General features: G+C 61.2%; 99 protein-coding genes (2 of these 99 only partly in view). 55 read left to right on the top strand and 44 right to left on the bottom strand.

What is annotated here, in order from left to right:
• The 3 genes in view from Q8X51_RS09370 to Q8X51_RS09360 are tightly spaced (at most 35 nt apart) and all read left to right on the top strand, a layout consistent with a single transcriptional unit that may run on beyond the window.
• Nucleotides 1-254 carry the 3' portion of a DcrB-related protein gene (locus tag Q8X51_RS09370; RefSeq protein WP_065946491.1) on the top strand. The gene continues 181 nt to the left of window position 1, outside the view, so 254 of the gene's 435 nt are visible here — the last part of the coding sequence; the start codon falls outside the window, past its left edge; it ends in the stop codon at nt 252-254.
• A gap of 12 nt (nt 255-266) precedes the next feature.
• Nucleotides 267-4730, top strand: a complete 4464-nt coding sequence (locus Q8X51_RS09365; RefSeq protein ID WP_407693720.1) for an RHS repeat-associated core domain-containing protein — start codon at nt 267-269, stop codon at nt 4728-4730.
• A gap of 35 nt (nt 4731-4765) precedes the next feature.
• Entirely contained in the window at nt 4766-5353 is a 588-nt protein-coding gene (locus Q8X51_RS09360) for a hypothetical protein (RefSeq protein WP_065926740.1), read from the top strand.
• A gap of 105 nt (nt 5354-5458) precedes the next feature.
• Here Q8X51_RS09360 and Q8X51_RS09355 read toward each other — a convergent pair whose 3' ends face one another.
• The 3 genes from Q8X51_RS09355 to Q8X51_RS09345 all read right to left on the bottom strand — a co-directional run bounded on the left by Q8X51_RS09355 (nt 5459) and on the right by Q8X51_RS09345 (nt 7278).
• Entirely contained in the window at nt 5459-5734 is a 276-nt protein-coding gene (locus Q8X51_RS09355) for an HU family DNA-binding protein (protein ID WP_003213368.1), read from the bottom strand.
• A 191-nt stretch (nt 5735-5925) separates the two neighbouring features.
• Nucleotides 5926-7074 carry an NAD(P)/FAD-dependent oxidoreductase gene (locus tag Q8X51_RS09350; RefSeq protein ID WP_065946490.1) on the bottom strand — a complete coding sequence of 383 codons (1149 nt, stop codon included), beginning with the start codon at nt 7072-7074 and terminating at the stop codon, nt 5926-5928.
• A 36-nt stretch (nt 7075-7110) separates the two neighbouring features.
• Entirely contained in the window at nt 7111-7278 is a 168-nt protein-coding gene (locus Q8X51_RS09345; protein WP_003213373.1) for a rubredoxin, read from the bottom strand.
• A gap of 197 nt (nt 7279-7475) precedes the next feature.
• On the opposite strand from Q8X51_RS09345, the gene Q8X51_RS09340 reads away from it, so the two are divergent.
• Both Q8X51_RS09340 and ubiA read left to right on the top strand, forming a co-directional pair.
• On the top strand, nt 7476-8039 hold the full coding sequence (locus Q8X51_RS09340; RefSeq protein ID WP_407693721.1) for a chorismate--pyruvate lyase family protein: 564 nt from the start codon (nt 7476-7478) through the stop codon (nt 8037-8039).
• Complete coding sequence (gene ubiA / locus Q8X51_RS09335) at nt 8039-8929, top strand: 4-hydroxybenzoate octaprenyltransferase (protein ID WP_065926743.1); 891 nt, start codon at nt 8039-8041, stop codon at nt 8927-8929. The genes Q8X51_RS09340 and ubiA overlap by 1 nt, the downstream gene beginning before the upstream one ends.
• A gap of 120 nt (nt 8930-9049) precedes the next feature.
• Here ubiA and Q8X51_RS09330 read toward each other — a convergent pair whose 3' ends face one another.
• Nucleotides 9050-9427 (bottom strand): COG4315 family predicted lipoprotein, encoded by a 378-nt coding sequence (locus Q8X51_RS09330; protein WP_027608253.1) that lies wholly within the window; start codon nt 9425-9427, stop codon nt 9050-9052.
• A 155-nt stretch (nt 9428-9582) separates the two neighbouring features.
• Here Q8X51_RS09330 and phoB point away from each other — a divergent pair, with 155 nt between their 5' ends.
• The 3 genes from phoB to Q8X51_RS09315 all read left to right on the top strand — a co-directional run bounded on the left by phoB (nt 9583) and on the right by Q8X51_RS09315 (nt 13309).
• On the top strand, nt 9583-10272 hold the full coding sequence (gene phoB / locus Q8X51_RS09325) for a phosphate regulon transcriptional regulator PhoB (protein WP_003176964.1): 690 nt from the start codon (nt 9583-9585) through the stop codon (nt 10270-10272).
• Nucleotides 10273-10375: 103 nt separating this feature from the next.
• Nucleotides 10376-11698 carry a phosphate regulon sensor histidine kinase PhoR gene (gene phoR, locus Q8X51_RS09320; protein WP_407693722.1) on the top strand — a complete coding sequence of 441 codons (1323 nt, stop codon included), beginning with the start codon at nt 10376-10378 and terminating at the stop codon, nt 11696-11698.
• Between the two features lie 270 nt (nt 11699-11968).
• Nucleotides 11969-13309, top strand: a complete 1341-nt coding sequence (locus Q8X51_RS09315; protein WP_027608251.1) for a hemolysin family protein — start codon at nt 11969-11971, stop codon at nt 13307-13309.
• Between the two features lie 3 nt (nt 13310-13312).
• Here Q8X51_RS09315 and Q8X51_RS09310 read toward each other — a convergent pair whose 3' ends face one another.
• The 8 genes from Q8X51_RS09310 to Q8X51_RS09275 all read right to left on the bottom strand — a co-directional run bounded on the left by Q8X51_RS09310 (nt 13313) and on the right by Q8X51_RS09275 (nt 23553).
• Nucleotides 13313-13984 (bottom strand): peptidoglycan DD-metalloendopeptidase family protein, encoded by a 672-nt coding sequence (locus Q8X51_RS09310; protein WP_065926746.1) that lies wholly within the window; start codon nt 13982-13984, stop codon nt 13313-13315.
• Nucleotides 13985-14066: 82 nt separating this feature from the next.
• Nucleotides 14067-14978, bottom strand: coding sequence for a response regulator (locus Q8X51_RS09305; RefSeq protein ID WP_027608249.1), 912 nt, complete (start codon nt 14976-14978; stop codon nt 14067-14069).
• A gap of 168 nt (nt 14979-15146) precedes the next feature.
• Entirely contained in the window at nt 15147-15908 is a 762-nt protein-coding gene (gene phoU, locus Q8X51_RS09300; protein ID WP_027608248.1) for a phosphate signaling complex protein PhoU, read from the bottom strand.
• Nucleotides 15909-15978: 70 nt separating this feature from the next.
• The gene (gene pstB / locus Q8X51_RS09295; protein WP_027608247.1) at nt 15979-16812 is read right to left on the bottom strand and encodes a phosphate ABC transporter ATP-binding protein PstB; all 834 of its coding nucleotides are present in this window, start codon (nt 16810-16812) and stop codon (nt 15979-15981) included.
• 93 nt (nt 16813-16905) lie between these two features.
• Nucleotides 16906-18576, bottom strand: a complete 1671-nt coding sequence (pstA, locus tag Q8X51_RS09290; protein ID WP_027608246.1) for a phosphate ABC transporter permease PstA — start codon at nt 18574-18576, stop codon at nt 16906-16908.
• Nucleotides 18577-18591: 15 nt separating this feature from the next.
• The gene (locus Q8X51_RS09285; protein WP_174562752.1) at nt 18592-20625 is read right to left on the bottom strand and encodes an ABC transporter permease subunit; all 2034 of its coding nucleotides are present in this window, start codon (nt 20623-20625) and stop codon (nt 18592-18594) included.
• A gap of 384 nt (nt 20626-21009) precedes the next feature.
• A complete protein-coding gene (locus Q8X51_RS09280; RefSeq protein ID WP_016978637.1) occupies nt 21010-21996 on the bottom strand; it encodes a phosphate ABC transporter substrate-binding protein PstS in 987 nt (328 codons plus the stop codon).
• Between the two features lie 267 nt (nt 21997-22263).
• Entirely contained in the window at nt 22264-23553 is a 1290-nt protein-coding gene (locus Q8X51_RS09275; protein WP_027608244.1) for an MFS transporter, read from the bottom strand.
• Nucleotides 23554-23962: 409 nt separating this feature from the next.
• On the opposite strand from Q8X51_RS09275, the gene Q8X51_RS09270 reads away from it, so the two are divergent.
• Both Q8X51_RS09270 and Q8X51_RS09265 read left to right on the top strand, forming a co-directional pair.
• Nucleotides 23963-24367: an acyl-CoA thioesterase gene (locus Q8X51_RS09270; RefSeq protein ID WP_003176975.1), complete on the top strand. Its 405-nt coding sequence runs from the start codon at nt 23963-23965 to the stop codon at nt 24365-24367.
• Between the two features lie 57 nt (nt 24368-24424).
• Nucleotides 24425-25324: a D-hexose-6-phosphate mutarotase gene (locus tag Q8X51_RS09265; protein WP_065926750.1), complete on the top strand. Its 900-nt coding sequence runs from the start codon at nt 24425-24427 to the stop codon at nt 25322-25324.
• A 57-nt stretch (nt 25325-25381) separates the two neighbouring features.
• On the opposite strand, the gene Q8X51_RS09260 is transcribed toward Q8X51_RS09265, so the two are convergent.
• From Q8X51_RS09260 to Q8X51_RS09240, 5 genes are all read right to left on the bottom strand, one after another.
• Nucleotides 25382-25918, bottom strand: a complete 537-nt coding sequence (locus Q8X51_RS09260) for a DUF3299 domain-containing protein (RefSeq protein ID WP_027608241.1) — start codon at nt 25916-25918, stop codon at nt 25382-25384.
• A gap of 77 nt (nt 25919-25995) precedes the next feature.
• Nucleotides 25996-26241, bottom strand: coding sequence for a GlsB/YeaQ/YmgE family stress response membrane protein (locus Q8X51_RS09255; RefSeq protein ID WP_065926751.1), 246 nt, complete (start codon nt 26239-26241; stop codon nt 25996-25998).
• Nucleotides 26242-26345: 104 nt separating this feature from the next.
• The gene (locus Q8X51_RS09250; RefSeq protein ID WP_065926752.1) at nt 26346-27431 is read right to left on the bottom strand and encodes a 5-(carboxyamino)imidazole ribonucleotide synthase; all 1086 of its coding nucleotides are present in this window, start codon (nt 27429-27431) and stop codon (nt 26346-26348) included.
• 11 nt (nt 27432-27442) lie between these two features.
• A complete protein-coding gene (purE, locus tag Q8X51_RS09245) occupies nt 27443-27934 on the bottom strand; it encodes a 5-(carboxyamino)imidazole ribonucleotide mutase (protein WP_003176980.1) in 492 nt (163 codons plus the stop codon).
• A 263-nt stretch (nt 27935-28197) separates the two neighbouring features.
• A complete protein-coding gene (locus Q8X51_RS09240; protein WP_065926753.1) occupies nt 28198-29106 on the bottom strand; it encodes a LysR substrate-binding domain-containing protein in 909 nt (302 codons plus the stop codon).
• 182 nt (nt 29107-29288) lie between these two features.
• Here Q8X51_RS09240 and aspA point away from each other — a divergent pair, with 182 nt between their 5' ends.
• The 9 genes from aspA (at nt 29289) to Q8X51_RS09195 (ending at nt 46313) form a co-directional block, all read left to right on the top strand.
• Nucleotides 29289-30713: an aspartate ammonia-lyase gene (aspA, locus tag Q8X51_RS09235; protein ID WP_025854459.1), complete on the top strand. Its 1425-nt coding sequence runs from the start codon at nt 29289-29291 to the stop codon at nt 30711-30713.
• Nucleotides 30714-31102: 389 nt separating this feature from the next.
• A complete protein-coding gene (locus Q8X51_RS09230; protein WP_407693723.1) occupies nt 31103-32548 on the top strand; it encodes an alanine/glycine:cation symporter family protein in 1446 nt (481 codons plus the stop codon).
• A gap of 77 nt (nt 32549-32625) precedes the next feature.
• Nucleotides 32626-33603 carry an asparaginase gene (locus Q8X51_RS09225; RefSeq protein WP_407693724.1) on the top strand — a complete coding sequence of 326 codons (978 nt, stop codon included), beginning with the start codon at nt 32626-32628 and terminating at the stop codon, nt 33601-33603.
• A 116-nt stretch (nt 33604-33719) separates the two neighbouring features.
• Nucleotides 33720-35021 carry a hypothetical protein gene (locus Q8X51_RS09220; RefSeq protein ID WP_407693725.1) on the top strand — a complete coding sequence of 434 codons (1302 nt, stop codon included), beginning with the start codon at nt 33720-33722 and terminating at the stop codon, nt 35019-35021.
• Complete coding sequence (locus tag Q8X51_RS09215) at nt 34946-38281, top strand: hypothetical protein (protein WP_407693726.1); 3336 nt, start codon at nt 34946-34948, stop codon at nt 38279-38281. Before Q8X51_RS09220 ends, Q8X51_RS09215 begins: the two co-directional genes overlap by 76 nt.
• 48 nt (nt 38282-38329) lie before the next feature.
• On the top strand, nt 38330-39322 hold the full coding sequence (locus Q8X51_RS09210) for an AraC family transcriptional regulator (protein ID WP_065946485.1): 993 nt from the start codon (nt 38330-38332) through the stop codon (nt 39320-39322).
• Between the two features lie 139 nt (nt 39323-39461).
• Nucleotides 39462-40496: a histone deacetylase family protein gene (locus Q8X51_RS09205; protein WP_315871144.1), complete on the top strand. Its 1035-nt coding sequence runs from the start codon at nt 39462-39464 to the stop codon at nt 40494-40496.
• Nucleotides 40493-41584 carry a polyamine ABC transporter substrate-binding protein gene (locus Q8X51_RS09200; protein ID WP_407693727.1) on the top strand — a complete coding sequence of 364 codons (1092 nt, stop codon included), beginning with the start codon at nt 40493-40495 and terminating at the stop codon, nt 41582-41584. Before Q8X51_RS09205 ends, Q8X51_RS09200 begins: the two co-directional genes overlap by 4 nt.
• Before the next feature lie 115 nt (nt 41585-41699).
• Nucleotides 41700-46313: a dermonecrotic toxin domain-containing protein gene (locus Q8X51_RS09195; RefSeq protein ID WP_407693728.1), complete on the top strand. Its 4614-nt coding sequence runs from the start codon at nt 41700-41702 to the stop codon at nt 46311-46313.
• Nucleotides 46314-46316: 3 nt separating this feature from the next.
• Here Q8X51_RS09195 and pdxR read toward each other — a convergent pair whose 3' ends face one another.
• On the bottom strand, nt 46317-47858 hold the full coding sequence (pdxR, locus tag Q8X51_RS09190; RefSeq protein ID WP_407693729.1) for a MocR-like pyridoxine biosynthesis transcription factor PdxR: 1542 nt from the start codon (nt 47856-47858) through the stop codon (nt 46317-46319).
• 90 nt (nt 47859-47948) lie between these two features.
• Here pdxR and Q8X51_RS09185 point away from each other — a divergent pair, with 90 nt between their 5' ends.
• The 3 genes from Q8X51_RS09185 to Q8X51_RS09175 are packed head-to-tail and all read left to right on the top strand — an operon-like array spanning nt 47949 to nt 49721.
• Nucleotides 47949-48587, top strand: coding sequence for an FMN-binding negative transcriptional regulator (locus Q8X51_RS09185; protein WP_141156333.1), 639 nt, complete (start codon nt 47949-47951; stop codon nt 48585-48587).
• Nucleotides 48584-49030, top strand: a complete 447-nt coding sequence (locus Q8X51_RS09180; protein ID WP_065926760.1) for a GNAT family N-acetyltransferase — start codon at nt 48584-48586, stop codon at nt 49028-49030. The genes Q8X51_RS09185 and Q8X51_RS09180 overlap by 4 nt, the downstream gene beginning before the upstream one ends.
• Nucleotides 49031-49040: 10 nt before the next feature.
• The gene (locus tag Q8X51_RS09175; RefSeq protein WP_407693730.1) at nt 49041-49721 is read left to right on the top strand and encodes a GNAT family N-acetyltransferase; all 681 of its coding nucleotides are present in this window, start codon (nt 49041-49043) and stop codon (nt 49719-49721) included.
• Between the two features lie 3 nt (nt 49722-49724).
• On the opposite strand, the gene Q8X51_RS09170 is transcribed toward Q8X51_RS09175, so the two are convergent.
• A complete protein-coding gene (locus Q8X51_RS09170; RefSeq protein ID WP_027608227.1) occupies nt 49725-50624 on the bottom strand; it encodes a homocysteine S-methyltransferase family protein in 900 nt (299 codons plus the stop codon).
• Nucleotides 50625-50736: 112 nt separating this feature from the next.
• Here Q8X51_RS09170 and Q8X51_RS09165 point away from each other — a divergent pair, with 112 nt between their 5' ends.
• The 4 genes from Q8X51_RS09165 (at nt 50737) to Q8X51_RS09150 (ending at nt 55113) form a co-directional block, all read left to right on the top strand.
• Entirely contained in the window at nt 50737-51558 is an 822-nt protein-coding gene (locus Q8X51_RS09165; RefSeq protein ID WP_407693731.1) for an ABC transporter substrate-binding protein, read from the top strand.
• A gap of 29 nt (nt 51559-51587) precedes the next feature.
• On the top strand, nt 51588-52358 hold the full coding sequence (locus tag Q8X51_RS09160; RefSeq protein WP_074848264.1) for an amino acid ABC transporter permease: 771 nt from the start codon (nt 51588-51590) through the stop codon (nt 52356-52358).
• A gap of 166 nt (nt 52359-52524) precedes the next feature.
• Nucleotides 52525-53835 carry an autotransporter outer membrane beta-barrel domain-containing protein gene (locus tag Q8X51_RS09155; protein ID WP_407693732.1) on the top strand — a complete coding sequence of 437 codons (1311 nt, stop codon included), beginning with the start codon at nt 52525-52527 and terminating at the stop codon, nt 53833-53835.
• Nucleotides 53836-53943: 108 nt separating this feature from the next.
• Nucleotides 53944-55113, top strand: coding sequence for a hypothetical protein (locus Q8X51_RS09150; RefSeq protein WP_065946481.1), 1170 nt, complete (start codon nt 53944-53946; stop codon nt 55111-55113).
• A gap of 66 nt (nt 55114-55179) precedes the next feature.
• Here the strand turns inward: Q8X51_RS09150 and oadA are convergent, their stop codons facing one another.
• Together oadA and Q8X51_RS09140 are read right to left on the bottom strand one after the other, a co-directional pair.
• The gene (gene oadA, locus Q8X51_RS09145) at nt 55180-56988 is read right to left on the bottom strand and encodes a sodium-extruding oxaloacetate decarboxylase subunit alpha (RefSeq protein ID WP_065926766.1); all 1809 of its coding nucleotides are present in this window, start codon (nt 56986-56988) and stop codon (nt 55180-55182) included.
• A gap of 11 nt (nt 56989-56999) precedes the next feature.
• Nucleotides 57000-58415, bottom strand: a complete 1416-nt coding sequence (locus Q8X51_RS09140) for an acetyl-CoA carboxylase biotin carboxylase subunit (RefSeq protein WP_027608221.1) — start codon at nt 58413-58415, stop codon at nt 57000-57002.
• Nucleotides 58416-58610: 195 nt separating this feature from the next.
• Between Q8X51_RS09140 and Q8X51_RS09135 the strand changes: the two genes are divergently transcribed.
• Nucleotides 58611-59585 (top strand): LysR family transcriptional regulator, encoded by a 975-nt coding sequence (locus Q8X51_RS09135; protein ID WP_027608220.1) that lies wholly within the window; start codon nt 58611-58613, stop codon nt 59583-59585.
• Here the strand turns inward: Q8X51_RS09135 and Q8X51_RS09130 are convergent.
• The 3 genes from Q8X51_RS09130 to Q8X51_RS09120 all read right to left on the bottom strand — a co-directional run bounded on the left by Q8X51_RS09130 (nt 59515) and on the right by Q8X51_RS09120 (nt 63838).
• Nucleotides 59515-59712 (bottom strand): PA3496 family putative envelope integrity protein, encoded by a 198-nt coding sequence (locus Q8X51_RS09130; protein ID WP_074848013.1) that lies wholly within the window; start codon nt 59710-59712, stop codon nt 59515-59517. The genes Q8X51_RS09135 and Q8X51_RS09130 overlap by 71 nt on opposite strands.
• 224 nt (nt 59713-59936) lie before the next feature.
• A complete protein-coding gene (gene hexR / locus Q8X51_RS09125; protein WP_010168370.1) occupies nt 59937-60803 on the bottom strand; it encodes a transcriptional regulator HexR in 867 nt (288 codons plus the stop codon).
• Nucleotides 60804-60964: 161 nt separating this feature from the next.
• Nucleotides 60965-63838, bottom strand: a complete 2874-nt coding sequence (locus Q8X51_RS09120) for an EAL domain-containing protein (RefSeq protein ID WP_065946480.1) — start codon at nt 63836-63838, stop codon at nt 60965-60967.
• 279 nt (nt 63839-64117) lie between these two features.
• On the opposite strand from Q8X51_RS09120, the gene uvrD reads away from it, so the two are divergent.
• The 3 genes from uvrD (at nt 64118) to Q8X51_RS09105 (ending at nt 67901) form a co-directional block, all read left to right on the top strand.
• Nucleotides 64118-66301, top strand: a complete 2184-nt coding sequence (gene uvrD, locus Q8X51_RS09115; RefSeq protein WP_065926768.1) for a DNA helicase II — start codon at nt 64118-64120, stop codon at nt 66299-66301.
• A 189-nt stretch (nt 66302-66490) separates the two neighbouring features.
• On the top strand, nt 66491-67360 hold the full coding sequence (locus tag Q8X51_RS09110) for a Tim44 domain-containing protein (protein WP_074848015.1): 870 nt from the start codon (nt 66491-66493) through the stop codon (nt 67358-67360).
• A 133-nt stretch (nt 67361-67493) separates the two neighbouring features.
• Nucleotides 67494-67901 (top strand): SMI1/KNR4 family protein, encoded by a 408-nt coding sequence (locus Q8X51_RS09105; protein ID WP_017739032.1) that lies wholly within the window; start codon nt 67494-67496, stop codon nt 67899-67901.
• Between the two features lie 75 nt (nt 67902-67976).
• On the opposite strand, the gene Q8X51_RS09100 is transcribed toward Q8X51_RS09105, so the two are convergent.
• Nucleotides 67977-69740: a cation:proton antiporter gene (locus Q8X51_RS09100; RefSeq protein WP_053127534.1), complete on the bottom strand. Its 1764-nt coding sequence runs from the start codon at nt 69738-69740 to the stop codon at nt 67977-67979.
• A 291-nt stretch (nt 69741-70031) separates the two neighbouring features.
• Between Q8X51_RS09100 and Q8X51_RS09095 the strand changes: the two genes are divergently transcribed.
• The gene (locus Q8X51_RS09095; RefSeq protein ID WP_003177014.1) at nt 70032-70517 is read left to right on the top strand and encodes an acyl-CoA thioesterase; all 486 of its coding nucleotides are present in this window, start codon (nt 70032-70034) and stop codon (nt 70515-70517) included.
• Between the two features lie 55 nt (nt 70518-70572).
• Here Q8X51_RS09095 and pdxY read toward each other — a convergent pair whose 3' ends face one another.
• Nucleotides 70573-71445: a pyridoxal kinase PdxY gene (pdxY, locus tag Q8X51_RS09090; protein ID WP_065926771.1), complete on the bottom strand. Its 873-nt coding sequence runs from the start codon at nt 71443-71445 to the stop codon at nt 70573-70575.
• 117 nt (nt 71446-71562) lie between these two features.
• Here pdxY and Q8X51_RS09085 point away from each other — a divergent pair, with 117 nt between their 5' ends.
• Complete coding sequence (locus tag Q8X51_RS09085; RefSeq protein ID WP_065926772.1) at nt 71563-71958, top strand: DUF3301 domain-containing protein; 396 nt, start codon at nt 71563-71565, stop codon at nt 71956-71958.
• Here Q8X51_RS09085 and Q8X51_RS09080 read toward each other — a convergent pair.
• The 4 genes from Q8X51_RS09080 to dksA are packed head-to-tail and all read right to left on the bottom strand — an operon-like array spanning nt 71952 to nt 75241.
• A complete protein-coding gene (locus Q8X51_RS09080; RefSeq protein ID WP_065926773.1) occupies nt 71952-72914 on the bottom strand; it encodes a CobW family GTP-binding protein in 963 nt (320 codons plus the stop codon). The genes Q8X51_RS09085 and Q8X51_RS09080 overlap by 7 nt on opposite strands.
• 45 nt (nt 72915-72959) lie before the next feature.
• Entirely contained in the window at nt 72960-73604 is a 645-nt protein-coding gene (locus Q8X51_RS09075; protein ID WP_065946436.1) for a DUF1826 domain-containing protein, read from the bottom strand.
• Nucleotides 73604-74809, bottom strand: a complete 1206-nt coding sequence (gene zigA, locus Q8X51_RS09070) for a zinc metallochaperone GTPase ZigA (protein WP_065926775.1) — start codon at nt 74807-74809, stop codon at nt 73604-73606. The genes Q8X51_RS09075 and zigA overlap by 1 nt, the downstream gene beginning before the upstream one ends.
• Nucleotides 74810-74836: 27 nt before the next feature.
• Nucleotides 74837-75241 carry an RNA polymerase-binding protein DksA gene (gene dksA / locus Q8X51_RS09065; RefSeq protein WP_137211738.1) on the bottom strand — a complete coding sequence of 135 codons (405 nt, stop codon included), beginning with the start codon at nt 75239-75241 and terminating at the stop codon, nt 74837-74839.
• A 126-nt stretch (nt 75242-75367) separates the two neighbouring features.
• Between dksA and Q8X51_RS09060 the strand changes: the two genes are divergently transcribed.
• The gene (locus Q8X51_RS09060) at nt 75368-75736 is read left to right on the top strand and encodes a glutamine synthetase (RefSeq protein ID WP_065926777.1); all 369 of its coding nucleotides are present in this window, start codon (nt 75368-75370) and stop codon (nt 75734-75736) included.
• Here Q8X51_RS09060 and Q8X51_RS09055 read toward each other — a convergent pair.
• Nucleotides 75733-76944 carry an N-acetylmuramoyl-L-alanine amidase gene (locus Q8X51_RS09055; protein ID WP_407693733.1) on the bottom strand — a complete coding sequence of 404 codons (1212 nt, stop codon included), beginning with the start codon at nt 76942-76944 and terminating at the stop codon, nt 75733-75735. The two genes, Q8X51_RS09060 and Q8X51_RS09055, sit on opposite strands and share 4 nt — an antisense overlap.
• Before the next feature lie 127 nt (nt 76945-77071).
• Here Q8X51_RS09055 and folE2 point away from each other — a divergent pair, with 127 nt between their 5' ends.
• The 7 genes from folE2 to Q8X51_RS09020 are packed head-to-tail and all read left to right on the top strand — an operon-like array spanning nt 77072 to nt 82691.
• Entirely contained in the window at nt 77072-77962 is an 891-nt protein-coding gene (gene folE2, locus Q8X51_RS09050) for a GTP cyclohydrolase FolE2 (RefSeq protein WP_074848019.1), read from the top strand.
• Nucleotides 77959-78627: a metal ABC transporter ATP-binding protein gene (locus Q8X51_RS09045; protein ID WP_407693734.1), complete on the top strand. Its 669-nt coding sequence runs from the start codon at nt 77959-77961 to the stop codon at nt 78625-78627. The genes folE2 and Q8X51_RS09045 overlap by 4 nt, the downstream gene beginning before the upstream one ends.
• Complete coding sequence (locus Q8X51_RS09040) at nt 78627-79493, top strand: metal ABC transporter permease (RefSeq protein ID WP_065926780.1); 867 nt, start codon at nt 78627-78629, stop codon at nt 79491-79493. The genes Q8X51_RS09045 and Q8X51_RS09040 overlap by 1 nt, the downstream gene beginning before the upstream one ends.
• Nucleotides 79494-79504: 11 nt before the next feature.
• A complete protein-coding gene (locus Q8X51_RS09035) occupies nt 79505-80383 on the top strand; it encodes a metal ABC transporter substrate-binding protein (protein ID WP_065926781.1) in 879 nt (292 codons plus the stop codon).
• Entirely contained in the window at nt 80380-80793 is a 414-nt protein-coding gene (gene hisI / locus Q8X51_RS09030; protein ID WP_407693735.1) for a phosphoribosyl-AMP cyclohydrolase, read from the top strand. The genes Q8X51_RS09035 and hisI overlap by 4 nt, the downstream gene beginning before the upstream one ends.
• Nucleotides 80790-81350: a gamma carbonic anhydrase family protein gene (locus tag Q8X51_RS09025; RefSeq protein ID WP_407693736.1), complete on the top strand. Its 561-nt coding sequence runs from the start codon at nt 80790-80792 to the stop codon at nt 81348-81350. Before hisI ends, Q8X51_RS09025 begins: the two co-directional genes overlap by 4 nt.
• Nucleotides 81351-81353: 3 nt before the next feature.
• On the top strand, nt 81354-82691 hold the full coding sequence (locus tag Q8X51_RS09020) for a dihydroorotase (RefSeq protein ID WP_407693737.1): 1338 nt from the start codon (nt 81354-81356) through the stop codon (nt 82689-82691).
• Between the two features lie 97 nt (nt 82692-82788).
• Here the strand turns inward: Q8X51_RS09020 and Q8X51_RS09015 are convergent, their stop codons facing one another.
• A complete protein-coding gene (locus tag Q8X51_RS09015) occupies nt 82789-83310 on the bottom strand; it encodes a DUF3617 domain-containing protein (protein ID WP_027608200.1) in 522 nt (173 codons plus the stop codon).
• Nucleotides 83311-83440: 130 nt separating this feature from the next.
• Here Q8X51_RS09015 and cls point away from each other — a divergent pair, with 130 nt between their 5' ends.
• The gene (cls, locus tag Q8X51_RS09010) at nt 83441-84880 is read left to right on the top strand and encodes a cardiolipin synthase (protein ID WP_065926783.1); all 1440 of its coding nucleotides are present in this window, start codon (nt 83441-83443) and stop codon (nt 84878-84880) included.
• Between the two features lie 77 nt (nt 84881-84957).
• Here the strand turns inward: cls and cfaB are convergent, their stop codons facing one another.
• From cfaB to hflK (Q8X51_RS08970), 8 genes are all read right to left on the bottom strand, one after another.
• On the bottom strand, nt 84958-86142 hold the full coding sequence (cfaB, locus tag Q8X51_RS09005) for a C17 cyclopropane fatty acid synthase CfaB (RefSeq protein WP_065926784.1): 1185 nt from the start codon (nt 86140-86142) through the stop codon (nt 84958-84960).
• Between the two features lie 87 nt (nt 86143-86229).
• Nucleotides 86230-87018 carry an HvfC/BufC family peptide modification chaperone gene (locus Q8X51_RS09000; protein ID WP_407693738.1) on the bottom strand — a complete coding sequence of 263 codons (789 nt, stop codon included), beginning with the start codon at nt 87016-87018 and terminating at the stop codon, nt 86230-86232.
• Nucleotides 87009-87854: an MNIO family bufferin maturase gene (gene bufB / locus Q8X51_RS08995; protein ID WP_065926786.1), complete on the bottom strand. Its 846-nt coding sequence runs from the start codon at nt 87852-87854 to the stop codon at nt 87009-87011. Before bufB ends, Q8X51_RS09000 begins: the two co-directional genes overlap by 10 nt.
• Nucleotides 87855-87920: 66 nt before the next feature.
• Nucleotides 87921-88172: a BufA2 family periplasmic bufferin-type metallophore gene (bufA2, locus tag Q8X51_RS08990; RefSeq protein ID WP_027608195.1), complete on the bottom strand. Its 252-nt coding sequence runs from the start codon at nt 88170-88172 to the stop codon at nt 87921-87923.
• A gap of 116 nt (nt 88173-88288) precedes the next feature.
• Nucleotides 88289-90175 carry a cation-translocating P-type ATPase gene (locus Q8X51_RS08985; RefSeq protein WP_065926787.1) on the bottom strand — a complete coding sequence of 629 codons (1887 nt, stop codon included), beginning with the start codon at nt 90173-90175 and terminating at the stop codon, nt 88289-88291.
• On the bottom strand, nt 90172-91206 hold the full coding sequence (hflK, locus tag Q8X51_RS08980) for a protease modulator HflK (RefSeq protein ID WP_407693739.1): 1035 nt from the start codon (nt 91204-91206) through the stop codon (nt 90172-90174). Before hflK (Q8X51_RS08980) ends, Q8X51_RS08985 begins: the two co-directional genes overlap by 4 nt.
• Entirely contained in the window at nt 91203-92192 is a 990-nt protein-coding gene (gene hflC / locus Q8X51_RS08975; protein ID WP_161985718.1) for a protease modulator HflC, read from the bottom strand. Before hflC ends, hflK (Q8X51_RS08980) begins: the two co-directional genes overlap by 4 nt.
• 9 nt (nt 92193-92201) lie before the next feature.
• Nucleotides 92202-94106, bottom strand: coding sequence for a protease modulator HflK (gene hflK, locus Q8X51_RS08970; RefSeq protein ID WP_074848024.1), 1905 nt, complete (start codon nt 94104-94106; stop codon nt 92202-92204).
• Between the two features lie 317 nt (nt 94107-94423).
• Here hflK (Q8X51_RS08970) and Q8X51_RS08965 point away from each other — a divergent pair, with 317 nt between their 5' ends.
• From Q8X51_RS08965 to pbpC, 10 genes are all read left to right on the top strand, one after another.
• On the top strand, nt 94424-95047 hold the full coding sequence (locus Q8X51_RS08965) for a CDP-alcohol phosphatidyltransferase family protein (RefSeq protein ID WP_065926791.1): 624 nt from the start codon (nt 94424-94426) through the stop codon (nt 95045-95047).
• 10 nt (nt 95048-95057) lie between these two features.
• The gene (locus Q8X51_RS08960) at nt 95058-96812 is read left to right on the top strand and encodes a bifunctional alpha/beta hydrolase/class I SAM-dependent methyltransferase (RefSeq protein WP_065946440.1); all 1755 of its coding nucleotides are present in this window, start codon (nt 95058-95060) and stop codon (nt 96810-96812) included.
• 2 nt (nt 96813-96814) lie between these two features.
• Nucleotides 96815-98113, top strand: coding sequence for a phosphatase PAP2/dual specificity phosphatase family protein (locus Q8X51_RS08955; RefSeq protein WP_074848026.1), 1299 nt, complete (start codon nt 96815-96817; stop codon nt 98111-98113).
• Entirely contained in the window at nt 98103-98546 is a 444-nt protein-coding gene (locus Q8X51_RS08950; protein ID WP_137211743.1) for a hypothetical protein, read from the top strand. The genes Q8X51_RS08955 and Q8X51_RS08950 overlap by 11 nt, the downstream gene beginning before the upstream one ends.
• Before the next feature lie 9 nt (nt 98547-98555).
• Nucleotides 98556-99176 (top strand): lysophospholipid acyltransferase family protein, encoded by a 621-nt coding sequence (locus Q8X51_RS08945; protein ID WP_027608186.1) that lies wholly within the window; start codon nt 98556-98558, stop codon nt 99174-99176.
• Between the two features lies 1 nt (nt 99177).
• On the top strand, nt 99178-100110 hold the full coding sequence (locus Q8X51_RS08940) for a phosphatidate cytidylyltransferase (protein ID WP_032885177.1): 933 nt from the start codon (nt 99178-99180) through the stop codon (nt 100108-100110).
• 161 nt (nt 100111-100271) lie between these two features.
• Nucleotides 100272-100736 (top strand): helix-turn-helix domain-containing protein, encoded by a 465-nt coding sequence (locus Q8X51_RS08935; protein WP_065926795.1) that lies wholly within the window; start codon nt 100272-100274, stop codon nt 100734-100736.
• The gene (locus tag Q8X51_RS08930; RefSeq protein ID WP_407693740.1) at nt 100727-101314 is read left to right on the top strand and encodes a mobile mystery protein B; all 588 of its coding nucleotides are present in this window, start codon (nt 100727-100729) and stop codon (nt 101312-101314) included. The genes Q8X51_RS08935 and Q8X51_RS08930 overlap by 10 nt, the downstream gene beginning before the upstream one ends.
• A gap of 94 nt (nt 101315-101408) precedes the next feature.
• Nucleotides 101409-107213: an alpha-2-macroglobulin gene (locus Q8X51_RS08925; protein ID WP_407693741.1), complete on the top strand. Its 5805-nt coding sequence runs from the start codon at nt 101409-101411 to the stop codon at nt 107211-107213.
• The gene (pbpC, locus tag Q8X51_RS08920) at nt 107194-109491 is read left to right on the top strand and encodes a penicillin-binding protein 1C (RefSeq protein WP_407693742.1); all 2298 of its coding nucleotides are present in this window, start codon (nt 107194-107196) and stop codon (nt 109489-109491) included. The genes Q8X51_RS08925 and pbpC overlap by 20 nt, the downstream gene beginning before the upstream one ends.
• Before the next feature lie 22 nt (nt 109492-109513).
• Here pbpC and Q8X51_RS08915 read toward each other — a convergent pair whose 3' ends face one another.
• The 3 genes from Q8X51_RS08915 to tnpB all read right to left on the bottom strand — a co-directional run bounded on the left by Q8X51_RS08915 (nt 109514) and on the right by tnpB (nt 111219).
• The gene (locus tag Q8X51_RS08915) at nt 109514-109966 is read right to left on the bottom strand and encodes a hypothetical protein (RefSeq protein ID WP_407693743.1); all 453 of its coding nucleotides are present in this window, start codon (nt 109964-109966) and stop codon (nt 109514-109516) included.
• 131 nt (nt 109967-110097) lie between these two features.
• Complete coding sequence (locus Q8X51_RS08910; protein WP_407693744.1) at nt 110098-110460, bottom strand: hypothetical protein; 363 nt, start codon at nt 110458-110460, stop codon at nt 110098-110100.
• 471 nt (nt 110461-110931) lie between these two features.
• Nucleotides 110932-111219 carry an IS66 family insertion sequence element accessory protein TnpB gene (gene tnpB, locus Q8X51_RS08905; RefSeq protein ID WP_407693745.1) on the bottom strand — a complete coding sequence of 96 codons (288 nt, stop codon included), beginning with the start codon at nt 111217-111219 and terminating at the stop codon, nt 110932-110934.
• Between tnpB and Q8X51_RS08900 the strand changes: the two genes are divergently transcribed.
• Nucleotides 111218-111658 (top strand): single-stranded DNA-binding protein, encoded by a 441-nt coding sequence (locus tag Q8X51_RS08900; RefSeq protein ID WP_407693746.1) that lies wholly within the window; start codon nt 111218-111220, stop codon nt 111656-111658. The two genes, tnpB and Q8X51_RS08900, sit on opposite strands and share 2 nt — an antisense overlap.
• 103 nt (nt 111659-111761) lie before the next feature.
• Here Q8X51_RS08900 and Q8X51_RS08895 read toward each other — a convergent pair whose 3' ends face one another.
• On the bottom strand, nt 111762-112565 hold the full coding sequence (locus tag Q8X51_RS08895; RefSeq protein ID WP_407693747.1) for a hypothetical protein: 804 nt from the start codon (nt 112563-112565) through the stop codon (nt 111762-111764).
• Between the two features lie 150 nt (nt 112566-112715).
• Here Q8X51_RS08895 and Q8X51_RS08890 point away from each other — a divergent pair, with 150 nt between their 5' ends.
• The 3 genes from Q8X51_RS08890 to Q8X51_RS08880 all read left to right on the top strand — a co-directional run.
• Entirely contained in the window at nt 112716-112958 is a 243-nt protein-coding gene (locus Q8X51_RS08890) for a hypothetical protein (RefSeq protein ID WP_407693789.1), read from the top strand.
• Nucleotides 112959-113561: 603 nt separating this feature from the next.
• Nucleotides 113562-114497: an S-4TM family putative pore-forming effector gene (locus tag Q8X51_RS08885; protein ID WP_407693748.1), complete on the top strand. Its 936-nt coding sequence runs from the start codon at nt 113562-113564 to the stop codon at nt 114495-114497.
• Between the two features lie 99 nt (nt 114498-114596).
• Nucleotides 114597-115343, top strand: the 5' portion of a protein-coding gene (locus Q8X51_RS08880; protein ID WP_407693749.1) for an SMODS domain-containing nucleotidyltransferase. It continues 678 nt past the right edge of the window; 747 of the gene's 1425 nt are visible here — the first part of the coding sequence; it begins with the start codon at nt 114597-114599; the stop codon falls past the right edge of the window.

Raw genomic sequence — 115343 nt, 5'->3', positions numbered from 1 at the left:
AGGTGCAGGATTTGCGCTATCAACCGGGTGTGGACGTGCGTTTGGGCGCCGCGCAGGAGGTGGAAGGCATCGAGCTGCGCAGCCAATTCAACAAGGGCAATGACAAGGTGTTCCAGTACCAGCTGGCCTTGGTGATACCGGGCACGCGCAAGATGCTCGCGTTGAGTTATGTGAAGGCGGACACGCTGGGGGATGCCGAGGCGGCGCACTGGGCCTTGATCAAAAACTCGCTGTCGTTCGACGCTATTTCCTGATGAGTTGCTTGTATGTCTGACGCGTTATGGGCGGCCCGGATGGGCGATGCGCTCTCCCACACTTCGATGATGGCCGACATCCTCGGCGGTGTGCTGGAGGTGGCGGCCAATATTGCGATCACCGCCGTGGCGACTGCGGCGGTGGTTGCCGCCACCGGGATTACCGTGGCCACCGGCGGGCTGGGTTGCTTCCTGCTGGGCGCCGTGGTGGGCACGATTGTCGGCCTGGCCATGAGCAAGACCGGGGCGGACAAAGGCTTATCGAATTTATGCGAGAGCTTCAGCAACGCCCTGTTCCCGCCTACGGTACAGGCGAACATTCTCACCGGTTCCACCAATACCCTGACCAACAGTATTCCGGCCGCTCGCGCCGCTGGCGCGATCAGTTCTCACGTCGCACCCGCCGGCACTGAGCTGGAAGAACCCGCGCCCGAGCCGGAAGCCAGCTACCTGGACATGGCCGAGAGTTTCTTCTCGCAGATGTGGCGCCCCACGGTTGCCACACCTGCGCCCGGCGCCGAACCCAAGCCGCTGGATTTGGTCACGTGCATGAAGCACCCGCCGATGCCGCCGCAGTTTCTGGCCGAGGGTTCGGAAAAAGTCACCATCAATGGCCAGCCGGCAGTGCGCAGCGGTGACCGCAGCACCTGCGATGCAACGGTGGTGTCGTCGGGGCTGATTTCCTCCAACGTGACCATTGGCGGCGGTTCGGTGGTGGTGCGCGAGATCCGCAGCGGCAAGACGCCGGGCGTCGGGCTGGCGGTGACAGCGTTGTTGATGCTCAAGGGCGGCAAGGGCAAGTTCTTCAGCAAGCTGCCGTGCATGTTGATCGGCGGCGCGACCTCGATGGCCGTGAGCAGCGCGATGGGGGCTATGGCCAATGCGGCCATGGGCTCGTCGAACCCGGTGCATGCGGCCACCGGCGCCAAGGTGCTGGGCGGCGATGATGAGCTGGATTTCGTACTGCCCGGCATCCTGCCGATTGATTGGCAACGCTTCTACAACAGCCGCGACGAACGCTCGGGCAGCCTGTTCGGCGCAGGCTGGAGCCTGCCGTATGAAGTGTGCGTCGACATCCAGCCTCACCCCGACGGCGGCGAAACGCTGGTCTACACCGATGAACAGGGCCGGCCTATCGACATGGGCAGTATTCCCCTGGGCGGCGCGGTGTTCAGCGCCGGTGAAGGGCTGGCCGTGCGCCGACACCTCAATGGGCAGTTGCTGATCGAAAGCGATGACGGGCTGTATCGCTTATTTGAGCCTTCCGCCAACCCGGCGTTGCTGCGCCTCAGCCAGCTCGGCGACCGCAACGACAACCGCATCCATGTTGATTACGACGAAGCCGGGCGGCTGATCCGGCTGCGCGATACGTTCGACCTGGTGCAAGTGGAGTTGATCCGCGATCAAGGCCACGTGATGCGGCTCGAACGACTGTACCCCGATCAGCGTCGCGAAGTACTCGTAAGCTATGGCTACGACGCTATCGGCAACCTGGCTGAGGTCCGCGATGCCACTGGCCAGGTACAGCGACGCTTCAGCTATGATGCCGGCCAGCGCATGGTCGAGCACCAGTTGCCGACCGGTCTGCGCTGTTTCTACGAATGGGCCTTGGTTGAAGACGTGGAATGGCGCGTGGTCCGGCACTGGACCGACGAAGGCGACGCCTACCAGTTCGACTATGACTTGCAGGCCGGTATCACGCGGATTACCGACGGCTTGCAACGCGTCAGTACTCGCCACTGGAACACCCAGCACCAGATCGTTCGCTACTGCGACAACCTCGGGCAAACCTGGCTGTTCGAGTGGAACGACGAGCGCCAATTGCTCAGCGCCACCGATCCACTGGGCGGGCGCTATACGTACAGCTACGACGACGCCGGCAACCTGATCGGCGAGACCGACCCGCTGGGCCGCAGTGACTCGACCTTGTGGCTTGAGCATTGGGCACTGCCGCTGGTGGAGACCGACGCCGCCGACAATAGCTGGGCGTATCGCTACGATCAGCGCGGCAACTGCATCGCCGAAACCGACCCGCTGGGCTACGTCACCCGCTACCGTTATGACGATCACGGCCAGGTCGTGGAGATCATCGACGCCACCGGCAAAAGCAAGAAGCTGCGCTGGAATCCGTTTGGGCAGTTGGTCGAGCATATCGATTGTTCGGGTTACCCGACGCGTTTCAGTTACGACGAGCGCGGTTATTTGCAGGTCATTACCGACCCGCTAGGGGAACGAACAACCTTCACATACGACACGACGGGCAGGATGCTCAGCCAGCAGTTGCCAGATGGTCGCATCGAGTATTTTCAACGCAACGCCTGCGGACAATTGACGGTCCATACCGACCCGTCAGGCCACTCGACTCATTATCAGTACAACCCTCGCGGGCGCATTCGCCAGCGCACGGATGCGCACGGCCGCAAAGTGCAATTCAGCTATGACAGCTACGCACGGCTGCAAGCACTGACCAATGAGAATGGCGAATGTTATCGTTTCACGTGGAATGCCAATGATCGCCTGGTCGAGCAGCGCGACCTAGATGGCAGCGCCCATCACTATGACTACGATGCATTGAACAGCATCACCAGCGTCACTGCTTTACCAGCTCACGACAGCAATGCGCCAGGTATCCCTGAACAGCCTATTGTTCACTATTTGGAGCGTGATGCTGCCGGGCGCCTGGTTGTCAAAATCACCGACGATGGCCGCACGGATTATTTATACGATCTCCTGGATCAATTGATCGCAATCACATTCAAGGACGCCCAGGGCAACGAACAAAAATTGAGTTATCGCTATGACGCCCTCGGCCAGCCACTTGAAGAGCAAAGCTCGGCCGGCAGTTTGAAACATCGCTATGACGAATTGGGCAATCTGACCCAGACCCAATTACCCGATGGTCGCTGGATCAACCGTCTGTACTACGGCAGCGGTCATTTGCACCAGATCAACCTCGATGGCCAAGTCATCAGTGACTTCGAGCGTGACCGCCTGCATCGTGAAGTACTTCGCACACAAGGTCAGATCAGCACCCGCACTGAATATGATCGAGGCGGGCGGTTGCGCGCTCGTGTACGGTATCCAAGTACCCTGCCGCGACCACTGACGGGAATGAGCCCGACATACTTCGACTTTGATCCCAGCGACAACCTGATCGCCCGCCACGAACAAAAAGCAGGAATTGCACACCAACAGTCGTTTCACTACGACGCCACTGATCGCATCATTGCCAGCCAGAATCCAATACATGGGACGCAGGAAAGCTTTGCTTATGACGCAGCGGCCAACCTTCTGGATGGTCCCCTGCCGGGTGTAGGCCTGGTGGTACATAACAAATTAATGACCTACCAAGACAAGCGTTACCGGTATGACAGTTTCGGTCGGCTGGTTGAAAAACGTAGTGCTCGTCGCGCCGTTCAACTATTCAAGTACGACGCTGAAAGCAGAGTGGTCGAAATACGAAATCAGCACGCCGCCAATGAAACCGTCATCACAATGACCTACGACCCTTTAGGTCGTCGGATTACAAAAACCGAACAAAACAGCAACGGTAATACGCTTGGTACCACTCGTTTTGTCTGGGACGGGTTGCAACTGATACAAGAGCATCGTAATAACCAGACCAGCCTTTATCTTTATGAAGATGGGAGCTATGAAGCGCTGGCACGTGTTGATGGCCTGGGCCCACTGCAAAGAATCAGGTACTACCACAACGACCCTAACGGACTGCCGCACGAATTGACGGACCACGATGGGCACCGTGTATGGCAGGCCAGTTATTACGCTTGGGGTAATACCGCCGAGGAAACCAGAGAATCTTCTTACATCGAAGAGCAGAACTTGAGGTTTCAGGGGCAATACTTGGACCGGGAAACCGGTTTGCACTACAACACGTTCAGGTTTTACGACCCCGATATAGGTCGGTTTATCACACCGGACCCCATAGGACTCGCCGGTGGCTTGAACCTCTATCAGTACGGGCCTAATCCGATGGGCTGGTGTGATGCGTGGGGGCTGGCAGGCAGTCCAACCACAGCGACTCATATCACCTACCTGGGCGTCGACAAAGCGACCGGCAAACCTTATGTGGGTTATGCCAGCATGCAAGGCAAGCAGGTAGGTTCAGACGTGTTGAACTATCGCTACGGGTCAAATTTCGATCGCTTTGGCGGCCAGGCACCTCAAGTCCTGCATACCGCCTATGGACAGGATGGCAAGGACACCACACGAGGGCTGGAACAACGAGTGTATGAAGGTTTGGGAGGAAAAGATGGAACCGCCAACGCACAAAATCCGGTCGGCAAAGGAAATGGCCGAAGGAAAGAATACCTAGCTGCGGCGGATAAACATTTGTCTCAGACTGACTCAGGCAAAGCACTGGATAAACGCATAAAAGCCGCGAATAAAACCAAGGGCAAAGCCCCTGCCAAAGTCGCCGGCAAAAGCAGGGGTGCGCGAGCAGGCCGCTGCTCGTGAATATCATCAATGACTATTGAAAATGGAGTGAGCCCATGGCCAAGCGCATCCTCTGGAAGGAAGGCGATCTAGTCAGCCTCAAATTGCGAGATGACTTATACACCGTAGGCCAGATGATCAAAAACTCCGTCATGCGCTTCTACGATGTGAGAAGTGTGGACGGCGCCTGGACCGAGCTTGCGCTGGACAACAGTATGATCCTGTTCAGTGGTTTTGTCGGCAAGGTGGTGACCCAGAGATTGGCAACGGAAAAACTAATTTCCGTCACACCATTTAGCCTTTCGGATCATGAGCGTTATTGGCTCAGGCCCCACGTCAGCTTTGAGGGCGGCTTTCCGTTTCGAGATGCTGATCTTGTTGACCTCGGCATCGGCTGCGATGCTGACTACAGCCTGGTACCTGCACTAAAGGAAGATCTGCAACTTTCTGACAGTCGCGACATTATCGAAAAGTATGAGTTGACCAACATGTGGGGAGACGAGGACCTCACCGACAGACTGTGTCGCTACTTCGATACCGGTGTTAACCGGGATGATTTGAAATTTGAAGTCTTTCCGGGACTCTGGAACGATCGTGAAAGCCTCAGGCCTTTGACCCGACGACTGCCTTTGCCGTTGAGATAAACAAGCAGTGTTTAGGTGATTTGAAGCATTAAAAAATGGGCACCCAACCCAGTCGGCGTGCCCATTCTTCTTACCGCCCCGCCTCCCTTCGAGACGGTACCGCAATTACGGGTTGACGCTGTCTTTGAGCGACTTGCCCGGCTTGAACGCAACGGTGTTGCTCGCCTTGATCTTCACAGGCTCACCGGTTTGCGGGTTTTTGCCGGTGCGGGCGCCACGGTGGCGTTGCAGGAAGGTGCCGAAGCCCACCAGGGTGACGCTGTCCTTGCGGTGCAGGGCGCCGGTGATTTCTTCGAGAACGGCGTTGAGGACGCGGTTGGCCTGTTCTTTGGTGAGATCCGCTTTTTCAGCGATGGCGGCTGCGAGTTCTGGTTTACGCATATGTGAAGCCTCTTTGACGGTTTTTTGTTGTTATGTCCGTGCTGCTCGTCTGTGGAGCAGCGCCCAAAGCGCCGCAGGCTCTACTCTGCGGCAGACGGGAGTGAGGATGGCATGCCCTCGCACGCTCCGCCAGTCTCGCGGCGACCTTTCTCGGGGGAAAAACGTGCTTATTCCGACAGAACGACCGGTATTTACGCCAGCAACGGCGGAAGTTCTTTGTTGAGGGCAAGTTTTTCCATCACGGCGTTGCCGGTCAGCGCGTAACCCAGCAGGCGGCCGTTGGCGTCGCGGCACAGGGCCTTGATGTCGGCACCCTGGCCTTCGACGCTCCACACCCCTTCGGTGCCCCGTGGCGGCGGGGATACCACCAGCGGGCAGACCGGGGTTTTCACGGTGACCGGCATCGGGCCGTAGCTGACGGCCGTGGCGTTACCGGCCAGGGTCTGGGCCAGGGCACGGGCGCAGCTCATCAGCGGCATGACGTACAGCAGGTTGAGGCCATCAACCTCGGCGCAGTCGCCCAGGGCGTAGATATTGGCGTGGGAGGTCTTGAGGTGGCGATCCACCATGATCCCACGGTTGGTCTGCAGGCCGGCCGCCGCAGCCAGGTCGACACGCGGACGCAGGCCGATGGCCGAGACCACCAGATCGCAGTGCACCACTTCACCGTCCGACAGATGCGCTTCCAGGCCGTCAGCGCTGCGTTGCAGGCGGTTGAGCACAGGGCCCAGGTGGAAACGCGCCCCCAGCCCTTCCAGGCCGGCCTGTACCGCTGCGGCCGCCGCCGGGTGCAGCAGGGTCGGCATGACTTGCTCGCACGGCGCCACCAGGTCGATTTCATAACCGCCGAGGATCAGGTCGTTGGCGAATTCACAGCCGATCAGGCCGGCGCCGAGCAGCAGCACGCGGCGCTTGCCGGCCGCGGCGGCGCGAAAGCGGGCGTAATCTTCGAGGTCATTGATCGGGAAAACCAGCTCAGCGGCGTCGCCTTCAACCGGTACCCGCACGGTCTCCGCGCCCCAGGCCAGGACCAGATCACGATAGACCACCGCTTCTTCACCGATCCACAGGCGCTTGTGGCCGGGGTCGATGCCGCTGACACGGGTGTGGGTGCGCACTTCGGCCTTGAGTTGCTCGGCCATGGCGCCGGGTTCGGCCATGCTCAGGCCATCGGCTTCCTTGTTCTTGCCAAAGCCGGTGGAGAGCATGGGCTTGGAGTAGGAGCGCCCGTCATCCGCGGTGATCAGCAGCAATGGGGTCTCGCTGTCGAGCTTGCGAAATTCCCGGGCCACGTTGTAACCGGCCAATCCTGTGCCGATGATCACGACAGGTGCGTTCATTCTGTTCTCCTTGTAGTACGTCTCTGAAACTGAAAATTAGCCGATTTCGATCATTTCGAAATCCATTTTGCCGACGCCGCAGTCCGGGCACAGCCAGTCTTCCGGTACGTCCTGCCACAGGGTGCCCGGAGCGATACCATCATCCGGCCAGCCGTCTTTTTCGTCATAGATCAGGCCGCAGACTACACATTGCCACTTCTTCATTTACTTGCTTCCTCAGGGTCCAGGCAGGTTGGCCGGCGGTCGATGGATCCAGCGTTGCCGCGCGGCTCAGGGCGTTTTGTACTGATCGGGGCCGACAGATGCAAGCTCGATCGACGCAAGGCGCCGGGCCGGCCCGGCAAAAGATCAGGACGCCATGGTAAGCTCGCCGCCTCTTTTGCCGCCAATACTGACGCACCGTGCCGCACTCAATCGCCCCTCCCGATGCTTGCCAATGGTTGACCCAGAGCCTCTTGAGCCCTGCGCCCGCGCCCTTGACCCTGAACTGGCTGTTCGACGAAGGCTCGCTGACCCGCCGGTTGACGTGGCTGTCCCACGATGGCTTCAGCGTGACGCCGCTGTTCGAAGGCTGGCAGCCGCTGCGCGATGATGAATGCGCGGCGCTGCACATGCCCCCGGCCAGTATCGGTTGGGTGCGCGAGGTGTATTTGCGCGGGCATGGCCAACCGTGGGTGTTCGCCCGCAGTGTGGCGGCACGCAGTGCATTGCAGGGCGACGGCTTGCATATGGATGAATTGGGCAGCCGTTCCTTGGGCGAATTGCTGTTTTGCGACCGCGCGTTCACCCGCCAGGCCATCGAGGTGTGCCATTACCCTCGCCAATGGCTGCCCACCACGGACCAGGCCGACGGGCTGTGGGCGCGCCGCTCACGCTTCGATCGCGGGCCGCTGAGCGTGCTGGTGGCGGAAGTCTTCCTGCCGGCTTTCTGGCACGCGCTGCATGACCATCCGGAGAACTGCTGATGTATCAACGTCTGCTCAAATCCTTGAACCGCCTGCACCCCCGGGCCTGGGATTTCATTCAGTTGACCCGCATGGACAAGCCCATCGGCATCTACCTGCTGCTGTGGCCGACGCTGTGGGCGCTGTGGATCGCCGGCAAGGGCTCGCCGTCCCTGGCCAATATCGTGATTTTTGTGCTGGGCGTTACGCTGACTCGCGCTGCCGGTTGCGTCATCAATGACTGGGCGGACCGCAAGGTCGACGGCCATGTGAAGCGCACCGCGCAACGCCCGCTGGCCAGCGGCAGGATCCGTTCGAAAGAGGCCTTGGTGTTCTTTGCGGTACTGATGCTGATCAGCTTCCTGCTGGTACTGCTGACCAACGCCACCACCATCTGGTTATCGCTGGGCGGCCTGGCACTGGCGGTCAGCTACCCGTTCATGAAGCGCTACACCTATTACCCCCAGGTGGTGTTGGGCGCGGCGTTTTCCTGGGGCATGCCGATGGCGTTCACCGCCGAAACCGGCCACCTGCCCGCTACCGCCTGGCTGCTCTATATAGCCAACCTGTTGTGGACAGTGGCCTACGACACCTATTACGCGATGACCGACCGCGACGACGACTTGAAGATCGGCGTCAAATCCACTGCCATCCTGTTCGGCGATGCCGACCGGGTGATCATCCTGACCCTGCAAGGCCTGGCGCTGCTGTGCCTGTTGCTGGCCGGCGCACGGTTTGAGCTGGGGAGTTGGTTCCACCTGGGGCTGCTGGCGGCGGCAGGCTGCTTTGCCTGGGAGTTCTGGTACACCCGCGACCGGGACCGGATGAAATGCTTCAAGGCGTTTTTGCACAACCACTGGGCCGGGTTGGCGATTTTTGTCGGGATTGTGGCGGATTACGCGTTTCGCTGAGGTTTTTGCAGTGCCTGGTCGGGCCTCATCGGGGGCAAGCCTCCTCCCACATTTGAATGTGTTCACACATCAAAAGGTGGGAGGGGGCTTGCCCCCGATGGTTTCAGCAGCGCCGCGAAATCAGGGCTTGATCACATGCCATGCCCCACCCTTGCCATCACCGCTCTTGTCACCGGCCTTGTGGTCATCCTTGTAGGTGTAGACAGGTTTGCCCTTGTAGGCCCATTGACTGGTCTGGTCATCACGGGTGATCACGGTCCAATCGCCCATTGATTTGTCGGTAGACTCTGCTTTCAGCGGCGGCCAGTTGGTCGCGCACTGGTCCTTGCACACTGACTTGCCATCGGCGTCCTTGTCGAAGGTGTAAAGGGTCTTCCCACTGTGATCCACTAACAGACCGTTCTGGGTCATCGCCGGCTCCGCCGCGAATGCCAGTGTCGGGAGCGTCAACGCCGCCGTGACCAGCAGGGCCTTCCAAGAAAAAGTACTGTGAGTCATCGGAACCTTCCTTTTGTGGTTGTCAGGATTCGGACCCAAAGCGTAGTCCAGAGTGCCCCGAATTGCCCAAGCGACTAAATTACTGTCACACGACTGCAATAATTCCGTTATCTAATGCGGCGCAAGACAGTTAAATGACAAGAGGATTTTCGAGCATGGTTGGCAGGAGCATTCTGATTGTTGACGACGAAGCGCCCATCCGCGAGATGATCGCCGTTGCGTTGGAAATGGCCGGCTATGACTGCCTGGAGGCGGAGAACTCCCAGCAGGCCCATGCCATTATCGTCGACCGCAAGCCGGACCTGATCCTGCTGGACTGGATGCTGCCCGGCACCTCCGGCATCGAACTGGCCCGCCGCCTCAAGCGCGATGAGCTGACCGGGGATATCCCGATCATCATGCTCACCGCCAAGGGCGAAGAAGACAACAAGATCCAGGGCCTGGAAGTCGGCGCCGATGACTACATCACCAAGCCGTTTTCCCCACGGGAACTGGTAGCGCGCCTGAAAGCCGTGCTGCGCCGTGCCGGCCCGACCGATGGCGAAGCACCTATCGAAGTCGGTGGCCTGCTGCTGGACCCGATCAGCCACCGCGTAACCATCGACGGCAAGCCGGCCGAGATGGGCCCGACCGAATACCGCCTGCTGCAGTTCTTCATGACCCACCAGGAGCGTGCCTATACCCGTGGCCAGTTGCTGGACCAGGTGTGGGGCGGCAACGTGTATGTCGAGGAGCGCACCGTCGACGTGCATATCCGTCGCCTGCGCAAAGCCTTGGGCGATGCCTACGAGAATCTGGTACAAACCGTGCGCGGCACTGGCTACCGGTTTTCAACCAAAGGTTGAAACCTAGCTGCAAGTGATCAGCTACAAGCCGCAAGAAAAAAGCCGCCTCGCTCTGACTTGAAGCTTGCAGCTTGAAACTTAAAGCTGCTCCGAAGGACGCTCCATGAACCAAAACTGGCATGGCACCCTGATCCGCCACATGCTCCTGTTGATCACCGCCTGCTTGTTGGTCGGCCTGGTCAGCGGCTATTACGGCTGGAGCCTGGCCATCGGTATCGGCCTGTACCTGGGCTGGACCCTCAAGCAATTGCTGCGCCTGCATGAATGGCTGCGCCAGCACAAACCCGACGAAGCACCGCCCGATGGCTACGGCCTGTGGGGTGAGGTGTTCGACAGCATCTACCACCTGCAACGCCGCGACCAACGGGTACGCGGGCGCCTGCAAGCCGTGATCGACCGGGTGCAGGAGTCCACCGCTGCGCTCAAGGACGCGGTGATCATGCTCGACAGCGACGGCAACCTGGAGTGGTGGAACCGCGCCGCCGAGACCCTGCTGGGCCTCAAGACGCCCCAGGACAGCGGCCAGCCGGTAACCAACCTGGTGCGTCACCCGCGCTTCAAGGAATACTTCGAGCAGGACAACTACGAAGAAGCCCTGGAAATCCCCTCGCCCACCAACGACCGTGTGCGTATCCAGTTGTACCTGACCCGCTACGGCAACAACGAACACCTGATGCTGGTGCGCGACGTAACCCGCATCCATCAGCTGGAGCAGATGCGCAAAGACTTCGTTGCCAACGTCTCCCACGAACTGCGCACGCCCTTGACGGTGATCTGCGGCTACCTGGAGACGCTGCTGGACAACGTCGAGGAGATCAACCCGCGCTGGAGCCGTGCCCTGCAGCAAATGCAGCAGCAGGGTTCACGCATGCAGACCCTGCTCAACGACTTGCTGTTGCTGGCCAAGCTCGAGGCCACGGATTATCCGTCGGACAACCAACCGGTAGCCGTCCAGAGCCTGTTGCAGACCATCAAGAATGACGCCAAGGCCCTGTCGGGCGAGCGCGGGCAGCAGATCAGCCTGGATGCCGACCCGCAGGTGTTACTCAAAGGCAGCGAGGGCGAATTGCGCAGCGCGTTCTCCAACCTGGTGTTCAACGCGGTGAAGTACACCCAGGACAAGGGCACTATCCGCATCCGCTGGTGGGCCGACGAGCAAGGCGCACACCTGAGCGTGCAGGACTCTGGCATCGGCATCGACGCCAAGCATCTGCCGCGCCTGACCGAGCGTTTCTACCGCGTCGATTCCAGCCGCAACTCCAACACCGGCGGCACCGGGCTGGGCCTGGCCATTGTCAAGCATGTGCTGCTGCGCCACCGTGCACGCCTGGAAATCAGCAGCGTGCTGGGACATGGCAGTACATTCACCTGCCATTTTCCACCTGCGCAGATGACCCGTTCGCGGGTCGTCGGAAATGACGAATAACTCAAACACAGCACAAAACTAAATGTGGGAGGGGGCTTGCTCCCGATGGCGGTGCATCAGTATCAGATATGCAGACTGACACACAGCTCTCGGGAGCAAGGCCCCTCCCACAATTGGAATTGTGCTGTTTCGAATAAGGCATTCCAGGCCCCACCCGGCAGCAACCACTAGGCAAGCGCCCCGTCAGCCGCTACATTGGCCGACTTGCGCCTGCCTTTCAGGCCCTTCTGTCACCCCTTATTGAACACACGGAACCTGCAAAACCCAATCATGGACCCTTCCCCTGGTATCACCCTCGCCACACTCTTCGCCGATTTCGGCATGATTCTTTTTGCTCTAATCCTGGTACTGCTCAACGGTTTTTTCGTTGCGGCGGAATTTGCCATGGTCAAGCTGCGCTCGACCCGGGTCGAGGCCATCGCCCACACCAACGGCTGGCGCGGGCAGATCCTGCGTACCGTGCACAGCCAGCTCGACGCCTACCTGTCGGCCTGCCAGCTGGGTATCACCCTGGCCTCCCTGGGCCTGGGCTGGGTTGGTGAGCCGGCATTCGCGCACATCCTCGAACCGCTGCTGGGCGCCGCAGGCGTCGAATCGCCGGAAGTGATCAAGGGCGTGTCGTTCTTTGCCGCGTTCTTCGTGATTTCCTACCTGCACATCGTGGTCGGTGAACTGGCGCCCAAGTCCTGGGCCATTCGCAAGCCCGAACTGCTGTCACTGTGGACGGCGGTGCCGCTGTACCTGTTCTACTGGGCCATGTACCCGGCGATCTACCTGCTCAACGCCAGCGCCAACGCGATCCTGCGCATCGCCGGCCAAGGCGAGCCCGGCCCGCACCACGAGCACCATTACAGCCGCGAAGAGCTCAAGCTGATCCTGCACTCCAGCCGTGGCCAGGACCCGAGCGACCAAGGCATGCGCGTACTGGCCTCGGCCGTGGAGATGGGCGAGCTGGAAGTGGTGGATTGGGCCAACTCCCGTGAAGACCTGGTGACCCTGGACTTCAACGCCCCGCTCAAGGAAATCCTCGCGCTGTTCCGTCGCCATAAATTCAGCCGCTATCCGGTGTATGACGCGGTGCGCAACGAGTTTGTCGGGCTTTTGCACATCAAGGACCTGCTGCTGGAACTGGCGGCCCTGGACCACATCCCCGAATCGTTCAACCTGGCCGAGCTGACCCGCCCGCTGGAACGTGTGTCGCGGCACATGCCGTTGTCGCAGTTGCTGGAGCAGTTCCGCAAAGGCGGCGCGCACTTTGCCCTGGTGGAAGAAGCCGACGGCAAGATCATCGGCTACCTGACCATGGAAGACGTGCTGGAAGTGCTGGTGGGCGATATCCAGGACGAACACCGCAAGGCCGAGCGCGGCATCCTCGCCTACCAGCCTGGCAAACTGCTGGTACGGGGCGATACGCCGCTGTTCAAGGTGGAACGCCTGTTGGGCGTCGACCTGGACCACATCGAGGCCGAAACCCTGGCAGGGCTGATCTACGACACCCTCAAGCGCGTGCCGGAAGAGGAAGAAGTGCTGGAGGTTGAAGGCTTGCGGATCATCATCAAGAAGATGAAAGGGCCGAAGATCGTGCTGGCCAAGGTCCTGCTGCTGGATTGACCCTCAATTGCCCAATGCAAAATTGGGCAATGTCCCGACCGGCTGGTTGAATTCGTAAGGAATCGACACCAGCCCGGCCGCGGTACTCTGTTGCACCACAAAGTGCAGGTGCGGCCCGCTGCTGTTGCCGGTATTGCCCGACAACCCCAGCGCGCTGCCCACCGCCACACGCTGCCCCGGCCTGACACTCACCGAGCCTTGCTTGAGGTGCAGGTACACACCCTGGGTGCCGTCATCGTGCTGCACGCGCACGAAATTGCCTGACGCATCGTTGCCGCGTCCGATCTGGCTATTCTCGATTTTCACCACCACACCGCTGCGTGCCGCGATGATCGGCGTGCCTTCGGGCATGGCGATGTCCATGGCGTAGCGGCTTTTGGCGTCGGTGTGGCTGAAGCTGCCGTTGGGACCTTGGGTCAGGCGGAACGGACCGCCACGCCAGGGCAAGGGGTAACGGTAGGCTTGTTGCGGGTAAACGGGTTTTGGCCTGTAGAGTACCGGCGGCTGTACGCGCTCGACCCTACGTTCCTGGATCACGAACGCCTGGGCGCCGGGGGTTTGCCGATCGCTGAAAAACACCATGCCGTTGGCATCGGTGGATTTGTACAGGGTCATGGCCTGGGTCGAATTGGCGACCAAGGCCAACATGCAGGACAGCAAAAGGCGAAGGAGCATGGCGCGAACCTGCCGGAGTGAATGAACAGCAAGCTAGCAAGGGATCATGACAATCCCGGGGCACGCCCCTTCGGACTGAAAGTCAGGCCCCCGGCACAAAATGCTTCTGCGCCGTACCGCGCGCAATCAGGCGGGAGATGTAGTCGAGCTTCTGCGCATCCTGGTCGATAAAGCGGAAGGTCAGTTGCAGCCAGTCACTGTCCGGCTTGGGTTCGAAGGCGACGATGGCGTGCAGGTAGCCGTTGAGACGCGCCACCTCGGCGTTGTCGCCCTGTTCCAGGTCGAGCACGGCACTTTCCAGTACCTGAGGCAGGACCTCACCGCGACGCACCACCAGCAGCGCCTCCTTGATGCTCAGCGCCTTGATCACGCATTGCTGGGTGCCGCTGGACAGGCGCAACTGGCCCTGGCCACGGCCGCCAGTGGGTGCAGCGCCTGGCGCTTGGACCGGCGGGGCGTTGTTAAGCAGGCCTTTGCTTGGCGCAGACGCAGCCGCCGCAACGGGGGCTGCACGTACGGCTTCAGGCTTGCCACCGGTCAGGGCACTCAGGGAATCATTGCCGAAGGCCGAGTTCATCTTGGTCGGCGCGCTGGCGACCAGGGCGTCGAGGCGACCGACCTTGTGCAGGGCTTGCTTGACCTTGTTCAGCAGTTGCTCGTTGGTGAACGGTTTGCTGACGTAACCGGAAACCCCGGCCTGGATCGCCTGGACCACGTTCTCTTTGTCGCCACGGCTGGTCACCATCACAAACGGCATGGCCTTGAGGTGCGGTTGCTCACGGCACCAGGTCAACAGCTCCAGGCCGGACATCTCCGGCATTTCCCAGTCGCACAGCACCAGGTCGAAGCTCTCGCGCATCAGGATGGTCTGGGCCTTCTTGCCGTTTACCGCATCTTCAAGCTTGATCCCGGGGAAGTAGTTGCGCAGGCACTTCTTCACCAGGTCGCGGATAAACGAGGCGTCATCCACCACCAATACACTGACTTTACTCATCGACCCTTCATCCTATAAAAACTTCGGCACGCAAAACGCCTGACTAATGGCATTTTGCCAAAACTCTGTAGTCACGTTCGGACTTTCTTTTACCCGATTCGCAAAAAATTCAGGCGCCACAAACGAAAACGCCCGACCAGAGGCCGGGCGTTAATTTCTCGGGCAACCTTACTTATCGTCAGGTTCGCCCGGAACATTAGGGATTTGATCGGCTGAACCCTCAACTTCGGCCTTCATGCGCTTGAGACCCATGTGCCGTACGTCGGTACCGCGCACCAGATAGATCACCAGTTCCGAGATATTGCGCGCGTGATCACCGATCCGCTCCAGGGAGCGCAACACCCAGATGATGCTCAAGACCCGCGAGATAGAGCGCGGGTCTTCCATCATGTAGGTGGCCAGCTCACGCAGGGCGGTCTTGTATTCTCGGTCGATGACCTTGTCGTACTGCGCTACCGACAATGCCAGCTCGGCGTCAAAGCGCGCAAAGGCATCCAGGGCATCCCGTACCATGTTGCGCACCTGGTCGCCGATATGACGCACTTCGACATAACCGCGCGGCGCTTCACCCTCTTCGCACAGCTGGATGGCACGGCGGGCAATCTTGGTGGCTTCGTCGCCGATCCGCTCGAGGTCGATCACCGACTTGGAAATGCTGATGATCAGGCGCAGGTCGGATGCTGCCGGCTGGCGACGGGCGAGAATGCGCAGGCATTCTTCGTCGATGTTGCGTTCCATCTGGTTGATCTGGTCGTCGATCTCGCGCACTTGCTGGGCCAGGCCCGAGTCGGCCTCGATCAGCGCAGTAACGGCATCGTTGACTTGCTTCTCCACCAGCCCGCCCATCGCCAGGAGGTGGCTGCGCACCTCCTCGAGCTCGGCGTTGAACTGCGCGGAGATGTGGTGGGTAAGGCCTTCTTTGCTAATCATGTTGGCGTCCTTGGAGCGTCCGGTAAGGTGCGGAGAACCGCAGCGTCAGTGCAATCAGAACCACAGCTTCCTAGCCGTAGCGACCGGTGATGTAGTCTTCGGTCTGCTTCTTCGCCGGATTGGTGAACAGGGTGTCGGTATCGCCGAACTCCACCAGCTTGCCCATGTACATGAACGCGGTGTAGTCGGAAACCCGCGCCGCCTGTTGCATGTTGTGGGTCACGATAACGATGGTGAACTTGGACTTGAGCTCGTAGATCAGTTCTTCGACTTTCAGCGTCGAGATCGGGTCGAGTGCCGAGCACGGTTCGTCGAGCAGCAGCACTTCCGGCTCCACGGCGATGGTGCGCGCGATCACCAGACGTTGCTGCTGGCCGCCGGACAGGCCGAGTGCCGATTCGTGCAGGCGGTCCTTGACCTCGTCCCACAGCGCCGCGCCTTTAAGGGCCCACTCAACGGCTTCGTCGAGGATGCGCTTCTTGTTGATGCCCTGGATGCGCAGGCCGTAGACCACGTTTTCGTAGATGGTCTTGGGGAACGGGTTAGGCTTCTGGAACACCATGCCCACACGGCGACGCAGTTCGGCCACGTCTTCGCCCTTGCGGTAGATGTTGGTGCCGTAGAGGTTGATGGCCCCGTCCACGCGGCAACCGTCCACCAGGTCGTTCATGCGGTTGAAGGTACGCAGCAGCGTGGACTTGCCGCAGCCCGACGGGCCGATAAAGGCGGTCACGCGCTGCTTGGGGATGTTCATGCTGACGTCGAACAGTGCCTGCTTGTCACCGTAATACAGGCTCAGGCCCGGTACTTCGATGGCCACGGTTTCCTGGGCCAGGCTCAGGCTCTGTTTGTCGCGACCCAGGGCAGACATGTTGATGCCGTGGGAATGGGTGTCGTGTTGCATGGTCTCACTCCGTTCGTAGCTGCACGCTTTTAGCTGCAAGCTGCAAGATTTGAGCAAAAGCGGCTTGTAGCTTGCCGCTTGTGGCGAATAGCTTTAGCTGTCCAGCGCCTTGTACTTCTCGCGCAGGTGGTTACGAATCCACACCGCCGACAGGTTGAGCGTGGCGATCACCAGCACCAGCAGCAAGGCGGTGGCGTACACCAGCGGCCGTGCGGCCTCAACGTTAGGGCTCTGAAAGCCGACGTCATAGATATGGAAGCCCAGGTGCATGATCTTCTGGTCCAGGTGCAGGTACGGGTAGTTGCCGTCCAGCGGCAGCGACGGGGCGAGTTTCACCACGCCGACCAGCATCAGCGGCGCCACTTCACCGGCGGCGCGGGCCACGGCGAGGATCATGCCGGTCATCATCGCCGGGCTGGCCATCGGCAGCACGATCTTCCACAGCGTTTCCGCCTTGGTCGCGCCCAGCGCCAGGGAGCCTTCACGCACCGTACGCGGAATCCGTGCCAGGCCTTCTTCGGTGGCCACGATCACCACCGGTACCGCCAGCAGCGCCAGGGTCAGCGAGGCCCAGAGCAGGCCCGGTGTACCGAAGGTCGGTGCCGGCAGCGCTTCGGCGAAGAACAGACGGTCGACCGAGCCACCCAATACATACACGAAGAAACCCAGGCCGAACACGCCGTAGACGATGGCCGGTACACCCGCCAGGTTGTTCACGGCGATGCGGATGATGCGCGTCAGGGTGTTCTGCTTGGCGTATTCACGCAGGTACACCGCCGCCAGCACGCCGAACGGGGTCACGATCATCGCCATGATCAGGGTCATCATCACGGTGCCGAAGATCGCCGGGAAGATCCCGCCTTCGGTGTTGGCCTCCCGCGGGTCATCACTGAGGAATTCCCACACCTTGCTGACGTAGAAACCGATCTTGGTCACGGTCCCCATGGCGTTCGGCTGGTAGGCGTGCACCACCTTGCCGATGCCGATTTCAATTTCCTTGCCGTTGCCATCGCGAGCGGTCAAGGCGTCACGGTTGAACTGGGCGTGCAGGTCGGCCAGGCGCGCTTCGATGTCCTGGTAGCGAGCGTTCAGCTCGGCGCGGTCGGCCTCCATGTCGGCCTGGGCGGCCGCGTCGAGCTTGCCTTCCAGCTCCAGTTTGCGGCCATGCAGGCGGATGCGCTCAAGGCCGGCGTTGATCGCGCCGATGTCGGACTTCTCCAGGGTCTTGAGCTGGGCCGCCAGCTTGTTCACGCGGTCCACGCGGGCTTGCAGCTCCGGCCACGCGGCCTCGCCTTCAGCGATGACCTTGCCATCCTGCTTGACGTTGACCAGGGTGCCGTAGAAGTTGCCCCACTCACGACGTTCGATGGTCATCAGGTTCTTCGGCGTGCTCTGGTCCTTCAACCATTCGCCGACGATCCAGGTGAAGTCGTTGCCGTTCAGGTCGCGGTTGCCGACCTTGATCAGCTCGCGGGTCATGAACTCCGGGCCCGCATCGGGCACCGGCAGGCCCGCGCTTTTCAGGCGCTCGCGCGGCACTTCTTCTTTCTGCACCACTTCGCCGATGACGATATGGTTTTCCTGGCCCGGCACGTTGTAGTTGGCCTGGATCAGGTCGGCCGGCCAGAAGTGGCCCAGGCCACGCACGGCAATCACGGCCAGCAAACCAATGGTCATGATGACCGCGATGGACACCGCGCCACCGCTGATCCAGACGCCCGGAGCGCCGCTCTTGAACCATCCATTCAGGGAGTTCTGTTTCACAGACTTCTACCTTTCTTAAAGCGACGAGTATTTCTTGCGCAGACGCTGACGAATCAGCTCGGCGAGGGTGTTCATGATGAAGGTGAACAGCAGCAGCACCAGCGCCGAGAGGAACAACACGCGGTAGTGACTGCCGCCGACTTCCGACTCGGGCATTTCCACCGCGACGTTGGCCGCCAGGGTGCGCAGGCCTTCGAACAGGTTCATCTCCATCACCGGCGTGTTACCGGTGGCCATCAGCACGATCATGGTCTCGCCCACGGCGCGGCCCATGCCGATCATCAGCGCCGAGAAGATGCCCGGGCTGGCGGTCAGGATCACTACGCGGGTCATGGTCTGCCACGGCGTGGCGCCCAGGGCCAGGGAACCCAGGGTCAGGCCGCGCGGTACGCTGAACACGGCGTCTTCGGCGATGGAGTAGATGTTCGGGATCACCGCAAAGCCCATGGCCAGGCCGACCACCAGGGCGTTGCGCTGGTCGTAGGTAATGCCCAGGTCGTGGGAGATCCACATGCGCATGTCGCCGCCGAAGAACCAGGTTTCCAGGTACGGGCTCATGTACAGCGAGAGCCAGCCCACGAACAGGATCACCGGGATCAGGATTGCGCTTTCCCAACCGTCGGGAACCCGCAGGCGAATCGACTCGGGCAGGCGACTGAAGACAAACCCGGCCACCAGGATGCCAATCGGCAACAGCATCAGCAGGCTGAAGATCCCCGGCAGATGCCCTTCGACATACGGCGCCAGGAACAGGCCGGCGAAGAAGCCGAGGATCACCGTCGGCATGGCTTCCATCAGTTCGATCACCGGCTTGACCTTGCGGCGCAGGCTCGGGGCCATGAAGTAAGCGGTGTAGATCGCCGCGGCAACGGCCAGTGGCGCCGCCAGCAGCATGGCGTAGAACGCCGCCTTCAGGGTACCGAAGGTCAATGGCGCCAGGCTCATCTTGGGTTCGAAGTCGGTGTTGGCGGCGGTCGATTGCCAGACGTACTTAGGTTCGTCGTAGTTTTCGTACCAGACCTTGCTCCACAACGCGCTCCAGGACACTTCCGGGTGCGGGTTGTCCAGCAGCAGCGGCTGCAGCTTGCCGCCGGCTTCGACGATCACGCGGTTGGCGCGCGGCGACATACCAAACACGCCCTGGCCGTCGACCACCGGATCCACCAGCAGGGTGCGGTGGGCGGTGCTGTGGAACACGCCGAACTTGCCGGAAGCGTCGAGGGCGGTAAAGCCTTTGCGCCGCTCTTCGGCGGTGATTTCCACGATGGGCGCGGTGCCCATCTGGAAGGTACGGATCTGCTTGAAGCGCTGCTCGCCATCCGGGTCACGGGCCATGAACCACTGGGCCAGGCCGCCTTTGGAGTTACCGACGATCAGCGAGATGCCGCCCACCAACTGGGTGCTGGCGGTGACTTCGGCAGTGCCATCTTCCAGTAATTTGTAGCGACCGTTGAGGCTCTTGTCGCGCAGGCTGAACACATCCGCCAGGGCGCGGCCGTTGATCACGTACAGCCATTGCTGGCGCGGATCGATGAAGATCGCCTTCACCGGCTCGGTCATTTGCGGCAGCTCGACACGCTTCTGCTCGCTGGTGACTTCACCGGTCATCATGTTTTCTTCGCGGCTCAGGGTCAGCACGTTCAAGTGCGAACCGGCCGAGCCTGCCACCACCAGCGACGAATCGGTGGCGTTGAGGGCGACATGCTCCAACGGGCGGCCGGCATCGTCGAGCACGATCGGCGTTTCACCGTAGGGGTATTCAATCGCAGGCGTGATGGTCTTCTTGCCGTCCGGGTACGACACCTTATAGGTGTGACGGAACACCAGGGACTGGCCATTGGACAAACCGAGGATCACCAGCGGGCTGCCCGGCTGGTCTTCACCGATGGAAGCCACGCTCACGCCGGGCGCAAGCGGCAGGTCGACACGCTTGAGTTCGGCACCGCTCGTGACGTCAAAGAACAGCGCCTGGCCCTTGTCGGAAACCCGCATGGCGACCTGGTTCTGCTCTTCCAGGGAGATCAACAACGGCTTGCCGGCGTCCTGCATCCAGGCGGGCGTCAGTGCGTCTTCCTTGGTCAGCGAGGCGCCTTGGAACAGTGGCGCGACCACGTAGGCGAGGAAAAAGAAAATCAGGGTGATCGCACCCAGAACGGCGAGGCCGCCCACCAGCACATACCAACGGGTCAGGCGATCCTTGAGCGCGCGAATACGGCGCTTGCGTTGCAGCTCAGGCGTATTGAAATCAATGCGCTTGGGGGGAGAAGTTGTCGTCATGGTGGAATTGGCCAGATCATTCATGCGCACACCCTAGCGATCCTGTATGACAGAAAGATGACAGTGCAGTGACGCAACAAATCCGCCGCGAAGCAGGGCTGGCAGCGGACTAGAAAATTCGGATGCGGGGCCGGTATTCCGGCCCCGCAGAGGCAATCAGTTGCCTTCTTTCAGACCCAGGTCAGCCAGGGCCTTGGCGGCAACCTTGGCTGGCAGTGGGATGTAGCCGTCCTTGACGACAACTTCCTGGCCCTGTTTGGACAGAACCAGTTTCACGAACTCGGCTTCCAGCGGGGCCAGAGGCTTGTTCGGGGCTTTGTTGACGTAAACGTAGAGGAAACGCGACAGCGGGTATTTGCCGTTCAGGGCGTTTTCTTCGCTGTCTTCGATGAAGTCAGTGCTGCCTTTCTTGGCCAGGGCCACGGTCTTCACACTGGCGGTCTTGTAGCCGATGCCCGAGTAACCGATGCCGTTCAGCGAAGAGCTGATCGACTGCACGACCGAAGCCGAGCCGGGTTGTTCGTTCACGTTAGGCTTGTAGTCGCCTTTGCACAGGGCTTCTTCCTTGAAGTAGCCGTAGGTGCCGGATACCGAGTTACGGCCGAACAGTTGCACTGGCTTGTTGGCCAGGTCGCCGGTCACACCCAGGTCACCCCAGGTTTTCACATCGGCTTTGCCACCGCACAGGCGAGTCGAGGAGAAGATCGCGTCGACTTGTTCCATGGTCAGGTGCTGGATCGGGTTGTCCTTGTGCACGAACACGGCCAGGGCATCCACGGCAACCGGGATAGCGGTTGGCTTGTAGCCGTACTTCTGCTCGAAGGCCGCCAGTTCGGTGTCCTTCATCTTGCGGCTCATCGGGCCCAGGTTGGAGGTGCCTTCAGTCAGCGCAGGTGGCGCGGTGGCGGAGCCGGCAGCTTGAATCTGGATGTTGACGTTCGGGTATTCCTTTTTGTAACCCTCGGCCCACAGGGTCATCAGGTTGGCCAGGGTATCGGAACCGACGCTGGACAAGTTGCCCGACACACCAGTGGTCTTGACGTAAGCCGGGATTGCCGGATCAACACCTGCGGCCACCGCGTTGGCGGTCGCAACGCCAGCAGCGACAAAAGTCATTGCCGCCATCAAACGTTTCAGTTTCATGCCTTGCTCCTAGCAGATAGGGATAGTTGGATCGGGGCCAAGTATCGAGAGGCCGTGTGAACACTCTATGTCTGAAATATGACAATTGGATGAAAGGCCAGCATTGGAGATCACACAACAAAAGGAGAGAAGGTCGGGACGTACGAGGAGGTTAGAGCGACTAAGCGACTTCTTGGAAACAAGCTGTAATTGTTATAAAACGCAAGGCATGTGGCGAGGGAGCTTGCTCCCTCGCCACATGGTTACCGGTAAAAGCGCTAAACGGGGTTACCGCCCGCGCTTCCACAGATACCCACCCACCACCATCCCCATCACACACAGGACAGCCACGTAGTAAGCCGGGCCCATCGGGCTTTCCTTCATCAGCAGCGACACCGCCAGCGGCGTCAGCCCGCCGAACACGGCGTAGGCCACGTTGTAGGAAAACGACAGGCCACTGAAGCGCACCACGGGCGGGAAGGCTTTCACCATCACGTAAGGCACCACGCCAATGGTGCCGACGAACAGGCCGGTCAAGGCGTACAGCGGGAACAGCCAGTCCGGGTGGGTCATGAGGCTGTGGTACAGCGTCCAGGAGGTCGCCAGCAGCAATGCGCAACCGCTTACCAGTACACGCCCGGCACCAAAACGGTCAGCCAGGGCGCCGGAGGCAATGCAGCCAAGGCTCAAAGTCACGATGGCCAGGCTATTGGCTTGCAGCGCAACAGTCGGGCTGAAGTGGTAGATGGTCTGCAACACGGTCGGGGTCATCAGGATGACCACCACGACGCCGGCCGACAACAGCCAGGTCAGCAGCATCGACAATACGATGGCACCACGGTGGTCGCGCAGCACGGCACGCAATGGCAGCTCGGCGGCCAGGGTCTTGCGTTGCTGCATCTCGGCGAAGATCGGCGTTTCATGCAGCCAGCGGCGCAGGTACACCGACAGCAGGCCGAACACGCCACCGAGCAGGAAAGGAATGCGCCAGGCGTAATCCGAGACCTGCTCCGGGCTGTAAATAGTGTTGATGGCAGTGGCCACCAGCGAACCCAGCAGGATACCGGCGGTCAGGCCGCTGGTCAGGGTGCCGCAGGCGTAACCAATGTGGCGCGGCGGTACGTGTTCGGACACGAACACCCAGGCGCCCGGGACCTCACCGCCAATCGCTGCGCCCTGGATGATGCGCATCAACAGCAACAGGACCGGCGCCCACAGGCCGATCTGCGCGTAGGTCGGCAGCAGGCCCATGATCAGGGTCGGCACCGCCATCATGAAGATGCTCAGGGTGAACATCTTCTTGCGGCCCAGCAGGTCACCGAAGTGCGCCATGATGATGCCGCCCAGCGGGCGTGCCAGGTAACCGGCGGCGAAGATGCCGAAGGTCTGCATCATGCGCAGCCATTCGGGCATATCGACAGGGAAGAACAGTTTTCCGACCACGGTGGCGAAAAACACGAAAATGATGAAGTCATAAAACTCCAGCGCCCCGCCCAAGGCAGACAGCGACAGGGTTTTGTAGTCGTTGCGGGTCAGCGGGCGCGACGGTTGCGCACTGCTTGCGGGCACGGAGGACATGGCAAGGCTTCTCTTATAGTAGTCAGCTTGATAAGGACGGCACGCCCGGGACTGGCGGCGGGTCTGGCAAGATAGCAAATCGCTTGTAAAAGCACAGCGCCAGGAGAACAGTTGCGCGCAAAAGCCGCGATACAGCGGCTATTTACCGACCAAATGAGCGTCGGGAGGTCGTCGTGGCGCCAGGGTCTCGATATACTCGGCCCTTGCAAGCGCAAGAACCCCAGGCTTGAGGGGCTGCTGCGCCAAAACGCCGTTGGGTGCCATCCAGCCGATTTGGCAGAGTTTCCCTTTAGCACGCCTTACGAGAAACGTATCGAACGGAGTATGTTTGTGCTGAAACGTTTTTCTAACAGTCGGCTATCCACCTTGCTCCACCTATAAAAGCGTCACGGGTCAGAGGCCCCCCGGCATGATCGAACTCGAACAAGAAGATCCTATCCCGCAAGGCGATCTCGCCCTGCAAATCACCGCGCTCCCGCGTGAAACCAACGGTTTTGGCGATATTTTCGGCGGCTGGCTGGTCGCGCAGATGGACCTCGCCGGTACCGCCATGGCCAGCAAGGTCGCGGGCGGGCGTGTGGCCACCGTGGCCATTGACCGCATGGCGTTCCTGGTGCCGGTGGCAGTGGGCGCGCAATTGTCCTTCTATACCCAGGCCCTGGAAATCGGCCGCAGCTCGATCCAGATGATGGTCGAAGTGTGGAGCGACGACCCGCTGTCCAGCGAATGGCGCAAGGTCACCGAGGCGGTGTTTGTGTTCGTCGCTATCGATGGCAGCGGCCGCACACGCTCGGTGCCATCGCGCGCGCGTTAAACCTCGCGGGGTTTTGACGGTCAATTGCCCCATTGCCTGCCATTGAGAGTGCCTGTTATGCCTACGCCCCACGTTGAGACCGTGAAAGTCGACGAACTGGACTGCTGGCGCATCCGCCATAACGGCGCCGAACTGATGATCGCCCAGCAGGGCGCGCATATCTTCAGTTACGGCCGCGAAGGCGAGCAGCCGCTGATCTGGCCGAACCCTGAGGCGGTGTTCAAGAAGGGCAAGGGCATTCGTACCGGCGTCCCGGTGTGCTGGCCCTGGTTTGGGGTGTTCGACCGCAACCCGCCCAGCGTAAAGGCGATGCGCCAAAGTGATCAGCCTGCGGGCGCTCACGGTTTCGTGCGTACCGCGACCTGGGCATTGGCCGGGACCACCCTTGAAGGTGAAGCGCTGCGGGTGGACCTGCAACTACCGGTTCCTGCAGGCGGCTTCCCCGGCTGGCCCCATCAGGTCGACCTGAGCCTGAGCCTGCTGCTGGACAACCAACTGCACATCCGCCTGACCAGCCACAACCGTGGCAACGACACTGTCACGCTCAGCCAGGCGCTGCACACCTATTTCGCCGTGAGCGACGTACGCAACGTGCAGGTCGAAGGCCTGGACGGCTCGGTATACATCGATACCGCCGATGGCTGGAGCGAGAAAACCCAGTCCGGCCTGCTGCACTTCACTGCCGAGACCGACCGCATCTACCTCGATACGCCCCCGTCGCTGAGCATCCTCGATCAGGACTGGCAGCGTCGCATCCAGCTCACCAGCCAAGGCTCGAAATCCACCGTGATCTGGAACCCCTGGACCGAACGCGCCAAAGCCTTCGACGACATGGCCGATGATGGCTGGCAGGGCATGCTGTGCATCGAGACGGCGAATGTGCTGGATGATGTGGTGAGCCTGGCCCCAGGTGAAAGCCACACGCTGGGCGTGAGCATCACCGCTATCGCCCTGTAAACCCAATCGAAAATGTGGGAGGGGCACACCGCCCCCCACATTGGGTTCAGCGTAAGCTTATAGATCGGATTCCTTTACGACCCGCACCTTGCCCGCATCCAGCGCATAGGCGGCGTCGGCCAAATCGTTATTCACCGTCTCCACCTTCAACGTGCCGGTCACCCACAGCGGCGTGTAGATATCATCCAGCTTCAAACCCTTGGGATAACGCACCAGCACCAACTGGTTAGGCGGCGGTGGCGGCACGTGGATGCAGGCGCCCGGGTATGGCACCAGGAAGAACAGGGTGCTGCGGCCTTTGGCGTCGGTTTCCAACGGCACCGGGTAGCCGCCGATGCGGATGTTCCTGCCGTTCATGGCAGCCACGGTCTTGGTCGAATACATCACCGCCGGCAAGCCTTTGCTCTGCTTCAGGCCACCTTTGTCGGTGAACGTGCCTTGGGCTTCGGGGGAGTTGTGGTCGATCTCGGGCATGGCCTCGAGGGCCTTCTGGTCCGACAGCGGCATCAGGTCGAGCCAGTCGGTTTCCGGCAATTCACCGGCGTGGGCCAGGCCAGAGCCCAGCAGAAGGAGAGTCAACAGGAGACGGCGCATGGAGAGGCTCGGCAAGTACAAGTGGCGAGCATTCTAGCCCTCTGCGCCTGCGCAGCGCAGAGGACTTTGTCGGCTGATTACTTCTTTTTGATCAGGCCGTAGAGCACCAGCAGCACAATGGCGCCGACCAGTGCGCCGATAAAGCCTGCGCCTTGACCCGCCTGGTAGATACCCAGTGCCTGGCCACCGTAGGTCGCGGCCAGGGAACCGGCGATACCCAGCAGGATGGTCATGATCCAGCCCATGCTGTCGTCGCCGGGCTTGAGGAAACGCGCCAACAGGCCGACGATCAAGCCGATAAAGATGGTTCCGATGATACCCATGGCATTTCCCTCTGAATGAAGTGAGCTATGCCAAAGCCTAGACAGGCTTTGGCATCCTGCAATCAGAGGACGGCGATAACCAATGGTTCCCGCCGATCCCCGGGTTATTGCTCGGCGATCAGCGCTTCGACCTTGAGGATCTGCGCTTGCAGCGTTGCGCGGTCCTTGCAGCGCAGGTTGGCGTGGCCGACCTTGCGCCCGGCCTTGAAGGCCTTGCCGTAGTGATGCAGGTGGCAGTCTTGGATGGCGATCACGCGCTCCACCGGCGGTACCACGCCGATAAAGTTGAGCATCGCGCTCTCACCGACCTTGGCCGTGGAGCCCAATGGCAAGCCCGCGACAGCGCGCAGGTGGTTTTCGAACTGGCTGCACTCGGCGCCTTCGGTGGTCCAGTGCCCGGAGTTATGCACACGCGGGGCGATTTCGTTGGCCTTGAGGCCGCCGTCGACTTCAAAGAACTCGAACGCCATCACACCGACGTAATCCAGCTGCTTGAGCACGCGGCTGGAATAGTCTTCGGCCAGGGCCTGCAACGGGTGATCGGTGCTGGCCACGGACAGCTTGAGGATGCCGCTGTCGTGGGTGTTGTGCACCAACGGGTAGAAGCGGGTCTCACCATCCCGGGCACGCACGGCGATCAACGAGACTTCGCCGGTGAACGGCACGAAGCCTTCCAGCAGGCAGGCCACGCTGCCCAGTTCGGCGAAGGTGCCGACCACATCGGCGGCGGTGCGCAGGACTTTCTGGCCCTTGCCGTCGTAGCCCAGGGTGCGGGTTTTGAGCACGGCTGGCAGGCCAATGCTGGCGACGGCGGCGTCCAGGTCCGCCTGGGACTGGATATCGGCGAAGGCTGGGGTCGGAATGCCGAGGTCCTTGAACATGCTCTTCTCGAACCAGCGGTCACGGGCAATGCGCAAGGCTTCGGCGCTCGGGTACACCGGTACGAACTGCGACAGGAAGGCCACGGTTTCGGCCGGGACGCTTTCAAACTCGAACGTCACCAGGTCGACTTCGTCGGCCAGTTGGCGCAGGTGGTCCGGGTCGCTGTAGTCAGCGCGCAGGTGTTCACCCAAGGCTGCCGCACACGCGTCCGGCGCAGGATCCAGGAAAGCGAAGTTCATCCCCAGCGGGGTGCCCGCCAAGGCCAGCATACGGCCCAGTTGGCCGCCACCGATTACACCGATTTTCATCGTCAACACCCTCAGGCGATACGTGGGTCTGGATTGTCCAGCACGCTGTCTGTCTGCTCGGCGCGGAATTTCTTCAGCACCGCGTGGAACTGCGGGTGCTTGGCGCCCAGGATGCTGGCGGACAGCAGGGCTGCGTTGATCGCGCCGGCCTTGCCGATCGCCAGGGTGGCCACCGGGATACCGGCCGGCATCTGCACGATGGACAACAGCGAATCCACGCCCGAGAGCATTGCCGACTGCACCGGTACGCCAAGCACCGGCAGGTGGGTCTTGGCCGCACACATGCCCGGCAGGTGTGCGGCACCACCGGCACCGGCAATGATCACCTCGATGCCACGGGATTCTGCTTCATCGGCATACTGGAACAGCAAATCCGGGGTGCGGTGGGCAGAGACCACTTTCACTTCATACGGAATGCCGAGTTTTTCCAGCATATCGGCGGTGTGGCTAAGGGTGGACCAATCGGACTTGGAGCCCATGATCACGCCAACCAATGCACTCATCGTCGTGCCTCTTCTCTCTGGGCGCCCGCAGGCGCGTCAAAAAACAACAAGCCACGCGGGAAATCCGGCGTGGCTTGTTGTACGAAATGTGGCCGGTTGGACCGGCCGAAGGCCGCGCAGTATACCGTAATAATCCAGATAAACAGCCCCTGGGATGACCATCTGTCTAGCGGGGCAAAGTGGCGGTTTTATTGACTTTCAAGTCAGCCAAATCACCACAAGCCCCCTCCCACATTTGCCCTGCACTCGGCCCGAGATTAGGCTCAGGTACTTTGCGCCGCGCCACCTTCCAACTTGCGCCACAACAACCGCACATTCGCCTTGCGCACCAGCGCGCAGCGATACAGACGAATTTCCAGCGGCACATGCCATTGCGGCCCGCCGCAGACCACCAATTCACCGCGGGCCAGTTCGGCACGCACGCTCAGTTGCGGCACCCAGGCGATGCCCAGGCCTTCCAGGGCCATGCTTTTGAGGCTGTCGGCCATGGCGGTTTCGTACACCGTGGTAAAGCGCAGCGCGCGCTGGCGCAGCAACAGGTGCACCGAACGGCCGAGGAACGCCCCGGCGCTGTAGGCCAGCAGCGGCACACTGCCCTCGCCTTCGAGGTCGAACAGCGGCTTGCCGTCGGCGTCGGCCGCGCATACCGGGAGCATTTCGGTGTTGCCCAGGTGCAGTGAGGGGAAGATTTCGGCGTCCATTTGCATCGCCGCATCCGGGTCGTAGAACGCCAGCATCAGGTCGCAGCCGCCTTCACGCAGGGCATGCACCGCATCGCCGACGTTGGTGGCCACCAGCCGCGTGGCGATGTTCAGGCCGTCGTTGCGCAGTTGCGCGATCCAGCGCGGAAAGAAACCCAACGCCAGGGAGTGGGCTGCGGCCACTTGCATGACTTCGCCCTGCCCGCCTTCCAGGTGATGCAAATGGCGCAGCACTTCGCCGAGCTGCTCGACCACGGTACGCGCGGTGACCAGGAACAACTGCCCCGCCGCCGTCAGCTCAACCGGCGTGCGCGAGCGGTTGACCAGGGTCAGGCCCAATGCGGCCTCAAGACTGCGGATACGTCGGCTGAACGCCGGCTGGGTGACAAAGCGCCGCTCGGCCGCCTGGGAAAAGCTGCGAGTCGCCGCCAGGGCACTGAAGTCTTCCAGCCATTTGCTCTCAAGGTTCATCACTGCCTCCCACGGATACGCACCATTTTGGCACACACGCCCGCCATGATAGCCGGGTCACACTCACATTATGCCGTTTATGCATAGGCCAGTGTTTAACAGCATTGGCCCAAAATTTCCTACAGGCCTAGCATTCGCAGCGTTCCGGCCTGTTCCGGGTCCATATCGAGATGATTTCCGTCATGTCCTCCGCTGCATCATTCCGCACAGAAAAAGACCTGCTTGGCGTACTCGAAGTACCTGCCCAAGCGTATTACGGCATCCAGACCCTGCGAGCGGTGAATAACTTCCGCCTCTCGGGCGTTCCGATTTCGCATTACCCGAAATTGGTGGTCGGCCTGGCAATGGTCAAGCAAGCGGCGGCTGACGCCAACCGCGAGTTGGGCCAGCTCAGCGAAGCCAAGCACGCGGCCATCAGCGAAGCCTGTGCCCGCCTGATCCGCGGCGATTTCCACGAAGAATTCGTGGTGGACATGATTCAAGGCGGCGCCGGCACTTCAACCAACATGAATGCCAACGAAGTCATCGCCAACATCGCGTTGGAGGCCATGGGCCACAACAAGGGCGAATACCAGTACCTGCACCCCAACAACGACGTGAACATGGCGCAGTCGACCAACGACGCCTACCCGACCGCGATCCGCCTGGGCCTGCTGTTGGGCCACGACGCGCTGCTGGCCAGCCTCGACAGTCTGATCCAGGCATTCGCCGCCAAGGGCGTCGAATTCAGCCACGTGCTGAAAATGGGCCGCACCCAATTGCAGGACGCCGTGCCGATGACCCTCGGCCAGGAATTCCGCGCCTTCGCCACCACCCTCGGTGAAGACCTGGCCCGCCTGAAAACCCTGGCGCCAGAACTGCTGACCGAAGTGAACCTGGGCGGCACCGCCATCGGTACCGGCATCAACGCCGACCCGCGCTACCAGGCCCTGGCCGTACAACGCCTGGCCGTTATCAGCGGCCAGCCAGTGGTCCCGGCTGCCGACCTGATCGAAGCCACCTCCGACATGGGCGCCTTCGTACTGTTCTCCGGCATGCTCAAGCGTACCGCGGTGAAACTGTCGAAGATCTGCAACGACCTGCGCCTGCTGTCCAGCGGCCCACGTACCGGCATCAACGAGATCAACCTGCCGGCGCGCCAGCCAGGCAGCTCGATCATGCCCGGCAAGGTCAACCCGGTGATCCCGGAAGCCGTCAACCAAGTCGCGTTCCAAGTCATCGGTAACGACCTGGCCCTGACGATGGCGGCCGAAGGCGGCCAGCTGCAACTGAACGTGATGGAGCCGCTGATCGCCTTCAAGATCTTCGACTCGATCCGCCTGCTGCAACGCGCCATGGACATGCTGCGCGAGCACTGCATCGTCGGCATCACCGCCAACGAAGCCCGCTGCCGCGAACTGGTGGAACACTCCATCGGCCTGGTCACCGCGCTGAACCCGTACATCGGCTATGAAAACGCCACCCGCATTGCGCGTATCGCCCTCGAAAGCGGCCGCGGCGTGCTGGAACTGGTGCGCGAAGAAGGCTTGCTCGACGACGCCATGCTCGACGACATCCTGCGCCCCGAAAACATGATTGCCCCACGCCTGGTCCCGTTGAAGGCCTAAGCGTTTGTTGCACCGCTCACCAGGTTGAGGGACTAGACACCTCTCACCTTTTGAGGGCCTGAAGGCTCGTTCTTCAGGCCCTTTTTTTTGCTCCGAGGTTGTGAAATGACGCCCATAAAAAATCCAATATCGCACCGCAAACCCACCTCCCCTGTAATGGCTTGGCTGAAACCTTTAATCGGCCCGGGCAGACGGATCACGTTCGCCTAGGTATAGTGCCGCCCCTCTTCGCGTCTGCGGCCGTCGACAACGGCTAGCACGCAGCGAAAGCGCATGAATAACAACACCCGCAAAAGGATTGGGGCCGAAGCGTCGTGCACTGCCTGGTGCCGAGCGATGCGTCGAACCGTCCTGCGTTTGCCATTAGAAAAATCAGCGAGGAACACTCCATGCTCGAAGTCATCAACGACTTCCTCTCAGGGAAAGTACTGATCGTGCTCATTGTCGGGCTCGGCGGTTATTTCACGATCCGCTCGCGTTTCGTTCAGTTTCGTCATTTCTTCCACATGTTCGCGGTGTTTCGCGACAGCCTCAAAAGCAGCTCCGATCAACTCAGCTCGTTCCAGGCGCTGATGCTCAGCCTGGCCGGCCGCGTCGGTGCCGGTAACATCGCCGGTGTCGGCATTGCCGTGACCCTGGGTGGTCCCGGTGCCGTGTTCTGGATGTGGGTCACCGCGCTGGTGGGCATGTCTTCGAGCTTTATCGAGTGCTCCCTCGGCCAGCTCTATAAGCGCACCGACGCTGAAGGCACCTACCGTGGTGGCCCGGCGTATTACATCCAGCACGGCTTGCACAAGCGCTGGCTGGGCATGGTCATGGCGTTCCTGCTGCTGGTGACCTTCGGCTTCGCCTTCAACGGCCTGCAAGCCCACGCCGTGACTCACTCACTGAACAACGCGTTCGGCCTGGACACCACCTACACCGGCCTGGCCCTGGCGGTATTGCTGGGCCTGGTGTTCATCGGCGGGATCAAGCGCATCGCCTCGATCGCCGACCTGCTGGTGCCAGTCAAGACCCTGGTCTACATCGCCGTGACCCTGTATGTGATCGTGCTGCAATTCGACCACGTACCGGCCATGCTCGCGACCATCGTCAAAAGCGCCTTCGGCCTCGACCAAGCCTTCGGTGGCCTGGTGGGCAGCGCGATCATCATGGGCGTCAAGCGCGGCGTGTTCGCCAACGAAGCCGGCTTGGGCAGTGCGCCGAACGTGGCGGCGGTAGCGTCGGTTGAACACCCGATCGCCCAAGGCGTGGTCCAGGCGTTCAGCGTGTTCCTCGACACCTTCGTGATCTGCACCTGCACCGCATTGCTGATCCTGCTCTCCGGTTTCTACACCCCAGGCTTCGAAGGCGACGGCATTGCCCTGACCCAGAACTCCCTGGCCGCTGTGGTGGGTGACTGGGGCCGCATGTTTATCTCGGTGGCCCTGGCGTTGTTCGTGTTTACCTCGATCATGTACAACTACTACCTGGGCGAGAGCAACCTGCGCTTCCTGGTGGGCAACAACCGCAAGGTGCTGATGGGTTATCGCGCGCTGGTGCTGGTGCTGATTTTCTGGGGTTCGATCGAGAACCTGAGCACCGTGTTCGCCTTCGCCGACATCACCATGACCATGCTGGCGTTCGTCAACCTGTTTGCCCTGGCGTTCCTGTTCAAGATTGCCATGCGCATCCTGAACGACTACGACAACCAGCGCGCGGCAGGCATCAAGACCCCGGTGTTCGACTCCAGCCAGTTCCCAGACCTGGACCTGGACCGCGAGGCCTGGCCGGCCAACCCGGCAAAACCGGACGTTGCCGCATCGGCAGAACTGAACGCTCAAGTGCAACGCTGAGCGTAGACAGATGACACGCCGCCCGGCCTTGGGCATGCTCTGGGCCCGGCGGCGTTTTTCGTTCAGGAGAATCTTCGATGTCCCCAGCCAATAACCTCATGGTGCTCTACACCGGTGGCACCATCGGCATGCAGGCCAGCGCCAATGGCCTGGCGCCCGCATCCGGTTTTGAAGCGCGCATGCGCGAACAGCTCGCCAACGTGTCAGTACCCGCCTGGCGCTTCCGGGAAATGTCCCCGCTGATCGACAGCGCCAACATGACCCCCGCCTACTGGCAGCGCCTGCGCACCGCCGTGGTCGAGGCCGTGGATGACGGTTGCGATGCCGTGCTGATCCTGCACGGCACCGACACCCTGGCCTACAGCGCGGCGGCGATGAGCTTCCAGCTGTTGGGCTTGCCGGCGCCGGTGGTGTTCACCGGCTCGATGTTGCCTGCCGGCGTCCCCGACAGCGATGCCTGGGAAAACGTCAGCGGAGCCCTGCTGGCGTTGGGCGAGGGCCTGGCGCCCGGCGTGCACCTGTACTTCCACGGCGCGCTGATGGCCCCGACCCGCTGCGCGAAGATCCGCAGCTTTGGTCGCCATCCGTTCGCCGCGCTACAGCGCAACGGCGGTGTGGCCCAAGCCGAAGCGCTGCCCGCCGCGCTGGATTACCGCCAGCCGAAGGCCCTGGCCAATGTCGGCGTATTGCCGCTGGTACCGGGCATCGCCGCAGCACAATTGGGCGCACTGCTCGGCAGTGGCATCCAGGCACTGGTGTTGGAATGCTTCGGCAGCGGCACCGGGCCCAGCGATAACCCTGAGTTTCTTGCCAGCCTCCAGCGCGCCGAAGAAAACGGCATCGTGGTCGTGGCAATCACCCAATGCCATGAAGGCGGCGTGGAACTGGATGTGTACGAAGCCGGCAGCCGCCTGCGCGGCGTGGGCGTGTTGTCAGGTGGCGGCATGACCCGTGAAGCGGTATTCGGCAAGCTCAACGCGTTGCTCGGGGCCGGGCTGTCCATCGCCGAAGTCCGGCGACTGGTAGAGCTGGACCTGTGCGGCGAACTGAGCTGACCCCACCGCCGCACTGTAGATAGTCACCCCCTTCCCTGGCTGGCCGGCCCCTAGCATGGAACACCCGAGCGAACACCTCGGGCCGTTCCCATCAACCGGCAAGACAGGGATGCCCCATGACCACGCCCATCTCAATCGCTTCACAACAGCCACTGGAATTGCTCACCCAACTGTTAACAGGCCCGTCGTTCAGGGAGGTGGCGGCGGTGTTGTTGCGCCAGGCGCTGCAGGCCCGCTACCCCACACTGGCAATCGACCCCGATATCTGCCTGATCGGCACCCCCGGCTGGGACATCATCGACGAACAGGCCTGCGCCACTACCACCGCCTACGGCACACTGAGCGACAGCCTGACCGATCAGGCCGTGCTCGGCGAACCGACCCTGTACATCGAAGGCGAACACTTCCTGACCCAGCAACCGCTCACCGAGCCGCCAACCCATTTGCCGGTGCGCATCGGTGACATCGCCCATCTGCTCAATACCCTGGCCCCCGTCATGCTGGCGGCCTGGCAGGAGCAACAGCTGGCGTTCTGGAACAAAAGCAACGGCAGCGGCCCCCATTGGCATCAGCTGTCCAACTCATTGCGCGGGGTGTGGAATGTCCGGCAGGCACCGGGCTGGAACGAAAGCGACTGCGCCATGGCGCGCCAGTTGTTTCACGCGCCCACCTACGATGTGCGACGGCTCGACGACCCATACACCAGCCACGCCTACCTGCTCGACATCGATCAGGTCGACGGCGCGCAGGTGACCCACCTCAACCGGCTCGCGCTGTCGGTCCTGATCGGCAAGCAGGCCGGGCGAGACGTTATCCTCACCCACTCGCTGCTCAAGGGCTATGAGAAGTTCGCGTCCCTGGAACAGCTGGGCCGGAGCCTGCCCGCTCGCCTGGACACCTCGGCGCCCCGCACACAGTTGCAATGGCGCCTGTTCGAACCTGACGGCAATTTTTTCGATCACCAGGCCTGCAGCCTGATTGCCTTGCAGGTCGAGGCTATCGGCAGCCTGGACTTCTCCGACCTGCGCCACCCGGACACGGCTCCGCCACCCGGTGCCACCGAGTTGGCCACCGGCCCCGGCCCCGGCCGCGAGTGGTATCAGCAGGCGCTGCCGGGCTGGCTGCAGGAGGCGTCGACGTCCGACCTGAACTTCTATGCGCGGCATCTCAAGGACCTCGCGTCCCTGAACAGCAGCACCGGCGGCAAGTCGTATCAGGACGATATCCCGCCCATCGAGCAGTACGCGCTCAATCATCTCAAGGCGGAAATCCTCAAGGACCACCCGCAAGCCGGTGCCCTGGCCTTGGATACGCTCACCCTGAAAGTCCAGCAGCCGGTGGTGTGGGGGACTTTCACGGTGCCCGGCATGACCGAGACCACCACCTTCAACCTCGCCGAACTGGCGCTGCACAACTGATCGCCATCCCGGTCGGCAACAAGACCTTGCAGCTGCATAACGGCCAAAATCTGCCGGACTGGCTGACCGTCGAGTACATCGAGAGCCTCGTTTCCCGGGTGGACATCGGCCAGAACTACCCGGCGCTGATCAAAAGCAAGCTGCTGGAAATGCCCCGCGAGGCCTCATCGCGAAAGAACCTCTACATCCAGCACCTGCGCATCCAGCTGCCGTTACTGGCCCTGCAAGGCAAGATTCAGCAACAGGATGGCATCGATGACTGCGGCTATCGATACGTCGCCACCCTGATGCAAGCCGATGCCTCGGATCACACAGTAGACGGGCAGACCATCGTCATGCGGCCTCTGGCGTTCATCCCGCAACGGCGGGGCGACGCCACTGCCGATGAGGTCGAAAACATGTACGTCATCGGCCCGCAAGATCCCGCCGCCGGCCCCTGCCTGCTCTATCGACCTCTGTTCACCCCGGCCCTGGTGCAATATCCGTCCCCGGCCAACCTGATGTACGCCATTGCCCAGTCCCCCGACCTGCGCCGTTCGGTGCTGGCCTGGTTGCCGGACAGCGCGCGCGATGCTTACGCCAACTATGTGTTCCCGGGAGAATTGCCTTCTCCCTGGGCTGTCGCCGATTTTCTGGTGGACGCCTCGACACTGGAAACCATGAGCGGCCCCATCGGCCTGGGCAAAGACCCACTCAAGGGTGACCTGCTCGCCGGGCTGTTTGAAGCCAACGCCCAGGCCCTGGTCAAGCTGGCCGACCGCCAGTCGACCTCCAATACCGAAAACCGCTGGGCGACCCTCAAGCAAACCGGCTGGACGCTCCTCAATGCCGCGCTGCCCTTTACCAGCCCCAGCGTGGCGACAGGCCTGTGGATCTGGCAGATCGTCGATCAGTTGCAACAGTTTGTCGGGGCCACGGAGCAGGATGACACCGCGGTCCAATGGACCACTTTCACCGACGTGCTGCTGAACCTGTCGATGGCGATTACCCTGCATATCAGCACGCGCCTGCGTCCCTGCGGCGCTCGGCCCGAGCGGGAATCCAGGCCGACCGAGCCCTCGGCAGGGCAGCGTGTCGAGATCAAACAGCTGGGCGCCATCGCCGGCAATGAAAGCCCAGCGGGCCACACTCCACTGCTGCATACCAGCGGCGCGCTCAATCGCTCGCCCGCCACCCTGGGGCGGGTGCTGGACCGTTTCAAAGTCAGCCAGCCTGGCGCGGCGAGCAGCGTCGACACCCGCCCGGGGCCGACCCGCCACCTTACCCGCGTCGCCCAGCGTCTCTACGCACAGGTCGGCGAGCGCTGGTTTGAAGTGAGCGCGGACGACGAGGGCAACGTGGTCATCATCGACCCTCGGCAGCCGGATCGAACCGGACCGCCGCTGATTCACAACGCCGCCGGCCAATGGTTCGTCGACACCCGCCTGCGCCTGCGCGGCGGCGGCCCCAAGCGCATGCTCAACAAAGCCGAAGCGGAAGCGACCCTCAAGGCCGCCGAAGTACGGGCCAAGCTTGAGGCCTTCGAAAACGCCAAGAAGACCGCACAAAGAGCGCTGCAACAGGCCCGCCAGGCCATGACCGACGTCTCCGGTAACGCTGCAGAAGTCAAACGCCAGCACTACATGGACACCCTCGACCAGCAAAGCGCGGATTACGAAGCGGCACTGCAACACCTCAAGACCCTGAGTGTGTTCACCCCGGTCCCCGACTACCAGCAAAAAGCCCTGGGTTATATAAGAGCGCAACTGGAGCTTACCGAAGCCGCGATCAGGGAGGCCCAGACCACCTTCACCCCCCAGCTCAGGGTCGTGCTTGACCAGCTCGAACACCCCGACACCCGGCACCCGGCGCGGTACGTCGAAGACGCGCGACAAATGACCGAGATGAGTGAAGACATGATCACCCGCCTGGACTACACCCATGCGCGCTTCACTCAACTCAAGGCCCTGGCCAAGGAGGGCGTGCAGTTGATCCAGAGCGCCAGGAAAAAACTGCCGGCCTACACCAGCATCGACCTCAAGGCCCTGCAGATAACCCTGGCGCGCAGGTTGTGCCTGCCGGAGGACAGCGCGACCCGTGCACCCCAGGCCTGGGCCAACCTCAATGAGATTGTCGACAACGCCGATCTGTCGGTCCAGGCCCTGCGCGACACCCTCAACGAACGCAGCGAGGCGCGGCTGGACGAACGCATCGAATCCCTGAGCAGCCTGATCGAACAGTTCAAGGTCCTTGACGAGCGCCTGGAGGACTTCTCCCAGGAGTTTTCCAGCCTGACCCACCTCTCCCCGCTGGAACGCCTGCGCAAACAGGTCAAGGATTTCTCCAGGCAGGCCTTGACTCATCTGTCCCAACTGCACGCTGAGCGGGACATCCTGCGCAACCGGCCCACCCCTCCACCGACGCCCCCCAAGCCCTTGAAGAAATTCATCCATACCCGTTACAACGGCGTGATGATCGGCGAGCCCCGCCTGACGGCGGTCGGCCTTGAAACTGACCTGGTGGATATCAAGTCACCGCTGACCCGACAGGTCATTGCCACCTTCCATGAGAAAAGCCCCAACGTCTGGGTGCAACGGCTGAGCCCTGCACACACCGAGCAGGCGGTGCCCGAGCTTCAAGCCAGCCTCGGGCAGGGCCGCACGCTGCTGGACGGTTTGCCCGCGTTCAGGCAACGGGCCATCGAGCAAACACGCCAAGCCGGGCGCACCGCCGTCGGCATCAAATACCTGTACCACCGTCACGCGTTGCTGCTGGAAGAGACCAACCGGCACATCGAGCAGGCCCTGGCCGACAGCACCATCACAGCCGATCAAACCCAATCGGCAACCGCCCTTGGCAAGCAGCTCAACGACGCCGCGCAGGACCTGTACCGACGCGCATCCGAAAGCATGACGCGCATGATCAAGCATCAGCCCCCAACCACCAAAGGCGTCGAATGGCTGAGCGAGCGCGACGAGATCGTCATCAAGAAATCCGTGAGGCGTCGCCGGCTCAAAAGCAGCACACCGGACTACCTGGACGAATACATCATCACCGAGCGCGCGACCCATCAAGTGCTCTGGTACGCGCACTTTCATTATTCGACCGACTGGACGCCTGCCAAGGCCTACCTCAGCGCACGGTTGAAAACCACCCATGAATATCGACAAGGCTCGGCGGCCGACTCGGTCAAAGGCCTGAACGAGCAGCAGCAAATCGACTATTACCGCAGCGAGATCAGCCTGGAGGCGGCCAAACGGCTATTTTTTGACCACAAGTAGGCGGCACACTCCTTGCTGCCTCTGGGCAAACCCTGGCAGGACTCCCCCATGCTGCACTCGCACCTGACTACGCTCAACGCCGTCTCCCTGGTACTCGACACCTTCAGGGCCGAGGGCGTGAGCCGCGACGTGCTGCTGGCCGGCAGCGGTATCTGCGGCGCCGACCTGAACCGCGCCGACACGCGCATCACCACCAACCAGGAGATGCGCGTGTGTGCCAATGCCGTGGCCCTGCGCCGCGATATCGGCCTGGAGTTGGGCCGGCGCATGCACGTGTCATCCTACGGCATGCTCGGCTACGCGCTGCTGACCAGTGCCACCTTCGGTGACGCTTTGCGCCTGGCCCTGCGCTATCCGGCGCTGTTGGGAACACTTTTCGAGCTGAGCCTGGAAGACGACGGCCAGCGCATCTGGTTCACCGCCGACGGGTATCGGGAAAACCCGGCGCTGGCCACCTTCAATGTCGAGTTCTGCCTGGTGTCGTTGAAGGTCATCTGTGACGATCTGCTGGGCCATGCCCTGCCGTTGCTCGGTGCGCGTTTCGAACACCGCGCCCCCGACTATCGCGCACGCTATGCCGAGCACTTCGATTGCCCTCTTGCCTTCGCTGCCAGCGCCAATGCCTTCGCTTTCGACCGGCGCTGGCTCGACCAGCCGTTGCCGCTGGCCGACCCCATCACCCACCGCGCCATGGCCGAGCGCTGCCGCAAACAGAACACCGAATTCACCGGGCGCCAGGCCTGGCTCGGCCGGGTACGCCAATTGCTGGCCGCCCAATTGAACGCCGCCCCCGGCATCGATGGCCTGGCCGGGCAGATGAACTGTTCGCCGCGCACCTTGCGCCGGCATCTGCATGACCTGGGTTGCAGCTATCAGGAACTGCTGGACGAGTTACGCTTCGAGCGGGCCAAGCAGTTGCTGGGCGAGGACCAACTGCCGATCTATCGCATCGCCGAGCAGTTAGGCTTCAGTGAAACCGCAAGTTTCAGGCACGCCTTCGTACGCTGGAGCGGCGTGGCACCGAGTCAGTTCCGCGCTTGAGTCGCGTGCCCCCACATGGGGCGAATAACGGACACAGGCTTTGGCCATATTTATCCCCTTTTGGCCGCTCCTGCCGTTCTCCAAACCTGCCCACGCCGCAACACTGCAAGGCATCCCAAGCAGCCTGCGGAGAACAACAATGCTGACGATCTATTCGGACGATCATCATCTGCACCACGGCCGTTGTGAATTGATGGACGGGCAATTGATGCCCTGCTTCGAAATGCCCGCCCGCGCCGACCATGTGCTGCAGCGGGTCAAGGACCGCCAGCTCGGCCCGGTGCAAGCCCCGCAGGACTTTGGCCTGGCCCCCTTGCAGCGCATCCACAGCCGCGAGTACCTGGATTTTTTCAAAGGTGCCTGGGCCCGTTGGCTCGAGTTCGGCCAGGACGGCGACCTGCTGCCCTATACCTGGCCCGCCCGTACCCTGCGCGCCGTCATGCCCACCAGCCTGCACGGCCAGTTGGGTTACTACAGCTTCGACGGCGGCGCGCCGATTACCGCCGGCACCTGGCAGGCAGCCTACAGTGCGGCGCAGGTGGCGCTGACCGCGCAACGGGCGATCCAGCAAGGCGCCCACAGTGCCTTCGCGCTGTGCCGGCCACCGGGACACCACGCCGCCAGCGACTTGATGGGCGGTTATTGCTACCTCAATAACGCCGCCATCGCCGCCCAGGCATTTCTCGATCACGGCCACAGGAAGGTTGCGATCCTCGACGTGGATTACCACCACGGTAACGGCACCCAATCGATTTTCTATGAGCGCAGTGACGTGCTCTTTACCTCGATCCACGGGCACCCGGAAGCCGAGTTTCCGTTTTTTCTCGGCTATGCCGATGAGCGGGGCGACGGGGCCGGAGAGGGTTTCAACTTTAACTATCCGTTGCCGGCCGGTTCGGGCTGGGACACCTGGAGCGCCGCACTGGAACAGGCTTGCCAGGCGATTGAGGGCTACGGCGCCGACGTCATTGTGGTGTCCCTGGGCGTCGATACGTTCAAGGACGACCCCATCTCGCAGTTCAAGCTCGACAGCCCCGACTACCTGGCCATGGGCAAGCGTATCGCCCGCCTGGGCAAGCCGACGCTGTTCGTGATGGAAGGCGGTTACGCGGTGGAAGAAATCGGCATCAATGCCGTCAACGTTCTCGAAGGTTTTGAAGGGGCAGTCGAATGAATCTGTTCAAGTCGCTTGTGCTCTGCGCCGCCGTATTAAGCACCGCCGCGCACGCTGAAGAAAAAAACCTGCGGGTCTACAACTGGTTCGACTACATCACCCCCAAGGCCCTGGAAGACTTCAAGGCCCAAAACCCGTCGATCAAACTGGTCTACGACATCTTCGACACCAACGAAGCCCTGGAAGCCAAGCTACTCACCGGTAATTCCGGCTATGACGTGGTGGTGCCGTCCAACGTGTTCCTGGCCAAACAGATCGAGGCCGGTGTGTTCCAGGCCCTGGACCGCGGCCAGTTGCCGAACTGGAACCACCTCGATCCCAAGTTGATGAAGCTGATCGAGGCCAACGACCCGGGCAACAAATTCGCCGTGCCCTACATGTACGGCACCATCCTGATTGGTTTCAATCCCGACAAGGTCAAGGCCGCGCTGGGCGCAGATGCACCGGTGGACAGCTGGGACCTGATCTTCAAGGAGGAGAACATCAGCAAGCTCAAGCAATGCGGCGTGGCACTGCTGGATTCACCCTCGGAGATCCTGCCCCTGGCCTTGCAGCACCTGGGCCTGGACCCCAACAGCAACAACCCCAAGGACTATGAAAAAGCCGAAGCCTTGCTGCTGAAGATCCGCCCGTACATCACCTACTTCCACTCCTCCAAGTACATGGCCGATATCGCCAACGGCGACATCTGCGTCGCCGTCGGCTACTCCGGCAGCTTCTCCCAGGCCGCCAACCGCGCCAAGGAGGCCAGGAACGGCGTGATCGTAGACATGCGCCTGCCCAAGGAAGGCGCGCCGATCTGGTTCGACATGCTCGCCATTCCCAAGGGCGCGAAGAACCCCCAGGACGCCTACACCTTCATCAACTACCTGCTGCAACCGCACGTCATTGCGCCGATCAGTGATTTTGTCGGCTACCCCAATCCCAACAAAGACGCTACCGGGCAGGTGGACCCGGCGATCCGCAACAATCCCAACCTGTACCCCACCGAAGCCGCGATGGCCACGCTCTATACCTTGAAACCTCTGGGACGTGACGCCGAACGCGCCAGGACCCGCGCCTGGTCCAGGATCAAGTCCGGGACCTGAGCAAATGTGGCCGGGAAGTGCGCTTCCCGGCCATGATGACTTATCTACCGACCGCCCGGCCGCAGCGCCAATTACCTTGCAGCTCTTCATGCCGACCCAGGCCAAGGAGCTGCAGATGCCCAACGATTCACCCCCTAGCAACAATCGCCCGCCCAGCAGCTATGAGCTGCTGACGCAACTGAGCGTCGGCCCGTCGATCCGCGACGTTGCCGCCAACCTGTTGCGTTCGTCCCTCATGGAGCAATACCCGACACTCGCTATCGACCCTGACCTGGCCATGGTCATCACGCCGCGCTGGCGCATCGTTGGCGATGTCATCCAATCCGCACCCGCCACCGCGCAATCGCTGACCTCGGTGCTGGCCAACCAGGCCCTGGCGCCCGAGCCGGTGATCTATATCGACGGCGAACACTTCCTCACCCTGGAGCCCGAGGCCAAGCCCGCCGTGCACCTGCCGGTGCAGATCGATGCCATTGCGCGGCTGATCAATGAGCTGGCGGCGCTGATCTTTACCGCCTTCCAGGAGCAGCAACTTGACTACTGGAACGCTTCCAACGGCCTGGCGGGCCCACGCTGGCAAACACTTTCCCATTCCCTGCGCAACGTGTGGAACGTCACCGCGCAGGACGGCTGGGATGAACACGATTGCGCCATGGCCAGGACGTTGTTCCACTTTCCGGACCGGGCCAAGCGTCGGAACTTCGACACATTCCAGACACACGCTTACCTGATCGATATAGATGGACTTAAAAACAACCGCTCCACTCACGTCGGCCTGTCGGATATCGCGGTGCTGATCGGGGTACATGAGCAACGCCAGCGGGTCCTGACGTATTCGCTGATCAACGGCTACGAGAAATTCGAGTCACTGCAAAAGCTCGGCGAAGCCTTGCCCGCGGCACTGACTCAAGCGGAGGGGGAGGTAACCGTGCAATGGCGATTGTACGAACCCGCCGGGGATTTTTTCGACAGCCTGGCGTGCAACCTGATCGCCCTGCAATTGCAGGCCATCGGATCAATTGGCTCCGCCGACCTTGAAGCCCCCGCCACGGCTGCCGTCACCGGCCAGGCCGTCGCGCGCATCCTGCCGGTGATTGAAGACTTGAGCGATCACTCATTGTCGAGCATCCGCCAGATCCACGAGCAACTTCCCGACTGGCTTGCCAATGCCTCGGACCTGGACGTATCGACCTACAGCCGTTATGTGATCGAGCTGGCCGAACTGCATACCCACAACCACGGGCAGTCTTTCCAGGACGGTATCCCGCCGATCCGCGACTACGCCAGGCAGCAACTGCAAAACCGGATCAAGGCCCATGCAAATGGCGCGAGCCTGAACCTGGACAAGATAGAGATCAGCATCGAGAGCCCGGTGGTCTGGGGCACCTTCGTGCTGCCCGGAACCACTGACATCACCCGGCGCAGCCTGATCGACCTGGCCCTGGAAAACCTCACCGGGCTGCCCACCGGTACGCCCAGCGTGCACTACAACGGCGGCGAGGGGCCGCAATGGCTGACGTACAACTACCTCAAGGACGTGATCGAAACCCTCGACATCGGTGAACGCTACCCGACGCTGATCAAACACACCTTGCTCGACGACCCCGTTCAATCAAGGCGCCGGCAAACCCTCTACACCTCGCACTTGCGGGTGCAACTGCCACTGCTGGCCTTGCAGTGGAAGATCCAGGGCCTGCACGGCATCGATGATCGCGGTTATCGCTATATCGCTGCCGCGGTGCAGGCACACGTCCATGAACGGCAGGTCGAGGGGCAAGAGATCGTCATCCGGCGCCTGGCGTTCATTCCAACCCTGCGCACCAGCCAGGCGCAGGATGGGGTGGCGAATATGTTTGTGATCGGCCCCCGCGACCACACCCAAGGCCCGTGCCTGTTGTACCGCCCACTGCTGGAGCCGGTGCTGATCCAGTACCCGTCACGGCAAAACCTGTTGTACGCCATCAAGCATCACCGCACCCTGCGCGACTCGGTACTGGCCTGGCTGGCCGAAGATGTGCGCTTCAACTACGAGCAGTATGTCTTCCCTGCCGCATTACCTTCGCCGTGGACCGTGGTGCGCGGGTTGGTGGAGCCGCAAGTGGTGGTGCAAATGAGCGGCCCCCTGGCCTTGAGCGACGAAGTGATGGGCAACGACAGCCTGGCGACGCTGTTCAGGGACAACGCCAACGCGATGGTTGAATTGGCGACGCGGCAATCGGTGTCCAACGCCCAGAAACGCTGGGCAAGCTATCGAGAAGCCGGCTGGCTGATTTTCAGCGCGGCGTTGCCATTCATGGGCCGCACCGTGGGCATCGCGGCCTGGATCTGGCAAATCATGGACGACCTGCAGGCGACCGCCCAGGCGGAGCCGGAGCCTGACGGGCAGGTGTCCTGGACAGCCCAGGTGGATCTGCTGCTCAACCTGGGCATGGCCCTGGTGCTGCACGTCGCCCTACGCCATCCGCCGCTGCGAAAGACGCCCAAGGCCACGTTGCCGAAACATGAAGCCACCCCGACCCAAGCGCCTGAAACCAGACTGCCGCCGGAGCGCCGGATCCCCGTGATGCGCCGCCCCGACTTGCCCGACGCCGAACCGCCCGCTCGCCATCAAGGCCCGCTGTACAACAGCGGCGCACTCCAACGCTCTCCGACAAGCCTGGGGGCCACGTTGGATCGCTTCAAAGTGGCCAGGCCCGACGGGCTGGGGGAAGCCGTCAAGGAAACAGGGCCGCACCTGCATCTCTGTGCGCTTGCCGATAAATGGTACGCGCCGGTGGGCGCACGCTGGTTCGAGGTGGCGGTGGATGAAAACGACAATGTCATGATCGTCGATCCGGGCCGCCCCACTCACGTCGGCCCGCTGCTGGTGAGCAACCTGGCCGGGCAATGGTTTGTCGACACTCGCCTGCGCCTGCGCGGTGCCGGTTTCAGGAATCGCCGGCAATCGGCTCGCGGCAAGGCACCTTCGCGGATCACCGACCTCCGGCAGAAACTCAACCAATTCGATGCTGACGAACGGCGCGGGCAAGCTGAAGTCGCCCAGGCCCACGCCGCGATAGACCCGGTGCCCGGGCCCTCCTCCGATCGCCAGCGCCAGGCGTTCCTCGACAAGGTCGACAGCCGCCTGGCCGACTATGACGTGCCCATTCGCCAGTTACGTTCGCTGAATGTCATCGATTCGGTACCCAACTACCAGAGTTCGATGATCGACTACCTGAACAAACAACTGCTGCTGACCCGCTCGGCCATCTCGGAACGCTTGCCGGTCTTTCGCGACAAGTTGCTGGTGTCGGTGGAAGACATGGAAGCCGTCACCGCCCTGGACATCAAGCAGCGTAACGAGATCGCACAGACGATGGCGAAGCTGAACCTGGATATGATCAACCGCATGGAGTATGCGCAATCGCGCTATCGCCAATTGGAAAGCCTGGGCATAGAGGGTGCCAAGGTCATCCACACCAGCGTGCAGGCCCTGCCCGACTTCAAGCTGCACGACCTCAAGGCCATGCAACTCACCCTCAGCCGCTACCTGTGTATTGGCGAAGGCAGCGGGGAGGCCTTCACCGACGCCCGGGTACAACTCAATGACATCGTGGATACCGCCGATCTCACGGTGCAAACGTGGATCGAGACCCTGGTGGAAACCAGCATCAGCGACCTGCACGAGCGTATTGAAGTGCTCAACAGCCTGGTCGACCAGTTCGCGATTGTCGACCAACGCCTGCTGGACCTGCACGCCGAACACCCGGAACAGGTGCAGCGAGAACCCCTGGAACACCTGCGCCAACGCATCGATGAATTCAACCAACAGGCGGTGCATGAACTGGCGCTCTTGATCAGGCAACGTAAAGCCCTGGAGCCCAAGCCTGGCCCATCAAAAGCCCCCCCGACACCCAAGCGCAAAGTCATCAAGACACGCTTTAACGGGGTGGTGGTGGGCGAGCCCCGTGAAGCCGAAAGCGGCCTGGTGGACGTCAAGGCCCCAGTGACGGGCAAACTCATCGCGACCTTTCACGAAAAAACCCCTGGGGTCTGGGTCGAACGCCAGAGCACACCCTCAAGCCCGCGTGAGCCCCAGGTGATCGACCTGGGTAGCAGCATCGACGCCGCCCAGAGCCTGCTGGATGAAGAGCCCGCCGCCACCGTGCGCACCCTGGACCACGCGAAGAAAGCCGGGCGTATTCCGGTGGAAATCGAAGAGATGTTCCACCAGTACGCCGCACGCCTTGAACACGCAATGGCCACGATCGAAGAGGCGCTCACCCGGCTCAACCTCACGGAAAGCGACCGTCCGCCCGCCGCCGCCCTGAACCGCCGGCTCAATGACGCCGCACAACGGCTATACGAACTGGGCACAAGCACCCGCATCAGCATGACCAAACAACAACCACCCACGGCGGCACGGGTGGAGTGGCTGCACAGCCAAGGCCTGGTGAAAATCGCCAAAGTGGTCACCCGGCGGCGGCTCAAGGGCCCCGGCAAAAACTACCTGGACGAATACGAGGTGCGTGATCACCAGACCCATGCGGTGCTCTGGTATGCGCACTTTCACTATGAGTCTCCCCAGGCGGCGCTGGAGCACTACACCGCCGGCCACCTCAAGACCCGCGACCAGCAGAAGCTGGGGGGTGCTGTGCACCGCACGGGCTTGAGCGACCGTGATCAGATCGCGATTTATCGCAGTGAAATCAGCCCGATCCTGGCCCGCTCGTTGTTTTTCCAGGCCTGACCGTCAATCGTGCTGCCAGGCCCTGCGCAACGTTGCCAGGGCCTCGGCAACAGCCGCCTCGGGTACGGCGGCAAATCCCAGCACCAGGCCGGCGCGCTGGTCTGCCGGAGTGGTGGAGTGCGCCAGCCAGTAACTGCTTAAACCATTGACTTCGACGCCCACGGCACGGGCCTGCTCAAGCAGCTGTTGCTCGCGGGCCAGGCTGTCCACGCGCACGGTCATGTGCAGCCCTGCGGCGATAACGGGCAACTCGCCCACCCCCGGCAGACCACGCGGCCACCCGGCGAGCAAGGCATTGCGCCGGCTCAATGCCGCGCGCCGCATCCGGCGGATATGCCGCTGGAAGTGCCCGGCCGCCATAAACTCGGCCATCACCGCCTGGGTACTGACTTCCGAGTGGCGCATATCCACCGCACGGCGCCGTGAGAAAGCATCAACCAGGCCTGGCGGCAATACCAGATAGCCCAGGCGCAAGGCCGGGAATGCGACTTTGCCGAAGGTACCGACGTACAGCACGCGGCCGCTGCGGTCCAGCGCGGCCAGCGGCGCCAGGGGTGCGCCGCTGTAGCGGTATTCGCCGTCATAGTCGTCCTCCACGATCCAACCGCCGGTGCGCTCGGCCCAGGCCAGCAACTCCAGGCGCCGCGCCAGGCTCATCACCACGCCCAGCGGATATTGGTGGGAGGGCGTGACATAGGCCAGGCGGCAATCACCCAAGGTATTCAGGACCTGGCAATCGATGCCGTCGCTGTCCACCGGCACGCCCTGCAGGTTGGCACCGGCCAGTGCGAACGCGTGCCCGGCGGCCCGATAGCCCGGGTTTTCCACCGCTACCCCATCGCCTGGCTCTACCAGCAGCTGTGCACAAAGGCTGATTGCCTGTTGTGCACCGCTGGTGATCACTATTTGCTCAGCCGTACATTGCATGCCCCGTGAGCTGCGCAGGTAAGCGGCGATCAGGCCGCGCAGGCGGCTGTCACCCGCCGGGTCGCCATAGCACAGCTGCGCCAGGTCCGGCTTGCGCCAGAACGCCCCGTTGAGCTTGGCCCAGACCTCGAAAGGGAACAGATCGAAGGCTGGCACGCCCACGCGAAATGCCTTGGGCGGCCCCGACGGCGGCTGTGGCAAATGGTTACTTTGCACGCGCCCCAAGGCCGGCCTGTGGATAACTTCGCCGTCGAGATCTTGCGGCAAATCCATCCACTTTGTGGATAAGGCTGGGGATAACCTTGTTGATAAGCCTGTGGATACTTTTGTGGATAGTTTTTTTGCCGTGGGCAATTGGGCGACATAGGTGCCATCACCCACACGGCCTTCGACAAACCCCTCGGCGTACAACTGATCGTAGGCGCGCACGACGCTGTTGCGGGAAATCAACAGCGCAGCGGCCAGGTCACGGCTGGCGGGCAGGCGCGTACCGCTGGCCAGGCGCCCATCCAGCACGCGCTGACGCAGGGCTTCATAAAGCTGGCGCGTCAGGCCTTGGCGCCGATCCAGCTCGATACCGGCAGGGTTGAAGGACAGCGGCGGCGAAATGGGCGACATCATATTGGACCTATGAAATTGGCCGAAGATGGCTCTTACAACGAACCATTAGCCTGCCTAGGATGCAGGCATTCGCCAAGGAAAATATTCATGTACACACCACGCGCTTTTGCCCTCGACGACTTGCCCGAAATACAGCAACTGATCCAGCACACACGCCTGGCGCAGTTGGTCACCTTTGGCGAGCAAGGCCTGCAGGCCAGCCACTTGCCGCTGCTGCTCAATCCCGACGAAGGCCCCAACGGCACGCTGTACGGGCACCTGGCCAAGGCCAATCGGCAGTGGCAAGACCTGCAAGACGGCAGCGAGGCTTTGGTGATCTTTGCCGGCGCCGAGGCCTATGTCAGCCCGGGGTTTTACCCGGCCAAGGCTGAGCACGGCAAAGTGGTGCCCACCTGGAATTACATCGCGGTGCATGCCTATGGCAAGGCCGAGGTGTTTACCGATGCCGAGCGCCTGCTAGGCGTGGTCAGCGCCCTCACTGACCGCCACGAGGGCAATCGCGCCCAGCCCTGGAAAGTCAGCGACGCCCCGGCTGATTACATTGACGGCATGCTCAAGGCCATCGTCGGCTTCAGCCTGCCGATCGAACGCCTGATCGGCAAACGCAAACTCAGCCAGAACCGCAGCGCGGCGGACATCGCCGGCGTGCGCGACGGCCTGGCCGCCAGCGCCGATATACGCGACCAGACCCTCGCGCGCTTTATTCCCCAAGGAGTTTCAGAATGAGCCAGATCGAGATCCGCCCGGTCACCGCAACCGACCACGCCGCCTGGCTGCCGCTGTGGCAGGCGTACTTGACGTTCTACAACACCGAACTGCCGGACGCCGTCAGCCAAAGCACCTGGCAGCGTCTGATCGATGCCCATGAGCCGACCCACTCCGCGCTGGCCTGGCAGGATGGCAAGGCGGTGGGCATGGTCAACTTCATCTACCATCGTTCCAACTGGAGCATCGAGAACTCCTGCTACCTGCAGGACCTGCTGGTGGACCCGGTCCAGCGCGGCACCGGTGTCGGCCGTAAACTGATCGAGTTCGTCTACGCCACTGCCAAGGCCGACGGCTGTTGCAAGGTGCACTGGCTGACCCACGAGACCAACACCACCGCGATCCAGCTCTACGAGCGCATCGCCGAACGCCCTGGCTTCATTCAATTTCGCAAAGGTCTTTAAGGAGCGCAGCATGTCCACTTCTCTCGCCGACTGGAAAGGCGCCCCGGCGCCCACCGCGCAACTGCTTGAAGGGCGCTTTATCCGCCTGGAAAAACTCGACCCGGCCCGCCACGCCGCTCAATTGTGGCAAGCCCTCGAAGGCCCCGGTGCCGACCCCAAGTTGTGGGATTACCTGCCTTACGGCCCGTTTGCCGAGCGCGCCGCGTTTGATGCGTGGTTGAACAACCATGCGGCGAACAGCGACCCGTATTTCTTCAGCGTGGTCGACTGTGCGTCCGGCCAGGTGCAGGGCATCCTCAGCCTGATGTCCATCGTCCCGGCCCAGGGCCGTATCGAAATCGGCCATGTCACCTTCGGCACGCCGATGCAGCGCTCACCCAAAAGCACCGAGGCGGTGTATCTCTTGGCCAAATACGCGTTCGAACAGGGCTACCGCCGCCTGGAGTGGAAGTGCAACAACGGCAATGCCCGCTCCAAGTATGCGGCTGAGCGGTTGGGGTTCAGTTTTGAAGGGGTGTTCCGCCAGCATATGGTGGTGAAGGGGCAGAACCGCGATACGGCGTGGTATTCGATCCTGGATTCGGAATGGCCGACGGTGGATGCGGGGTTTGAGGCGTGGTTGTCGGAGGCGAACCAGGCAGGTTCCGGGCAGTTGAAGGGCTTGGCGGAGTGTCGCCGCCAGGCGCTTTAAGGCTTACCCCAGCTTCTGGGCCAGCACCGCAATGTGCTCCGGCCCGATCCCGCAGCACCCGCCCAAGTGGCTGGCACCGCGCTTTTTCCAGTCCGCCGCCCACTGCAGGTAGCCCGGTGGGTCGAGATCCTCGCGCAAGGGGTCCAGGCCGTCGTTGGCCGTGGCTTCCTTGGGCTGTGGCGGGAAGGCGTTGGCGTAGGCACCGATCTGAATCGCCACGCCCAACCGTTCGAAGGTTTGGCGTGCGGCATCGATCGCCGCGCCGATTACTTCCGGCTGGCTGCAATTGAACAGTAACACTTGCACACCCAACTGCGCCGCCGCTTCGGCCGCGTCCGCCACCGGTTCGCCGGAACGCAGGCGCGGTACTTCGTCGGTGTCTTCGTCTTTCAAGGTAAACGACAGCCAGAACGGCTTGCCATCCTTCGGCAGGCCCGCATGAATCGCCCGCGCTTCGACGATTGAGCTCTGGGTCTCCGCCAGCCACAGATCGACATGGGGTGCCAGGCCCTGTACCAGTGGCGTCAACAGCTCAGACACGCGCTGCGGCTCGAACAGATCAGGCCGATACGAACCAAACAACGGCGGCAACGAGCCGGCCACGCGCACGGCCTTGCCCGAAGCCTGCACCGCCCGTCTGGCCAATTCACCCGCCAGCGCCGCCAGGGCCTGGCCTTCGGCAGCAAAGCGCGCCTCGCCGATATGGAACGGCACCACCGCATAGCTGTTGCTGGTAATCACGTTGGCGCCACTGTCGATATAGGCCGCATGCACCGCCTCCACCGCCTGCGGTGCTTCGCTCAATGCCAGCGCCGACCACTCCGGCTGCCTGAAGGGCGCACCGCGGCGTTGCAGTTCACGGCCCATGCCGCCGTCCAGAATTACTGTGCTTACTGCGCCCATATGCTTTTTACTCATAAGCTTATGAAAATAACTCACTATGAGAGTCGTTCTTATAACTATTTAATACGTTCCGTTCGGTTCATAACAACCTCTTTTTTATTCAGGTGCCTCCTTGAAACTTAAACCGCTATTGGCCTTGGGCCTGACGATGCTTGCTGCCTCCACCCAAGCCTTTGGCGGCGCGACCCTGGACCGGGTTGAGAAGAAAAAAGAACTGGTGGGCGTGCTGATGGAAAGCTACCCGCCGTTCTCGTTCCTCAACGAGCAAAACCAGCTCGACGGCTTCGATGTCGATGTGGCCAAGGCTGTCGCGCAAAAGCTCGATGTGAAACTACGCCTGGAAACGCCGTCGTGGGACGTGATCGCCGCCGGCCGCTGGAGCGGGCGCTATGACATCTGCATCTGCTCGATGACCCCGAGCAAGGCCCGCGCCGAAGTCTTCGACTTCCCGGTGGAGTATTACGCCTCCCCTGCCGTGATCGTGGTCAATGCCAAGGATGACAGCATCCACGGCGCCAAGGACCTGAGCGGCAAGAAAGTCGGCCTCACCAGCGCCTCCAGCTACGAGAGCTACCTGAACAAGAACCTGGTGATCGAAGGCGCCGAGGACACCCAGTTGCAGTACCCGTTCGAGAACGTGCAGATCGCCCCGTACGACACCGATAACGTCGCCTTCCAGGACCTCGGCCTGGGCGCAGGAGTGCGCCTGGATGCGATCCTGACCAACCTGGTCACGGCCCAACCGCGCCTGGACCAGGACAAACGCTTCAAACTCGCCGGCGCAGCGCTGTATGCCGAACCCAACTCGGTGGCCATCGAAAAAGGCGACGCCCAGTGGGACGCCAAGGTGCGTGAGGTGTTTGCCCAGTTGAAACAGGACGGCACCCTGAGCAAACTGTCGCAAAAATGGATCGGTGCCGATATCAGCCAATGAGTGTTCCCCCAAAACCTGCGCGCGCCCTGCTGGGCTTTCGCACGCGGCTTTACCTGACCTGGGCGGCGCTGTTCGCCCTGTTTGCCAGTTTCTTCCTGAGCTTTGACCTGAAGTTCTCGATCATTCTCGACAAGCTGCCCAACCTGGTCGGCCTGCACCTGGCACCCAATGGCTTCCTGCAAGGCGCAGCGCTGACGCTGTTCCTGTGCCTGTGTTCGATTGCCGCCTCGTCGGTGCTAGGCTTCGTCACCGCGCTCGGGCGCTTGTCCAAAAGTGCCGTGGCCTTTGGTATCGCCAGCTTCTACGCGTCGTTTTTCCGTGGCACGCCGTTGCTGATCCAGATCCTGCTGATCTATCTGGGCCTGCCGCAGCTGGGCCTGGTGCCGGGCGCCATCGTCGCGGGGATCATCGCGCTGTCGCTGAACTACGGCGCGTACCTGAGCGAGATCTTCCGCGCCGGCATCCTGGGCGTCCCTCAGGGGCAACGGGAAGCCGCATTGGCCCTGGGCATGCGCGACAGTGCGATCTTCTGGCACGTCACCCTGCCCCAGGCCATGCGCACCATCGTCCCGCCGGCGACCAACCAGTTCATCTCCATGCTCAAGGACTCGTCGCTGATCTCGGTGATGGGCGTGTGGGAAGTGATGTTCCTGGCGCAATCCTACGGGCGCTCCAGCTACCGTTATATCGAGATGCTCACCACCGCTGCGATCATTTACTGGGTGATGTCCCTCGGCCTGGAACTGATCCAGGCACGCATGGAGCGGCACTATGGCAAGGGATATGCGAGGCGAGAGTGAGGTCATTGAAGTCACTATCGCCCTCAGGCTTACTGCACCAATCGAGCTGAACTTTTATCGCATCGGACTAGAGACATCTCCCGCAAACACGCGGTGCTTGGCCTGACAGTTATCCCCCGGGTGCCCCGCTAAATTCCCCGCCTCATACATCAGGAGGTGGGTTTACATGCCACTCATTCAGAAACAACTCGTACTCGCCATCACGCTCGCGCTGGGGGCCACCTGTGCTCAGTACGCACAGGCCCGTGACGACATGGAACCCGACAGCGAGTGGTTCGAACAGATTGCGAAACATCACCAGAAAACTCATTTCGACCCGGCCACTCCCCCCCCCGAAGATTTCTATTTCATCGACCGAGCCAACAGTCGTAACGGCCTGAGCGTTGCCCGCGTGCTGGACTCCGCAGTGGATGCCGCGCTGGCATCGGAGGAGTTGAGTGACTGGGAAAAGTACCAGCTTGAAAACTACGGGCTGTACTTGAGCAGCCTGGAGCCAGGTCGCTTGGGTACGCTGCTGGAGCAATTGGCCGGCAGCCAGAACGCCAACCTGGGCACGGCCACTCAAAACAGCATGAAACGCTTGCACGCCAGCCTGCTGACAGCCATACGCCAATTGGATAACCACACCGGTGAGGACGGCCGTGTCTGGCTCCAAGGCCTGGCCAGCAGCGGTGCCCTCGATGCCCAACACGGCAGCGCCGGCTTGAAACAAAGCAGCCAGGGCCTGTTGCTGGGTGCAGATGGAGCAATCGATGACGCCTGGCGGGTCGGTGTGGTGGGCGGCAAGTCTGGCAGCGACCTGAGCGCCCGGCATTTCAACGGTGAAGTGGACAGCTGGCACCTGGGCGCCTATGCGGTGCGCCAGGACGGTCCATGGGCTTTACGCCTGGGCGCGCTGTACAGCAGCCATTCCGGGCAGAACACGCGCAGTGTGGACTTCGACTTCATCGATTACCGCGAACGCCTCACGGGCAAGTACAAGGCCCAGAGCCAGAACGCATTCGCCGAACTGGGCCATCGGTTCGTCACCGACGGCTTGCATGCCGAACCGTTTGCCGGAATCGGCTTCCAGCGGTATCACCGTGACCGCTTCTCCGAGAAAGGTGGCCATAGCGCGTTGAACGTGGGCACCCAAACCCAGCAAAACCTCAGCAGCACCTTCGGCCTGCGCTTGAGCCGCGACATCGCAGTGGCCGACCGGATCACCCTCAAGCCGCACCTGAGCGCCCATTGGAAACACTTGTATGGCGACACCAACAGCCGCGTACGCCAATCCTTTGCCAGGGAAACCCGCGAGGACTTCAACAGCGCGTTCAGCATCGGCGGTACCTCGCTGGACCGAGATAATCTGGCCTTGCGCACGGGGCTGGACATGCGTCTTTCGGAGCACCAGACCCTGAGCATCGCGTACACCGCCGAAGTGGGCGACAACAGCCGCAACCATGGACTAATGGGCCAATGGCAAAGCGCGTTTTAAGACAGAAACTGAAGAACCTTCACACTCACACAGGTCTTGAAGGCTGACATTAAGCACCACTTTTTGCTCGCTACACTCCGGTCTCCTATACAAACGAGGCCGGAAATCATGATATCGACACTCTCGTTTTTCCCTCCCCTTGGTGCACTCTTCGCACAAAGCGCCAACGCCTTGGCCGAGGCTGCCACTCCGCCCGCCGCAGCACCCGAGCCACACACCGCGCCTCCAACCACTCCGCGCTCGTTCGGGCACCCCGCCCGCCAGGCCTCAAATGGCCAGCTCGGCACCAATATTGTCAAAGTCATCACCACGCCTAACTCCCCGCGCCGCGACGGGATGAATATCGACGAGATCGCGCGCCTCACCCAAACCCCGTCCAACCTTGATAAGTCACACATCATCAAAGCCGTCGACATCGTCAACAGCCCGGGCGTGCACATCAACTCACCGGGTCATGGCCTGAGCAGCTCCGGGCTCACCTCTGTCTGGCTGGAGAATCGAGGAAGCATCACGGCCCAATCCGGCACGGGTATGGCCCTGAAGGGAGAAAAGGCCGATGAGGTGATCAACCATGGCCTGATTGCAGGTGGCAATGGAGTCGCTCTGGACATGGGCGGCGGTGACGACCTGTTGGTTGTCAAAAATGGCAGCCGCTTCAAAGGCGAAGTCGATGGCGGCAGCGGTACCAACCAGGTGGTTCTCGATGACACCAAAGGCGGCACGTTCGAAGGTGCGACCCGAATGCAACACCTGTGGGTCGGCAAGGGCGCCTGGGAACTGACCGGTGCACTGCACGACAATCGGCACGGCAAGGTGTACGGCGATGCTGCCTTGACCAACCGCAGCGTTATCAAGGGGACCCTGGATATTGATGCGGGCGGCAGCTACTCCGGCGGCACCGTCGACTCCCTTAATGTCGCGGGTACTCTGCTGCTCGATCCTGAAAATACACCACGGACCCGGATCTGGAAGGATCTGCACCTCAAACCAGGATCGACCATGGCGTTCAAAGTGGGCGCAGACCAAGCCCACTCCACGCTGAAAGTCGGCAATACGTTAACGCTGGATAACGCCACCCTGAAACTTGATGTACAGCCGGAAAGTGAAGCACTGCTCACGCGCCAGCTACGTATCGCGGATGCGGCATCCATCAAGGGAACATTCAGCGCCGTTACCAGCAACCTGACCACCCTGGAACCTGAACTGCTCTACAAACCTGAGGGTATTTTTGTCGGCTTCAAGCGCAAGCAGAGCGCCGCACCCTCCGCTGACCATTAAAAAATTGGCAAAAAAAAGGGGGGCACCTGCCCCCCCGAGGATTAAACGGTAGTGTCGAAGGCTGGATCAGCCTTCGATTTCAATCAGGATTTCGCCAGGGTTCACCCGGTCGCCCTTGGCCACGTGAACGGCGGACACCTTGCCGGCAATCGCAGCCTGCACTTCGGTTTCCATCTTCATCGCTTCGGTGATCAGCACGGCCTGGCCGGCCTTGACCACATCGCCTTCCTTGACCAGCACATCGACGATATTGCCTGGCATCGCCGTGCTGACATGCCCCGGCTCGCTGGCCTGCTTGCGCTTGCTGCCGCCACCGCCGACGAATTCGTTGAGCGGTTCGAACACCACTTCTTCCGGCATGCCATCGATGGACAGGTAGAAATGGCGCTTGCCTTCGGCTTTCACACCGACACCGGTGATGTCCACACGGTAGCTTTCGCCGTGCACGTCGATGACGAACTCGGTCGGCACGCCTTCACCACCGGCACGGGCCACGCCGCCGGCTTCAGGGATAGGCAGCAGCACCTCAGGCGTCAGGGTGCCGGCGTCGCGTTCCTCGAGGAACTTGCGCCCGATGTCCGGGAACATGGCGTAGGTCAGCACGTCTTCTTCGGACTTGGCCAGTGCGCCGATTTCGCCGCGCAGCTTGGTCATCTCCGGCTTGAGCAGGTCGGCCGGGCGCACGTCGATCACTTCTTCGCTGCCGATGGCCTGGCGACGCAACTTCTCGTTCACCGTGCCCGGCGCCTTGCCGTAGCCGCCTTGCAGGTACAGCTTCACTTCGTTGGTGATGGTCTTGTAGCGCTCACCGGCCAGCACGTTGAAGAACGCCTGGGTGCCGACGATCTGCGAAGTCGGGGTCACCAGCGGCGGGAAGCCGAGGTCTTCACGCACCCGTGGAATTTCAGCCAGCACTTCGCTCATGCGGTTCAGAGCGCCCTGCTCTTTCAACTGGTTGGCCAGGTTGGAAATCATCCCGCCCGGCACCTGGTTGACTTGCACACGGGTGTCGACGGCGGTGAATTCGCTTTCGAACTGGTGGTACTTCTTGCGCACGGCATAGAAGTACAGGCCGATCTCTTGCAGCAGTTCCAGGTCGAGACCGGTATCGAATTCGCTGCCTTTAAGGGCGGCGACCATAGACTCGGTGCCCGGGTGGCTGGTGCCCCAGGCGAAGCTGGAGATCGCGGTGTCGATATGATCGGCACCGTTTTCGATCGCCTTGAGTTGGCACATCGCGGCCAAACCGGCGGTGTCGTGGGAGTGGATAAAGATCGGCAGGCTCTGCTCGGCTTTCAGCGCCTTGACCAGTTCACCGGTGGCGTACGGCGTCAGTAGGCCGGCCATGTCCTTGATCGCGATCGAGTCGCACCCCATGGATTCCAGCTGCTTGGCCTGGGCCACGAAGGCCTCGACGGTGTGCACCGGGCTGGTGGTGTAGGCGATGGTGCCCTGGGCATGCTTGCCGGCGGCTTTGACCGCTTCGATGGCCACACGCAGGTTACGCACGTCGTTCATGGCGTCGAAGATGCGGAATACGTCGATACCGTTGACGGCAGCCTTGGCCACGAAGGCCTTGACCACGTCGTCGCTGTAATGGCGGTAGCCCAGCAGGTTCTGGCCGCGCAGGAGCATTTGCAGGCGCGTGTTAGGCAACGCGGCGCGCAGTTTGCGCAGGCGCTCCCACGGATCTTCCTTGAGGAAGCGTACGCAGGCGTCGAAGGTCGCGCCGCCCCAGACTTCCAGGGACCAGTAGCCGACTTTGTCGAGCTTGTCGCAGATCGGCAGCATGTCGTCGGTGCGCATGCGGGTCGCCAGCAACGATTGGTGGGCGTCGCGCAGGATAGTGTCGGTTACGAAGATTTTTTTAGTCATTGGAATGTTCCTCACAGGCCTGCGTGGGCGGCGATGGCGGCGGCGATGGCCAGGGCCAGCTCTTCGGGTTTGCGCTTGATCGAGTAGTTGGTCAGCTCAGGGTGGCTTTCCACAAAACTGGTGTTGAACTGGCCGCTGCGGAATTCCGGGTTACGCAGGATTTCCTGGTAGTAGGCGGCCGTGGTCTTCACGCCTTGCAGGCGCATGTCGTCCAGGGCACGCAGGCCGCGGTCCATGGCTTCTTCCCAGGTCAACGCCCAGACCACCAGCTTCAGGCACATGGAGTCGTAGAACGGCGGGATGGTGTAGCCGGTGTAGATCGCCGTGTCGGTACGCACGCCGGGGCCGCCGGGCGCGTAGTAACGGGTGATCTTGCCGAAGCTTGGGAGGAAGTTGTTCTTCGGGTCTTCGGCGTTGATGCGGAACTGCAACGCAAAGCCACGGTGCTGGATGTCTTCCTGTTTGACCGACAACGGCAGGCCCGAGGCGATTCGGATCTGCTCGCGGACAATGTCGATCCCGGTGATTTCTTCGGTGATGGTGTGCTCCACCTGCACCCGGGTGTTCATCTCCATGAAGTACACCTCGCCCTCGGCGAGCAGGAACTCCACGGTGCCGGCGTTCTCGTAGCCCACGGCCTTGGCCGCGCGCACCGACAGGTCGCCGATGTAGGCGCGCTGTTCCGGGGTGAGCTGCGGGCTCGGGGCGATTTCGATGAGCTTCTGGTTACGGCGCTGGATCGAACAGTCGCGCTCGAACAGATGCACCACGTTGCCGAAGCTGTCACCGAGGATCTGCGCCTCGATGTGCTTGGGATTGACGATGCATTTTTCCAGGAACACTTCCGCCGAACCGAACGCCTTGGTAGCTTCGGAGATCACGCGGGGGAAGGCTTGTTCGAGTTCTTCACGGCTGTTGCAACGGCGGATACCGCGACCGCCACCACCGGAGGTGGCCTTGAGCATCACCGGGTAACCAATGCGGTCGCCTTCGGTGAGGGCCTCGGTGATGTCGGCGACGTTGCCTTCGGTGCCGGGCGTGACCGGCACACCGGCCTTGATCATGCTGCGGCGGGCTTCGGTCTTGTCGCCCATGCGGCGAATCACTTCAGCCGAAGGGCCGATGAATTTGATTCCCCGTTCGGCGCAGATGTCTGCCAACTCGGCGTTTTCCGACAGGAAGCCGTAGCCGGGGTGCAGCGCATCGCAACCGGTTTCCACCGCCAGGTTCACCAGCTTGCGCGGGTTCAGGTAGCCGGCCAGCGGCTCGGCACCAATGCTGTGGGCTTCGTCGGCACGCTTGACGTGCAACGCATGGCGGTCGGCGTCCGAGTAAACCGCGACCGAGCGAATGCCCATCTCGGCGCAGGCACGCACGATTCGTACGGCAATTTCACCACGGTTGGCGATCAGGATCTTTTTTATCACTTGGAAATTCCCTTGAGCCGATTGCTGCGTTCTTCGACCCGCTGGAGCCGGGTCGGCGCGTGACTAAATGTTTCAAGCCAGTCGCAGCCACACACTAAGCCCGTGGAGGGATTAACAAAAATCAATAATTATTGGGTCGCTCATAAGTAAAGACTTATAGTTGGCCGGTCGACCTGGGGTGAGAGGATTTAAATAATGCGTAAGTCGCTGATGCGTATGACATTGCGTCAATTGCAGATCTTCAATGAAGTGTGCGACTTGCGCTCTTACAGCCGCGCGGCCGAGGAAATGTCTCTCACCCAACCGGCCGTGAGCCTGCAAATTCGCCAGCTCGAAGAGCTGGTCGGCCAGCCGCTGTTCGATTATGTCGGCAAGAAGCTCTACATGACCGAGGCTGCCGAAGCCCTGCAACGGGCCAGCCGGGATATTTTCGGGCGCCTGGAAAACCTCGATATGCAGCTGTCGGACATGCAGGGTTCGTTGCAGGGCCAGCTAAAGCTCGCGATTGAATCCAGCGCCAAGTACTTCGTGCCGCACCTGTTTGCCGCGTTCAAACGCCAGCATCCCGAGGTGCAACTGCACCTGACCGTGGTCAACCGCGCCCAGGTGATCCGCCGCCTCTCCGACAACCGCGACGACCTGGTGATCATGTCCATGGTGCCCCAGGACATGGGCCTGGAATTCCTGCCGTTCCTCAACAATCCGATCGTGGCCGTGGCGCCACCTGATCACCCCTTGAGCCTGCAAGGGCCGTTGCGTTTGCAGGACCTGGAACCCTACACGCTGTTGCTGCGCGAACCGGGCTCGGGCACGCGACTGGCCTGCGAGGAGTATTTCAAGGAGAAACGCGTGCACTTCACCCAGACGGTGGAAGTGGCCTCGGCCGAGGCGCAACGTGAATGCGTATGCGCCGGCCTGGGCGTGGCCTTGCTGACGCGCCATGCGGTCAATATGGAACTGGCCACCGGCGGGCTCAAGGAGCTGCCGGTGGAAGAACTGCCGCTGTACCGCAGCTGGTGCCTGGTGCAGGCCAAGGCCAAGCGCCTGTCACCGGTGGCCCATGCGTTCCTGGGCTTTATCCGCAGCGAACGGGTGCAGATCAGCGCGTTGGCTGAACGTTTCGCTGGGCAGCCGCGGGTGCCTGCCAGTGGAGTTCCGGGTAGTCACTGATGCTCTGCTGCAGCTGGCGCTGGTCGCAGCGGTCTTCGATTGCGCGACGGAACGCCATGCGGCGCTGGTCTTCCTGTTGACGACGGGTCTTGACGGAGCTGTTGCTGTCTTCGTAGGGCCGGGCCATTTGGAGTCTCCCAATGCGAGTACGGGGAGTACAGGATGGGTTGTAGCGATGACGGTTTAACGGCGCGGGGGTTACAGGACGATGAATCTTCCGAATAGATAAACAATCCAAATGTGGGAGGGGGCTTGCTCCCGATTACGGTACATCAGCCGATTTCTCTTTGACTGACCCACTGCTATCGGGAGCAAGCCCCCTCCCACATTTTGAGCGTGTATGGCCCTGGATCAGTCGTCGAGGGCTTTGACGGACTTGGGCGACAACCGCAGGCTGCGCAAGCTGCGCTTGACGCTCTTGAGGTGGTTGACCAGGCTCGGGCCCCGCGCCATGGCAACGCCCATCGCCAGCACGTCGATCACCACCAGGTGAGCGATACGCGACGTCAGCGGGGTGTAGATCTCGGTGTCTTCGTGCACATCGATCGCCAGGTTGACCGTGGACAGCTCCGCCAACGGCGTCTGGCTCGGGCACAAGGTAATCAATGTCGCACCGCTTTCACGCACCAGGTTGGCGGTGATCAGCAGGTCTTTGGAGCGGCCCGACTGGGAAATGCAGATCGCCACGTCGGTCGGCTTCAAGGTCACCGCCGACATCGCCTGCATGTGCGGGTCGCTGTAGGCCGCTGCGGTCAGCAGCAGGCGGAAAAATTTGTGCTGGGCGTCTGCCGCCACCGCACCGGACGCGCCGAAACCATAGAACTCCACACGCTGGGCCTGGGACATGGCGGTCACGGCCTTTTGCAGCTCTACCGGGTCAAGCTTCTCGCGCACCTCCATGAGCGTGTGCAAGGTGGTGTCGAAGATTTTCAGGCTGTAGTCGGCGACGGAATCGTCTTCGTGAATCGCAAACTGGCCGAAGCTCGCGCCGGCGGCCAGGCTCTGGGCCAGCTTGAGCTTCAAGTCCTGGAACCCGGAGCAACCGATGGCGCGGCAGAAGCGCACGATAGTCGGCTCGCTGATGCCCACGCTGTGGGCAAGGTCGGCCATGGAACTGTGCATCACGGCCGCAGGGTCAAGCAGCACGTGATCGGCAACCTTGAGTTCCGATTTGCGTAACAGGTGGCGCGACTGGGCGATATGTTGCAACAGGTTCAAAGGGCAGGACTCTTGTTATTGGCAGGGCCAGGGATGTAGCAAGCTTGTAGTTATACTACAAGAATTGCCGTTTTGCCCGCCCGATGCATCACTAAATCGCCCTGATGCCCTTTGAATCAGCGGGCAGCTGCCTTGTAGCCATAGGGGCGTGCGGACTGTCTTCAGGGAAAATCTGCATTGTTGCGTAACAAATCTGCCAGCCCTTCGGCCTCCATCGGCCGACTGATCAGGTAGCCCTGCACCTCATCGCATCGTTCTGTACGCAGGAAATCCAGCTGCTGCTGATCTTCCACGCCTTCGGCCACCACTTTGAGCGCCAGTCCGTGCGCCATCGCAATGATCGCTCGGGTAATGGCGGCGTCTTCCCGCCCCTGACCGAGGCCGCGGATAAAGGTCTGGTCGATCTTTACGTAATCCACAGGGATACGCTTGAGGTAACTGAGGGATGAATAGCCGGTGCCAAAGTCGTCGATGGCCAGCTTCACGCCCAGGTCGCGCAGTTGCTGGAAGGTCGCGATGATGTGTTCAACACTGTCGAGCAACTGGCTCTCGGTCAGTTCCAGTTCGAGGTATTGCGGGTCCAGGCCGGTTTCTTCCAGTACCTGGCGCACCAGGCTGACCAGCTTGCCCTGGCGCAACTGGTGCACCGAGAGGTTCACCGACACGCGGATCGGTGCCAGCCCCTGGCGCTGCCACTCACAGGCTTGCCAGCAGGCCTCGCGCAGCACGAATTCGCCCAGCGGTACGATCAGGCCCGTTTCTTCGGCCAGGCCGATAAAGTCGCCTGGCGGCACCATGCCCCATTGCGGATGTTCCCAGCGGATCAACGCTTCGGCAGCGTTCAGCTTTCCGGTGGCCAGGCACAGTTTCGGCTGGTAGAACACCGTGAGCTGGCGCTCATCGATGGCTTTGCGCAGATGGTTTTCCAGCTGCAAACGCTCCAGGGTGCTGGCTTGCAGGCTGTCGGTGTAGAACTGGAAGTTATTGCCGCCCAAGTGCTTGGCGTGCTGCATGGCCATGTTCGATTGACTGACCAGCGCGGAAATTTCCCGCGCGTTATCCGGCAACAGGCTGATACCCATCGACGCACTCACCACCAACTCATGCCCTTCCACCGTCACCGGCACCCGCAGTTTGGCCAGCAGCCGTGTGGCCACCCGCGCCAGGCTCGACAGGTTGCCGTAGGCGTCGAACAGCACGGCGAACTCATCGCCGGACAAACGCGCGATGGTGTCAGCCTCGGGCAAGGCATTGATCAACCGACGGGCCATTTTTTGCAGCAACTGGTCGGCCACTTCATGGCCCAGGCTGTCATTGAGCAACTTGAAGCGGTCGAGGTTGATATGCAGCAACGCCAGGCTGCGCCCGCCCTGGCGTACACGCTGATGGGCCTCGCGCAGCCGTTCGCGGAACAGCGAGCGGTTGGCCAGGCCGGTCAACTCATCGTAGTGGGTGAGGTAGCGCATGCGCTCCTCGGATTCGCGCCGCGCCGATAGATCGGCGAAGAAGCCCACGATATGACTGACTTTTCCGCGAACATCGCGCACCACGTTCAGTTGCAGCCATTGCGGGTACAGTTCGCCATTCTTACGCGTTTCTACCAATTCGCCCTGCCAGGTCCCATGCGTGAGCAGCGCTTGGCGGATCACCGGGAAGTGGCGCCGCGCATCACGACTGCTGGGCAGCTCGACGACGTTGCGACCGAGCATGTCATCGATCTCAAAGCCAGTGACACGGCTGAAAGCCTGATTGACGGCGATTAATTTGTAGTCCGGATCAAGGATCACAATGCCTTCGCTGGCCGCCTCGAACACGGTCGAGGCCAGTCGCTGTTGCTCCTCCAGGGCTTTGCCGGCGCTGACGTCGCGGCGTGTGCCGAGCATTCGAATCACTCGCCCGCTCGGCGCGCGCTCTACGGCGCGACCACGGTCTTCGATCCATACCCAGTGACCATCGCCATGGCGCACGCGGTATTCCACCTGGTAATCCTCAGTGCGCCCTTTAAGGTGCTCCACCAGCGCCCGCTTGAGCAGCGGCAGGTCGTCGGGGTGCAGGCGCGGCTTGAGGTGGCCGAGCATGGCCGTGACGTACTCGGGCTCGAGGCCGAACAGCTCTTTGAGCTGGGTGTGATGAACCTCATCGGTTTGCAGGTTCCAGTCCCACAGGCCCAGCTCACTGGCTTGCAGGGCCATGGCCAGGCGCGCCTCGCTTTTATTCAGGGCCAGGCTGGCGGCGTCCAATTCCTGGCTGCGTTGTGCCACGCGGTCCTGCAGGCCGATCTGCGCCTCACGTAGTTCCTGCTCAACCTGACGCCGCTGCTCGACTTCGCGCACCAGATCCTGATTCAGCTGCTCGCTGCGTTGCTGCGCCTGCTGCAGATGCTCGATCAATGCCTGGTTCTGGAAGCGCCGCAACAGCCCACGCTGGATCAGGCGGTTGACCTGCCACGCCACCACGCTCAGGGACGCCAGCAGGATCAGGCCGAGCACACCCCAGCCCTGTTGCTGCGGGGCGCCATTCCAGAACAGATAGACAATCGCCGGCACCAGGCACGGCAAGGCAAAGGACAGGAACGCCGGAAAGCTCACTGCATAGGCGACGCTGGCCGACAGCGTCGCCGCACCGATCAGGCCGAACACCCAGGCCTGCTGCATGAAGCTGTCCACCGGCACCAGGGCGATGGCTGCGGTGGCCAGGGTCAGTCCGCTGACCGCCGAACCCAGCATGAACATGCGCCGCCAGATGGGTTGGGCCTGACGGCTGGGCATGGCCGAATCAAAGGCCGCCACCTGGATCACGCGCATCGCCACCAGGGCCAGCAGCCACACCAGCCAGACGCTGTCCAGCAGGTATTGCCTGGGGTTCCACAGCAGCCAGGCGCAGACCAGGCCATTGACCAGCATTAATAAGGTGGGCAGCAACGAGCCCTGATAGAGCAGGCGTGTGCGCTCGACCGCCATCTCGGTAGCGTAATGTTTGCGGATAACCTGCGCGGGCGCCGCCGAGGGGCCGAGCAGGTCGGTGCTGAGAGTCATAGGCAGTGTTCTTATAATGGTGAGCCCGAAACGTCGACGGAGCATACACAAGCAAGCGCTTGGGCCAAACTGCTCCAGATCATAAAAGTCACCCTGTGAACAGCCGCAAACCTTGGTGCCAGCCCCCTTGAGCGAGGCCCGTCGCGGGCTGTGGCCCATGACTTACCGGTCATCAGCCCTGCCAGAATGTTTGCCCGGCCGGGACCACGCGAGACGTTTTGCGTCGACCACCCGGCATTGGGATTTGCCCGAGCCCCCTTAGGCCCATAGAATGCGCCGATGCGCGATGATCTCTCTCTTTTGCTGAACTCCCTCAACGATGCCCAACGCCAGGCCGTAGCGGCCCCCGTTGGCCGTCAGTTGGTCCTGGCCGGTGCTGGCTCCGGTAAAACCCGAGTGCTGGTGCACCGTATCGCCTGGTTGATCCAGGTCGAGAACGCGTCCCCGCATTCGATCCTGTCGGTGACTTTCACCAACAAGGCCGCTGCCGAGATGCGCCACCGCATCGAGCAGTTGATGGGCATCAGCCCGGCCGGTATGTGGGTGGGCACCTTCCACGGCCTGGCGCACCGCCTGTTGCGGGCACACTGGCAGGAAGCGGGCCTGGCCCAGACCTTCCAGATCCTCGACAGCGATGACCAGCAACGCCTGGTCAAGCGCGTGATCCGTGAGCTGGGCCTCGACGAGCAGCGCTGGCCGGCGCGCCAGGCCCAGTGGTTTATCAACGGCCAGAAAGACGAAGGCCTGCGCCCGCAGCACATCCAGGCCAGCGGCGATTTGTTCCTGGCCACCATGCGCAGCATTTATGAAGCCTACGAGGCGGCCTGCGCCCGCGCTGGCGTTATCGACTTCTCCGAGCTGCTGCTGCGCGCCCTCGACCTGTGGCGCGACAATCCGGGTTTGCTGGCCCATTACCAGAAACGCTTCCGTCACATTCTGGTGGACGAGTTCCAGGACACCAACGCCGTGCAGTACGCCTGGTTGCGTCTGCTGGCCAAGGGCGGCGACAGCCTGATGGTGGTGGGCGACGACGACCAGTCGATCTACGGCTGGCGTGGCGCGAAAATCGAGAACATCTACCAGTATTCCGAGGACTTCCCGGACGCGGTCACCATCCGCCTGGAGCAGAACTACCGCTCCACCGCCGGCATCCTCAAGGCCGCCAACGCCTTGATCGCCAACAACACCGGGCGCCTGGGCAAAGAGCTGTGGACCGACGGCGGCGAAGGCGAGGCGATCAACCTGTATGCCGCGTTCAACGAGCACGATGAAGCGCGCTACGTGGTGGAAACCATCGAAAGCGCGCTGAAAACCGGCCTTGCCCGTAGCGATATTGCGATTCTGTACCGTTCCAACGCCCAATCGCGGGTACTTGAAGAAGCCTTGCTGCGCGAGCGCATCCCGTACCGCATTTATGGCGGCCAGCGCTTCTTCGAGCGTGCGGAAATCAAGAACGCCATGGCATACCTGCGTTTGCTCGAAGGCCGTGGCAACGACGCGGCACTGGAGCGGGTGATCAATATCCCGGCCCGTGGCATCGGCGAGAAAACCGTCGAGGCGATTCGCGACCACGCGCGCCATGCCGATGTGTCGATGTGGGAGTCCATGCGCCTGCTCATCGCCAATAAAGGCCTGACCGGCCGTGCTGCCGGGGCGCTGGGGGTGTTTGTCGAGTTGATCGAGAACCTCGCGGCCAAGTGTTCGGAAATGCCCCTGCACCTGATGACCCAGACGGTGATCGAGCAATCCGGGCTGATTGCCTATCACGAAGCGGAAAAAGGCGAGAAAGGCCAGGCCCGGGTAGAAAACCTCGAGGAACTGGTCAGCGCCGCCCGCGCGTTCGAAAACACCGAGGAAGACGAAGAGCTGACTCCGCTCGCCGCCTTCCTCGGCCATGCGTCCCTGGAGGCCGGCGATACTCAGGCCGATGAGCATGAAGACAGCATCCAGTTGATGACCTTGCACAGCGCCAAGGGCCTGGAGTTTCCGTATGTGTTCCTGGTGGGCATGGAAGAAGGCCTGTTCCCCCACAAGATGAGCCTGGAAGAGCCCGGCCGTCTTGAAGAGGAACGCCGCCTGGCCTATGTGGGCATCACCCGCGCAATGCAGAACCTGGTGATGACCTACGCCGAGACCCGACGCCTGTACGGCAGCGAGACCTACAACAAGGTATCGCGCTTCGTACGTGAAGTGCCGAAGGGACTGATCCAGGAAGTGCGCCTGTCCAACAGCGTCAGCCGCCCGTTCGGCGGGGGCCAGCAGCAGAACTCCAGCAACATGTTCGCCGGTTCCGAGATTCCGGAAACCCCATTCAGCCTGGGCCAGCAGGTCAGGCATGCGATCTTCGGCGAAGGCGTGATCCTCAACTTCGAAGGCGCCGGAGCCCAGGCACGGGTGCAGGTGAACTTCGCCGAAGGCAGCAAATGGCTGATGATGGGCTACGCGAAGCTCGAAGCGGTCTGAAACATTTGCCAACATGAAGGTTATTGGCCCGCCCTTGTTTTTAACGAGCGCGGGCCAATATCTGTAATACGTCCTACAGACCATTCTGATTCGGTCTTACGCAAAAGCCCGAAACATTATGTCGCTAGCCACTGTCACTACACCTGTGCAACATGGCGCGCGTGCAATCCACAAATGGGAATTCCCTTTATGAAACGTTTTCTTAGCATCGCCATGGCGTTGTGCATCGGCCTGACGATGAGCCTCGACGCCAACGCCAAACGCTTCGGTGGCGGCAAAAGCTCGGGCGCGGCGCCGACTCACCAGACCAGCCAAATGGCTCCATCCGCCGGTGCCGGCGGTGCTGCCGCTACCGCAGGCGCAGCCGGGGCTGCCGGCGCCGCTGCCAAGGCCGGCGGTGCTTCGCGCTGGTTGGGCCCTCTGGCCGGTATCGCGGCCGGTGGCCTGCTCGCTTCCATGTTCATGGGCGGCGGCTTCCAGGGCATGCAGATCTTCGACATCCTGATCATGGCGGTCATCGCCTTCCTGGTCTTCCGTTTCATCGCCGCCCGTCGCCGCAAGCAGCAGGAGCAAATGGCTCCGGCCGGCGCGCCGATGCAGCGTGAAGTGTTCGAGCAGAAGCCAGCCATGGGTTCGATCTTCGGTGGTTCGGCAGCGCCTGCCGCAGCCCGCCCGGTGATCAACGCACCGGCGTGGTTCAACGAAGAGCGTTTCGTCGAAGCGGCCCGCAGCCACTTCCAGTCCCTGCAGCAGCACTGGGACGCCAACGAAATGGACAAGATCTCCGAGTTCGTGACCCCGCAACTGCTGGAGTTCCTCAAGCGCGAACGCGCCGACCTGGGCGACGGCTTCCAGTCGACCTATATCGACGACCTGCACGTGCAACTGGAAGGTGTGGATGATCGCGCCGACAAGACCATCGCAACGTTGACCTTCAGTGGCGTGTCGAAGACTTCGCGTTTCGACCAGGGTGAAGTGTTCAGCGAAAGCTGGAACATGGAACGTGCCCAAGGCGACAACCAGCCATGGCTGGTCGCCGGTATCCGCCAGAACGGCTGATACCCACGCGCTTGAGCAAGCCGTAACAAAACCCCGGACCTGTCCGGGGTTTTCTATTTCACGGTTGCACTTATGGCGAGCTACTGTATAAAACGCCCCTATAAACCGCGCCATCAGCAAGAGGATCCCGGCCGTGGAAGAAATCATCGAACAATTGCGTGAAGCCAATGAACCGGTTCCGGTTCCTCTGGAGTTGCCTGACGAAGATCAACTGGTGGAAATCGAGGAACAGCTGTTCATCGACATCCCGTTTGTCTTTCGTGAATTCCTGCTGACCGTCAGCGATGTGGTGTACGGCAGCCTGGAGCCGGTGACCGTCACCGACCCGCAATCCCACACCTACCTGCCGGACGTGGCTGCCAACGCCTGGGATGCCGGTGTTGACCGCAGCATGATCCCGATCTGCCAGGACGGTGACGATTACTACTGCGTCGAAGAAGACGGCACCGTGGTGCTGTGGTCCGGCGAAGAAGAACTCGTCACCGAAGAGACCTGGGAATCGGTGTGGCACTGGGCGCGGGACGTCTGGCTGGAAAGCTGAGACCTGACCCCCGTGGCGAACGGGCTTGCGGTGGTGAGCGGGCTTGTCCCGCGCCGGGCCGCATAGCGGCCCCCACTAGTGTTCCGGCGTATCCTTATGGTTATCCAGCGTCTCCAGCAAGGCGACCTGCATCCGCGTATGCACACGGATGAACCATCGCCAGAGCACGGCCGCCACCGCCGCCGTGACCACGGCAATCAGTACCAGCAACTTGTTGGTCGGCAGAATACTGGCCGACAAGGCTGCCAATAGCACAAAGATCACCAGCAGCGACAAAATCGGGATCAGCTCCGCAATCACCCGTCGCACACGCTGGGTATGTCGCCCGGCCATTTCCGGCTTCACGCTCATCTCCGCCAGCAACATCGACAGCGCCTTGAGCTTGCGGTACGCCGCAATCAGGAACGGCAGCGACAACAGCAATGCCCCACCCCAGATCAACGCCTTCTGCCAGCTTGGATCACTGATCCAACCTTCCAGGTACCCACCAATGCGCACCGCGAAAAAGCTTCCGGCGAAGAAAATCGCGATCACCAGCGCCAGGTTCACGCCCACCTGCAGGATGATCTTGCGGATCATCGACGCCAGCATGGCGCCCTCGCCTTGCGGCTGAATACTGCGTAACCATTCGCCGTACATGCCAAACACCCGGCTCATACGCTTGGGCATCACGGCGGCGATCTTCAATGACAAAGGGTCGGCGCCGCGAATCAGGTACGGCGTGAGCAGCGTAGTGATCGCCGAAACGGCCACCGCCACCGGATACAGGAAGTCGCTGGTCACCTGCAAGGTCATGCCCAGCGCGGCGATAATGAAGGAAAACTCGCCAATTTGTGACAGCCCCATGCCTACCCGCAGTGAGGTACGACCATCATTGCCGGCGATAAAGGCACCCAGGCCGCAGGACAGCATCTTGCCCAGCACCACGGCCACGGTGATCACCGCGATCGGCCAGGCGTATTGCAGGAGGATCTGCGGGTCGATCATCAAGCCGATCGCCACGAAGAAGATCGCGCTGAACATGTCGCGAACCGGCTCGATCAGGCGCTCGATCTTAACCAATTGCCGGGATTCGGCCATGATCGCGCCGATCAGAAACGCCCCCAGCACCATGCTGTACTCCAGCTTGACCACCAGCAGGCAGAAACCGAAACACAGGCCCAGTACGGTGATCAGCAGCATTTCGTTGCTTTCGAATTTGGCCACGTAGGCCAACAGGCGCGGCACCAGCAAAATACCGATGACCAACGCGACGATCATGAACAGCGAGAGCTTGCCGACCGTGGAGAACACCTCGCCGGAGCTCACCGTACCGCTGACGGCGATGCTCGAGAGCAAGGCGATGATGCCGATGCCAAGGATGTCTTCCACAATCAGCACGCCAAAAATAAGTTGGGCGAAGCGCTGGTTTTTCATCTTCAGGTCATTGAGTGCCTTCACGATGATGGTGGTGGAGGAAATCGCCAGGATCGCGCCGAGGAACAGCGAGTCCATGGTGTTCCAGTCGAACCAGCGGCCAATCTCGTAGCCGATCCAGATCATCAGGATGATTTCCAGGAAGGCCGCGATAAACGCCGTGGCCCCCACCTTGAACAGCTTGCGCAGGCTGAACTCCAGGCCCAGGCAGAACATCAGGAAGATCACCCCCAGTTCGGCGAGGGTCTTGATGGTGTCTTCGTCGTGGATCAGTCCGAACGGCGGGGTGTGCGGGCCAATGATGAAGCCGGCGACGATGTACCCCAGCACCACAGGTTGCTTGAGGCGGTGAAACAGGACGGTGACCACCCCTGCCACCAGCATGATCACAGCCAAGTCCTGGATAAAGCTGATGGCGTGCATGGCGAGGGGCTCCTTGAGGGTACTGGCGCTTTCCCCACTTCCGCACGCGCCTTTGAAAAATCGCAAAATGCGGAAGGAAAAGTCTGCCTTTATCGTAAGAAATGCCCTGAGATGGGCTTTTGAAGGTTAACACCGCGACTTCCGCCGGAAAGCCGGTGCAATATATGGAAACAGATCGGTGAACGCGTGACGGCAAGCCGCCCACCGGCGTCCCGTAAGGGATGGCGCTGCAAAGATCCCAGCACCCGCAGAGGTGCCACCCAACCAATGCCTACAACCCGTGAGTGTGCTATGGAACCCGGAAACGCCCAGCTGTCGATGACGGTATTGATGACCCCTGACATGGCCAACTTCTCAGGCAATGTCCACGGCGGCACCTTGCTCAAGTACCTCGATGAAGTGGCCTACGCCTGCGCGAGCCGTTATGCCGGTCGCTATGTGGTGACGCTGTCGGTGGATCAGGTGATTTTTCGCGAACCGATCCATGTCGGCGAGCTGGTGACATTCCTTGCGTCGGTCAACTACACCGGCAATACGTCGATGGAAGTGGGCATCAAGGTGGTGACCGAGAACATCCGCGAGCGCTCGGTGCGTCATACCAACAGCTGCTTCTTCACCATGGTGGCCGTGGACGACCAGCGTAAACCCGCTGCCGTGCCACCGCTGCAACCCCATAACAGTGAAGACAAGCGCCGGTTCGTGCAGGCCCAGCAGCGCCGGCAGATCCGCCAGGAGCTTGAGAAGCGCTACCAGGAAATCAAGGCTGACGCGCTGTAAGTCCAACCAAAAAATGTGGGAGGTTTGCCCCCCTCTCACATTGGGTTCTGTGTACTTACAGGCTGATCGGCGTCGCCTCGAAACGTACGCGAGGATGGGCGATGCGGTCCTGGGCGCGGACCAGTTCCAGCTCGTAACTGGCGCAGGCCTGGGTTTCCAGCAGCACTTCGTGCACCGCCGCGGCCGTGAACTCAAAAGCCGCCAACAGGCTGTCGCCCAGCAACACCCGCGCCAGGAACAGCCCCGACGTCAGGTCGCCCACGCCCACCGGCTGGCGCGGGAACGCCAGCAGCGGCCGACGCAGGTGCCAGCTGCCCTCGGCAGTTACCAGCAGCATCTCGAAACCATCCGGCAACTTGCCCGGGTAATCCAGGTGCTTGACCAGCACCGCCTTCGGGCCACGGGCCAGCAATGCCTTGGCCATGCCCAGGCAGTCGAACAGCGATTGCGGCTTGCGCCCGGCAAAGCTGTCCAGTTCCAGTTGGTTGGGGCACAGGAAGTCGGCCATGGCCGCCGCTTCATCCAGCAGGAAATCGCTGACGTCCTGCGGCACGATGCAGCCCTTTTCCGGATGGCCCATCACCGGGTCGCACAGGTACAGGGCCTTGGGGTTGATGGCCTTGATGCGCGCCACACCGGTAAGAATCGCGCGGCCCTGATCCGCACTACCCAGGTAGCCAGACAGAATCGCATCGCAGTTGCCCAGCTCGCCGATGGCGGCAATGCCTTCCACCAGCGCAGGAATCTGCTGCGGCGCCAGCACTTCGCCCGCCCACTGACCATACTGGGTATGGTTGGAGAACTGCACCGTGTTCAGCGGCCAGACGTTCACCCCGACCCGCTGCATGGGGAACACGGCGGCGCTGTTTCCGGCGTGGCCAAAGACCACATGAGACTGGATCGCAAGCAGATGAGGTGTGCGTTTCATGCAGGAGATTTCCGTAAAGCCATTGAAATTCTGGCCGCGCAGTATGCGACTAAACGCAGCCTGTACGACAGACCGACGACACAGTTAAGCTGCTCTCACTTTGTTGGAGTTTTTCGCATGCTGACCCTGGGAAACATCTTCGTGTTGATGCTGCTGGCGACCGGCGCCGCCTGGGTATGGCACAACCACGGCCTGCGAGAGCGGGCGTTGGCGCGGGTCAAGCAGCATTGCGCCAAGCTCGATATCGAATTGCTCGACGGCGCCGTGGCGTTGAAGCGCATCGGTTTTGTGAAGGATGCCAACGGTCGGCGGCGTCTGGCGCGTATCTACAATTTCGAGTTCACCGTCACGGGCGAGACCCGTCACAGCGGGACCATCACGCAATTCGGCGCCCACAGTGCGCAGATCGAACTGGCGCCCTACCCGTTCGAGGTCAAGGAAGCACTGCCCAGCGCCAATGTGATCGAGCTGAGCCAATGGCGCCAGGACCACGCCACCAAGAACCGTCAGTAACGGCAGGCGGCCAGTGCGATCTGCAACGCGGCCACGTCCTGTGGTGCGCTGAAGATCAGTTCGATACGTGAGTCGCGACGCCATTCGCTGGGTTGCCAGGCGAACCGGCTGTTATCCACAGCGTTGGCCGAGATCCACCCATCACGGCTGTGGATAACCAGTTTGGCGCGGCGCCACTCAAGGGATGTCAGCCACAGATGCAAACGCTCGGAATCGAATTGCTGGCTCGGGTGCCAGCGCCAACCGATACTCCAACCGCCCTCCTGGGCCTGGCTCAGGCAAATCGGCACGCTCGGATCACTCCAGATAGCCGGCAATTGAGCCAGCCCCTTGGGCACCACGAAGTTATCCACAGCCGCTTCAGCCTGCGCATTCAAGCCTGGCAGTTTGCCGAGTGGCACGTACGCCTGCTGCGTCCAATAAATGTTCCGATCGGGTAGCTGTCGTTCGACGGCCTCGCGTTGCGCAGCATCCAACCCCTCATCCTTGTTCAACACCAACAGCCCGGAACTGGCCAACGCTTCCTGCTGCGCTGGCGGCAAGGGTTTGCCCGCTGCCAGCGCCTGGGCATCCAGTACCAACACACAGGGCTGAACCGCCAGCACCTGCTGCCACGGCGCTTCGCGCAACTGCTTGAGCAACTGCGCAGGATGCCCCAGGCCCGAGGGTTCGATAAACAACCGATCCGGCTTGGCCTTACGCAGCAACCGGCCCAGGCCTACTTGGAACGGTGCGCCATTCACACAACAAAGGCAGCCACCGGCGACTTCACCCAGGGCAATGCCATCGTCATCCAGGGTCAGCAATGCAGCGTCCAGGCCGATCTGGCCGAACTCGTTGATCAACACCGCCCAGCGCTCGTTGGCCGGACGTTGGGCAAGCAGGTGCTTGATCAGGCTGGTCTTGCCGGCGCCCAAGGGCCCGGCAATCACGTGGGTGGGAATGTTCTGCAGCATGGGTGCCATCGTTCGGACCGTGTAGAGGGTTTGATCTCTACGCGGTTACGCGAGCCAATCCAGCGTCAGAATCAATCGGCGCTCATTCGCTTTCAACGCCGGGGAGCGATGGATGAGGCCGTGGTTTTCGTTGCCGTGCCATTTGGTGCCTTTGAGCAGGGCCACTTCACCGCACTGGATCTGTTCGATGCGCTGGCGCGGTTCGGCGTCCGGTTGGCTGAGCTTGCGTCGGTCCATCACCCCTTCGCGCAACCACTGGCTACCGATGCCGGCATAGGTGGTGATCAGCCGTACCGGCACATGGTCAACGTGGAAACGCGGGCACATGGCTTTATCCAGCAGCCGCAGGCGCACACCGATGCGCTTGGCGCCGAGCAGGCACGCAAAGGCGCTGACCAGCCACGACACATCGGCGATAAAACCTTCGTAGCCTTCAAGATCGCGGCAGCTGGACGCCAGACCGCACAGGTTCGGCTCGGCGTCTTCGTTGTTGAGTTCGATCACCAAGGACTCGGCCAACGGCTCATTGAGCGCAACCAGCAAGGCGCCGAACTCGGCGATATGCAACGGCAATTGGCGCTGCCACAGCGCCAGGTTCACGCCGTCTTCGAGAATATCGGACAGCGCCAGCGGGGTTTCACCACGGGTCTGGCGAACCACCTGGCGCAAAGGGATAAGCGGTTCCAGCATCAGGCGGCCTCTTCATACCAGGGACCAAACGGATCAGCCAGCAGGCGCCAACCTTCGACACCCAGGGCCAGTTCTTCATCGGTGAGCAAGCACGCGTCCAACTCGGCACGCATCCGCGCGAAGTCGATGTTTTGTCCGATAAACACCAGTTCCTGACGGCAGTCGCCAGTACTGAGCTGCCAGTTGCCCATGATGGCGGCGACGCTTTCTTCGTCCTGGGGCCATTGGCTTTTCGGCACAAAGCGCCACCAGCGTCCGGCAAACCCATGGCGCATCAAGCCACCGGCCTGGGACCAACTGCCCGCATCCTGATGCTTGCTGGCCAGCCAGAAAAAGCCCTTGGAACGCAGCAATTTGCCGTTGACCCAAGGCCGGTCGATAAAGTCGAAGAAGCGTTGCGGGTGGAAGGGGCGACGTGCGCGATAGGCCGTGGAAGCGATGCCGTACTCTTCGGTTTCCGGCACGTGTTCACCCCGCAACTCCTGCAACCAGCCCGGCGCCTGCGCGGCGCGTTCGAAGTCGAAGCGGCCGGTGTTGAGGATCTTGTGCAGCGGCACTTCGCCCATGACCATCGGGATGATTTCCGCCTGGGCGTTGAGACGTTCAAGGATCGCCATCAGTTCCTCGCGCTCATGGCTGCTGATCAGGTCGATCTTGCTGATCAGGATCACGTCGGCGAATTCGATCTGCTCGATCAACAGGTCGGTGATCGAGCGTTCGTCTTCCTCTCCGAGGGTTTCGCCCCGTGAGGCGAGGCTTTCGGCAGCCTGGTAGTCGAGCAGGAAGTTCATGCCGTCGACCACGGTGACCATGGTGTCCAGGCGCGCGATATCGGCCAGGCTTTGCTCGTTTTCATCACGGAAGGTGAAGGTTTCAGCCACCGGCAACGGCTCGGAGATCCCGGTGGATTCGATCAGCAGGTAATCGAAGCGACCTTCCTTGGCGAGTTTTCCGACTTCTTCGAGCAAGTCTTCACGCAAGGTGCAGCAGATACAGCCGTTGCTCATCTCCACCAGTTTTTCTTCGGAACGGTTGAGGGTGACGTCACGCTGCACCTCGCTGCCGTCGATGTTGATTTCGCTCATGTCGTTGACGATCACCGCCACGCGCAGGTTTTCGCGGTTGCGCAGGACGTAGTTGAGCAGCGTGCTTTTACCGGCGCCGAGAAAGCCGGACAACACGGTAACGGGGAGACGATTGGGCATCAGGTAATCCTCATCAGGGTTGGCCGGTCAAATCGCCCGTTTATGGCGTTCGCGCAGCTCTTCACGTTCTTTGGCTTCGATACACAGGGTGGCGGTGGGGCGCAGCAGCAGGCGTTGCAGGCCGATGGGCTCGCCCGTTTCGCGGCACCAGCCGTATTCGCCGCGGACCAGCAGTTCGAGGGCGTCGTCGATTTTGTCGAGGAGCTTCTTTTCCCGCTCCAGCAGGCGCAGTTGCCACTGGCGCTGTTCTTCGGCGCTGCCCACATCGGCCGGGTCGCTGTTGGGCTCCTGCTCGCGCAGCACCAGGAATTCGCCCTCGATGCGCGCTTGCAGTTCATGGCGTTGAGTCAGCAACAGTTCGCGGAAAAAGCCCTGCTGGGCTTCATTCATGTAGTCGGCGGGCGGTTGGGCCAGCAGGTCTTGTTCGGTCATGGGGATCGGTTCACGGGTCAGGCTGTGTTTTTATGTTATAGTATAACAATACAAATAAGCCAATCCCCCTTGCTCGTTACGACGAAGGGCGCAATGCTTGAACACTTCCCAGTCCCGAGACACCCTATGAAATACCTGGTGTGCGCCCTGTTACTGGCAGTCGCGGGGCCTGCCTGTGCCGAAGCGCCAAGCTTGCTGGCCAAGTGCACGCGCAGCGCCAACCTGTTGGCCTGTGTGGACCCCCTGGGCAATGCCTACAGCGTGGCGACGGTGGGCACCACCACGTATTTGCGTGGTTTCGAGGTGATCGGGAAACGTTATTGGGCACAAACCAACAGCCGCTACGGGCAACTGACGTTCTTTACCGGTTTGGCGTCGGATGGAGAAGCATGGGTTGGCTACACGCGGCGCGTGGGCTGGACCACGATCAACCGGTTTTCCAGCTCCGGGGGCGCCACTGCCAAATTCACGTGCAGCCGAATTACCGGCTGTTAGGCCTGGGCATTCTTCTGTTCCTGAACCCAGGCCATGTAGCTGTTCATCGGCGGGTTCTTCTGGAAGTAATTTTTCAGGCCTTCGAACAAGCCATCCGCAACCGCCTGTTGATGGCGCGCCGTCACCAGGCGCTGGGCGTCCTGGGCATTGGAGATAAACCCGGTCTCCACCAGGATCGACGGCACATCCGGTGACTTGAGCACCGCGAACCCCGCCTGTTCCACACGCTTCTGATGCAGGCTGGTGATGCTTTGCAGGCTCCCCAGCACCGAGCTGCCCAGTTGCAGGCTGGAGGCGATGGTGGCGTTCATCGACATATCAAGAATCACCCCGGCCAGCATCGGGTCCTTATCCTTGAGATTGAGCAACGTGGTGGCGCCCAGCAAATCCGCGCCGTTTTCACGCTGGGCCATAAAGCGCGCCGTGGCCGAGGTCGCGCCGCCCTCCGACAGCGCATACACCGAGGCGCCCGAGGCAGTGAGCCGTGGCGCGGCATCGGCATGCACCGAGATGAACATATCGGCCTTGTGCTGACGGGCGATGTCCACGCGCTTGCGCAGCGGCACAAAGAAGTCGTCGTTACGCACCAGTTTCACGTCAAAACCCTTTTCGCGCTTCAAACGCTTGGCCAGCAGTTGGGCAATAGACAACACCACGTCTTTTTCGCGCTGGCCCTTGGACCCGACAGCGCCGGGGTCTTTGCCGCCGTGGCCGGGGTCGACCACCACGATAATGTCGCGCTTGGGGTGCGCCTTGTCCACCGCGGCCACCAAGGGCACCGCCTCAGCCGCGATTTGACGCGGTGCACGGGTGGCGCTGGTCAGGTCCAGCACCAGGCGATGGCCCTGCCCGTCCTGAGGCGGCAATACAAAGCTGTTGAGCTGCATCGGCGCGGCCAGGTCGAGCACGATGCGCGTATCCGCCTTGCCGAAATGCCCCGAGCGAATCGAGGTGATCCCGCTGTTCTTCAGCTCAAGTTGAGAAAAGTCACCACTGAGGCCTGCGCCGCTCAGGTCGATGATCAGGCGTTCCGGGGCAGTCAGAGAGAACGTCTTGTATTGCACTGGGCCGCTAAGGTCGAACACCAGGCGCAGCTTGTCGTCCGAACGCCATAGGCGTGCATTGCGGATCTGGGTCGCGTGGGCGGCGAACGGCAAAGCAAACAAAGGGCTGGCCAGGAGCAGGTTGAGGAGCTGACGTCTGTGCATGACAAATACCGCAAATGGAGGAGTGTCCGTACTCCACATGAGTGAAAAAAGGCCGGGCAGAAAATTCATCGTCGATTCTATTGTTATACTATAACATGTCGAATTATTTCCAACGATGGACCTGCTTATGAATGCGCTGACTCTGCCGGATATTGCCGCGCAGGCTTCACGCCAAGCCTTGCCACTCGACTGGGTGGGCATGTGCGGCATCGCCCTGCCGATCCTCATTGACGGCCAACGCCTGAGCGCCAGCGCCGATGCCGGCGTCAGCCTGGACGATGGCACCGCTCGTGGCATTCATATGTCACGCCTGTACCTGACACTGGAGATGCTCGAACAGCTGCCCGTTACGCCTGCACTTCTGCGCAATGTACTGCAGCGGTTTCTCGACAGTCATGAAGATTTATCTAAGAACGCCTACCTGCGTCTGCACACGAATTTACTGCTGAAACGCCCGGCGCTGGTCAGCCCATTGGCCGGCTGGAAGGGCTACCCGGTGAGCATCGAAGCGCGCCTGGAAAACCAGATGTTCCACGTGGAACTAAAAATTGACGTTACCTATTCTTCAACCTGCCCCTGTTCCGCCGCCCTCGCCAGGCAGTTGATTCAGCAGCAATTTCTCCAAGACTTCGGCAACACGCCGTTGCAGCATGAAGACGTGCTGACCTGGCTCGGCAGCGCTAACGGTATCGTCGCCACGCCCCACAGCCAGCGCAGCAGCGCGCAGTTGCACGTGCACCTGCAAGGCGAGCATCTGGCGCTGACGGAGCTGATCAACGCTGCCGAAGCCGCCCTCGGCACCGCCGTACAAACCGCCGTAAAACGCGCGGACGAACAAGCCTTTGCCTTGGCCAACGGGCAGAACCTGATGTTCTGCGAAGACGCCGCCCGCCGCCTTAACCTCGCCTTGAAACGCTCGGATGCGGTCAAAGCCTTCCACCTCAAAGTGATCCACGCCGAAAGCCTGCACGCGCACGATGCCGTGGCTGAAAGCCGCTGGACGAGAAACCCTGCATGATCACCTGCACTGCTTTGCGCTGGGGCGCCCCTGGCCAACCGCTGACACCCGCCGTGGATTTCACCCTGGAAAAAGGCAGCCTCACCGGCGTGATCGGCCCCAATGGCTGCGGCAAAAGCAGCCTGCTCAAAGTCATCGCCGGCCTGCAAAAATCGTTGGCGGGCAAAGTGACCGTGGATGTTCCACGCCGAGGTGGCCTGTCGTTCCTGCCCCAGCAACAGCACCTTGATCGTCAGTTCCCCATCAGCCTGCAAGAACTGGTCGCCGCCGGTTTCTGGGGCACGCGGCTCACCCCGCAACAACGCAGCCAGCGCCTGCAGAAGGTGCTGGAAGAATGGTGCCTCAGTGGCCTGGAACAGCGCCCATTGATGGCGTTGTCAGGCGGCCAACTACAACGCGCATTGCTCGCTCGCATGAGCCTTGCCGAGTCGCCAGTGTTACTGCTTGACGAGCCCCATGCCGCTCTGGACGAAGAAGGCCAGGCCCTGTGCTGGAGCCATATCCACGCCTGGCACGCCGAAGGCCGAACGTTGGTGGTGGTGTGCCATGACTTGGCCTCCGTACGCCAACACACCCAACAAGTGGTGCAAATCAAAAGCAGTGGCTGTGTATTCGGCCCCAGCAAAGAGTTGATCCGCCCGCAGCCGCACATGCAGGTGGCCTGATGCACTTCACCGCCCACCTGTGGATGCCCTTCCTCGACTTCGTCTTCATGCGTCGCGCCCTGATCGGCGGTCTGGTGCTCGCCTGCAGCACCGCCCCGCTCGGCGTATTTCTGATCCTGCGCCGTATGAGCCTGATCGGTGACGCCGTCGCCCACGGCATATTGCCCGGCGCCGCACTGGGCTTCTGGTTCGCGGGCTTGAGCCTGCCCGCGTTGACCATCGGCGGCCTGGGCGCTGGCCTGGGCATGGCCGGCCTCTCGGCGTGGATCACCCGCCGCACCGGCCTGCGCGAAGACGCCAGCCTGGCGGCCATCTACCCCATCTCCCTCGCCGCCGGCGTGTTGATCCTGGGCCTTGCCGGCAAGCGCCTGGATTTGCTGCACCTGCTGTTCGGCTCTGCCCTGGCCGTCGACGAAACCACCCTGACCGGCATGCTCTGGGTGTCCGGGTTCAGCCTGATCGCCATGGCGCTGATCTACAAACCGCTGCTGCTGGACACCCTCGACCCGCTGTTCCTGCAAACCGTCAGCCGCCTTGGCCCCCTGGCCCACGGCTTGTTCCTGACCCTGGTGGTCCTGAACCTGGTGATTGGCTTCCAGGCCATCGGCGCCTTGATGGTGGTGGGTTTGATGATGTTGCCGGCCATCGCTTCACGCTTCTGGAGTCGGCGCCTGCCGGTGTTGATCGCGGTATCGGCGGTGCTGGGATGCCTGTCGGTGTGGTTGGGTTTGTTGCTGTCGTTCTACTTCTCGCTGCCCAGCGGCCCGGCGATTGTGCTGGTGGCTGGCGGTGGGTACCTGCTGTCCGTGGTCTTCGGTCCGGTGCACGGCTTGCTGCGCCGCCCGCCTTTGCTTACATCCCAATGAGGTGTTTCCCGATGCGCGCTCTACTCGTGCTGTTCAGTCTGCTGCTGCCGTTGTCGATGGCCCAGGCCGCCGACAAACTCCAGGTGGTTACCAGCTTCAGTATTCTCGATGACATCACCCACCAGATCGGTGGCGATCACATCCAGATCAGCAACATGGTCGGCCCCGACGCCGATGCCCATACCTACGAACCCTCCCCGGACGATGCCAAGGCGCTGCTCAAGGCCAAGCTGATCATCAAGAACGGCCTGGGCTTCGAGCCGTGGCTGGACCGCCTGGTCACCAGCACCGAAACCAAGGCCACGGTGGTCACCGCCAGCAAAGGTGTGATCTCCCACACCATGGAGGAAGACGGCGAAACCATCCCCGACCCGCACGCCTGGCACAACCTGGCCAACGCCGAAATCTATGTGAACAACATCACCAAGGCACTGGTGGCCGCCGACCCGGCCAACAAGGCCGACTACCTGCGCAACAGCCAGGCCTACCTGAAAGAAATCTACCGCCTGCTGGCCGAAGCCAAGACCAAGTTCGGCGCGCTGCCACCGGGTAACCGTCGCATCGTCACCTCCCATGACGCCTTCGGTTACCTGGGCCAGGCCTATGGCATCCAGTTCCTGGCGCCACAAGGCCTGTCCACCGAACGTGAACCTTCGGCCGCCGAAGTTGCCGCGCTGATCACCCAGATCCGCAAGGACAAGGTCAAGGCGGTGTTCATGGAAAACATCAAGGACTCGCGCCTGCTCAAGCAGATCGCCGATGAAAGCGGCGCGCAGATTGGCGGCACGCTGTACTCCGACGCCCTGGCTGCCGAAGGCCCGGCGAGCACCTTCACCGGGCTGTTCGAGTACAACCTCAACACCCTGTGCGCAGCGTTGAGCAGGCCGTGACCCTGAGCATGCTCGAACTGGAAGGGGCTGCCGTCGGCAGCCGCTTTCCACTCGCCGCCGTGCTCGACGCCCTGCCGTGGAACAGCGATGGCCTGATCGCCGCCATCGCCCAGCAACATGGCAGCGGCGAAGTGCTGATGCTGGCCTGGATGAATCGCCAGGCCCTCAACGAAACACTGGCTACCGGGCAGGTCTGCTATTGGTCGCGCTCGCGCCGACAGCTGTGGCGCAAAGGCGAAAGCTCCGGCCACTGGCAACAGTTGGTGGAAGCGCGCCTGGATTGTGACGGCGACGCGGTACTGCTGATCGTCGACCAGCAAGGCCCGGCCTGTCACACCGGCCGCCACACCTGTTTCTACAACGCCATCGAGGGCGCCTACGTTCACATCATTACGGAGCCAGTTGCATGATCCGCAAGAACCCTTCCGGTGATCTGCCGGTGATTGCCGAATCGGCCTACGTCGACAAGACCGCGATCATCTGCGGCAAGGTCATCATCGGCGAGAACGTGTTTGTCGGCCCCTACGCCGTGATCCGCGCCGACGAAGTCGACGCCGGCGGCGCCATGGACCCGATCACCATCGGCGCGAATTCCAACATCCAGGACGGCGTGGTCATCCACTCCAAGTCCGGCGCGGCGGTGACGATAGGCGAATTTACATCCATCGCCCACCGCTCCATCGTCCACGGCCCCTGCACCGTCGGCGACCGGGTGTTTATCGGTTTCAACAGCGTGCTGTTCAACTGCGTCGTCGGCGATGGCTGCGTGGTGCGCCATAACTCGGTGGTCGACGGCCGTGATTTGCCCGCCGCCTTCTACGTGCCCTCCACCACCCGCATCGGGCCGAATACCGACCTGTCGCAATTCCCGCCGGTGAGTGTCAGTGCCTCGGAGTTTTCCGAAGACGTGGCACGTACCAACGTCGACCTGGTGCGCGGTTACAAAGCCCTGCAAAACGAGTTCTGAGCCATGAGCCGCCTGCTGATCCGCAACGCCCGCCTGGTGAACGAGGGCCAGGAATTCGATGCCGACGTGCTGGTCGCCCATGGCCGTATCGAAAAGATCGCCAGCAGCATCGGCGGGAACGCCGCGCCCGTGTCCATCGACGCCCACGGGCAGTGGCTGCTGCCGGGCATGATTGACGACCAGGTGCACTTTCGCGACCCCGGCGCGCCGGACAAGGGCAGCTTCTACAGCGAGTCCCGCGCAGCGGTAGCCGGCGGCATCACCAGCGTCATGGACATGCCCAACACCAACCCGGCCACGCTGAACCTGGAAGCCCTGGCCGATAAAAAGCGCCGCGCGGCCCTGCACTCGGTGGCCAACTACGGCTTTCACTTCGGGGTCAGCAACGACAACCTCGACACCGTCGCCGCCCTTGACCCGCGCGAAGTGGCCGGGGTCAAAGTGTTCATGGGCGCCTCCACCGGCAATATGCTGGTGGACGACCCACGGATCCTGGAACGGCTGTTTGCCGAAGTGCCGACCATTCTGCTGGCCCACTGCGAACACACGCCGAGCATCCAAGCCAACGAGCAGCGCATGCGTGAGCGCTTTGGTGACAGGATCCCCGCCGTCGCCCACCCGCTGATCCGCGATGCCGAAGCCTGCTATCGCTCATCCTCCTTCGCGGTGGAACTGGCCAAGCGTCACGGCACGCGCCTGCATGTACTGCACCTGACCAGCGCCCGCGAGTTGGCATTGTTCGAAGACAAACCCCTCGCACAAAAACGCATTACTGCTGAGGTCTGCGTGCATCACCTGCTGTTCGATGACCGTGACTATCACCGCCTCGGCCACCAGATCAAATGTAACCCGGCGATCAAGACCCGCGCCGACCGCGACGCCCTGCGCCTGGCCTTGCTGAGTGATCGTCTGGATGTGATTGGCACTGACCATGCGCCGCATACCTGGGCGCAAAAACAGTTGGGGTATCGTGAAGCGCCCGCGGGTCTGCCCCTGGTGCAACACGCGCTGCCGGCGTTGTTGGAATTGGTCGCCGATGGGCTGCTGCCCCTGGCCACCCTGGTGGCCAAGACCAGCCACCGTGTCGCCGACCTGTTTGCCATCCCCGACCGGGGTTACCTGCGCGAAGGGTATTGGGCCGACCTGGTGCTGATCAAACCGGAGCCCGAGGGAAAGCCGGTCAGGGATGAGCCGATTCTTGCCCGCTGCGGCTGGACACCGTTCGCCGAACGCAGCTTTCGCCACAGCGTGAGTACCACCCTGGTCTCCGGCCACCTGGCCTGGCACAACGGCCAGGTGGTCGACAGCTGCCAGGGTTTACCGCTGCATTTCCTAAGGTAGGCGCGAGCTTGCTCGCGAAGAGCGTTAACGATAACGCAGGGGACCTGACACCCGGTGGCGCTCTCCGGTTTTTCGCGAGCAAGCTCGCTCCTACAGGTTAAGCGCGAGGCTTGACCGTGCCGCAATCGGTGCCCAGCCATTGGGCGTGGGTATCCAGGCTGCCCTTCTGCTGAACGCCGGTGGCATTGAAGGTGCCGTTGACGGTGGTGGTGAATTCTTTCTGGCTCTGGAAGGTAGCGACGCCGGTGCCCTGGGCTTTGGGGCAACTGAAGCGGAATTTCCACTGGTTGCCGGTCTTGTCGGTCACTTCCTGCTTGCAGCCCGATTGGGGGTCGGTCAGGGGGATCGAATCAGAGGCGACTTGTGCCGGGGTGAGGCACACCTGCACGCCTTTGCCGGCCATGGTGATGCCTTGTTTTTCCAGCATGGCGCGCTGTTCGGGGGTCATCTGCTGCTTGAGCTGACCGAGGATCAGCGACAGGTCCGGCAGGTCCTGGTTATCGACTTTCATGTTGCTGGTGGTCAATTCCCACAAGCCCGGCGCCAGCATCTGCGCCTGCGCTGCCAGCGGCAACGACAAACCAACAACCATGGCCAAACCAAGCAGACGAGCATTCATTGGGGAACTCCTGGGGAATTGTGGGCGTTAGACGCCGCAAAAGTGCCAGTGTTGCACGCCAAATAAAATAGCGACATTCGCAGCCGTTCATGGTCTGTTAGGCATTGGATTGCCTGGAGTACCGTCGTCCATGGATTTCTTTGGCCCGCACCTGCTCGCCTACTTCATCGCCACGCTGCACTTTCTCGGGACTCTCGCCGCGATCCACGCGGTGCTGACCGTCAGGACCGCCCAAGGCTCGATCGCCTGGGCCCTGTCACTGATGTTCATGCCCTATCTCACCCTGATCCCCTACCTGATCTTTGGCCGCAGCACCTTCGACGCGTATATCCAGGCCCGTCGCCAGGCCAACCAGGAAATGCACACCGCGATCACCGAGCTGAACTGGCGCCCCTGGGTCGAGGAGGCTCTCGCTGCGCGCAACTCCAGCGCCTACGCCTCGTTACGCGCCATGCCCAAGCTGGGGCGCATGCCGTGCCTGGCAAACAATGAAGTGCGCTTGCTGATCAACGGCGAGGCCACTTTCAGTGCAATCTTCGACGCCATTCGCAGTGCCAAAACCGCCGTGCTGTTTCAGTTCTTCATCATTCATGACGATGAACTCGGCCGTCAGTTACAGGCGCTGTTGAAGGAAAAGGCCGCCCAAGGCGTGGGCATCTACGTGCTGTACGACCGCATCGGCAGCCACGCCCTGCCCCATCAGTACGTGCAATCGCTGCGCGACGCCGGGGTGCAGGTCAAGGCATTCGCCACCCGCAGCGGTTGGCTCAATCGTTTCCAGGTCAACTTCCGCAACCACCGCAAGATCGTGGTGGTGGACGGTGTCACCGGGTTTGTCGGTGGGCACAATGTGGGCGATGAATACCTGGGCAAAAAACCGCCATTGGCACCATGGCGCGATACCCATGTGCAAGTCACCGGCCCGGTGGTGGCGTGTTTGCAGGAGTCGTTTGCCGAGGACTGGTTCTGGGCCGCGCGCGAGCTGCCGCCGCTGATCCTGCCGGACGCCTACCCCGAAGACGGCGTGCTCTGCCAATTGCTCGCCAGCGGCCCGGCCGATCCGTATGAAACCTGTTCGCTGTTTTTCGTCGAGGCCATCCATGCGGCCACCGAGCGGGTGTGGATCACCAGCCCATATTTCATCCCCGACGAAGCGGTGTTCGCCGCCCTGCGCCTGGCGGTCCTGCGGGGCGTGGACGTGCGCCTGTTGCTGCCATCGCGGCCCGACCACCGCATCGTGTACGCCGCGTCCAGCCTGTATGCGATCGAAGCGGTGCGCGCCGGTGTCCGGGTGTTCCGCTATACGCCGGGTTTTTTGCATCAGAAGGTGGTGCTGGTGGACAACGAGATCAGCGCCATCGGCAGTGCGAACATGGACAACCGTTCATTCCGGCTGAATTTCGAAGTGATGTTGCTGACGGTCGACGAAGCCTTCGCCAAGCAGGTGGAACAGATGCTGCTGGACGACTTCGCCCAGGCCCATGAAGTGAGCCAGGAAGAAAGCCGCGAGACCCGCCGCCTGCAGCAACTGGGCATGCGGGTGGCGCGCTTGATCTCACCGATTCTCTAACGGCCAATGCGGTAAAAAATGTGGGAGGGAGCAAGCCCCCTCCCACATTTGGATCTCCACTTTTCTGGAACATCAGCTCAGCGATAGATGTCTTCCCGCGTCCACGGCAGTTCATGGCTGCCATCCGCGTGAGGCTTCACCGCGAGGATCTGGTGCAGGTTGATCCAGCCCCGCGCAAACGCATAGGCACACCCGGCCAGGTACAGCCGCCAGATGCGTAACGCCTGCTCCGGCACCAGCTTCGCCGCCGCTTCCAGGTTGTCTTCCAGGCGCTCGCTCCAATGGTCCAGGGTGCGCGCGTAATGCAGGCGCAGGCTTTCGACGTCGACCACTTCCAGCCCGACTTCGCTGATCTCGGCGGTCATCATCGCCAAATGGGGTAGTTCGCCGTTGGGGAACACATAACGCTCGATAAACTCCCCGGCGCCACGGCCAACAGGCCGGCCGTCGGTGTGCTTGGCGGTAATGCCGTGGTTCATCACCAGGCCGCCTTCGCGCACGGCACCAAACAGGGTCTTGCAGTATTGCGCCAGGTTGGCGTGGCCGACGTGTTCGAACATGCCTACGCTCACCACTTTATCGAAACGACCATCCTGGGGCAGATCGCGGTAGTCGAGCAGTTGCAGGTCGATCTGGTCTTCCAGGCCCTCGGCTTTCACCCGCTCCTTGGCCAATGCCAGCTGTTCCTTGCTCAGGGTGATACCAAACACTTTCACCCCGAACTCACGCGCTGCGAAACGTGCCAGGCCGCCCCAGCCACAGCCTACGTCGAGCAGGTACTCGCCTGGCTGCAAGCGCAACTTGCGACACAGGTGGCGGAATTTGTCTTGCTGGGCCTGGTCGATGGATTCGCTGCCGGTTTCGAAATAACCGCAGGAGTACGCCATGTCCTGGTCCAGCCATAGCTGGTAGAACTCGTTGGACAGGTCGTAATGGTAGGAAATAGCCGCGGCGTCGGTGGCCTTGTCGTGGATCGAGCGCACCGGCAGACTCGCGCCGTCGTCCTCGACCAAGGCATGACTCAACTCATCACAGACCCGGATCACTTCGCTGATGGAACCTTCCAGCTCCAGTTTGCCCTCGACGAAGGCTTCACCCAACGAGTCGAGTGTGGGATGGGTCAGTTGGGGCACGACCGTGGGGTCCTTCACCACGATGGTCACACTGGGCTCGGGGCCCAAGTTGAATTCATGGCCATCCCAGAGTCGAAGACGCAGCGGCAGCTGAAGATTCTGTAAGGCCGGTGGAAGTTGCGCGAGCATGAGTAGTCCCCCCTTGTTTCAGACGTCTGGAATGAGGGTAGACCATCCCGAGAAAAAGTAGGAGGCTATCGATTTGATAGCGTTCTTCTATGGGGCCCGGCGCTGGAGCAAACCGTCCTGGATCCACTGTTTCAGCCATGTCACCGCTTGCAGTGGTGCACCCTCTCCATAAGTGACTGCCAGTTGCGCACACAGTTCTGCGAAGCGCCAACCGGTCGTCACCATCCCCGCCAGCGCAAACGCCTCGGCCGGTCCCAGGCTTCGATAACGGCACACATTCTGATCGCGCCATACCAGGCAGATCTGTGCGAAGTACAAGGTGTGGCTGTCGGGGAAATCCGCGCCATCCTTGCTGGCACGCCAGATGGCCACGGTGTTGAAGTGGCAAAGCCGCTGCTGTACGGATGGTGTCAGGGAGACCTGCAAACCGGGCCAATCCTCGGGCGGCAGCACCGCCATATCATCCTGGGTCAGCGGCTCACCCTGCGGCGCATCGAACGCCAGGGTGAAGGCCCACTCCAACTGGGCCAGTTCAACCAGCGGCGCACTTTGCTCGGCCACCAGGTGCTCGTGGATAAACGCCGGAAACCGCTCGCCCAACCAGCGCAGGCTGTAGTGGGCCGACGGATAACGACGCACATAGGCTTGCGTCAGCAGCGCAAACTCATCATCCCCCAGCCAATACCGGATGGCGCTGAAGTCGTGCCGCAACACCTCCTGCAGCCGTGCCAGATAAGCGTTGTGATAGATCGCCAGGCCAGTGTCTACATCCAGCGTCGGTCCGCCCAATAACGTGGCGGCAAAGCCACTGTTGGCATCCGGCGTCTGCGCTGACAAGTGCTGTTCAAAGGCCAACTGCCAGTCGGTCAGGCGCATAACGACCTCCGGGCCAAGGCTGCGGCGCCCAGCTTCCGGGCCTTTTCCAGCTCGGTGAGCAGCGCTTCGAACGGCGGGAAATGGTCATCGCGCTCCAACAGCGTCGAGACCGGCCCCAAATGCTCCAGGGTCTGTTGATACAACGCCCACACCGGGTCGCACACCGGATGGTCGTGGGTATCGACCACGTAGTCGCCGTAATCCATATGCCCGGCCAGATGCAGCTGGCGGATGCTGTCGGGCGGCAGGTTGCGGATAAAGGTCCAGGCATCGAAGCCATGGTTGCGCGCACTGACATACACATTGTTAACGTCGAGCAGCAACTGGCAGCCCGACAGGTGGGCCAGGGCATTGAGGAATTCCCATTCGGTGAATTCGTCCGCCTTGGCACGCACATAACTGGATACGTTTTCCAGCACCAGCGGGCGCTGCAACACATCCTGCACTTGGCGAACGCGAGCAGCTACGTAGTAGAGGCTTTCTTCGGTGTAAGGCAGGGGCAGCAGGTCATGCAACTGGTGCGCGCTGCCACGGCTCCAGCACAAATGATCGGAAATCCACGCGGGCTGGATACGCTCCGCGAGCTGCTTGAGGTGTTTCAGGTAGTCCATGTCGACGGGGTGGGGGCCGCCGATGGACAGGGACACACCGTGCATCACCAACGGGTAACGCTCGGCTATCGCATCCAGGTAGTACAAGGCTTTACCGCCCTGCACCAGATAGTTCTCGGAGATCACTTCGAACCAATCCACGGCCGGCGCTTGTTCAAGGATCTGCTGGTAGTACTCACTGCGTAAACCCAGGCCGTAACCCAGACTTGGAAGGGACGCGGACATGACTCGCTCCTGGGCAAAGTGTCCGCAGCGGTGGGGACTGCCACTGCGGTTGCACTCGTTTGCCGGTTATTCGCCGACTTTGCCGCCCGCTGCGTCACAGGCGGCCTTGGTCATGGCCTTGAAGCCGTGGCCCTTGCACACCGCCTGGCCTTTGCAGGCGTTTTCAGCGGTTTTGCAGTCGTTCATGCCTTTGCAGGACGTCACGCCGTAGCAATGCACTTGCGCATCGGCGGCTTGTACCTGGGTCGCAACACCAGCAAACATGGTGGCGGCGGCCATCGCCAGGGCAGCACCAGCAGCAGCGGATTTAATCTTCATTCTCGTATTCCTCGTGATCGGTAGTGGCGTCGGTCTGAACGGATTGCCCAGTCTCGACACAGCACTAGAGTGAGGCCCCTTATCGGCGTTACAGCCGTATGCAAATATTTCTGAAATTAATCCTCAAGCTTCGACAGCGGCTCCTGAAACCGCAGCAAACGCCCGGCATTGCCCAGTACCAGCAAGGTGCTGAGGTTATGCAACACCGCCGCAATCATCGCCCCCGCAGCACCCAACCAGCCAAAGGCGGCAAACACCACGATGGCCAAGGTCCAGCCCAGGCCGATGACCACGTTGACCTGCAACGTACGCCGGCACTGGCGACTCAAGCGCACACAGGTGCCCAGGCGCCGTAGGTCGCTGCCGATCAACACCACATCCGCCGAGGCCAGCGCAATGTCCGCCCCACCCGCGCCCATGGCCACCCCAACCACGCCAGCCTTGAGCGCCAGGGAATCGTTGATCCCATCACCGACCACCATGGGCCGGAAGCCGCTGCCGATTTCCCCCAGCACGCGGTTGAGCTTGTCTTCCGGCAACGCCTGGGCTTCGACATCGCTGATGCCCACGTCCAGCGCCAGGCTGTCGGCCACGCTTTGACGGTCGCCAGTGAGCAGCAGTTGACGACCCAGGCCCAAATCCCGCAACTCTTGCAGGGCCTGGCGCGCCTCCGGCTTGACGCTGTCGGCCAGCAGCAGCCAGGCCAGAAACTGCCCGTTCAGGGCCAGCCCGGCAATCGGGCCGTCATGGTTCGGCACCGTCGTCGTGACAATACCCAATTGCTCGAACAACTCGGGACGGCCCAACGCCGCTTCGCCCTGCTCGGTCTGTGCCACAACGCCCAAGCCCTGGCGCTCGCGAATATCCGTGAGCGCCAGCATTTGCGCCTGAGTCGCCAAGCCCGCCAACGCACGGCTGACCGGGTGGCTACTGGCCGAACCGAGGCTGGCCGCAAGGTTGAGCAGCGCCTGGCGGTCGGTCGACGAGGTCTCGATGGACTGCAAACGCAGGGTGCCAAAAGTCAGGGTGCCGGTCTTGTCCACCACCAGCGAGGTCAGGTCCGCCAACTCTTCGAGGAACGCCGAGCTGCGAATCAGGATCCCATGCCGGGCCGCCACGGCGATCCCGGCAATCGCCGTCGCCGGTGCCGACAGCACCAGGGCGCATGGGCACGCCGCCACCAGCACCGCGAGCATCGCCTGGGCGTCATTGGTCACAAACCAGGTCACTGCCGCCAGCAGCAACACCAACACCATATAGCTGCCCGCGTAACGCTCCAGCAGCCGCGTGATCGGCGGCTTGGAACGTTCGGCGTTTTGCATCAGCGCGATGACTTTGCCCAGGGTCGACTCGTTGCCGGTGCGCGTCACTTGCAGGCGCAACAGGCCATCGAGGTTGATCGCCCCGCCAAACACCTGCACACCCACACTGGCTTCCAACGGCACCGACTCACCGGTGATCGGCGCCGTGTCCAGGCTCGCCTGGCCCGACAGCACCACGCCATCGGCGGGCACCCGATCACCGGCACGCACCTCGACGATATCGCCGGTGCTCAGCGTTCCGTTATCCACTTCGATGATGCTGCCGTCGACCTGCACCCGCCGCGCATGGCTGCGGGTCAGTTTACCCAGGGCATGAATCGCCTCCTGGGAGCCGATCACGCTGCGCTCTTCCAATACGTGGCCGAAGATCATGATGATCGGCAGCAGCGCGGCGGTCAGCAGATCGCCGGTGGCCCAGGCGCCGAGCATCGCCAGGGCGATCAGTTGGTCGGTAATGCCATGCAGGCTGGGAAAACGCAGGCTGTACCAGGCCGAGCGCATCACCGGCACCGCCACCAGCAACGAGGCCACACCGAGCAGCAACTGGCTGACGCCCGTCTGGTCCGGCGCCAGCCAGCGCCATACCAGCCCCAGCATCAGCAAGCCAAGGGCGAGCATGGCCAGGGTCAATTGCCGGGCAGCGCTGCGCTGCTCGGCGGAGGTCAGCATGGGTGCGCTCATTGTTCGGCTCCCTGGATGATCAAGCGGGAGTCGTCTTTAGGATCGACCGTGGTCACCGAACCGGCCTGGCCGAGAATCTTCGGCATACGCTCGCGGTACAGGCGCAACAGCAAGCCCGGGTCTTTGACCTGGGCCAGGCTGGCGACCGTGGCCGTTTGCGCCTGGGCATTGGCCAGGCGTTCACTGGCCTGGGCGTGGGCGACCTGCACCAGGCGGTCGGCCTGCTGGTTGGCGGTCTGGGTGAGTTTTTCCGCTTCGGTCCGGGCGTTTGCCACGGCTTTGTCGGCTTGTTGACTGGCGGTGAGTACGGCGTTGAATGCGTTCACCGCCGGGCCCGGCAGGCTCGATTGCACATCGACCCGCGTCACCCCGATGCCCAGCCCCAGACCGGTGGCGGCCAACTCGGCCAGGCGCTTGTTGACGCCTTGCACCAAGTCACCCCGCAGCCGCTCGCGACGCTCGGCGGCGCCGTTGTCGGTACCGATCAATTCGGGGCGCGCCACCAGGATCGTGTCCAGATCGCGCGCCGCCGTCAGGACCACGGCGCTGCGGGTCACCAGGCGATCCAGGGCGGGCAGCACATGCGCGCCCTGCAACACAAAGGCGTAGGGTTCGGTGACCTTGTAGAACACCCGCACATCCAGCTGCACCACTCCGGCATCGCCGGTCAGCAGGTAGCCGGAGCCGGCCAGGGCATCGCTCAAGGGCGTGGCGAAACTGGCCACACGATCAGCCTGCACCGCCGCATCGGAACGTAACAGGTTCTCCACCCGACGCTCGATCACCCGGTCGGCCGCCGGCAATAACACCACCTGCTCGAACGGCTGCGGCCAGGCCAGCAGCAGCCCGGCATTCTGGATGCGGTCGAGGGCGCCGAAGTGCAGCACCACCGCACGGTTCTGCGGGTCGATCTGCCGCACATTGGAAAACGCCCATGCCAATGCGGCCAACACCGTCACCGCGTACAACGCCAGGAACGTCAGGCGCCCGGCCTGGATCCAGGGGCTGTCCGGGCTGTCACGCTCGGTCATGGCTGAACGTCCTTGGGCCCGTCCACCAACGCGCGAAAGGGCGCGGCGTCGGTGCGCAGGATGATTTTGGTGCCCGGGGTCACGACCGTGCCCAAGGTATCCAGGGAACGCAGCAAGTTATACAGCTGCGGATTGCCGGCGTAGGCACGCCCATAAATCTGCGCGGCTTCGACCCGTGACTGGGCTTCGATGTCGGCGGCTTTCACCGTGGCATCGGCCTGCACGATGCGCGCGTCACGCTCAGCCGCAGAGCGAATCTGCGCGGCCTCGCGCTTGCCCACGGCCGTGCGTTCGGTGGCGATGGTTTCGCGCTCGGCACGCATGCGGTCGACGGTGGCGGTGAGTGTGACCGACGGCAACGTCAGGCGCTCGATCCCCACCTGCGCCACGCGCACGCCATAGGTGGTGAGCAATTGTTGATCAATCTGCTGGCGCAGCTGCGCCTCGAAATCGGCAATGCGCACCTGGCTGGCCTCAGTGTTGATCAAGCTGGACAAATCAAAGCTGGCCGCCGTGGTTTCCAGCGCCGAGCCGACGAAGGTGCGGATCTGCCGCGCGGCCTCATCCGGCTGGTTCTGCACGGCGCGCATAAAGCGCTGCACATTGTCGGCATCGCCCTGCACCTGCCACGCCACATAGGCCTGCACGATAATCCGCAGGCCGTCGCGCGTGCCCACATCCTGCAAGCCGCTGGAGGTGGTGCGCAGGCGCAAGTCCACCGGGATCGCCGCCTCGAACGGCGCCGGCCAACGCCAGCCCAGGCCCGGTTCCAGCAACACCCGCGACGGGTTGCCGAAGCGGGTAATCACCGTGGCCTCGCCGGAGCGCACCTGCACCAGGCTCGCCGCCGCCACCGCGAACAGCACCAGCAACACCGCCCAGGCCATACGCCGCCAAGGGAAAGGACCCGCCGCCTGTTCATCACCGTGATGATGGTGATGGTGGCCGTGGTGGTGACCATGATCGTGAGAATGAGCGCTCAACAGACAGACTCCTTATTGAACGGCTTTACGCGGCAGCGAAGGGTCGGCCGGCAAAGTAAAAGAACGCAGATCAATCGTCGGCGCGCCATCGGCGCCCAGGCGGTGATCCAGAATAAGCAGCTTGGCGTGGGCCAGGCCCAGGCTGAGTTGGCCCAGGTACTGTTCCAGCACAAAGGCCCGACCGGCCGCGGCGTAGGCCTTTTGTTCGGCGGTAAAGCGCAGGTCGGCCGCTTGGGCACCGGCATTCACTTCGCGGGCGGTGGCCAAGGCCTGGTCGCGGGCGGTGCTGGCTTGCAGCAAGGCCTGGTTGGTGTGTTCGCTGGCGGCGCCGCGCTCGCGGGAGATCAGGGCCTGGGCGCCGATCTGCGCGGCTTGCACGCCGTGGTAGGCATTGGCGGCGCCGGCCGGTGGGTGGATGGCTTCCACGACAGTGGCGAGGATTTCCACACCGCTGTCGAGTGTCTGCAAATCCGCCTGCACGGCGCGGCCGATTTCGTCGGCCAGGCGCGTGCGTTGTTCGCCGAGCAATTCGTCGAGGGTACGCGAGGCAAAATCGTGTACCAGGATGCGGCTGGCGGTGCTGCGGATCAGGGTCGGCACATCCGCGCTGTTATAGGTGGCGGCGAGTGCGGCCTGGTCGGTGAGGCCGATGCGGTAAACGAAGCGCACATCCATATTGACGATCTGGAAGCTCTGCTTGTCGCCGCTGCTGCTGGCGATCACCTGGGATTTGTCATTCACATGGCTGGCATCCCACAGCCGATTGGCAACCAGCGGTGCCGGGCCTTCGGCAGGCGCCAACTCCGGTGCGGCGGCCTCGCTGACGCTGGTGGCCAACTCATGCACCACGCCGTTCTCGATGCTTAACACACGGCCCAAAGGCCACGGCAACCCGGCATGCAGGCCAGGGCCGAACACCTTGACGGGTTTGCCAAAGCGCTCATAAATCCCACGGCCTTGCAGGGGCACTTCATGCACACCGGTCAGCGCCCAGCCGACCGCCAGCACCACCAGCAACACCGGCAAAAACGCGCGGCGCATGTAGGTAAACGCCCAGATCTGGCGCAGGTCGATGCCGAAACGGTTGTGTAATTCGTGCTGCAACGCCAGCAGCGGTTGTGGCGGCCAGCGCAGCAACCCGGCGATGAAACTCTGCGCCATCAGGCGTGGTTCAAGGCGCGGCTGGCGCGGGCTGAACAGCGACAGCAGGCCTCTTAATAGAAACTCCACCGCCACCAGCGCCGGCAACAGCCCCACCAGCACCGCCAGGCGCAACGGCCAGACCGACTCGGCCCCGGCAAACAGCAGGCAAATGGCACTGACCACCAGGCAGATAATCGCCACCCGACTCAACTGCGCCAGTTGCGCGGCTTCCGGCCACTGGGCCGTGGTTTCCTGAGCCAGGCGCCGTTCGAACACCAACAAGCCAAACGCCAGGGCCAAGGCCAACGCAGCCCCCACGCTGGCCGCTTGGCCGACAGGCGCCGAGGGCAGGCCCAGGTTCCAGAATTCGATGATGCTGACCAGCGCCAGCAGCGACCAGCCGCCCAGCCACAAGACCGGGGCGCCGATCTGCCGGCCAAAGCGCCCCACAAGGCGTGCGTAACGACCCGTTTCTTCAACGGGTAATTCGATTGCCGGCCCTTCCAGCGCCTGGGCCCGCCAATCGGCCACCCACCACGCCGACTGCAGCCCTGCCACCAGCACCAGCAGGGCCGATGCGCAGTTGATCAACACCACCGGCCAGATCGACAACGGTGCAAACAGCGCGACAAACAACGCCAGCACCCAACCGACTACGGCCAGTACTGTCAGGCTGATACCGGCTTGCCGCAATCGGCGGGCATGGAACAGCCCTTGCTGAAAACGCGGCAGGCCTTCAACCGAAGCGCCGTCCGCCTCTAGATCCACTTGCATCCACTCACGCCCGCTTGTACACAATTCGTTACGATATAACACGTGGCGTGAAATTTTTGTTCGTTAAACAGGGTTTTTGAACATGGCAAAAATCTCCTGTGGAAGGGGGCTTGTTCCCGATGGCGGTGGGTCAGCCGGCATATGCATCAACAGGTAGACCGCCATCGGGGCAAGCCCCCTCCCACATTTGTCCCTCAGTGCTTTCCAGATCGTGACTAAACCCCCATAAACACGCGCCATCACTGGTATAGGCCATGAATAATCGGCACACTCCAGGCAGTTTTTCGCGGGCTCTCGGACAAGGAAGCGTCACCCCCATGATTTCGATCTATCAGCTCAAACCGCGGTTTCAGAACCTGCTGCGCCCACTCGTGCAGCGCCTCTATGACAATGGCACCACGGCCAACCAGATCACCGTGCTGGCCGGGGTTATTTCCCTGCTGGTCGGCCTGTTGATCGCCAGCTTCGCCCAACACCTGTGGCTGTTTGCGCTGATCCCGCTGTGGATGATCCTGCGCATGGCCCTCAACGCCATCGACGGCATGCTCGCCCGGGAGTTCGGCCAGCAGTCGCGCCTGGGTGCCTACCTCAATGAATTGTGCGACGTGATTGCCGACAGTGCGCTGATCCTGCCCTTCGCGCTGATCCCCGGCGTGAGCCTGGTGCCGGTGCTGCTGGTAGCGCTGCTGGCGGTGTTCAGCGAATACGCCGGGGTGCTGGGGCCGATGGTCGGCGCGTCACGGCGCTATGACGGGCCGATGGGCAAGAGTGACCGCGCGTTTGTCCTCGGCGTGCTGGCCACTGGTGTGGCGCTGGGCTGGCTCGGCGCCGGTTGGATCGACACGGTGATGTGGCTGGTCGCCGCCCTGCTCGCCTACACCCTGGTCAACCGGGTGCGCCAGGGCTTGAAAGAAGAACAACCTATCTCCCCTTCTGCATAAGGATTTTGCAATGCGCGAACAGCAAGAGCACACCTTCAGTACCCATGACGGCGTCGAGCTTTTCTACCGTCATTGGCCGGCCAGCGCGCCGGCGGACGGCGAGCCGCGCAAGGCGATCCTGCTGTTCCATCGCGGCCATGAGCACTCGGGGCGTATCGCGCACCTGGTGGATGAACTGGACTTGCCGCAGTTCGACTTCTTCGCCTGGGACTCCCGCGGTCACGGCCAATCGCCCGGCGAACGCGGCGACAGCCCGAGCTTCGCCACCAGCGCCCGTGATGTGCAGACCTTCCGCGACCATATCGGCGCCACCTATGGCATCGAGGAAGAAGACTGTGCCGTGATTGCCCAAAGTGTCGGCGCGGTGATCGCAGCCACCTGGGTGCATGACTACGCGCCGAAAATCCGCGCCCTGGTGCTGGCGTCCCCGGCGTTCAAGGTCAAGCTGTACGTGCCCTTTGCCCGGCCGGGCCTGGCGCTCATGCGCAGGTTTCGCGGCAACTTCTTCGTCAACAGCTACGTCAAGGCCAAGTTCCTCAGCCATGATCCGGAGCGCGTGGCGTCCTACGACAGCGACCCGTTGATCACCAAGGCCATCTCGGTGAACGTGCTGCTGGGCCTGTACGAAGCCGCCGACCGGGTTGTCGCCGATGCCCAGGCGATCCAGGTGCCGACCCAACTGCTGGTCTCGGGCGCCGATTTTGTGGTGCACCGCAAACCCCAGCAGCAATTTTTCGACCGCCTTGGCAGCCTGAAAAAAGAACTGCATATCCTCCCCGGTTTTTTCCACGACACCCTCGGCGAGCGTGACCGCGCGGTGGCCGTGAGCAGCGCCAGGCGCTTTATCCTGCAGAACTTCGCACACCCGCTGGACCGTGCGTCCCTGCTGGACGCCGACAAACTGGGTGCCACCTGCGCCGAATCCGAATCCCTCGCTGCGCCCTTGCCGCGCAATTCCCTGCGCGACCTGTACTGGCGCCTGACCCGCGCCAGCATGGGCCTGGGCAAGAACCTGTCGGACGGCGTCAAGCTGGGCTTCGACACCGGCTTCGACTCCGGCAGCACCCTGGACTACGTGTACCGCAACACGCCCACCGGCAAAGGCAGGCTGGGCCGCATGATCGACACCAACTACCTCAACTCCATCGGCTGGCGCGGTATTCGCCAGCGCAAGCTGAACGTCGAGGAACTGCTGCGCCTGGCCATGGCCAAGCTGAGGGATGAACAGCGCGAAGTGCGCATCGTCGACATCGCCGCCGGCCACGGGCGCTACATTCTTGAAGCCTTGCAGGGCGTGTCGCCGCTGCCGGAATCGATCCTGCTGCGCGACTACAGCGACATCAACGTGCGCGACGGTGGCGCGCTGATTCGTGAGAAGGGCCTGGGAGACGTCGCGCAGTTCGTCAAAGGCGATGCGTTTGACCGCTTGGATTTGGCGGCACTGCAACCCAAGCCGACGCTGGCGGTGGTGTCCGGGCTGTATGAATTGTTTGCCGATAACGCCATGGTCGGCGGTTCGTTGGCCGGCCTGGCCGAAGCCGTGGAGCCCGGCGGTTACCTGGTCTACACCGGCCAGCCATGGCACCCGCAACTGGAACTGATCGCCCGCGCACTGACCAGCCATCGCCAGGGCCAGGCCTGGGTGATGCGCCGCCGCAGCCAGGCGGAAATGGACCAACTGGTAGAAGCCGCGGGCTTTCGCAAGATCACCCAACGTGTGGATGAGTGGGGCATCTTTACCGTGTCCCTGGCCCAGAAGATCTGACCATGCGCGAACCCGGTCTATTGAAACCAGCGGTGCTGTGGCTGCTGCTGTTGGCGCCGCTGTTTTTCAGCACCTACGGCTTCGCCACCTGGGTCACCAGCCAGCGCAGCGATGTCGGCACCCTGGTGTTCGGCTGGGAAACCCATATGCCGTTCTGGGCCTGGACCATCGTGCCCTATTGGTCCATCGACCTGCTTTACGGTTTCTCCCTGCTGCTGCCCAACAGCCGCCATGAGCTGAAGCAACACGCGCTGCGCCTGCTGAGCGCGCAGGTCATCGCCGTGAGTTGCTTCCTGATCTGGCCGCTGCGCTTCACCTTCGAGCGGCCGGAGCTGGATGGTGTGTTCGGCTGGCTGTTTGCCGTGCTGGCGGGTTTCGACAAACCGTTCAACCAGGCGCCCTCGCTGCATATCGCGCTGCTGGTGATCCTGTGGGTCATGTATCAGCGCCACACCCAAGGGTTATGGCGCTGGCTGGTGCATGGCTGGTTCGCCTTGATCGGTATTTCGGTGCTGACCACTTATCAACATCACTTTATCGACTTACCCACAGGCGCCCTCGCCGGCTGGATATGCGTGTGGCTGTGGCCGGTGGAACACCCCAGCCCCTTGCTGAATGCACGGCTGACCCGGGATTCGAAGCGCTGGCGCGTGGGCCTGCGCTACGGCCTGGGAGCCTTGGCACTGGCGATTCTGGCGTTTTCCCTGGGCGGCGGCTGGTTATGGCTGCTCTGGCCGGCGGTGTCCCTGGGCTTGATCAAGGCGAATTACCTGGTGCTCGGCGCGTCGGGCTTTCAGAAACGCAGCGATGGCCGGCTCACACCCGCGGCGCGCTGGCTGTATGCCCCCTACCTGGCCGGTGCGTGGATAAATTCGCGCCTGTGGACACGCAAACATCCACAGCCGGACCTGATTGTGGATAACGTGTGGCTTGGTCGGATTCCCAGTGCGAAAGAGCAGAATTCATTCAGCGCCATCGTCGACCTCTGTGCCGAATTGCCGATTAATCCACAGGGCCGCGCGTATCAAAGCATCCCGGTGCTGGACCTGATCGCCCCGACACCCGCCGACTGCCAGCAAGCCGCCGAGGCCATCGAGCGCCTGCGTGCAAGCGGCCCGGTGCTGGTGTGCTGCGCCCTTGGCTACTCACGCAGCGCCACCGCCATCGCCGCCTGGCTGCTGCACAGTGGGCGCGCTGCCACGGTGGACCAAGCGCTGGCTATTATTCGTACAGCGCGGGCCCATGTGGTCCTGCATCCCGCTCATCGTCAAGCGTTGGAGGGTTTGCCTCATGCCCGCTGATATGGAACTCCAGGTGGTCGCCAGCCTGCTGCGCCGTGGCCGTTCACTGGATCAGTTATCCACAGGCCTGACCGTGGCCGGGGTGTTATTCGGCCTGGCCCAGTTGCTGATGGCGAGTGTTTCAAGCATCTGCCTGCTGCTCAGCCTGTGGATGATTATCCTGGGGCTGCTGCAAAAGTACTGGGCGCTGCGGGTGGCCTTTGATGCCGACCTGTTCGCCCTGCTGGCCCGCGACATAGAGCGCACGGCGGACCTCGATCAAGCCCTGCAAACCCTTGGCCTGCAATCGCCCAAGCGGGCCGGCCGGCCCTGGGACGAGCGCCGTCGCGGCGCCCTCAAATTGCTGCGCAAACAAGCCTGGCTGCTGGGCGCGCAAGCGCTGCTGACCCTCGCCGTGATCCTCGCCAGCCCCTGGCTGCCTTTCGCCGCATAAGGAATCCCCATGTTCGAACCCGTGGTCGCCACGCTGATTACCTCCATGGCCCGCACCGTCACCGGCGCCCGCAGCCTGTGGCTGGGTTGCGCGCCAGTGCCGGTGCAACGTATCTATTTCGCCAACCACAGCAGCCACGGCGACTTCGTACTGCTGTGGGCCTCGCTGCCGCAGAACCTGCGCAAATTCACGCGCCCGGTGGCCGGCAGCGATTACTGGAATAAAAGCGCCCTGCGACGCTACATCATCAACCGCGTGTTCAATGGCGTGCTGATCGACCGCGAGCGCAAGGACCCTGTGGATAACCCCCTGCAGCCAATGCTCGCCGCGCTGGAGGGCGGCGACTCGCTGATCATCTTTCCCGAGGGCACGCGCAACCTGGAGGACGGCTTGCTGCCGTTCAAAAGCGGCATCTACCATCTGGCCAAAAGTTACCCACAGGCCGAATTGATCCCGGTGTGGATCGCCAACCTCAACCGGGTCATGCCCAAGGGCCGCGTGCTGCCGTTGCCTTTGCTGTGCACCACCAGCTTCGGCGCTCCCTTGCAATTGGAAGAAGGCGAAGACAAAGCCGCGTTCCTTGCCCGAACCCGCGACGCCCTGCTCGCCCTCGCCCCGGAGCATTCCTGAGATGGATAGCCAAACCCTGATGTTATTCGGCGGCATCGGCGCGATACTGGTGCTCGCCTCGCTGATCGGCCTGATCCTCAAACTGCGCACCCGTGGCACCCCCAATGCCGTGATCGACAACCTCAACGCCCGCATCAACGCCTGGTGGGTGATGGTGGTGGTCATCGGTATCGCCTTCTGGCTCGGTACCGGTGCGGTGATCCTGCTGTTCTACGCGGTGTCGTTCTACGCCCTGCGCGAATTCCTCACCCTCACGCCGACCCGGCGCAGCGACTACCCGGCCCTGGTGGCCGCGTTCTACCTGGCATTGCCGTTGCAATACCTGCTGATCTACTCGGACTGGTACGGGTTGTTCTCGATCTTTATCCCGGTGTACGTGTTCCTGCTGCTGCCGATCCTCGCCTCTCTGGGCGGCGACACCACGCACTTCCTCGAACGCGCCTCCAAAGTGCAATGGGGGCTGATGATCGCAGTGTTCTGCGTGTCGTTCGTGCCCGCCCTGCTGACCCTCGACATCCCCGGCTACGAAGGCCGCAACCTGCTACTGATCGCCTACCTGGTGATCGTGGTGCAACTCTCGGACGTGCTGCAGTACGTGTGCGGCAAGCTGTTCGGCAAACACAAGATCGCGCCCAACCTGTCGCCATCCAAAACAGTGGAAGGCTTTGTCGGCGGGATTTTGCTGTCATCCCTGATCGGTGCGGCGCTGTGGTGGACCACGCCGTTCAACCCGTGGCAGTCGTTCCTGATCGCCTTGCTGATCAACCTGCTCGGCTTCGCTGGCGGCATCGTCATGTCGGCGATCAAGCGCGACCGGGGGGTGAAGGATTGGGGGCATATGATCGAAGGCCACGGCGGGATGCTGGATCGGCTGGATTCGGTGTGTTTTGCGGCGCCGATTTTCTTCCACCTCGTGCGCTACTGGTGGACCTGAACTTCTGAAAGCTAACAAATGGAATTGCTTTGTAAGCCTATAGGCAAACAGAATCCTGTATTTTGTTAGCTTATAGGCTTATTTTTTGTACTTACTGTATGCCTATAGGCTAATATTTATTTCAATATTGATAGCCTATAGGCTTACAAAGGTCTTTCATCATGGGTACTTCCAACCTCTACAAGCTGCGCCTTTCTCAGGTAGAACGCGCTATTGAACCCTTTAACACCGTTAAAGGCGCACCCGTTCCGCCAGGCGGATGGTTGCGGTCTATCAGAGAATCGTTGGGTCGCTCATTAAGAGCCCAGGCCGAAATGGCGGGCGTGTCTTCAGTGACGTTGACCAAGTCCGAGCGTTCCGAAGCTGAAGATCGGATATCGCTTGCACAGCTGAGAAAGCTAGCAGCAGCACTGGACTGTGAACTCGTGTACGGCCTGGTCCCCAAAAAGCCCCTGCATGAAGTCATCCGAGACCGAGCTGAACTCATGGCCAAGCAAGAAATCCTAGGCGTCGCACATTCCATGAGCCTCGAAGATCAACGTCCTTCTGATGCCTTCATCGAACGTCAGATTGATGAACGTCGCAAAGAATTGCTCGACGGTCCATGGACACGCCTATGGCAATAGAACTGGAACTTAAACCAGGTCAAACCCCGCTCGATCCGGACGAAGTCGCTGGGCTGAAACCGAGACACATCGCCACCCAAGGCGAATTGGATGAATGGGAGGCGCAAAACATCTTCAAAGCCTCGCGTTGGGTAGCTCGGCAAAAAAAGCTGGATGTGCTGAATGATCATTTCTGCCGCGAACTCCACGTGAAAATGTTCGACGACACTTGGAAGTGGGCCGGTACTTTCCGAAAATCAGATAAAAACATTGGCTGTGACTGGACACAGATTGCCGTCAACTTGCGTCAATTGCTCGACAACGTGGCTTACTGGCTGGAGCACAACATATTCCCGCCAGAAGAGATTGCCGTGCGCTTTCATCATCGACTTGTGTGGCTACACGCTTTCCCCAATGGCAACGGTAGACATGCTCGCCTCATGACCGATTGCCTGCTGAGGCAATGTGGTCTTGCTCCCTTCTCCTGGGGGCGCGGTAACCTGGTGATCGTGAACGAAGTTCGCCAACGCTACATCCAGGCGCTTCGCGCTGCCGACGCCAATGATTACGCGCTGCTGTTGGCATTCGTGCGCAGCTGACTCGGTAAACATCCCCGCCGTGCGGCGTATCGGTGTCATCTTTTGTATCAAAGACGCGTGTAAGATACGCCGCACTTAGCCAGGGATGCTCACCATGTTCGATTCGCTCAAAGCCATCAGCCGTCGTGTTGTCGGTGTGTTTCTGACTGTGGTGGGGGCCGTTTTCGGCCAATGGCATCCGCCGCTGTGGCTGCGCGCCATCGGCCGTGGCCTAGCGAACCTGGGTAACAAAGCCCGCGCTTATCCGCGCCAGGCCGGTGCCGGCGTATTGGGCCTGGTGCTGCTGGCGGCCGCTGGCTTCTACGGCTGGCACTGGTACTCCAACCTGCCGCAGCCCCATACCGTGGGCTATTCGCTGCACAAACCCAACCTGACGGACTACACCCAGCAACCGCCGGTTGTGGATAACTTGCAAGTGCGTTTTGCCGAATCGGTGGCCCCGCTGGCCGCCATTGGCAAGCCGGTCACCGAAGGCATCACCCTCAAACCCAATGTGGCCGGGAGCTGGCGTTGGTCCGACGACCGCACTCTGCTGTTCGTGCCGGAGAAAGACTGGCCCATCGAAGCGGGTTACACCCTTGATCTGGCCAGGAAAGGTTTGCTGGCCGATGGCGTACTGCTCAGTCAGTACAGCAGCCAGTTCTCCACCCAGCCGTTCCGCGCCACCCTGACACACAACGAGTTGTATCAAGACCCGTCGAACCCGACGATGAAACAACTGGTGGCGACCTTCCATTTTTCCCACCCGGTCGATGAAGACAGCCTGCGCAAGCGCGTTTCGGTCACCCTCGGCAAAGGCCTGGCCTACCGCGACGCCCAGTTGCCCAACCGCCCGGACATCAGCTTCGACGAGACCAGGCTGAACGCCTACGTGCGCTCCGCCGCCCTGGCCACACCGCTGGAAAGCACGCCGGTCAGCGCCAAGCTGGATGAAGGCATCAAGGCCCGCGACGGCGGCAACGCCAGCACCGCGCCGCTGGTGGCGGAAGTCACCGTGCCCGGCCGCTATCGCCTGACCTTTACCGGCGCCGAAGTGAGCTTTGTGGATAACGAACGCGGCGAGCCTGAGCCGGTGTTGATGTTCAGCAGCTCCAGTGCCGTGGCCGATGAGACCATTGCCGGTAAGGTCCAGGCCTGGCTGTTGCCGGAAAAGGCCCAGGACGACACCCGTCCCTATAACAGCAACGACATCGACGACGCCCTGCTGGCCCGCAGTACCAAGGTCACGCTGACCCACGTGCCCAGCGTCGAACCACTGAATACCCTGCATGCCTTCAAGTTCAAGGCCCCGGCCGGCCGTGCGCTGTATGTGCGCGTGCCCGCCAACCTGGAAGCCATCGGTGGCTACCTGGCGAAAAACCCTACGGCCTCGCTGATCAGCATGCCGGCTTATCCGCGCACCTTGCAGTTCCTCTCCGACGGCGCGTTGCTCAGCCTCAATGGCGAAAAACGCCTGGGTTTCATGGCCCGTGGTGTACCTGGCGCCCATGTGGAAATCGCGCGCTTGCTGCCCAACCAATTGCAGCACCTGGTGGACCAGAGCAGCGGCAGCTTTGCCCGGCCCAATTTCGGCAACGAGTACTTCGACCGCATGGTTGAACGCCAGTCCCTGGATATTGCGCTGTCGTCCTCGGACCCGGCGAAAACCGTCTATGACAACGTCGATCTGAGCCACTACCTCACCGCCAACGGAGGCCGTCGCGGCATTTTCGTGCTCAAGCTCAGCCCTCAGGATGAGCCGGCCGAGCGCACGTTCGACTATTCGCGCAGCACCACCTCTGACCTGCGCTTTATCGTGGTCACCGACCTCGGCATCATCGCCAAGCGCTCCAGCGATGGCAGCCATGACGTGTATGTGCAATCCATCGGCAACGGTTCGCCGGTGTCCGACGCCCAGGTCGACATCATTGGCCGCAACGGTCTGCCCGTGAGCAGCGGCCACACCGACGGCGAAGGCCACGTGCATTTCGCCAAGCTGGATGAACTGCGCCGTGAGAAAACGCCGCTGATGTATGTGGTCACTCGCGGCAACGACCAGTCGTTCCTGCCGATCGCCCGTCAGTCCCAGCAGCTGGATTTGTCGCGCTTCGACGTAGGCGGTTTGGAAGAAGACGGCGCGATTGATCGCCTCAGCGCCTACCTGTTCACCGACCGTGGCCTCTACCGCCCTGGCGAGACCGCGCACCTGGGCATGATCGTGCGCAGCGGCAACTGGAAAGGTGCCCTGCAAGGCCTGCCCGTGGAGCTGCAGATCACCGACCCGCGCGGCCTTGAAGTGATTCGCCAGCCGCTGAAGCTGTCCGCCAGCGGTTTTGAAACCTTTGATTTCCCCAGCAGCGAAGTCGCCCCCGCCGGTGACTACACCGCGACCTTGCAGTTGATTGGCCAGAAACAGACCCGCACCGACCTCGGCAGTGTCAGCTTCAAGGTCCGCGATTTCGAACCGGACCGCATGAAGGTCAGCCTGAGCCTGCACGACACCCCGGTACAGGGCTGGATTCCATCGGACCAGGTGGTGGCCAAGGTCACCGCGATGCACCTGTTCGGCGCCCCGGCGGCCGGCCGTCGCGTCACTGCGAAGATGTCCCTGAGCCCGACGCTCGCGGCATTCGAGCGTTACCCCGACTACCGTTTCCGCCTCAACGATTCCCTGGAAGAGGCCAGCACCGAAGACCTGGCCGAAACCACCGTCGACGACAACGGCCAGGCCGTACTCGACCTCAACCTGCAACGCTTCGCCAACAGCACCTATCGCTTGCAGGTGATGACCCAGGTCTTCGAGGCCGAAGGGGGCCGTAACGTGGCGGCGCAAAGTGCCTTGCTGGTGTCGTCCGCGCCCTACCTTGTGGGTGTGAAAAGTCAGGACTCGCTGTCGTACGTCGCCAAGGACGCCCCGCGCCAGGTGCAATGGCTGGCCGTCGCGCCAGACCTCACCCCGCTGGCGGTGGATGGCCTGACCAGCGAAGTGGTCGAGCACCGCTACGTGTCGGTACTGGTGAAACAGTCCAACGGCACCTACAAGTACGAGTCGCGCATCAAGAACATCAGCCAACCGGCCTCTCCGCTGGTGATGACCAAGGACGGCGCCAGGCAGGCCCTGAACACCGCCACCCCTGGCGATTTCACCCTGCAAGTGAAGGACGCCAACGGCAACCTGCTCAACCAGATCGACTACAGCGTGGCCGGACGCGGCAACACCTCGCGCTCCCTGGAGCGCAATGCCGAGCTGCAACTGCGCCTGGATAAACGCAGCTACGCCACCGGCGATGAGATCGCGATCAGCATCCGCGCGCCTTACACCGGTGCGGGGCTGATCACCATCGAGCGGGACAAGGTCTACACCCAGCAGTGGTTCAAGGCCGACAGTACCAACAGCGTGCAACATATCCGCGTGCCTGCGGGGCTTGAGGGCAATGCCTACGTCAACGTGCAGTTTGTGCGCGACATCGGCTCGTCCGAGGTCTACATGAGCCCGCTGTCCTACGGGGTGGTGCCGTTCAGCATCAACCTGGATGCGCGGCGCATGGCGTTGAAGGTCGAGGGCCCGGCGAAAATAGAGCCGGGACAGACCCTCGACATCAAGGTCAACGCCGACCGCCCCGGCCGTGCTGTGGTGTATGCAGTGGACGAAGGCATCTTGCAGGTAGCGCGCTACCAGACGCCGGACCCGCTGGGTTTCTTCTTCCAGAAACGTGCGCTGGAAGTCGGCACCAGTCAGATCCTTGACCTGATCCTGCCGGAATTCAGCCGCCTGCTCAGTGGGGCGGCGCCCGGTGGCGATACGGAAGGCGCCCTGGCTAATCACCTCAACCCGTTCAAGCGTAAACATCAGCCGCCAGTGGCCTGGTGGTCCGGGCTGGTGGACTTGCCCGCCGGTGAAACCGTGCTGCATTACCAGGTGCCGGACAGCTTCAACGGCAAGCTGCACCTGTTCGCGGTGGCTGTGGACGCCGACAGCGTGGGCGTCAGCGAGGCCAATACCGAGGTCCGTGGCCCGATCGTCATCACGCCGAACGTGCCAGCCTTCGTGGCGCCGGGTGATGTGTTCAACGTCAGCGCCGGGGTATTCAGCAACCTCGAGGCTGCGGCGGACGTGAAGTTTGAAGTGCAGACCAGCGACGGCCTGGTGGTGCAGGGCGACAAAGCCAGCACCTTGTCCCTGCAACCGCGCAAGGAGGGCACCGCCGAGTTCAAGATCAAGGTCGGCGAAACCCTCGGTTCGGCGGATTTGCGCTTTGTCGCCGTGTTGCCGGATGGCAAGCGGATCCAGGTGGCGGAAACCACTTCGATTCGCCCTCTGAGCGAGCATCGCGTGGCCCTGAGCCTGGGTCGTTTCGACAGCGCCAGCAAAGAGCTCAAGCCCACCCGCGAACTGTTCAGCCAGTTGCGCGATGTGCAACTGGGTGTGGCGGCCTCGCCGCTGGTATGGGCCAACGGCCTCAAGCATTACCTGGATGACTACGGCTATGCCTGCACCGAGCAACTGGTGTCCAAGGCCATGCCGGCGTTGATCTGGGGCGGTACCGCACCCGAGGCAGAACAGGCCTTCAGCAGCGCGGTGCGCATGTTGCGCCAGCGCCAGAACCAGGCAGGCGGTTTCGGTTTGTGGGCCGCCAACCCGGACGTAGCGCCCTACGCCAGCCTATATGCCACCGATTTCCTGATCGAAGCCAAGGAACGCGGGCTACCGGTGCCGGAAGACCTGCTGGTGCGCGCCAACAGCTATCTGACGGACCTGGCCAACGGCCCGAGCGAAGGCCTGTCTGAATTGCGCAACCGCGCCTACGCCAGTTACTTGTTGAGTCGTCAGGGGATTCTGGTGAGCGGCGCCTTGAGCGATATCCGCGAACGCTACGAAAGCTACTTCAAGGACAGCTGGCAGAACGACCTGGGCGCCGCCTACTTGGCGGCCAGCTACAAACTGCTCAAGCAGGATCGCCAGGCCGACACCGTGTTCCGCAAGATCCCTTGGCGTTCGCTTGTGGATAAGTGGGACAGCGACGGCCTGTATTACGACCCGCTGGTCCACGATGCCGAGCACCTGCATCTGCTCGCTCGCCATTTCCCCGAGTTGCTGGACAATGTTCCTACCGCCCTGCTGGATAAACTCGGCAAGCGCCTCAACGAACAGCGCTACAACTCGCTGTCGGCGGCGCTGTTACTGCGGGCCTTGGACAACTACGGCCAGCGCGCGCAAAGCGATATGACCCTCAAGGCCACCGCCTGGCTGGGCGACAAGCAGCAACAATTGCTGGAAATGGCCGGCCAGCCACCCCGCGCGGCGGTACCGGGCGCCACGCAAAAACTGCTGATGGAAAAATCCGACGGCCCGGCGGCGTTCTACATGCTCAGCGAAGCCGGTTTCGATAAGGGTGCCAAGCTCAAGCCGATCAACAACGGGCTGGAGATCATCCACGAATACCTCGACCTCAAAGGCGAGCCGGTGAGCACAGTGGCGGTGGGCGATGAGTTCCTGGTGCGCTTGCGCCTGCGTGCCACCGACCGTGACCAGGTGCAGCAAGTGGCGGTGGTCGACCTGCTGCCCGGTGGCGTCGAGCCTGTGTATAACTTGCCGCCGGAGCCGGAAGCCGCCAGCAGCGAGGAAAGTGAAGGCGAAGCGTCCGAATACGTAGAAGAAAGCGAACAAGAAGCCGATGCCTGGCAAGCGCCCATCGGCGAAACCGAGCTGAGCAACTGGCAGCCGGACTATGTGGATGTGCGTGATGATCGGGTGGTGTTGTACGGCACGGCACTGCGCGACGTAGGCACCTTCGTCTATCGCGTGCGCGCCACCAACGCCGGCACGTTCAATACGCCACCGGCCTACGCCGAAGGCATGTACGAACCCACCCTGCAAGGGCGCGGCAAAGTAGGCCAGCTTGAAATTACCAAGCCTTAAACGCCTGGCGCCGCTGCTGGCAGCGGCGCTGGTGCTGGCGGGGCTGCGGCTGTGGCCCCACGCTCCGCTGGAACAGGCTGTTACGTCGTCACGGGTGGTGCTGGCCGATGACGGTTCGCTGCTGCGCATGACCCTGGCGGATGACGGCCAATACCGCTTATGGCTGCCGCTGGAGCGCATCTCGCCGTCACTGGTGGAGGCCTTGCTGCTCAAGGAAGACCGCAATTTCCATTGGCACCCGGGGATCAATCCCCCGGCGTTGCTGCGCGCGGCCCTGGCCACCTACAGCGGCGGCCAACGCCAGGGCGGCTCGACCTTGAGCATGCAACTGGCACGGCGCCTGTGGGATCTCAACACCCGCCAGGTACCCGGCAAATTGCAGCAGATGGCGTTGGCCTTGTGGCTGGAAGCGCGCTACAGCAAGCACGACATCCTCGAGGCGTACCTGAACCTGGCGCCCATGGGCGGCAATATCGAAGGCGCCGAAGCGGCCAGTCGCATCTACTTCGGCAAGGCGGCAGCGCAGTTGTCGTTGTCCGAAGCCTTGGCGCTGGCGGTGATTCCCCAGCAGCCGGGGCGGCGCGCGCGCTTCGGACCGTCGCTGCAAAATGCGCGACTGCGCTTGATGAATGACTGGCGCGAAACGTATCCACAAGACCCGCGTAACGCCAGTTTGCTCGAGCTGCCCCTGGAAGCCCGCAACCGCCAGCAGATCCCGTTTCTGGCGCCGCATCTGAGCGAGCAGCTGTTGGCCTCCCAGCCCGGCAACGAACTCAACAGCACCCTCAACCTGCCCCTGCAGCAACTGCTCGAACGCCTGATCAGCGGCTTTATAGCCGAGCGGCGCAGCACCGGTGTGGAAAATGCCACGGCCATCCTGATCGACAGCCGCGACCAAAGCGTCAAGGCGCTGGTGGGCTCGGCGGATTACTTATCCACAGGCATCCACGGCCAGGTCAACGGCGTATTGTCACGCCGTTCTCCAGGGTCGACCCTCAAGCCGTTTCTCTACGGGCTGGCGCTGGATCAAGGGGTGATCCACCCCATGAGTATCCTCAAGGATTTGCCCAGTAACTTCGGCTACTTCCAGCCGGAAAATTTCGACGGCAGTTTTGTCGGGCCTCTGACCGCACGGGATGCATTGATCCGTAGCCGCAATATCCCGGCGGTGTGGTTGGCCAGCCAGGTGAAGTCGCCGTCGTTGTATGGTTTGTTGCAACGCGCGGGGATCAAGGGCCTGCGCGGTGAAAGCCATTACGGCCTGGCCCTGGCCCTCGGTGGCGGTGAGATGACACCCGAGGAACTGGCGCGGCTGTACGTGATGCTGGCGGGCGACGGCCATCTGCGGCCGTTGCGCTATCTGCAGGAGCAGCCCCAGGCCACCGGCCCGCAACTCCTCACCCCGCAGGCGGCCTTCATGGTGCGCGACATGCTGCGCCGCAACCCGCGACCGGATGGCCTGCCCGCGCGGCACTGGCGCACCGCCTGGAAAACCGGCACGTCCTGGGGGTTCCATGATGCGTGGAGCGCGGGCCTGGTCGGCCCTTACGTGCTGGTGGTGTGGGTGGGCAACTTCGATGGTCGCCCCAACCCGGCGTTTATCGGTGCCAAGACCGCCGCGCCGCTGTTCTTCCGTATCGCCGACGCCCTGCCCCTGGCCTTGCCCAACGTCGTGATCAAGGCCGACAAACCACCCGCCGGCCTGGTGCGCATCGACGTCTGCGCCGCCTCGGGCGAGTTGCCCAACCGCTGGTGCCCGCAAACCCGCAAGACCTGGTACATCCCCGGTGTTTCACCGATTCGCGTGTCCAACCTGCACCGCCCGGTACTGATCGACACCCGTACCGGCAAAGCCGCGTGCCCGCCGTTCGAGGCGCAATACACCCGCGAGGAAGTCTTCGAATTCTGGCCCAGCGACATACAACGCCTGTACCGCGCCGCCGGCCTGCCCCGCCGCACGCCACCCAACGTGCTGAAAAACTGCCAGCCCAGCCGCATCAGCGACCAGAGCGAAGCCCCGCAGATCCGTTCGCCGCTGACTCAAGTGAGTTATCAGTTGCGCCTGTCCGCCCCCCAGGAAAGCATCCCGCTGAACGCGAATGCGGCCAGCGATGCGGCGACGCTGTACTGGTTTGCTGATCAAACCTTGATCGGGCAGGGCCCGCCGCAAGCCACATTGAACTGGCGGCCGGGCAAGTCGGGGGAGTATCGGCTGCGGGTCAGTGATGATCAGGGACGCAGTGCGAGTCGGGGGTTGAGGGTGGAGTTTGTACCGTGATAAGCCGCCTCTGACCCCTGGCTCAGTAAAAGCGCCGATGAAGATCAGGGAATATCATCTGCGCGAACCATACGGGTAGGCCGGGAAAAATCGAGCGTGACTTGGCAGACGGCGCAAAGAACACGCTCCAAGGCGCGTCAATTGATTTCGGCCGACGTACTGTTCGCTCCAGTAACGCCTGAACGCCGATATGACTTTCGGCCAGCTCACGCAGTTCTCTGGAGTCACGCCTGGATACTCGTGTAGATAACGTAGCAGGCTCGGTGAATTGGCCTTCAATCAGGTTGCTGTAGTAACTATTGGTGATCCGCATCAGGCCGCCGATGCGAATAGCGCTGTTTTCGGGGAGCAAACCCGTGAGTTTTCCGGCACGAAACGATAGCGTCTCTGCCGTACGTAAAATCGACGCAGGAAAACCTGGCGATGGCCAGACAGGTTCCAACCAGTGATTCCCGGACATGAACTTCTGCGTCATTTTCCTCACCATTTTTCCGATTTTTTTCGAATCTGTTTTCCTTTAAGGTCCAAGAGTAGCGGGATAAATCCAAGGTTTTATACAACTATCTGCTAAACATTTTTCTGATTTTTTTTCTGATTCTTTTTGACCTATACAACCCGCTCCACGTAGTTCGACTCCCCACCTCCCGTCGCCCCCGACAACCAACCCCACACGAAACTCAGCGTAGTACGCCCGGCAGCATCGACACCGATGATGCCCCGCGACCAGCCGGCCAGCAGCTCTCCTTCCTCCGTCAAGCACTGATACAGCAGCTCGATAGAGTCTGGGCCTGTGACGCGGCCGACCTGCGTACCCAGGCGAATTCGGCCGCCTTGGTAGGTACCAGAAATCGCATCGCCTTCGACCAGATAATGAAACACCGTACCCGCGCCGGACAGCCCGTGGGTGTTATTGGCGACGGTGAATCGGCGGTTGTGCAAACGCTCGTGGATTTGCGAGGGGGTGTTCATCGAAGGCGCGTCCTTTCGCGGGTACCTGGAGACCCGGGCGGTGTGTATCGATAATAAAGGTTGTCACAGGCCCCATTGAGTTTAGAGGGTTGCAGCGAAGATCTCGACAAGCCTCAACGAAATAAAGGCTGTCACAAATGGAGCAAAACCCAAAAATCGATCTCGTTTTTAAATAATAAAGATTGTCACAGGCTGAAGGAGCGGATCCGATGGGCCACGCTGCGCGTGCTGCGGGCATCGCCCTCAGGTAACCAGGACGAATAGCGACGCATACCGGTACCCCCGGCAGGGGGCGGGACGGCGTTATGGCGAGAGCGCTAGGGAGGATGGACTACTTTATTGGATCACCAATCCAAAGCCTTAAGCGGCCCGCGGCCCTGCTATCACTTCCTACCGGTCCTGCTGCCAACCATTACCAAAAGCCAATCACCATCCCATTCACTGTACCTCGGCCCGCTGCTGGTCGGCAGATCAGAGTCCTTCTATCCTGGTGTCGCTTGGACGGTGCAGCGCCCACCTCCCACCAGGCTTTTTAATTGTGAGCGTCCTAGTGAGCCAAAGGCAGAAGCCGTTGCGCTCCCAGTACAAGATCTTTACCCGGTTGCGGGACTTGTTGAGGAAAACGAAAAGCACTGGATCAAAGACGGCGACCTTGATGTCCAGTTCGACCAAGGCCGACAGACCATCGATAGATTTTCGGAAGTCGACGGGCTTTGGGTACAGATACACTTTTTCGACTTTGGCATCGGGTCGCATCATGGCGAGCTGGCTCCTGAGGGAATCGGGAGCACAGCATCCGGGATCAGTTAAGCGCTTTGAATGTGGGGTTTATGGAGCGCTTACCGACAACCCGGTACCAGTAGGCGATGAAATCATCGACCGAGGCGGCTTCTGGCGAGACATCGAATGGTGGCATCGAGACGCCGAACATCTGGCCAGCTTGTTCCAGGTCGGCATGCGCGTCCTGGTGCGCGGAAACGAGATTCTCGACACGTGGGACGACTGCCAGAAGTCGGCGCTCAAGATCCAGGCCAGCCGAATCGCCATCTTGCCGGTGCGCTTGTCGTCGGTGACGATGAAGCCGAAGGAACATGAAGCGAAAAGCGAGGGGGCGGCGGACAAGGATCAACAAGAGCCTCCGGCAGAAGCTCCCATGGAGCAGGATCAAGGTAAGCGCGGTAACGCAAAAAAACACTGAGTTTGTGTGAAAGCACTGAGTCCACAGCAAGAGCTTCCTACTACGGGATGTAAATATGTCGTGAGCGATCACTCCTAACGGAGTGATCGTGACTGATTAGACATCAACATGCCTTGTGCTTGCTCTTTCGCGTTTTACGAATCTTTGCTGCGTTCTGCGACTTCAACGTTGTTATGTGCCGATTAAACGCCTCCAGTTGCTCCACAGATTTCTCATATACCTGATGTTTAGACTTGACTATCACATTAAAAAAATAGAGCTGAAACGGTGACGCTAGAAAACGTCCTCTACTAAGACAATGCAGTGTGTAGTGGCTGAGCAAAAAGAAGCTGAGCCCACTAAAAACTATAGTAATCTGAAGAAACAACGCCTGGTCGACATCAAGCTCATTGGAGGAATTTCTTACCAACAACCAAGTAGTGACACCGATATAACTTAGAACCACACCAGCCATAACAAACATCCTCCGTTTACGAACTGGTCTCCCTACAACTTTCATTCTTGTGCATTGCACTAGGGTATAAAGAGCATTTATAAGAAACGGCACACCCACAAAAGCGATGTCGACTCCAGAAAAGCCGTAGTCTGCCGAATCGAGCCAGTAGATTCCAGCAAGCAATAGTGCCGTCAGTCCTGCGACGACAAAATCTTTCTGTAACGGCTTGGCATAGTCAAAGAAGTGCTGCCCATGACGTCCCCTACGAGAGTGAATGTAGTCGATAAGCAAGACATAGCTTAGGGGCCAGAATACTGCTGAAGCGCCCAACACATAAGTCACCTTGAGCAACTCGAAGTAAGAATACAGATCTCCAGATACAGAAAAGGGATTAAATCTTAGCGCGTAAATTCCCCAAACGACCCCAACAACCATGAGCGACCAGAATATAAAACGGTGTAGATACTTCATAAACCACCTAGTAAAAAAAGTTCCCGATACTAGTACTCTCGGACGCCAGAGGCAATACATATGAGGGCTGAAATTTTAGTCCAGCTAAATCGGCGATGATTACAGACGAAATCTTATGTCGATATCTCCCCAAAGCTGCAAAAGAGCTACATGTTGAAGCTTCCTAACAAGCACCTGATTGTTTTCATTTGGATAGCAGACCTCAACATGGCAATTCTCGTGATTGTCGAATCCTCCGAAAAAGCAAAGAAAATCGGCCAGATACTCGGCCCGCAGTACTGGGTCAGAGCCAGTATCGGCCATATCCGCGACCTGCCCCCCAAAGATCTGGGCGTCGATTTGCAGACCTTCCAGCCCACCTACGCCACGATGGCTGAAGACCATTCCGGTTGATATGGTCCATGGCGTCTCCGACACCAAGGCTCATGAAATACTGGGGCAGTCGGTTATCTACGCGGCTTTTGAGGCGTTGGGGGCGGCGGTTGGAGGGTTGGCTAACAGAGACTGGGGCAGGAGGGAACTGCTTTGGTTGCAGGGTAATCAACGCGGGCGCTCCCAGAGGGCGCCGCGGCTTTCTAGCTTGGCTCGGGTAAAAACAGTAGTAACATATGCGAGAGCAGTCCACATCAGCCTTACAACATGCCATTCCAACACTCTAAAAAAACATTAATATCATACAGTTAGATCTATACTGAACTTAGGTAACATTATTGTAACCCGAACAAAAAAACGACGTATGTGCCATGAGCTTTGTGTAATGGCATTCGACGGCTTGCTTTTTCAAGCCACTCGACACTTTGTAACGCACTTTTTGAGGAGTTAGCACGCCTGTGAATAGTGATGAGCTTTAGAAGTCAGAATCAACTCAAAAGCTGAAAATTCTGATTGAAATGTGTGCACTGTGATAACACTAGTGCTAGCCGATGGGGTAAAATAGCAGCTTAGCGCACCAATCCGTCACGCAAAAATAGAAATAAAATTTTCTATCGAGGCTTTATGACCATACAGAGCTTGCAGAACAGAGAGCACATAATTTTAAGAATTGCAGCATCATCTCGAATGTACTCAATCGGCAAAAAATTTAATAATGCCTCACTAATGCTGAATGTCGTCTTAATGTCACTATTCACTTTCCTCTCTTTGGCTTTGAATACGGAGACGTTCTCGAAGCTAATCGGGGTCGAAAAAATAGATATCTCGAGCTGGGTCGCTATTTTATCAATTACAGTATTAACACTAAACAAATTACTTATTAGCAATCAAATAGACAGTTTCAAAGAGCGGGCTGCAAAAATTCAGGACTCAGTTGATAGAGAGCTTTTCGGACTAGAGTGGAACCACCCACTAGCCGGAAAGCCACCAAAAATCGAAGATATAGCAAAGCATGGAGAATGGTTAATTAGGAAACATGGAGAAAAAAAATATCGAGACTGGTTCTCATTAAGCTCGGATAGATTAACAATCTCACAACAGGCTCTAATCTGCCAAAACTCCTGCCTCTCTTGGGACTCCAGCTTAAGAGGATCGGTAAATATCGGGATACTCATTATAGGTATAGCGATACTCGCATCGGCATTATGCTTCGCACTTGCCTTAGACCTTAACATGACATCTATACTTGCCAATATTACGGGGCTGATGGGCCCAATTGTTGACTACGGATATACCACTTACAAGGCAAACAGAGACTCCATCCAAAACAATGAACGCCTGCTAGAGCATGTTACAAACGCGATAAATAGCGCAAACAAATTCTCCGAACAAGAATTAAAAAAACTAGTTGAAAACATTCAAGATCAGATGTTGGTGAAGAGAAAAAGCGACTGGCCTATCCCTGATAGAATTTATAAGCTATTTCGCAACTCGCAAGAAAACACAATGCGTCGCAGTTCTTCCGAACTTGAAAGATTATTCGAAGAGCGCGCCCCATAGAAAAGCGCTCCGACAACTTACGCAACAGAAATCAATCACACAAAAAAATATCATAACCTCAGCCTAAATGACAGGCGACCTTTTAAAAGGACTTAACCAATGAAGCATCTTCCTCAGTTTGACGATTTTCTATCCAACACCGTCAACCTAAATCAAACACGATTCCAAAATTTGCAAAGCAGTATTGATGCCATAGAAAATTTCGTTCGAAATTCCACTTGGGCACCTAAGATTATAGAATTCAAGGCACAGGGCTCTTGGGCTCACAAAACCATAATCAAGCCTTTGGCAGGCGCAGCATTTGATGCAGACTTACTGGTATATGTAAGCCCCATCAATGGATGGGAAGCCAAAGACTATATTGACAATCTATTCACCGAATTCAAAAAAAGTACAACCTACCAAGATAAAGTAAAAAAATATTCACACTGCGTCACTATTGAGTATTCTGGTGAAAGAAAAATAGATATAGCGCCATGTATCAAAGAGCGACACCACACGAATATTTATGAAGTATGTAATCGCGACACAAATACTTTCGAAACTTCAAACCCCAAAGAATATACCGACTGGCTTATCACCCAAAACCGAGTTAGCAAAAATAACAATCTTCGCAAAATAACAAGACTACTTAAGTACATGAGGGACATAAAAACAACATTTACATGCCCATCGTTTTTACTCACCACACTACTCGGAAAGCAGGTTTACAGCACAGACAACTTCCCAGATCTCCCAACAGCTCTAACAACATTGATGGCTCGACTAGATGACTGGCTCCAGGCTAATGTTACTCAACCGGATGTACGGAACCCTGTACTATCTACAGAAGTTCAAAGCAATGCT

Origin of the sequence: Pseudomonas sp. Yb2C2 (genome assembly GCF_052112325.1) — a bacterium.
GTDB classification, from domain to species: domain Bacteria; phylum Pseudomonadota; class Gammaproteobacteria; order Pseudomonadales; family Pseudomonadaceae; genus Aquipseudomonas; species Aquipseudomonas marginalis.
Note: the sequence above shows the minus strand (reverse complement) of the source record. Positions and strands in the feature narration are given on the sequence as shown.

Coding starts and splice junctions, on each gene's coding strand:
- Q8X51_RS08950 (WP_137211743.1), top strand. CDS start 98,103: ATGCCCGCTGATATGGAACTCCAGGTGGTCGCCAGCCTGCTGCGCCGT.
- Q8X51_RS09205 (WP_315871144.1), top strand. CDS start 39,462: ATGCTGACGATCTATTCGGACGATCATCATCTGCACCACGGCCGTTGT.
- Q8X51_RS09015 (WP_027608200.1), bottom strand. CDS start 83,310: ATGAATGCTCGTCTGCTTGGTTTGGCCATGGTTGTTGGTTTGTCGTTG.
- Q8X51_RS09155 (WP_407693732.1), top strand. CDS start 52,525: ATGCCACTCATTCAGAAACAACTCGTACTCGCCATCACGCTCGCGCTG.
- cfaB (WP_065926784.1), bottom strand. CDS start 86,142: ATGCTCGCGCAACTTCCACCGGCCTTACAGAATCTTCAGCTGCCGCTG.
- Q8X51_RS09285 (WP_174562752.1), bottom strand. CDS start 20,625: ATGCAGGACGCCGGCAAGCCGTTGTTGATCTCCCTGGAAGAGCAGAAC.
- phoR (WP_407693722.1), top strand. CDS start 10,376: ATGAACCAAAACTGGCATGGCACCCTGATCCGCCACATGCTCCTGTTG.
- Q8X51_RS09095 (WP_003177014.1), top strand. CDS start 70,032: ATGGAACCCGGAAACGCCCAGCTGTCGATGACGGTATTGATGACCCCT.
- aspA (WP_025854459.1), top strand. CDS start 29,289: ATGTCCTCCGCTGCATCATTCCGCACAGAAAAAGACCTGCTTGGCGTA.
- Q8X51_RS09175 (WP_407693730.1), top strand. CDS start 49,041: ATGTCCACTTCTCTCGCCGACTGGAAAGGCGCCCCGGCGCCCACCGCG.
- Q8X51_RS08960 (WP_065946440.1), top strand. CDS start 95,058: ATGCGCGAACAGCAAGAGCACACCTTCAGTACCCATGACGGCGTCGAG.
- zigA (WP_065926775.1), bottom strand. CDS start 74,809: ATGCCCAATCGTCTCCCCGTTACCGTGTTGTCCGGCTTTCTCGGCGCC.
- dksA (WP_137211738.1), bottom strand. CDS start 75,241: ATGACCGAACAAGACCTGCTGGCCCAACCGCCCGCCGACTACATGAAT.
- Q8X51_RS09230 (WP_407693723.1), top strand. CDS start 31,103: ATGCTCGAAGTCATCAACGACTTCCTCTCAGGGAAAGTACTGATCGTG.
- Q8X51_RS08945 (WP_027608186.1), top strand. CDS start 98,556: ATGTTCGAACCCGTGGTCGCCACGCTGATTACCTCCATGGCCCGCACC.
- Q8X51_RS09020 (WP_407693737.1), top strand. CDS start 81,354: ATGAGCCGCCTGCTGATCCGCAACGCCCGCCTGGTGAACGAGGGCCAG.
- Q8X51_RS09180 (WP_065926760.1), top strand. CDS start 48,584: ATGAGCCAGATCGAGATCCGCCCGGTCACCGCAACCGACCACGCCGCC.
- Q8X51_RS09100 (WP_053127534.1), bottom strand. CDS start 69,740: ATGCACGCCATCAGCTTTATCCAGGACTTGGCTGTGATCATGCTGGTG.
- Q8X51_RS09170 (WP_027608227.1), bottom strand. CDS start 50,624: ATGGGCGCAGTAAGCACAGTAATTCTGGACGGCGGCATGGGCCGTGAA.
- Q8X51_RS09220 (WP_407693725.1), top strand. CDS start 33,720: ATGACCACGCCCATCTCAATCGCTTCACAACAGCCACTGGAATTGCTC.
- Q8X51_RS08935 (WP_065926795.1), top strand. CDS start 100,272: ATGGGTACTTCCAACCTCTACAAGCTGCGCCTTTCTCAGGTAGAACGC.
- Q8X51_RS09200 (WP_407693727.1), top strand. CDS start 40,493: ATGAATCTGTTCAAGTCGCTTGTGCTCTGCGCCGCCGTATTAAGCACC.
- Q8X51_RS09075 (WP_065946436.1), bottom strand. CDS start 73,604: ATGCTGGAACCGCTTATCCCTTTGCGCCAGGTGGTTCGCCAGACCCGT.
- Q8X51_RS08910 (WP_407693744.1), bottom strand. CDS start 110,460: ATGAACACCCCCTCGCAAATCCACGAGCGTTTGCACAACCGCCGATTC.
- hflK (WP_074848024.1), bottom strand. CDS start 94,106: ATGCAAGTGGATCTAGAGGCGGACGGCGCTTCGGTTGAAGGCCTGCCG.
- hflK (WP_407693739.1), bottom strand. CDS start 91,206: ATGACCGAGCGTGACAGCCCGGACAGCCCCTGGATCCAGGCCGGGCGC.
- oadA (WP_065926766.1), bottom strand. CDS start 56,988: ATGACTAAAAAAATCTTCGTAACCGACACTATCCTGCGCGACGCCCAC.
- Q8X51_RS09350 (WP_065946490.1), bottom strand. CDS start 7,074: ATGAACGCACCTGTCGTGATCATCGGCACAGGATTGGCCGGTTACAAC.
- Q8X51_RS09210 (WP_065946485.1), top strand. CDS start 38,330: ATGCTGCACTCGCACCTGACTACGCTCAACGCCGTCTCCCTGGTACTC.
- Q8X51_RS08895 (WP_407693747.1), bottom strand. CDS start 112,565: ATGAAGTATCTACACCGTTTTATATTCTGGTCGCTCATGGTTGTTGGG.
- bufB (WP_065926786.1), bottom strand. CDS start 87,854: ATGTCCGCGTCCCTTCCAAGTCTGGGTTACGGCCTGGGTTTACGCAGT.
- ubiA (WP_065926743.1), top strand. CDS start 8,039: ATGTATCAACGTCTGCTCAAATCCTTGAACCGCCTGCACCCCCGGGCC.
- bufA2 (WP_027608195.1), bottom strand. CDS start 88,172: ATGAAGATTAAATCCGCTGCTGCTGGTGCTGCCCTGGCGATGGCCGCC.
- Q8X51_RS08985 (WP_065926787.1), bottom strand. CDS start 90,175: ATGAGCGCACCCATGCTGACCTCCGCCGAGCAGCGCAGCGCTGCCCGG.
- Q8X51_RS08965 (WP_065926791.1), top strand. CDS start 94,424: ATGATTTCGATCTATCAGCTCAAACCGCGGTTTCAGAACCTGCTGCGC.
- pdxY (WP_065926771.1), bottom strand. CDS start 71,445: ATGAAACGCACACCTCATCTGCTTGCGATCCAGTCTCATGTGGTCTTT.
- Q8X51_RS09040 (WP_065926780.1), top strand. CDS start 78,627: ATGCACTTCACCGCCCACCTGTGGATGCCCTTCCTCGACTTCGTCTTC.
- uvrD (WP_065926768.1), top strand. CDS start 64,118: ATGCGCGATGATCTCTCTCTTTTGCTGAACTCCCTCAACGATGCCCAA.
- Q8X51_RS09045 (WP_407693734.1), top strand. CDS start 77,959: ATGATCACCTGCACTGCTTTGCGCTGGGGCGCCCCTGGCCAACCGCTG.
- tnpB (WP_407693745.1), bottom strand. CDS start 111,219: ATGATGCGACCCGATGCCAAAGTCGAAAAAGTGTATCTGTACCCAAAG.
- Q8X51_RS09315 (WP_027608251.1), top strand. CDS start 11,969: ATGGACCCTTCCCCTGGTATCACCCTCGCCACACTCTTCGCCGATTTC.
- Q8X51_RS09110 (WP_074848015.1), top strand. CDS start 66,491: ATGAAACGTTTTCTTAGCATCGCCATGGCGTTGTGCATCGGCCTGACG.
- folE2 (WP_074848019.1), top strand. CDS start 77,072: ATGAATGCGCTGACTCTGCCGGATATTGCCGCGCAGGCTTCACGCCAA.
- Q8X51_RS08955 (WP_074848026.1), top strand. CDS start 96,815: ATGCGCGAACCCGGTCTATTGAAACCAGCGGTGCTGTGGCTGCTGCTG.
- Q8X51_RS08930 (WP_407693740.1), top strand. CDS start 100,727: ATGGCAATAGAACTGGAACTTAAACCAGGTCAAACCCCGCTCGATCCG.
- Q8X51_RS09345 (WP_003213373.1), bottom strand. CDS start 7,278: ATGAAGAAGTGGCAATGTGTAGTCTGCGGCCTGATCTATGACGAAAAA.
- Q8X51_RS09195 (WP_407693728.1), top strand. CDS start 41,700: ATGCCCAACGATTCACCCCCTAGCAACAATCGCCCGCCCAGCAGCTAT.
- Q8X51_RS09225 (WP_407693724.1), top strand. CDS start 32,626: ATGTCCCCAGCCAATAACCTCATGGTGCTCTACACCGGTGGCACCATC.
- Q8X51_RS08885 (WP_407693748.1), top strand. CDS start 113,562: ATGACCATACAGAGCTTGCAGAACAGAGAGCACATAATTTTAAGAATT.
- Q8X51_RS09310 (WP_065926746.1), bottom strand. CDS start 13,984: ATGCTCCTTCGCCTTTTGCTGTCCTGCATGTTGGCCTTGGTCGCCAAT.
- Q8X51_RS09240 (WP_065926753.1), bottom strand. CDS start 29,106: ATGAACCTTGAGAGCAAATGGCTGGAAGACTTCAGTGCCCTGGCGGCG.
- Q8X51_RS09130 (WP_074848013.1), bottom strand. CDS start 59,712: ATGGCCCGGCCCTACGAAGACAGCAACAGCTCCGTCAAGACCCGTCGT.
- pstB (WP_027608247.1), bottom strand. CDS start 16,812: ATGCAACACGACACCCATTCCCACGGCATCAACATGTCTGCCCTGGGT.
- Q8X51_RS09365 (WP_407693720.1), top strand. CDS start 267: ATGTCTGACGCGTTATGGGCGGCCCGGATGGGCGATGCGCTCTCCCAC.
- Q8X51_RS09135 (WP_027608220.1), top strand. CDS start 58,611: ATGCGTAAGTCGCTGATGCGTATGACATTGCGTCAATTGCAGATCTTC.
- Q8X51_RS09120 (WP_065946480.1), bottom strand. CDS start 63,838: ATGACTCTCAGCACCGACCTGCTCGGCCCCTCGGCGGCGCCCGCGCAG.
- Q8X51_RS08900 (WP_407693746.1), top strand. CDS start 111,218: ATGGCGAGCTGGCTCCTGAGGGAATCGGGAGCACAGCATCCGGGATCA.
- Q8X51_RS08890 (WP_407693789.1), top strand. CDS start 112,716: ATGTTGAAGCTTCCTAACAAGCACCTGATTGTTTTCATTTGGATAGCA.
- Q8X51_RS09150 (WP_065946481.1), top strand. CDS start 53,944: ATGATATCGACACTCTCGTTTTTCCCTCCCCTTGGTGCACTCTTCGCA.
- Q8X51_RS09355 (WP_003213368.1), bottom strand. CDS start 5,734: ATGCGTAAACCAGAACTCGCAGCCGCCATCGCTGAAAAAGCGGATCTC.
- Q8X51_RS09260 (WP_027608241.1), bottom strand. CDS start 25,918: ATGCGCCGTCTCCTGTTGACTCTCCTTCTGCTGGGCTCTGGCCTGGCC.
- phoB (WP_003176964.1), top strand. CDS start 9,583: ATGGTTGGCAGGAGCATTCTGATTGTTGACGACGAAGCGCCCATCCGC.
- Q8X51_RS09085 (WP_065926772.1), top strand. CDS start 71,563: ATGCTGACCCTGGGAAACATCTTCGTGTTGATGCTGCTGGCGACCGGC.
- Q8X51_RS08925 (WP_407693741.1), top strand. CDS start 101,409: ATGTTCGATTCGCTCAAAGCCATCAGCCGTCGTGTTGTCGGTGTGTTT.
- Q8X51_RS09330 (WP_027608253.1), bottom strand. CDS start 9,427: ATGACTCACAGTACTTTTTCTTGGAAGGCCCTGCTGGTCACGGCGGCG.
- pdxR (WP_407693729.1), bottom strand. CDS start 47,858: ATGTCGCCCATTTCGCCGCCGCTGTCCTTCAACCCTGCCGGTATCGAG.
- Q8X51_RS09060 (WP_065926777.1), top strand. CDS start 75,368: ATGAAATACCTGGTGTGCGCCCTGTTACTGGCAGTCGCGGGGCCTGCC.
- cls (WP_065926783.1), top strand. CDS start 83,441: ATGGATTTCTTTGGCCCGCACCTGCTCGCCTACTTCATCGCCACGCTG.
- Q8X51_RS09025 (WP_407693736.1), top strand. CDS start 80,790: ATGATCCGCAAGAACCCTTCCGGTGATCTGCCGGTGATTGCCGAATCG.
- Q8X51_RS09035 (WP_065926781.1), top strand. CDS start 79,505: ATGCGCGCTCTACTCGTGCTGTTCAGTCTGCTGCTGCCGTTGTCGATG.
- Q8X51_RS09055 (WP_407693733.1), bottom strand. CDS start 76,944: ATGCACAGACGTCAGCTCCTCAACCTGCTCCTGGCCAGCCCTTTGTTT.
- Q8X51_RS08915 (WP_407693743.1), bottom strand. CDS start 109,966: ATGACGCAGAAGTTCATGTCCGGGAATCACTGGTTGGAACCTGTCTGG.
- Q8X51_RS09255 (WP_065926751.1), bottom strand. CDS start 26,241: ATGGGTATCATCGGAACCATCTTTATCGGCTTGATCGTCGGCCTGTTG.
- Q8X51_RS08940 (WP_032885177.1), top strand. CDS start 99,178: ATGGATAGCCAAACCCTGATGTTATTCGGCGGCATCGGCGCGATACTG.
- Q8X51_RS09360 (WP_065926740.1), top strand. CDS start 4,766: ATGGCCAAGCGCATCCTCTGGAAGGAAGGCGATCTAGTCAGCCTCAAA.
- Q8X51_RS09280 (WP_016978637.1), bottom strand. CDS start 21,996: ATGAAACTGAAACGTTTGATGGCGGCAATGACTTTTGTCGCTGCTGGC.
- Q8X51_RS09270 (WP_003176975.1), top strand. CDS start 23,963: ATGATCGAACTCGAACAAGAAGATCCTATCCCGCAAGGCGATCTCGCC.
- purE (WP_003176980.1), bottom strand. CDS start 27,934: ATGAGTGCATTGGTTGGCGTGATCATGGGCTCCAAGTCCGATTGGTCC.
- phoU (WP_027608248.1), bottom strand. CDS start 15,908: ATGATTAGCAAAGAAGGCCTTACCCACCACATCTCCGCGCAGTTCAAC.
- Q8X51_RS09275 (WP_027608244.1), bottom strand. CDS start 23,553: ATGTCCTCCGTGCCCGCAAGCAGTGCGCAACCGTCGCGCCCGCTGACC.
- Q8X51_RS09185 (WP_141156333.1), top strand. CDS start 47,949: ATGTACACACCACGCGCTTTTGCCCTCGACGACTTGCCCGAAATACAG.
- Q8X51_RS09080 (WP_065926773.1), bottom strand. CDS start 72,914: ATGCTGCAGAACATTCCCACCCACGTGATTGCCGGGCCCTTGGGCGCC.
- Q8X51_RS09000 (WP_407693738.1), bottom strand. CDS start 87,018: ATGCGCCTGACCGACTGGCAGTTGGCCTTTGAACAGCACTTGTCAGCG.
- Q8X51_RS09265 (WP_065926750.1), top strand. CDS start 24,425: ATGCCTACGCCCCACGTTGAGACCGTGAAAGTCGACGAACTGGACTGC.
- Q8X51_RS09305 (WP_027608249.1), bottom strand. CDS start 14,978: ATGAGTAAAGTCAGTGTATTGGTGGTGGATGACGCCTCGTTTATCCGC.
- Q8X51_RS09250 (WP_065926752.1), bottom strand. CDS start 27,431: ATGAAAATCGGTGTAATCGGTGGCGGCCAACTGGGCCGTATGCTGGCC.